Origin of the sequence: Marinomonas posidonica IVIA-Po-181 (assembly GCF_000214215.1) — a bacterium.
Taxonomy (GTDB): domain Bacteria; phylum Pseudomonadota; class Gammaproteobacteria; order Pseudomonadales; family Marinomonadaceae; genus Marinomonas; species Marinomonas posidonica.
The window spans coordinates 980,418-1,095,760 of the sequence record NC_015559.1; the positions used below are offsets into that span (position 1 = coordinate 980,418).

110 protein-coding genes and 3 tRNA genes (2 of these 113 cut by a window edge) are annotated in these 115,343 nt (G+C 44.0%); 64 read left to right on the forward strand and 49 right to left on the reverse strand.

Annotated features, from left to right (window positions below; translation table 11 throughout):
• From MAR181_RS04585 to MAR181_RS04595, 3 genes are all read right to left on the reverse strand, one after another.
• Positions 1-537 carry the 5' portion of a TauD/TfdA family dioxygenase gene (locus MAR181_RS04585; RefSeq protein ID WP_013795423.1) on the reverse strand. Its footprint begins 444 nt before the window's first position, so 537 of the gene's 981 nt are visible here — the first part of the coding sequence; its start codon is at positions 535-537; the stop codon falls past the left edge of the window.
• A gap of 190 nt (positions 538-727) precedes the next feature.
• Positions 728-1,852, reverse strand: coding sequence for a Gfo/Idh/MocA family protein (locus MAR181_RS04590; RefSeq protein ID WP_013795424.1), 1,125 nt, complete (start codon positions 1,850-1,852; stop codon positions 728-730).
• A gap of 28 nt (positions 1,853-1,880) precedes the next feature.
• Positions 1,881-2,597: a GntR family transcriptional regulator gene (locus MAR181_RS04595; protein ID WP_013795425.1), complete on the reverse strand. Its 717-nt coding sequence runs from the start codon at positions 2,595-2,597 to the stop codon at positions 1,881-1,883.
• 321 nt (positions 2,598-2,918) lie between these two features.
• Here MAR181_RS04595 and MAR181_RS04600 point away from each other — a divergent pair, with 321 nt between their 5' ends.
• The 5 genes from MAR181_RS04600 to MAR181_RS04620 all read left to right on the forward strand — a co-directional run bounded on the left by MAR181_RS04600 (position 2,919) and on the right by MAR181_RS04620 (position 7,155).
• Positions 2,919-3,821, forward strand: a complete 903-nt coding sequence (locus MAR181_RS04600) for an aldo/keto reductase (protein WP_013795426.1) — start codon at positions 2,919-2,921, stop codon at positions 3,819-3,821.
• 45 nt (positions 3,822-3,866) lie between these two features.
• Positions 3,867-4,418: a TRAP transporter small permease gene (locus MAR181_RS04605; RefSeq protein WP_013795427.1), complete on the forward strand. Its 552-nt coding sequence runs from the start codon at positions 3,867-3,869 to the stop codon at positions 4,416-4,418.
• Positions 4,419-4,474: 56 nt separating this feature from the next.
• The gene (locus MAR181_RS04610; RefSeq protein ID WP_013795428.1) at positions 4,475-5,767 is read left to right on the forward strand and encodes a TRAP transporter large permease; all 1,293 of its coding nucleotides are present in this window, start codon (positions 4,475-4,477) and stop codon (positions 5,765-5,767) included.
• Positions 5,768-5,806: 39 nt separating this feature from the next.
• A complete protein-coding gene (locus tag MAR181_RS04615) occupies positions 5,807-6,877 on the forward strand; it encodes a TRAP transporter substrate-binding protein (protein ID WP_013795429.1) in 1,071 nt (356 codons plus the stop codon).
• Between the two features lie 83 nt (positions 6,878-6,960).
• Positions 6,961-7,155, forward strand: coding sequence for a hypothetical protein (locus MAR181_RS04620; protein WP_013795430.1), 195 nt, complete (start codon positions 6,961-6,963; stop codon positions 7,153-7,155).
• Between the two features lie 88 nt (positions 7,156-7,243).
• Here the strand turns inward: MAR181_RS04620 and MAR181_RS18030 are convergent, their stop codons facing one another.
• Both MAR181_RS18030 and MAR181_RS04630 read right to left on the reverse strand, forming a co-directional pair.
• Positions 7,244-11,065, reverse strand: coding sequence for an EAL domain-containing protein (locus MAR181_RS18030; protein WP_013795431.1), 3,822 nt, complete (start codon positions 11,063-11,065; stop codon positions 7,244-7,246).
• A 283-nt stretch (positions 11,066-11,348) separates the two neighbouring features.
• Complete coding sequence (locus tag MAR181_RS04630) at positions 11,349-12,197, reverse strand: delta-class carbonic anhydrase (protein ID WP_013795432.1); 849 nt, start codon at positions 12,195-12,197, stop codon at positions 11,349-11,351.
• Positions 12,198-12,459: 262 nt separating this feature from the next.
• Here MAR181_RS04630 and MAR181_RS04635 point away from each other — a divergent pair, with 262 nt between their 5' ends.
• Positions 12,460-13,563: an MbnH family di-heme enzyme gene (locus MAR181_RS04635; protein WP_013795433.1), complete on the forward strand. Its 1,104-nt coding sequence runs from the start codon at positions 12,460-12,462 to the stop codon at positions 13,561-13,563.
• 99 nt (positions 13,564-13,662) lie between these two features.
• On the opposite strand, the gene MAR181_RS04640 is transcribed toward MAR181_RS04635, so the two are convergent.
• Positions 13,663-14,283: an NAD(P)H-dependent oxidoreductase gene (locus MAR181_RS04640; protein WP_013795434.1), complete on the reverse strand. Its 621-nt coding sequence runs from the start codon at positions 14,281-14,283 to the stop codon at positions 13,663-13,665.
• 242 nt (positions 14,284-14,525) lie between these two features.
• Here MAR181_RS04640 and MAR181_RS04645 point away from each other — a divergent pair, with 242 nt between their 5' ends.
• Entirely contained in the window at positions 14,526-15,287 is a 762-nt protein-coding gene (locus tag MAR181_RS04645; protein WP_245546205.1) for an autotransporter domain-containing protein, read from the forward strand.
• A 527-nt stretch (positions 15,288-15,814) separates the two neighbouring features.
• Here MAR181_RS04645 and MAR181_RS04655 read toward each other — a convergent pair.
• Complete coding sequence (locus tag MAR181_RS04655; protein WP_245546206.1) at positions 15,815-16,789, reverse strand: GlxA family transcriptional regulator; 975 nt, start codon at positions 16,787-16,789, stop codon at positions 15,815-15,817.
• Between the two features lie 69 nt (positions 16,790-16,858).
• On the opposite strand from MAR181_RS04655, the gene MAR181_RS04660 reads away from it, so the two are divergent.
• The 4 genes from MAR181_RS04660 to MAR181_RS04675 all read left to right on the forward strand — a co-directional run bounded on the left by MAR181_RS04660 (position 16,859) and on the right by MAR181_RS04675 (position 20,752).
• Positions 16,859-17,395 carry an isochorismatase family protein gene (locus tag MAR181_RS04660; RefSeq protein ID WP_013795437.1) on the forward strand — a complete coding sequence of 179 codons (537 nt, stop codon included), beginning with the start codon at positions 16,859-16,861 and terminating at the stop codon, positions 17,393-17,395.
• Between the two features lie 447 nt (positions 17,396-17,842).
• Positions 17,843-18,769, forward strand: coding sequence for a sugar ABC transporter substrate-binding protein (locus MAR181_RS04665; RefSeq protein WP_013795438.1), 927 nt, complete (start codon positions 17,843-17,845; stop codon positions 18,767-18,769).
• 95 nt (positions 18,770-18,864) lie between these two features.
• The gene (locus MAR181_RS04670; protein ID WP_013795439.1) at positions 18,865-19,971 is read left to right on the forward strand and encodes an ABC transporter permease; all 1,107 of its coding nucleotides are present in this window, start codon (positions 18,865-18,867) and stop codon (positions 19,969-19,971) included.
• Between the two features lies 1 nt (position 19,972).
• Positions 19,973-20,752: an ATP-binding cassette domain-containing protein gene (locus MAR181_RS04675; protein ID WP_013795440.1), complete on the forward strand. Its 780-nt coding sequence runs from the start codon at positions 19,973-19,975 to the stop codon at positions 20,750-20,752.
• Between the two features lie 84 nt (positions 20,753-20,836).
• Here MAR181_RS04675 and ypfH read toward each other — a convergent pair whose 3' ends face one another.
• From ypfH to MAR181_RS04725, 10 genes are all read right to left on the reverse strand, one after another.
• A complete protein-coding gene (gene ypfH / locus MAR181_RS04680) occupies positions 20,837-21,457 on the reverse strand; it encodes an esterase (protein ID WP_013795441.1) in 621 nt (206 codons plus the stop codon).
• A 227-nt stretch (positions 21,458-21,684) separates the two neighbouring features.
• Positions 21,685-22,845, reverse strand: a complete 1,161-nt coding sequence (locus MAR181_RS18035; RefSeq protein ID WP_013795442.1) for a GGDEF domain-containing protein — start codon at positions 22,843-22,845, stop codon at positions 21,685-21,687.
• Complete coding sequence (locus MAR181_RS18040) at positions 22,846-23,340, reverse strand: hypothetical protein (protein WP_013795443.1); 495 nt, start codon at positions 23,338-23,340, stop codon at positions 22,846-22,848.
• A gap of 111 nt (positions 23,341-23,451) precedes the next feature.
• Positions 23,452-24,162, reverse strand: a complete 711-nt coding sequence (locus MAR181_RS04695; RefSeq protein WP_013795444.1) for a glutamine amidotransferase-related protein — start codon at positions 24,160-24,162, stop codon at positions 23,452-23,454.
• 238 nt (positions 24,163-24,400) lie between these two features.
• Positions 24,401-25,057 carry an HAD family hydrolase gene (locus MAR181_RS04700; protein WP_013795445.1) on the reverse strand — a complete coding sequence of 219 codons (657 nt, stop codon included), beginning with the start codon at positions 25,055-25,057 and terminating at the stop codon, positions 24,401-24,403.
• 37 nt (positions 25,058-25,094) lie between these two features.
• Positions 25,095-26,015 carry an EamA family transporter gene (locus MAR181_RS04705; RefSeq protein WP_013795446.1) on the reverse strand — a complete coding sequence of 307 codons (921 nt, stop codon included), beginning with the start codon at positions 26,013-26,015 and terminating at the stop codon, positions 25,095-25,097.
• Between the two features lie 12 nt (positions 26,016-26,027).
• Positions 26,028-27,764: a putative 2-aminoethylphosphonate ABC transporter permease subunit gene (locus MAR181_RS04710; protein WP_013795447.1), complete on the reverse strand. Its 1,737-nt coding sequence runs from the start codon at positions 27,762-27,764 to the stop codon at positions 26,028-26,030.
• Positions 27,761-28,837 (reverse strand): putative 2-aminoethylphosphonate ABC transporter ATP-binding protein, encoded by a 1,077-nt coding sequence (locus MAR181_RS04715; RefSeq protein ID WP_013795448.1) that lies wholly within the window; start codon positions 28,835-28,837, stop codon positions 27,761-27,763. Before MAR181_RS04715 ends, MAR181_RS04710 begins: the two co-directional genes overlap by 4 nt.
• Positions 28,838-29,007: 170 nt before the next feature.
• On the reverse strand, positions 29,008-30,036 hold the full coding sequence (locus tag MAR181_RS04720) for a putative 2-aminoethylphosphonate ABC transporter substrate-binding protein (protein ID WP_013795449.1): 1,029 nt from the start codon (positions 30,034-30,036) through the stop codon (positions 29,008-29,010).
• Between the two features lie 179 nt (positions 30,037-30,215).
• Positions 30,216-30,923, reverse strand: a complete 708-nt coding sequence (locus MAR181_RS04725) for a UTRA domain-containing protein (RefSeq protein ID WP_013795450.1) — start codon at positions 30,921-30,923, stop codon at positions 30,216-30,218.
• A 103-nt stretch (positions 30,924-31,026) separates the two neighbouring features.
• Between MAR181_RS04725 and MAR181_RS04730 the strand changes: the two genes are divergently transcribed.
• Entirely contained in the window at positions 31,027-32,121 is a 1,095-nt protein-coding gene (locus MAR181_RS04730) for an amidohydrolase family protein (protein WP_013795451.1), read from the forward strand.
• Here the strand turns inward: MAR181_RS04730 and MAR181_RS04735 are convergent.
• Positions 32,118-32,495 (reverse strand): helix-turn-helix domain-containing protein, encoded by a 378-nt coding sequence (locus tag MAR181_RS04735; RefSeq protein WP_245546207.1) that lies wholly within the window; start codon positions 32,493-32,495, stop codon positions 32,118-32,120. The genes MAR181_RS04730 and MAR181_RS04735 overlap by 4 nt on opposite strands.
• Positions 32,496-33,391: 896 nt before the next feature.
• On the opposite strand from MAR181_RS04735, the gene MAR181_RS18220 reads away from it, so the two are divergent.
• From MAR181_RS18220 to MAR181_RS04745, 3 genes are all read left to right on the forward strand, one after another.
• On the forward strand, positions 33,392-33,694 hold the full coding sequence (locus tag MAR181_RS18220) for an EAL domain-containing protein (RefSeq protein ID WP_083815558.1): 303 nt from the start codon (positions 33,392-33,394) through the stop codon (positions 33,692-33,694).
• A 212-nt stretch (positions 33,695-33,906) separates the two neighbouring features.
• Complete coding sequence (locus tag MAR181_RS04740) at positions 33,907-35,514, forward strand: methyl-accepting chemotaxis protein (RefSeq protein ID WP_245546209.1); 1,608 nt, start codon at positions 33,907-33,909, stop codon at positions 35,512-35,514.
• A gap of 94 nt (positions 35,515-35,608) precedes the next feature.
• Positions 35,609-36,010 carry a thioredoxin family protein gene (locus MAR181_RS04745; protein ID WP_245546210.1) on the forward strand — a complete coding sequence of 134 codons (402 nt, stop codon included), beginning with the start codon at positions 35,609-35,611 and terminating at the stop codon, positions 36,008-36,010.
• Positions 36,011-36,020: 10 nt separating this feature from the next.
• Here the strand turns inward: MAR181_RS04745 and MAR181_RS04750 are convergent, their stop codons facing one another.
• Positions 36,021-36,287 (reverse strand): hypothetical protein, encoded by a 267-nt coding sequence (locus MAR181_RS04750; protein WP_013795455.1) that lies wholly within the window; start codon positions 36,285-36,287, stop codon positions 36,021-36,023.
• Between the two features lie 99 nt (positions 36,288-36,386).
• Between MAR181_RS04750 and MAR181_RS04755 the strand changes: the two genes are divergently transcribed.
• Positions 36,387-37,310: an N-acetylmuramoyl-L-alanine amidase-like domain-containing protein gene (locus tag MAR181_RS04755; RefSeq protein ID WP_013795456.1), complete on the forward strand. Its 924-nt coding sequence runs from the start codon at positions 36,387-36,389 to the stop codon at positions 37,308-37,310.
• On the opposite strand, the gene MAR181_RS04760 is transcribed toward MAR181_RS04755, so the two are convergent.
• Positions 37,292-37,720, reverse strand: coding sequence for a DUF2721 domain-containing protein (locus tag MAR181_RS04760; RefSeq protein ID WP_013795457.1), 429 nt, complete (start codon positions 37,718-37,720; stop codon positions 37,292-37,294). The two genes, MAR181_RS04755 and MAR181_RS04760, sit on opposite strands and share 19 nt — an antisense overlap.
• A 103-nt stretch (positions 37,721-37,823) precedes the next feature.
• Here MAR181_RS04760 and MAR181_RS04765 point away from each other — a divergent pair, with 103 nt between their 5' ends.
• Together MAR181_RS04765 and MAR181_RS04770 are read left to right on the forward strand one after the other, a co-directional pair.
• Positions 37,824-38,408 carry a glutathione S-transferase N-terminal domain-containing protein gene (locus MAR181_RS04765; protein WP_013795458.1) on the forward strand — a complete coding sequence of 195 codons (585 nt, stop codon included), beginning with the start codon at positions 37,824-37,826 and terminating at the stop codon, positions 38,406-38,408.
• 38 nt (positions 38,409-38,446) lie between these two features.
• Entirely contained in the window at positions 38,447-38,845 is a 399-nt protein-coding gene (locus tag MAR181_RS04770; RefSeq protein WP_013795459.1) for an MmcQ/YjbR family DNA-binding protein, read from the forward strand.
• 79 nt (positions 38,846-38,924) lie between these two features.
• Here the strand turns inward: MAR181_RS04770 and MAR181_RS04775 are convergent, their stop codons facing one another.
• Positions 38,925-40,562: a methyl-accepting chemotaxis protein gene (locus MAR181_RS04775; RefSeq protein ID WP_013795460.1), complete on the reverse strand. Its 1,638-nt coding sequence runs from the start codon at positions 40,560-40,562 to the stop codon at positions 38,925-38,927.
• A gap of 314 nt (positions 40,563-40,876) precedes the next feature.
• Here MAR181_RS04775 and MAR181_RS04780 point away from each other — a divergent pair, with 314 nt between their 5' ends.
• The 10 genes from MAR181_RS04780 to MAR181_RS04825 all read left to right on the forward strand — a co-directional run bounded on the left by MAR181_RS04780 (position 40,877) and on the right by MAR181_RS04825 (position 52,402).
• Entirely contained in the window at positions 40,877-42,760 is a 1,884-nt protein-coding gene (locus MAR181_RS04780) for a PhoX family protein (protein WP_013795461.1), read from the forward strand.
• A gap of 310 nt (positions 42,761-43,070) precedes the next feature.
• Positions 43,071-45,485 (forward strand): putative bifunctional diguanylate cyclase/phosphodiesterase, encoded by a 2,415-nt coding sequence (locus MAR181_RS04785; RefSeq protein WP_013795462.1) that lies wholly within the window; start codon positions 43,071-43,073, stop codon positions 45,483-45,485.
• Positions 45,486-45,547: 62 nt separating this feature from the next.
• The gene (locus MAR181_RS04790; protein WP_013795463.1) at positions 45,548-47,101 is read left to right on the forward strand and encodes an FMN-binding glutamate synthase family protein; all 1,554 of its coding nucleotides are present in this window, start codon (positions 45,548-45,550) and stop codon (positions 47,099-47,101) included.
• A gap of 88 nt (positions 47,102-47,189) precedes the next feature.
• On the forward strand, positions 47,190-47,603 hold the full coding sequence (locus MAR181_RS04795; RefSeq protein WP_013795464.1) for a VOC family protein: 414 nt from the start codon (positions 47,190-47,192) through the stop codon (positions 47,601-47,603).
• Positions 47,600-48,535 carry a 2-hydroxyacid dehydrogenase gene (locus tag MAR181_RS04800; protein ID WP_013795465.1) on the forward strand — a complete coding sequence of 312 codons (936 nt, stop codon included), beginning with the start codon at positions 47,600-47,602 and terminating at the stop codon, positions 48,533-48,535. The genes MAR181_RS04795 and MAR181_RS04800 overlap by 4 nt, the downstream gene beginning before the upstream one ends.
• 48 nt (positions 48,536-48,583) lie before the next feature.
• On the forward strand, positions 48,584-48,934 hold the full coding sequence (locus MAR181_RS04805) for a 5-carboxymethyl-2-hydroxymuconate Delta-isomerase (protein WP_013795466.1): 351 nt from the start codon (positions 48,584-48,586) through the stop codon (positions 48,932-48,934).
• Between the two features lie 27 nt (positions 48,935-48,961).
• Positions 48,962-49,918, forward strand: coding sequence for a phospholipase A (locus MAR181_RS04810; RefSeq protein ID WP_013795467.1), 957 nt, complete (start codon positions 48,962-48,964; stop codon positions 49,916-49,918).
• Positions 49,919-50,024: 106 nt separating this feature from the next.
• Positions 50,025-50,591: a hypothetical protein gene (locus MAR181_RS04815; protein WP_013795468.1), complete on the forward strand. Its 567-nt coding sequence runs from the start codon at positions 50,025-50,027 to the stop codon at positions 50,589-50,591.
• A 198-nt stretch (positions 50,592-50,789) separates the two neighbouring features.
• Positions 50,790-51,305 carry a phosphatase PAP2 family protein gene (locus MAR181_RS04820; RefSeq protein WP_013795469.1) on the forward strand — a complete coding sequence of 172 codons (516 nt, stop codon included), beginning with the start codon at positions 50,790-50,792 and terminating at the stop codon, positions 51,303-51,305.
• Positions 51,302-52,402 carry an MJ1255/VC2487 family glycosyltransferase gene (locus MAR181_RS04825; RefSeq protein ID WP_013795470.1) on the forward strand — a complete coding sequence of 367 codons (1,101 nt, stop codon included), beginning with the start codon at positions 51,302-51,304 and terminating at the stop codon, positions 52,400-52,402. Before MAR181_RS04820 ends, MAR181_RS04825 begins: the two co-directional genes overlap by 4 nt.
• 23 nt (positions 52,403-52,425) lie before the next feature.
• Here MAR181_RS04825 and MAR181_RS04830 read toward each other — a convergent pair whose 3' ends face one another.
• Positions 52,426-53,340: a dienelactone hydrolase family protein gene (locus MAR181_RS04830; RefSeq protein WP_013795471.1), complete on the reverse strand. Its 915-nt coding sequence runs from the start codon at positions 53,338-53,340 to the stop codon at positions 52,426-52,428.
• Between the two features lie 317 nt (positions 53,341-53,657).
• Between MAR181_RS04830 and folM the strand changes: the two genes are divergently transcribed.
• From folM to MAR181_RS04850, 4 genes are all read left to right on the forward strand, one after another.
• Positions 53,658-54,380 (forward strand): dihydromonapterin reductase, encoded by a 723-nt coding sequence (gene folM, locus MAR181_RS04835; RefSeq protein WP_013795472.1) that lies wholly within the window; start codon positions 53,658-53,660, stop codon positions 54,378-54,380.
• Between the two features lie 68 nt (positions 54,381-54,448).
• Positions 54,449-55,132: a GTP cyclohydrolase I FolE gene (folE, locus tag MAR181_RS04840; RefSeq protein ID WP_013795473.1), complete on the forward strand. Its 684-nt coding sequence runs from the start codon at positions 54,449-54,451 to the stop codon at positions 55,130-55,132.
• 110 nt (positions 55,133-55,242) lie between these two features.
• Positions 55,243-55,515: a hypothetical protein gene (locus MAR181_RS04845; RefSeq protein ID WP_013795474.1), complete on the forward strand. Its 273-nt coding sequence runs from the start codon at positions 55,243-55,245 to the stop codon at positions 55,513-55,515.
• 77 nt (positions 55,516-55,592) lie between these two features.
• Positions 55,593-56,771 (forward strand): MFS transporter, encoded by a 1,179-nt coding sequence (locus tag MAR181_RS04850; RefSeq protein WP_013795475.1) that lies wholly within the window; start codon positions 55,593-55,595, stop codon positions 56,769-56,771.
• A gap of 35 nt (positions 56,772-56,806) precedes the next feature.
• On the opposite strand, the gene MAR181_RS04855 is transcribed toward MAR181_RS04850, so the two are convergent.
• On the reverse strand, positions 56,807-58,030 hold the full coding sequence (locus tag MAR181_RS04855) for an MFS transporter (protein WP_013795476.1): 1,224 nt from the start codon (positions 58,028-58,030) through the stop codon (positions 56,807-56,809).
• A gap of 275 nt (positions 58,031-58,305) precedes the next feature.
• On the opposite strand from MAR181_RS04855, the gene MAR181_RS04860 reads away from it, so the two are divergent.
• Entirely contained in the window at positions 58,306-59,532 is a 1,227-nt protein-coding gene (locus tag MAR181_RS04860) for an MFS transporter (protein ID WP_013795477.1), read from the forward strand.
• Here the strand turns inward: MAR181_RS04860 and MAR181_RS04865 are convergent.
• Positions 59,525-60,448 carry an AraC family transcriptional regulator gene (locus MAR181_RS04865; RefSeq protein ID WP_013795478.1) on the reverse strand — a complete coding sequence of 308 codons (924 nt, stop codon included), beginning with the start codon at positions 60,446-60,448 and terminating at the stop codon, positions 59,525-59,527. The genes MAR181_RS04860 and MAR181_RS04865 overlap by 8 nt on opposite strands.
• A gap of 219 nt (positions 60,449-60,667) precedes the next feature.
• Here MAR181_RS04865 and exaC point away from each other — a divergent pair, with 219 nt between their 5' ends.
• The 6 genes from exaC (at position 60,668) to MAR181_RS04895 (ending at position 68,089) form a co-directional block, all read left to right on the forward strand.
• Positions 60,668-62,185, forward strand: a complete 1,518-nt coding sequence (gene exaC / locus MAR181_RS04870) for an acetaldehyde dehydrogenase ExaC (RefSeq protein ID WP_013795479.1) — start codon at positions 60,668-60,670, stop codon at positions 62,183-62,185.
• Between the two features lie 219 nt (positions 62,186-62,404).
• The gene (locus MAR181_RS04875) at positions 62,405-63,787 is read left to right on the forward strand and encodes an L-serine ammonia-lyase (RefSeq protein ID WP_013795480.1); all 1,383 of its coding nucleotides are present in this window, start codon (positions 62,405-62,407) and stop codon (positions 63,785-63,787) included.
• Positions 63,788-64,094: 307 nt separating this feature from the next.
• Positions 64,095-65,672 (forward strand): inorganic phosphate transporter, encoded by a 1,578-nt coding sequence (locus MAR181_RS04880; RefSeq protein WP_013795481.1) that lies wholly within the window; start codon positions 64,095-64,097, stop codon positions 65,670-65,672.
• Positions 65,673-65,844: 172 nt separating this feature from the next.
• Entirely contained in the window at positions 65,845-66,525 is a 681-nt protein-coding gene (locus MAR181_RS04885; protein ID WP_171810306.1) for a hypothetical protein, read from the forward strand.
• Positions 66,526-66,605: 80 nt separating this feature from the next.
• Positions 66,606-67,388: a hypothetical protein gene (locus MAR181_RS04890; protein ID WP_013795483.1), complete on the forward strand. Its 783-nt coding sequence runs from the start codon at positions 66,606-66,608 to the stop codon at positions 67,386-67,388.
• 83 nt (positions 67,389-67,471) lie between these two features.
• Positions 67,472-68,089 carry a LysE family translocator gene (locus tag MAR181_RS04895; protein WP_013795484.1) on the forward strand — a complete coding sequence of 206 codons (618 nt, stop codon included), beginning with the start codon at positions 67,472-67,474 and terminating at the stop codon, positions 68,087-68,089.
• Positions 68,090-68,099: 10 nt separating this feature from the next.
• Here MAR181_RS04895 and MAR181_RS04900 read toward each other — a convergent pair whose 3' ends face one another.
• The 3 genes from MAR181_RS04900 to MAR181_RS04910 form a co-directional block, all read right to left on the reverse strand.
• Complete coding sequence (locus MAR181_RS04900) at positions 68,100-70,043, reverse strand: DNA topoisomerase III (protein ID WP_013795485.1); 1,944 nt, start codon at positions 70,041-70,043, stop codon at positions 68,100-68,102.
• 68 nt (positions 70,044-70,111) lie between these two features.
• Positions 70,112-70,594 (reverse strand): universal stress protein, encoded by a 483-nt coding sequence (locus MAR181_RS04905; RefSeq protein WP_013795486.1) that lies wholly within the window; start codon positions 70,592-70,594, stop codon positions 70,112-70,114.
• 52 nt (positions 70,595-70,646) lie between these two features.
• Positions 70,647-70,868, reverse strand: a complete 222-nt coding sequence (locus MAR181_RS04910) for a hypothetical protein (RefSeq protein WP_013795487.1) — start codon at positions 70,866-70,868, stop codon at positions 70,647-70,649.
• Positions 70,869-71,047: 179 nt separating this feature from the next.
• Between MAR181_RS04910 and MAR181_RS04915 the strand changes: the two genes are divergently transcribed.
• Positions 71,048-71,668: an FKBP-type peptidyl-prolyl cis-trans isomerase gene (locus MAR181_RS04915; protein ID WP_013795488.1), complete on the forward strand. Its 621-nt coding sequence runs from the start codon at positions 71,048-71,050 to the stop codon at positions 71,666-71,668.
• Positions 71,669-71,765: 97 nt separating this feature from the next.
• Here MAR181_RS04915 and MAR181_RS04920 read toward each other — a convergent pair whose 3' ends face one another.
• From MAR181_RS04920 to MAR181_RS18665, 9 genes are all read right to left on the reverse strand, one after another.
• Positions 71,766-72,182 carry a GNAT family N-acetyltransferase gene (locus MAR181_RS04920; RefSeq protein ID WP_013795489.1) on the reverse strand — a complete coding sequence of 139 codons (417 nt, stop codon included), beginning with the start codon at positions 72,180-72,182 and terminating at the stop codon, positions 71,766-71,768.
• Entirely contained in the window at positions 72,179-73,390 is a 1,212-nt protein-coding gene (locus tag MAR181_RS04925; protein ID WP_013795490.1) for a ribosomal protein uL16 3-hydroxylase, read from the reverse strand. Before MAR181_RS04925 ends, MAR181_RS04920 begins: the two co-directional genes overlap by 4 nt.
• A gap of 88 nt (positions 73,391-73,478) precedes the next feature.
• Positions 73,479-74,852, reverse strand: coding sequence for an adenylosuccinate lyase (purB, locus tag MAR181_RS04930; protein ID WP_013795491.1), 1,374 nt, complete (start codon positions 74,850-74,852; stop codon positions 73,479-73,481).
• Between the two features lie 154 nt (positions 74,853-75,006).
• Positions 75,007-77,226, reverse strand: a complete 2,220-nt coding sequence (locus tag MAR181_RS04935) for an NADP-dependent isocitrate dehydrogenase (RefSeq protein ID WP_013795492.1) — start codon at positions 77,224-77,226, stop codon at positions 75,007-75,009.
• 222 nt (positions 77,227-77,448) lie between these two features.
• Positions 77,449-78,078, reverse strand: coding sequence for a high frequency lysogenization protein HflD (gene hflD, locus MAR181_RS04940; RefSeq protein ID WP_013795493.1), 630 nt, complete (start codon positions 78,076-78,078; stop codon positions 77,449-77,451).
• Between the two features lie 67 nt (positions 78,079-78,145).
• Positions 78,146-79,267: a tRNA 2-thiouridine(34) synthase MnmA gene (mnmA, locus tag MAR181_RS04945; RefSeq protein ID WP_013795494.1), complete on the reverse strand. Its 1,122-nt coding sequence runs from the start codon at positions 79,265-79,267 to the stop codon at positions 78,146-78,148.
• Positions 79,268-79,390: 123 nt separating this feature from the next.
• On the reverse strand, positions 79,391-79,786 hold the full coding sequence (locus tag MAR181_RS04950) for an NUDIX domain-containing protein (protein ID WP_049782749.1): 396 nt from the start codon (positions 79,784-79,786) through the stop codon (positions 79,391-79,393).
• Positions 79,722-80,432 carry a pseudouridine synthase gene (locus MAR181_RS04955; RefSeq protein ID WP_013795496.1) on the reverse strand — a complete coding sequence of 237 codons (711 nt, stop codon included), beginning with the start codon at positions 80,430-80,432 and terminating at the stop codon, positions 79,722-79,724. Before MAR181_RS04955 ends, MAR181_RS04950 begins: the two co-directional genes overlap by 65 nt.
• 123 nt (positions 80,433-80,555) lie before the next feature.
• A complete protein-coding gene (locus MAR181_RS18665) occupies positions 80,556-80,837 on the reverse strand; it encodes a cold shock domain-containing protein (protein WP_013795497.1) in 282 nt (93 codons plus the stop codon).
• A 313-nt stretch (positions 80,838-81,150) separates the two neighbouring features.
• On the opposite strand from MAR181_RS18665, the gene clpS reads away from it, so the two are divergent.
• Complete coding sequence (clpS, locus tag MAR181_RS04965; RefSeq protein ID WP_013795498.1) at positions 81,151-81,498, forward strand: ATP-dependent Clp protease adapter ClpS; 348 nt, start codon at positions 81,151-81,153, stop codon at positions 81,496-81,498.
• A 20-nt stretch (positions 81,499-81,518) separates the two neighbouring features.
• Entirely contained in the window at positions 81,519-83,771 is a 2,253-nt protein-coding gene (clpA, locus tag MAR181_RS04970) for an ATP-dependent Clp protease ATP-binding subunit ClpA (protein WP_013795499.1), read from the forward strand.
• 96 nt (positions 83,772-83,867) lie between these two features.
• Here the strand turns inward: clpA and infA are convergent, their stop codons facing one another.
• Both infA and aat read right to left on the reverse strand, forming a co-directional pair.
• Positions 83,868-84,086, reverse strand: coding sequence for a translation initiation factor IF-1 (gene infA, locus MAR181_RS04975; RefSeq protein WP_013795500.1), 219 nt, complete (start codon positions 84,084-84,086; stop codon positions 83,868-83,870).
• Positions 84,087-84,314: 228 nt separating this feature from the next.
• The gene (aat, locus tag MAR181_RS04980; RefSeq protein WP_013795501.1) at positions 84,315-85,064 is read right to left on the reverse strand and encodes a leucyl/phenylalanyl-tRNA--protein transferase; all 750 of its coding nucleotides are present in this window, start codon (positions 85,062-85,064) and stop codon (positions 84,315-84,317) included.
• A 598-nt stretch (positions 85,065-85,662) separates the two neighbouring features.
• On the opposite strand from aat, the gene MAR181_RS04985 reads away from it, so the two are divergent.
• The 7 genes from MAR181_RS04985 to cobA all read left to right on the forward strand — a co-directional run bounded on the left by MAR181_RS04985 (position 85,663) and on the right by cobA (position 93,978).
• Positions 85,663-86,541, forward strand: coding sequence for a hypothetical protein (locus MAR181_RS04985; protein ID WP_013795502.1), 879 nt, complete (start codon positions 85,663-85,665; stop codon positions 86,539-86,541).
• Positions 86,542-86,687: 146 nt separating this feature from the next.
• Positions 86,688-89,435, forward strand: a complete 2,748-nt coding sequence (locus MAR181_RS04990) for a DNA translocase FtsK (RefSeq protein WP_013795503.1) — start codon at positions 86,688-86,690, stop codon at positions 89,433-89,435.
• Positions 89,436-89,466: 31 nt separating this feature from the next.
• Positions 89,467-90,093, forward strand: a complete 627-nt coding sequence (gene lolA / locus MAR181_RS04995; RefSeq protein WP_013795504.1) for an outer membrane lipoprotein periplasmic chaperone LolA — start codon at positions 89,467-89,469, stop codon at positions 90,091-90,093.
• Positions 90,093-91,451 carry a replication-associated recombination protein A gene (locus MAR181_RS05000; RefSeq protein ID WP_013795505.1) on the forward strand — a complete coding sequence of 453 codons (1,359 nt, stop codon included), beginning with the start codon at positions 90,093-90,095 and terminating at the stop codon, positions 91,449-91,451. The genes lolA and MAR181_RS05000 overlap by 1 nt, the downstream gene beginning before the upstream one ends.
• Positions 91,448-91,819: a fluoride efflux transporter CrcB gene (gene crcB, locus MAR181_RS05005; RefSeq protein ID WP_041651177.1), complete on the forward strand. Its 372-nt coding sequence runs from the start codon at positions 91,448-91,450 to the stop codon at positions 91,817-91,819. Before MAR181_RS05000 ends, crcB begins: the two co-directional genes overlap by 4 nt.
• Positions 91,820-91,876: 57 nt before the next feature.
• Positions 91,877-93,178 carry a serine--tRNA ligase gene (serS, locus tag MAR181_RS05010; RefSeq protein ID WP_013795507.1) on the forward strand — a complete coding sequence of 434 codons (1,302 nt, stop codon included), beginning with the start codon at positions 91,877-91,879 and terminating at the stop codon, positions 93,176-93,178.
• Between the two features lie 44 nt (positions 93,179-93,222).
• Positions 93,223-93,978, forward strand: a complete 756-nt coding sequence (gene cobA, locus MAR181_RS05015) for a uroporphyrinogen-III C-methyltransferase (protein WP_013795508.1) — start codon at positions 93,223-93,225, stop codon at positions 93,976-93,978.
• 145 nt (positions 93,979-94,123) lie between these two features.
• Here the strand turns inward: cobA and MAR181_RS05020 are convergent, their stop codons facing one another.
• The 5 genes from MAR181_RS05020 to MAR181_RS05040 form a co-directional block, all read right to left on the reverse strand.
• The gene (locus tag MAR181_RS05020) at positions 94,124-94,441 is read right to left on the reverse strand and encodes a TusE/DsrC/DsvC family sulfur relay protein (protein WP_013795509.1); all 318 of its coding nucleotides are present in this window, start codon (positions 94,439-94,441) and stop codon (positions 94,124-94,126) included.
• 5 nt (positions 94,442-94,446) lie between these two features.
• Entirely contained in the window at positions 94,447-94,734 is a 288-nt protein-coding gene (locus MAR181_RS05025) for a DsrH/TusB family sulfur metabolism protein (protein ID WP_013795510.1), read from the reverse strand.
• Between the two features lie 2 nt (positions 94,735-94,736).
• A complete protein-coding gene (locus MAR181_RS05030) occupies positions 94,737-95,084 on the reverse strand; it encodes a DsrE family protein (RefSeq protein ID WP_013795511.1) in 348 nt (115 codons plus the stop codon).
• A gap of 4 nt (positions 95,085-95,088) precedes the next feature.
• Complete coding sequence (gene tusD, locus MAR181_RS05035) at positions 95,089-95,481, reverse strand: sulfurtransferase complex subunit TusD (RefSeq protein ID WP_013795512.1); 393 nt, start codon at positions 95,479-95,481, stop codon at positions 95,089-95,091.
• Positions 95,482-95,569: 88 nt separating this feature from the next.
• Entirely contained in the window at positions 95,570-96,229 is a 660-nt protein-coding gene (locus MAR181_RS05040) for a Bax inhibitor-1/YccA family protein (RefSeq protein ID WP_013795513.1), read from the reverse strand.
• 221 nt (positions 96,230-96,450) lie between these two features.
• Here MAR181_RS05040 and MAR181_RS05045 point away from each other — a divergent pair, with 221 nt between their 5' ends.
• The 8 genes from MAR181_RS05045 (at position 96,451) to MAR181_RS05080 (ending at position 101,561) form a co-directional block, all read left to right on the forward strand.
• Complete coding sequence (locus MAR181_RS05045; RefSeq protein WP_041651637.1) at positions 96,451-97,254, forward strand: DnaT-like ssDNA-binding domain-containing protein; 804 nt, start codon at positions 96,451-96,453, stop codon at positions 97,252-97,254.
• The gene (locus MAR181_RS05050; protein ID WP_245546211.1) at positions 97,163-97,984 is read left to right on the forward strand and encodes a replication protein P; all 822 of its coding nucleotides are present in this window, start codon (positions 97,163-97,165) and stop codon (positions 97,982-97,984) included. The genes MAR181_RS05045 and MAR181_RS05050 overlap by 92 nt, the downstream gene beginning before the upstream one ends.
• Before the next feature lie 112 nt (positions 97,985-98,096).
• Positions 98,097-98,738 carry a response regulator gene (locus MAR181_RS05055; protein ID WP_013795516.1) on the forward strand — a complete coding sequence of 214 codons (642 nt, stop codon included), beginning with the start codon at positions 98,097-98,099 and terminating at the stop codon, positions 98,736-98,738.
• A gap of 12 nt (positions 98,739-98,750) precedes the next feature.
• The gene (gene uvrC, locus MAR181_RS05060; RefSeq protein WP_013795517.1) at positions 98,751-100,574 is read left to right on the forward strand and encodes an excinuclease ABC subunit UvrC; all 1,824 of its coding nucleotides are present in this window, start codon (positions 98,751-98,753) and stop codon (positions 100,572-100,574) included.
• A gap of 63 nt (positions 100,575-100,637) precedes the next feature.
• Positions 100,638-101,198 (forward strand): CDP-diacylglycerol--glycerol-3-phosphate 3-phosphatidyltransferase, encoded by a 561-nt coding sequence (pgsA, locus tag MAR181_RS05065; protein WP_013795518.1) that lies wholly within the window; start codon positions 100,638-100,640, stop codon positions 101,196-101,198.
• Positions 101,199-101,294: 96 nt separating this feature from the next.
• Positions 101,295-101,369 (forward strand) — tRNA-Gly (locus MAR181_RS05070).
• A gap of 21 nt (positions 101,370-101,390) precedes the next feature.
• Positions 101,391-101,464, forward strand: a tRNA-Cys gene (locus MAR181_RS05075).
• Between the two features lie 10 nt (positions 101,465-101,474).
• Positions 101,475-101,561, forward strand: a tRNA-Leu gene (locus tag MAR181_RS05080).
• A gap of 221 nt (positions 101,562-101,782) precedes the next feature.
• Here MAR181_RS05080 and MAR181_RS05085 read toward each other — a convergent pair.
• Positions 101,783-103,075 carry a hypothetical protein gene (locus MAR181_RS05085; protein ID WP_013795519.1) on the reverse strand — a complete coding sequence of 431 codons (1,293 nt, stop codon included), beginning with the start codon at positions 103,073-103,075 and terminating at the stop codon, positions 101,783-101,785.
• A 116-nt stretch (positions 103,076-103,191) separates the two neighbouring features.
• On the opposite strand from MAR181_RS05085, the gene MAR181_RS05090 reads away from it, so the two are divergent.
• The 3 genes from MAR181_RS05090 (at position 103,192) to MAR181_RS05100 (ending at position 104,377) form a co-directional block, all read left to right on the forward strand.
• The gene (locus MAR181_RS05090; protein WP_013795520.1) at positions 103,192-103,500 is read left to right on the forward strand and encodes a hypothetical protein; all 309 of its coding nucleotides are present in this window, start codon (positions 103,192-103,194) and stop codon (positions 103,498-103,500) included.
• Positions 103,501-103,650: 150 nt separating this feature from the next.
• On the forward strand, positions 103,651-104,073 hold the full coding sequence (locus MAR181_RS05095; RefSeq protein ID WP_144011206.1) for a hypothetical protein: 423 nt from the start codon (positions 103,651-103,653) through the stop codon (positions 104,071-104,073).
• A gap of 70 nt (positions 104,074-104,143) precedes the next feature.
• Positions 104,144-104,377, forward strand: coding sequence for a hypothetical protein (locus MAR181_RS05100; protein ID WP_013795522.1), 234 nt, complete (start codon positions 104,144-104,146; stop codon positions 104,375-104,377).
• A gap of 774 nt (positions 104,378-105,151) precedes the next feature.
• On the opposite strand, the gene MAR181_RS05105 is transcribed toward MAR181_RS05100, so the two are convergent.
• The 5 genes from MAR181_RS05105 to MAR181_RS05125 all read right to left on the reverse strand — a co-directional run bounded on the left by MAR181_RS05105 (position 105,152) and on the right by MAR181_RS05125 (position 110,167).
• Entirely contained in the window at positions 105,152-105,478 is a 327-nt protein-coding gene (locus MAR181_RS05105; protein WP_144011207.1) for a DUF7217 family protein, read from the reverse strand.
• A gap of 133 nt (positions 105,479-105,611) precedes the next feature.
• Entirely contained in the window at positions 105,612-106,787 is a 1,176-nt protein-coding gene (locus MAR181_RS05110; protein ID WP_013795525.1) for an SO_0444 family Cu/Zn efflux transporter, read from the reverse strand.
• A 1-nt stretch (position 106,788) separates the two neighbouring features.
• Complete coding sequence (gene zntR, locus MAR181_RS05115) at positions 106,789-107,235, reverse strand: Zn(2+)-responsive transcriptional regulator (protein WP_013795526.1); 447 nt, start codon at positions 107,233-107,235, stop codon at positions 106,789-106,791.
• A gap of 231 nt (positions 107,236-107,466) precedes the next feature.
• Complete coding sequence (locus MAR181_RS05120) at positions 107,467-108,381, reverse strand: LysR family transcriptional regulator (RefSeq protein ID WP_013795527.1); 915 nt, start codon at positions 108,379-108,381, stop codon at positions 107,467-107,469.
• Positions 108,382-108,400: 19 nt separating this feature from the next.
• Positions 108,401-110,167 carry a SulP family inorganic anion transporter gene (locus tag MAR181_RS05125; RefSeq protein WP_013795528.1) on the reverse strand — a complete coding sequence of 589 codons (1,767 nt, stop codon included), beginning with the start codon at positions 110,165-110,167 and terminating at the stop codon, positions 108,401-108,403.
• 248 nt (positions 110,168-110,415) lie between these two features.
• Here MAR181_RS05125 and MAR181_RS05130 point away from each other — a divergent pair, with 248 nt between their 5' ends.
• The 4 genes from MAR181_RS05130 to MAR181_RS05145 all read left to right on the forward strand — a co-directional run.
• Positions 110,416-111,414, forward strand: a complete 999-nt coding sequence (locus tag MAR181_RS05130; RefSeq protein WP_013795529.1) for a TAXI family TRAP transporter solute-binding subunit — start codon at positions 110,416-110,418, stop codon at positions 111,412-111,414.
• A 71-nt stretch (positions 111,415-111,485) separates the two neighbouring features.
• Entirely contained in the window at positions 111,486-113,429 is a 1,944-nt protein-coding gene (locus tag MAR181_RS05135; protein WP_013795530.1) for a TRAP transporter permease, read from the forward strand.
• Positions 113,429-114,742: a sulfatase family protein gene (locus tag MAR181_RS05140; RefSeq protein WP_013795531.1), complete on the forward strand. Its 1,314-nt coding sequence runs from the start codon at positions 113,429-113,431 to the stop codon at positions 114,740-114,742. The genes MAR181_RS05135 and MAR181_RS05140 overlap by 1 nt, the downstream gene beginning before the upstream one ends.
• A 116-nt stretch (positions 114,743-114,858) precedes the next feature.
• Positions 114,859-115,343 carry the beginning of an NAD(P)H-hydrate dehydratase gene (locus MAR181_RS05145; protein ID WP_144011208.1) on the forward strand. It continues 1,060 nt past the right edge of the window, so 485 of the gene's 1,545 nt are visible here — the first part of the coding sequence; the start codon lies at positions 114,859-114,861; its stop codon lies off the right edge, out of view.

Sequence of the window (115,343 nt, forward strand, 5' to 3'; positions counted from 1 at the left end):
GATCTCAGGCATCACGCGAACATAGCGCACGCCTTGTTCTTCGACTTTTCTAGCGAAGTCTGGAGCAACCTCAAAAAATTTCTCACAGATTTCGCCGGAATGCAGAATAGATGTCGCCCCGCCTTTTGCGGCTGAGGTTTCACAGTAAAAGAAAATGTAGCCAGGAGGCGTTGGTACTTGCGCCATTTCGTGGTGGAAGGGGATCTTTTCTGACGCAGGAGACTCATTGGCGGTCACAATACGCGATGCGGTTACTTGAGCGCGAGGCGCAGCACCACCAACGTAAGGCATGTTCTGGTAGTTTGTTTGGTCGAGCATCTTCTCGAATTCGTCTGAGGTTTCAACTGGAAAACCACGGAATAATACAGCCCCGTGTTTGATCAATAAGTCATGAAGCTCAGCTTTGTTGTCTTCGACCCAGTTGAAAAACGCCATTTTATTGCTTTGAACGTCCGAGTTGTGAGGCGTTACCAGCAATGGAAAATCCAACCCATTTACTTGTTTTTGTTCTTCTAGTTTGGAAATTACCACACTCATATCTACTCCCGATTTAGGTCATGGTGTTGTCAGAGATTCATTTATTGATGTGTATCAATAGTAAATGAATTTAATTAACTCTAATCACATGGCTTTTTAAAGTAAATCAATAGTGAATGAATTTTCTCTGAGAAATGCCGTACTAATTCATTAGCTATTGATTTATTTAGTTTTATTTTCTGAAATTAATTTACGCGAATGCGTAACCAGAATCTGTGATTGTGACCGCTTGACCTATTTGAGCAGAGTGTTGAGCGGCTAAACCTATCACCACTGCTTTCAAGCCATCTTCCACTGTGACGTCCACAGGAGCCTTTTCCGTAATGGCTTTGAAGAAGCCAAGGTGTTGGTAAAAAGTCGAGCCATTATGATCGCCAGCGTCCAATAGAGCTGGGTCCACAGGGATGTCGGACTCAATTGGGCCTTTCGGATCGCGTGGGCTAAGCACTACTTTTGGAATCGGAGCAGCGCCTAGGGTTTCTGTCGGCCAGAAGCGTCCCGGGCCAGGGACAAAACACTCTAGTTTGGCTTGCGGGCCAATGGCGCAGATTTCTTCTTGGTAACGGGAGCCTTCTGCAAACATGTTGAGATCCAAGCAGGCGCGTTGGCCGTTTTCAAAATCCACTACGACAAAAGCATTGTCGATGATGTCTGGCGTTTCCCCGTCGTAACGCTCTTCCAGATGGTTGCAATCTTGCCCAGTGGATGCGTAAACGCGCTTTACTTCACCTTGTATTAAAAGGCGCATCAGGTCGAAAAAGTGACAGCATTTTTCCACTAAGGTGCCACCGGTTTGGCGATTGAAACGGTTCCAATCATTCACCTTTTCTAGGAATGGAAAGCGGTGCTCACGAATGTTCAGCATCGTCAGGGCGCCAATATCGCCATCTAAAAGTTGCTTACGGAACTGAGCTACTGGAGGCATGTAGCGGTATTCCATGGCCACCCATACTGGAGCAGGGTGCTTGGCTGCGGCATCGCGGATTTTAGCTACTTGGGTAATATCACTGACGACGGGTTTTTCTACCAAGATAGGCAGAGTGGTGCGCTCAAATAGCGCTAGCAGTTGATTCGCGTGTTGGTAATTGGGCGTGGCAATGATAAGGGCTTCCAGACCGAGATCAGCGTTCAGCATATCATCCAGTGTGTAAAAAAACTGTGCGTCAGGCACTAGTTTTGCGCAGCGTTTTTGCATGTCTTGATTGGGTTCGGTGATCGCGACCACCTGTGCGCCATCAATCAAGGCTAAGTTTCTGAGGTGTTCTTGCCCCATCATTCCGCAACCTAGGATGCCATATCGAACGGAATTGCCCATTTTTCTAACCTCTTGTTTTTATTAAATGTTAGTGCCACCGAGCAACGTAACGACACTTGGCTGGGTTATACCATGTAAACGAAAACTCTTCGATTATGCCTTCGTTTGACCAACTTCTACGATGCACCTTTGGCATGGTTGTTTCTGGAACCAGCTCCAGTTTGTCCGTCACCCACTTAGGTGCGGGGGCACAGTCCACTTCATCTTCCACTCGGCTGATCCAAAAGGAAAAGTGATCCCGATAGTGAAGATAAAGTGACTCGTGCAAATCCTTGGGTTTGAGACTTGGTGCATGGGCGTGCTTGAACCAAATTTGTTCCATGGCGACCAGTTCGCGATTGAGATAGCGAGCTCGTTTGATACACCAAAGCTTGCCATCCGCTTTGACGTTTAATTGGCGCTTCACAAACTCGTCGTCATCAAGCGTGATAGACAAAATATCAGCGGTCGGTACACCGCCTCCTTCTAAGGTTTCCAGATGGAAAAACTGGTAAATAGCGCGGCCACCGGGGGCGCGTTTTACATAGTTGCCTGAGCCTTGGCGACGTTCTAAAAAGCCATCTTCTTCAAGCTTTTTTAGAGCCTTACGAAGGGTGCCAATGGCCACGCCTAATTTGGCTGCAAGCTCAGCTTCTATGGGGAGTCGATCTCCCGGTAACCAATGACCCGCTGCAATCTCGCGATTCAATAATTCGCTAATTTGGATATAGAGCGGTAGCTGTTTTGTCTTATTTTTCTTTTCCACTTTTTCACCTAACCCTGCGCATTATGTATCCTTATCTTACAAGTCAAATGGGCAATTGTAAGTATCTAAAATACTCTAACTGACTGACTTCGCAGTATATGCGCCCACCAAACCAATCATGATTTGGGCGGAGAAAAGAAATATTTAAGGTAATTCATTTACTATTGATTTACATCACAAGAATACATTGTTAGGGTAAATATACAACCACTCGTGACGGTATCGGTTTTTACCGATCTAGAGCGAGGAGCACAAAATAAAAACAAAAATTCTGAGCGTCCTACGGAAGCCAGCAACGCTCAAAATTCGGAGAGAAAAACAATGCGAATGGTTCAAATTGGCAAATCTGACCTGCAATTCAGCCGCCTAGTGTACGGTGTTTGGCGTTTAGCAGATGCTTCTGATGTGTCGCTAGCCCATGTCAGACAGAAGATTGACCTATGCCTTGAGCAAGGCATTACCACCTTCGACCACGCAGATATCTACGGTGATTACGAATGCGAAACCTTGTTCGGTGAAGCTCTAGTTCAAGACCCTAGCTTGCGTCCTAAGATGCAGCTTATTTCAAAATGTGACATCGCCCTGATGTCAGAAAAATTTCCTGATCGCCGAGTGAAGTTCTACGACACCAGTGCTGCATATGTAACAGCCAGTGTTGAGCAGAGCCTGAAAAACCTTCACACGGACTACCTAGATCTGTTATTGATTCACCGTCCTGATCCCTTGATGAATGCCGCCGAAACTGGCGCGGCGTTAGATGCCTTAATTGACAGCGGCAAAGTACGCGCTGTGGGAGTGTCTAACTTTGACGTTTGGGATTGGCGTCTACTGCAAGCCAATATGCGTCATCCGCTCGTAGTCAACCAAGTGGAATTAAGCTTGCTGCAACGAGATGCCTTTACCAATGGTAGCTTGAGCGCTATGCAATTGGATCATCTCACGCCCATGGCTTGGTCGCCTTTAGGTGGCGGTGCCTTGTTTGGTGATACGCCTGAAACTCGCCGTTTGGCACCTTTGTTTGAACGTTTGGCGAAGGAGCAGGGGGCATCTTCTGATCATGTGGCTTTAGCTTGGCTGTTAGCGCACCCAGCTAACATTCTGCCTGTGGTGGGAACCAATAACCCAGAGCGTATTAAAGATCTCTCAAATATCTTGGATATCCAGATTGACCGCGAAACTTGGTTCGAGCTTTGGACCGCGGCAGCCGGACATGAAGTCCCTTAAACGGTAAGACACGATAATAACAATGCGTTTTTGAGGGAGTAACACATGGCGATTCTTAGAATGCTAGTGTCCTGGTTTACCGCCATCAATATGCTGCTGAACCGCGTCGGGCGAAACATCGCTTGGGTGTTGGTGGCAATGATGATCAGTGTGATTTTGTTGCAAGTCTTTTGTCGTTACGTGCTAGGCAACGCCCTGCCATGGCCTGAAGAAGCGGCTCGCGCTTTGATGATTTGGATGATGGCGATGGTGGCTGGGGAAGCCTACCGACGGGGCTCATTCGTCGCTATTGATATGTTCTTAAGTGCTTTACCGGAACGAGCGTCAAGTTTACTTAAATTGGTCTTGCTGCTGGTCGCTGGGGCCGTACTAGTGAAGTTGACAGTGCTAGGTATCGACTTCTTTGATCGGGGGTTTCGCTCTCGAGCGGCGTCGATTCACATTTCTCGTGCGTGGATTTACCTCGCTATGCCGGTGTGCTTTTTCACCTTGCTGTTGGCAAACATCGAGTTATGTCTGCGGGAAATTGGCTGTCTGCTCGGCCATAAGCACTTTGCCCTGCGCACGGAAGTCCGTGCTGATGCGCCAGCCGAATAGGCAGGTCGCAGTTTGATGGTGCTTATTTAGAACAATAATAACAAGAGACGCACATTATGTTAGCTCTGTTTTTACCTTTATTTTTAGTCTTACTGTTGATCGGTATGCCAGTGTTTTTCGCTATGTTGGCGGCGCCTGGTGCCATGCTTTATGTGACGGGCATGGAGCGAGACATTTCTTTGCTGTTCCGTAATATTTATAACGGCATTGATTCCTTTCCCCTGATGGCGATTCCATTCTTTATGCTGGCCGGTGAGCTGATGAATCGTGGTGGCATCACCATGAACCTAGTGCAGTTCTCACAAGCTTTTATCGGCCATGTGCGCGGCGGTTTGGCCCATGTTAACGTGCTTTCAAGTATGTTGTTTGCGGGCCTGTCTGGCTCGGCGGTAGCGGATACTTCTGCTATTGGTTCCATGATGATTCCTGCCATGGAGAAGAATGGTTACAGCCGTAAATTCGCTGCTGCGATTACTGCGGCGTCTTCTGTCATCGGCCCGATTATTCCACCATCTGGCATTATGATTATTTATGCTTACACCATGGAAGTGTCTGTGGCAGCTCTGTTTGCTGCGGGTATCGTGCCGGGAATCATGGTTGGTTGCGGTTTGATGATGATGATCGCTCTGATGGCGAAGAAATACGATTTTCCTGTGGCTGGCCCTAAGTCCACTTGGCAACAGCGTGGCACCGCGACCCGTAATGCTGTCTTCCCGCTGTTTGCACCCGTGATCATTTTGGGGGGCATCATAGGAGGGATCTTTACCCCAACGGAAGCCTCTGCTATTGCGACAGCGTACGCCTTGATCATTAGTGTGTGGGTAATGAAAACCGTTAAGCTGCGTGATCTTCCAGATATTTTCATCAAGGGCGCGCAGGCCTCTGCTGTGGTGCTCTTGTTGGTTGGCTCCGCCATTGCGTTTAAGACGGTGGTGAGCTTGTCTCACAGTGCTGAGATCTTGGCTGACTGGGTACTGACCATCAGTGAAAATCCATTAATGCTGTTGTTCTTGATTAACTTGCTCTTGTTTGTGGTTGGTATGTTCTTAGATGCAGGCCCAGCCATCATCATTCTAGGGCCAATCTTAGGGCCAATCTTTATCAACTTAGGCATAGACCCAGTACACTTCGCCATCATCATGAGTGTCAACTTGACCGTGGGGCTGGCGACACCGCCTATGGGCTTGGTGTTGTTCGTGGCGTCCAGTGTGTCCGGCGAGCGTATTGAAACGATTTCCAAAGCGATTCTGCCGTTCTTGGCAGTGGAGGTCTTAGTGATCTTCCTAGTGACCTTTTTCCCATCTCTATCCATGACCTTACCACGCATGCTCGGATTGGTGGCTGGATAGGTGCAAACGCAAAGCAAAACCATTAAAGAGGACTGTTACATGTTCACGAAAACAAAAATAAACAATGTTGTTGCCGCGACGTTAATCGGTGCTGGAGTCATGTTAAGTGGCTTGGCACAAGCCGCGGATTTTAATCTGCGCGCCGTAGCAAACTCCAACGAGAACGATGAAGACTATGATGGCCTAGTGGTCTTTAAAGACTTTGTAGAATCCCACTCAAACGGCAAAATCGCCGTGGATATCTTCATGGGAACCCAGCTTTGTGGCAATGGTGTCGAGTGTCTTGAAGCGGTTGAGTACGGTTCTGTGGATATTTATATTTCCACTTCGGGTGGTGCATCCGCCATGTATCCTTATGTACAAGTGCTAGATCTGCCTTATGTATTACGTGATGATCGTGTTGCTGAAGAAGTCTTCACTGGGGACTTTACCCGTCAGCTACGTGCGCAAATCTTAGAAGATTCAGGAGACACTGTTCGCTTGATGACCATAGGTAACACAGGTGGTTGGCGTAACTTTGCTAACACTCAGCGCACGGTGAAAACACCTGAAGACCTAGACGGTCTGAAAATTCGTACCGTGGTGTCTGATCTACCACAGGAGCTTGTGCGTTCTTTAGGTGCGAGTCCAACACCGATCCCATGGGGTGACTTGTTTACTTCGTTGCAAACAGGCGTGGTAGAAGGCTCTAAAAACGGCATCACTGATATCATGGGCATGAAGTTTACCGATGCGGGCTTAAAACATGTGACTCTAGACGGCCACGCTTACATGTCTGCTTTGTGGTACATGAACAATGAAGTGTTTATGGACATGCCGGAAGATCTACGTCGTGTTGTGATCGATGGCTTCTCTGCTTTGCAGCAAGCTACCTTTGCTTCGCCAAAGCGTAAGTCTATTGCTGCGTATGAAGCCTTCAGTAAAGCAGGGGGCGAGCTATACGTGCCATCTCCAGAAGAGAAGGTGCAGTTCGCTGAAGCCGCTAAACCGGTTTATGCTTGGTTCCAAGAAAACATCCAAGGTGGCGAAAAGTGGTACAACCTACTAAACGACGCAGCGAAAGCCGCTGAACAAAAAATCCAAGCGGAATACGACGCGGATTTGAAATAAGCTTTAGGGTGAGTCCGATCAAAGGGGCGGAACTCTCCGCCTCTTTTCTCTGTTAAAGCCGATTTAACGGATATGGGGACGTCATGTTCAACCCAATGAAAACCTTTGCGCCTAATGTTTCCGGAATCATGCTTGCCATGGGGCTGTCTGCGGTCTTGATTTTAAGCGTTATCATGATTGGTGTGCTGACAGGGCGATTGCTGAATTTACCGGCAAATATGGGCTTGTTAGCGGGTTGTTCTGTCACTATTTGTGGCGCTTGCTTTGCCTCATCTTAAAGTAAGGGGGCAAGTATTTAGCTTGCCTGCTTTTGACAGCGAACGATTAATCTCAGACACCTTATTTTTCCTTTTCTAGCAAACACTTTTACAGCAAGTCTTCAAAATCTTTAAGCGAGACTGGCTTGCTCATAAGGTAGCCTTGATATGCACAACAGCCTTTTTGCTCCAAAAATTCTCTTTGCGCTTCGGTTTCAACCCCTTCTGCAATGACCGACAGTTGTAAGCTTTGAGCCATTGTAATAATCGTTTGTACGACGATGGCATCATCATGACTATTCGGTAAATTGGCGATAAAAGATCGGTCGATTTTAAGCTGCTGCAATGGCAGCCGTGTAAGGTACGATAAAGAAGAATATCCTGTTCCAAAATCATCCAAAGAAAACTCCACACCGAGTGATTTAAGGGCGTAGATTTTATTGATGGAATCATCAATATCTTCAATTAAGAGGCTTTCTGTCATCTCAATTTTCAAACGGCACGGTGGCGCTTTTGTTTGCTGCAGTATTCGGTGAAGTTTTTCCACAAAGTCGCTTTGACGAAATTGATATTGGCTAACGTTAACCGCTAAATTTAGGTCCTGAGTTTTTGGCTCCATTGACCATGTTTTGAGCTGTTCACAAGCCTTTTCCAACACCCAATCGCCTATTGGTAAAATCAACCCTGATTCCTCTGCCAGTGGAATAAACTGATTAGGTGGTATTAAGCCCAGTTTTGGGTGCTGCCAACGCAAGAGAGCTTCAGCCCCCACTATGCCTTTTTTGCTGTCGTATTGTGCTTGGTAATGAAGGAAAAATTGTTGTTCTTTAATACCTTGTCGCATCGCTGTTTCAAGAGCCGTCTGTTCCGCGATGGCAATCTGCATGTCTGGATCGAAATAGCGGAAGTTATTACGGCCATTCTTTTTCGCTTGATACATCGCGATGTCGGCCTGCTTTTGTAGTTCCTGAGGATTGTTTTGTGCACTGTTAAATACGGTAATGCCAATACTTGGCGTAATATGATGAGTGTGTCCATCAATGATGACGGGTTGGCAAATGGTGTCCAATACTTTGTCGGCGACTCTATTAATGTGATTATTAACCTTCTCTGGGTTGCTACTTAAGTTTGTCAGCATAATCATAAATTCATCGCCTCCGAATCGTGCGACGCAATCTTTTTTTCGTATTGTTAATTGAAGCCTTTTGGCAACTTCTTTTAACAATTGATCGCCGACGTCATGCCCGTGGGTATCGTTGAGGTTTTTGAAATTATCCAGATCGATCAGCATAAGCACACCATGGTGCTCGGAATGTTGAACGTCGGTAAGAACTTGATCGAGTTTATTTAAAAATAATCGACGATTGGGCAGCGAGGTGAGCATATCATGATATGCAAGGTGCTCGATTTCAGCCGTTCTCTGCTTCAGGTTTTTAATGCGTACACGGTAAGTACTAACCACCAGAGTAAGGATAAGCGCGATCATTAGGCTTATAAACCACGCTGATCTCCACCATGGTGGCATAATGACAATCGGCAGCTTGACGCCTTGATTGTTCCAGACTCCATCGCTGTTCGAAGCTTGAACGCGAAATAGATAATTACCCGCATCCAAATTGGTGTAGATGGCCAAGCGCTGTTTACTGCTTACCTGATTCCAATCCTGTTCCAACCCTTCCAGTTTATAACGGTATTGATTGTTTTCAGCGTTAGCGTAGCTTAGCGCCGAAAACTCCATAGAAAAAATAGCATCCTGGTATGAAAGAGTGAGCGAGTCAGTGTATTGAATCGCTTGTGTTAAAACGGACTCTGGATCAATAGCGACCGGTTTGTTGAATATTTTTAGGTCTGTGATGGCGATCGGTGGAACAAATGGATTATCAATAATTTGCTCTGGAAAAAATGCATTCAATCCTTTGCTGCCACCAAAAAAAATCTGGCCATTGGGGGCTTGCGCGTGACTGTTTTGACTAAAGTCATTACTTTGTAAACCATTTTCAGCGGCGTAGTTTCTAAATGTGCCAGTTTGCACATTAAATTGAGATAGACCGTTTTTTGTACTGACCCAAAGGTGACCTTGAGAGTCTTCCAGAACACCTTCAACATTACTGCTTGGAAGTCCTTGGTTTTCGGTATAACGAGTAAAAATTTGATTTTGTTGATTTAATTTATACAGGCCGTCTGAGGCCCCCACCCATAGTGTGTTCATTCTATCTAGGTGGATGGAGCGAATACTTCCGCCTTGTAACTTGTTAACGTCGAGGTAGTCTGGAAGATAATTTACAAAGGTTTCTGAGTGTTTATCAAAGTGGCTTAGCACCCCATCCCAAGTACCAATCCAGAGTGCTCCAGAACCATCGGGATAGATCGCCCTGACGTTTTTACCTCCTAGGCTGTTCGCGTCGCTTGAATCGTGGGTATAGTGAGTGAACTGCTCGGTTTCAGGGTCAAACCGACTCAAGCCACCGAATTGGCCGAGCCACAAAATACCGTCTTGATCCTTATAAATTTCTAATACATGGTTCGATAAAAGACTGTTTGGATTATCTGGATCGTGTCGGAAATGTTTAAACTCGCCAGTGGTTTCTTCATATCGATCCAATCCACCTTCCCAGCCGCCTAACCAAAGGAACCCATGTGAATCTTTTTGAATACTACTGATATACAGGCCTGGACTGAGTGACTGGCTGCTGTTCTGATCGGGGAGGTAATTGGTTATAGTTCCGCTGCGTTGATCGATTTTACTTAGACCGCGAGGCCAAAAACCCACCCAAATAATGTCATCTGACTCGGCATAAACTTCAGCGACTCTGCCGCTCAAGATACTGTTCGGTTTGGTGTCTTGATTTTGGAGCAAACCAAATTGTTGCTGCCTAAAGTCGACCAGATTAACTCCGCCATTGACCGTTCCTAGCCATAACAAACCGGATGTATCTTTAAAAATAGAGGTTACGCTGCTGTCGTTAAGGCCATTAGGGTTTGAAGAATCGTGCTGAAATACTGAGGAAAAGTGTGCGGTTGCACGATCGAAATAATACAGTCCGCTCTTCGATGGGATCCAAAACCCTTTGTTGCCGTCTGCAAGCAGATTAGCGCTGAATAAGCCAAGAGATTCAAGAGGGTATTGGGTAAAGGTTGCTGCTTCTATATTAAATTTTACAAGCGCAGCAGGAGACCAAGACAGTATCCAAAGATTACCTGAGTTGTCAGCATAGACATGATCGCCTGAGAGGCTTTCGATTGTTTCAGACGCGCGAACAATCTGTTCGCTCTGAGGGTCTAATTTAAATAACCCTTTTGCTCCTACAAACCAAATGTTTCCTTTCTCGTCCTCAGTAATGTCAGTGATACGCCCCACAAAATGACCTGCAGTATCTTTGCTATAAAGGGTAAATGTATTGCTTAACGAGTCGAATTTATTGAGTCCGCTGTCCGATGTGCCGAACCAAAAGTTTTTATTCTTGTCTTGAAAGATACTCTCAACAGAATTGCTGCTTAAACTATTGGTGTTGTTAGGCTCATGTCTATATCGAGTAAAGCGCTCTGTTCGGGGATTAAATTTGTTAACACCTGAATTGTTCGTCGCCGCCCATAAATGGCCTTGATTGTCTTCAATTAAATCTTGAACGGAATTCGAGCTGATGGTGTTGGGGTTATCAGCATTGTTTTTATAAACGACAAATGTATTGCCATCATATCGATTCAGGCCATCTCGGGTGGCGAACCACATGAAACCTTGACGATCTTGTAAAATGGCCAGAACGTGATTTTGAGAGAGTCCGTCCTCTGTTGTGAGGTGATCCAGCTTGATGTTTGGCTGCAGAGTATTCGAATAGGCGTTACTTGCATGAGTAGGACAAACGACAAAAAGCCAAAGCAGTAACTGACTCGTTAGAATCAAAATTCTATTTTTTACTGAAATGGCTTTCATGGGACCTCATTATCAATAGGAATAAATCTAAAGAACCGTCCATGTTAACTTGTAGAATTATAACTTTAATGATGAGTTATGAAGGGGTTTACTACATTTAATTACATTATTCATAATGCATTAGGAGAGGGACATTTATGAACTTAGTCTTTTCTATGGCTTAGGCAGGCATCACTCATCCTAACGGTAGTGAGCTGTCATTTTTCAGAAGGCTTTTTATGATAGGTTATTACTCCACTTTACCGGAGTAATAACCGTACTCATTATTGCCTTAGCGATTCACTTAAGGAATTTGAGAAAGTAATTCCGGGTTCGTAATTAGGTTGCGAACTCCGTGGGCATGATCTTCCTTAAAGATGTTTCCTTTGCACCATTCTCCAACCGTTTTAATATTAACTTTCGAGACCAACGGGCGGACATTCCAAGTTACCTGAAACGGCGAACCTTTTTCATTGTAACCAGGACCGGTTGTTGAACCGGCATATTCAACAGGGTTACCTGTATCACTTGGTATACTCGTAGCCTGATAAAGACCATTCTGCTTCTCATGGGCAACTAAGGCCATAAAGTCTTGAGCGTTTTCATCGTTCACTGCAACAAACACTTGTGATTCGACACGAAGCTGAGGATTGTTGATCACGTCAGGACTTAAACAAGAACCAAGAGTTGGACCAGGCTCAACGTCTGCAGTGGAAAAAACATAGTGCACTTCGATCGTGTCACCGGAATCTAGCCCACCGTGCTTACTATTACAAATGTCGCCCGCTGGTTTTAACTCAGCTTTTGTAAGGACCCCATCATATTTGTAACCACTGTTATAACCATGACCGTCACCTGCGCCTGCAAATGTCGTAAATTGACCGCCTTTATGTTCTGCATTCTTATGAAAATGAATATTGCATAAGTTCATTTTCTGGTATTTCGGAGCTGTAGAGAAGGTTCTCTTGTTACTTCCATAATGAGCATCGATATCACGTGGAGCCTGTGGACCAAACCCTTTAGCAAAGGTGTTTTCTGCCAGTTCCTGCCTTTGCTTGGCAATCACATCTTGTGACACGGTGTGTTCATCTGCGAATACAGACGTTGGCGCAATAACTGACGCCAAGATCAACGAAATTACTTTTTTATTCATACTTACCTCTGAATCTATGTATCAATACTTGCTTTTATACCAGTAGAGTGACATTCACATTTATTACATGACATGAAAATTTTAAGTGGCTCGTTGTAAAAAAAAGATGAAAATTTTGTGAATCGGTTTTGACCTTTTCCAATTCAACAAAGCTAGGCTTTTCAATAGTCTGCTAAAAGAATTATGAAATGGTCTTATGCTTCGGTTTTTATGCCAGCTTCTTGACTATAATTAATAGAGAGCAGGTCATCGGAGTGGTTAGATGTATACAAGGTTATTATTGTATATGGTCTCATTTTGTTCTCTTCTTATTGCGTCATTTTGTGGTGCAGAGTTGGTGTTGGATAAGGACAAATGGCAATGGCATCTTCCACCAGATGTTACGCCCCCAGTGGTGCCTAAGAATAACCCAATGAGTAACGCAAAAGTCGAACTGGGTCGGCGACTTTTCTTTGATTTGAATCTATCCGGAGCGGGTTATGTTTCCTGTGCAACCTGCCATTTACCCGAAAAATCCTATGCGGAAAATAGACCTGTTTCCGTTGGCATTACAGGGGAGTTTCATTCTCGCAACGCCATGTCTCTTGTTAATACCGCCTATATGACAACCTTGACTTGGGCAGACCCGAATATAAGGTTATTTGAAGATCAGGCGAAAATCCCAGTGTTTGGTACTCATCCTATCGAAATGGGAACCAAGGGCTATGAAAACAAAGTATTGAGTTACCTTTCTGAGCATCCTCTTTATCCATCTCAATTTGAAACGGCTTTCCCAAATCGTAATGCGATCGATTTTGAGCAAGTTTTTATGGCCATTGGTGCATTTGAGCGCACCTTAATCAGCGTGAATTCTCCTTATGATCGATACCGTTTTTATGGTCAAGAAGACGCCATCAGTGTTAATGCTAAAAAGGGCGAGGCTTTATTCTTTAGTGAAAAATTAGCCTGTTCGGGTTGCCACTCTGGACGCCATTTTAGTGATGCCACTTTGCAGCCAAATTTCCATAATACTGGGCTTTATAATGTGGATATGAAAGGCAGCTACCCTCAGGGGAATGAAGGACTTTATGAAGTCACTAAGCGTGATTTAGACAAAGGGAAATTTCGGACACCGACGTTACGAAACATCGAACTGTCTGCTCCCTATATGCATGATGGTTCGCTAAACAGCCTTGAGGAGGTTGTTAAGCACTATGCCGCTGGTGGACAATCTGCGATTCATGGTGAACCGTCACCACTTCGCGACTCGAAAATTAAAGGTTTTGAGCTATCCCAAGCAGAAGTGCTTTATTTGATTGAATTTTTAAAAAGTCTAACAGACGAATCGTATATTGAAGATCAATTAAATCATGCTCCCTTTCAGTAACAAAACGTGTGACTTTTTTGAGCAAACTTTCCTTCCATTTATAAAGGTTGAGTTTATAAGAGCAGAGTAAAATTACTCTGCTCTAATTTAGTATCTTCCTTAGATAAAACTCGCAAATTCATTCAAAGGTAATCTTACCTTGTTCTGTATTTGGATGTTTTCATCTCGATAGCCAACCGCACAAATGACACAGGCACTTAAGTCTTTTTTAGTGAGACCTAAGGTGTGGTTGAAGGCGGCTTTGTCAAAACCAGTCATCGGGCAGGTGTCTACTGACAACATGGCTGCTTCAGCCAATAAGGAACCGAGGGCAATGTAGGCTTGCTGTTCGGCCCAGATGTGTTTCTCTTCCTCTGTTTTTGCGCCAATTGCGGTTTTTATATGCTCTGCATAGCCATTTAGGCTACCTACTTCTGTTTGGGTTTGCTGATGATGGTGCTCGAAATACTCCTCCACTAGGGTGTCAGTTATGTTGGTTTTATTAGCAAAGATGAATAGATGAGAGCATTCCTTTACTTGTGCCTGCCCAAAAGCTTGATCCGATAATTGCTGTAATAATGCGGGGTCTTGCACAATCAATAACTGATATGGTTGAAGGCCGTAGGATGAGGCTGAAAGCCTGGCGGCTTCAATGAGGTTATGGATGAGTGTGGTGTCGACTTTTTTTGGGGAAAAATGTTTCAGTGAATGACGCCATTTTAATGCTCCGATTATGCTCATAGGTTGCTCTCCATTGTTTGAGTGATAATGAGACTTTATCGAAGCTGTTAACTGGTGTAATTAACCTAGGTTAATTCGTGAAATTTAGGTGCTGGAATCAAATAATACTGGCTCTCATTTACAACGAAGGTTTCTTTTCGAGATATATTGTTCTGTATATCAATTAGTAAGTGGCTTTGTTTATAATGTGTATAAATGGATTTGAACTATGAATAAGGCTTATCGTGATTAGATTTTTACATATGTTGATTTTTAGCATTTGGAGTGTTGGTGTCTTCGCCGCTTCTTCGAGTGCAAGTGTTGAGTTAGGTGTTTACGCATCAAGTATTACTTATACAGAACCCTCAGTAATGGAGGAAAATGGTTCCTTATCTGGTCTCAATGGGCGAATTATATTTCAGCAAGCGAATGATTTTAAAGCGTTGGAAATCACCATTGCGAGTGGCAAGATGGATTATGAAGGCTCTGGAACCATACAGGGAATTCCCGATGAGCTGTTTGAAATACGTGGTTTAAGAGGCTCTCAATGGAAGGTTAGTTCTGCATGGCAAGTAACGCCTTACATAGGTCTTGGTTATCGTTATTTAAACGATGATTCCAGTGGTATGATAAGCAGCACTTCCGCTTATGGTTATGAACGCGAGCAGGTCTATTACTACAGTCCAATTGGTATTCGCTTTGAACATGATAAATTCCTAAATGACTGGAATTTATATGGAAGTTTTGAGTTTGATTATTTTCTATTGGGGAAAAATACCAGTTACACAGGTAGGTTGCGTGGCCATAACGATTTGTCTTTTGAGCAGCACGAAGGCTTTGGAAATCGTATTCATTTAGGGCTTTCTAAACCTTTGTATAAAGGCTTAACATTCAAAGTGGAAGCTTTTTACAAATACTGGAGTATTGAAGATTCTACTTTAGATTATGATGCTGATGGCACGGCCATGATAGAACCTAAAAATCATTCGAAAGAAATGGGCATCAGTGTGATGTTGGCGATTTGATTTTCCGCTCAATGCCAACATCCTCAGTTCAGGTCGCATGGATGTATCATTTTAATAAATTACTCTATGCCGCTTTTCTTTTCTGCTAATCCTATAGGCATCACTGATGTTTTCTTTATCGGGCATTATGATGCCAGTTTCCATCCTTGAATGCTGAGTCAATTTATTTGATTTGCTTATGATTGTGCTTAGAAGGTACGAATAAGTCTTCTGAACGTCAGTCTTCTGAAATACCAGAAGGGCGTGGTCTAAGCTCTCTTTATTCTTTGTTAAGCTTGTTGCCAATAGACTGATATTGGACGGCAAAACTTGCCTCGAATAAAAGAGCGTTATTCCCACGCTACCCCCTGCATGGGTGCAGGGGATTAGAGCAACGCATAACCACAAGGATGTGGTGTACGCAGGAGCGGTTGCCGAGGAGCACCTTGCCGTAGCCAGTGAACTTGTTTGTACCTTCCTTAACCTCTTTGGTGTTTCAAACGGTGATATATATACATTAATAGCCGTTGAATAATATTAGGATATTTTTAGAAGCGCTTGCGATACTGGTTGGGCGTTAACCCCATAATCTTAATAAACGTCTTTCGACAGGCACTGCTGTCTAGGTAGCCGATCTGATAAGCAATGCTTTCAAAGGGCTGGCGAGTGGTTTCTAAAAGATCGCAAGCCGCTTGGATGCGTAGACGCTGTAAGTATTGATTTGGACTCAGTCGCGTGGCTTTCATAAAACGTCGCTGTAGTGTTCGTTCACTAAGATGACAATGTTCTGCAAGTTTTCTAACCTCTATTTTTTGTGATAAATGCTGGGCTAGCCATTGTTGTGCTTGAATTACTAGGAGATCGCCATGACTAAAATTGGGGGTGAATTCCTGATAAAAACTTTGCTCCCTGTGTTTGGTATCCATGACTAAGGTTTTTCCAACTTGTCGTTTCACAAATTGGGACGAGTATTTTGCTATCAATGCTAAGCCCAAATCTAACCAAGACATCACGCCCCCAGCGCTGATGACATCTCCGTGATCAATTAAAATGCGCTGTATATCCACTGGTTGATTTGGAAATCGGAGACGAAATTCATCGGCAAAGGACCAGTGTGTGGTGATTGTACGACCTGCCAATAGACCCGTCGCAGCAAGTGTAAAAGCGCCGACACAAATGGAGGTGAGAAGACTGCCTGTCTTATGTTGTTTGATAAGCCACTTTAACAGTGCCGCATCAGTGGGAGAGTTTTGACCGGCGATACAGGGCGGTAAAATAATTACATCCCAATGGGGGACGTTGTTTTTAGCGAGTTGAGTTATGCGCTGTGGATTAAAAACAATGTCCAGATGGTGAGTATCGCAGACTCGGTTGGCGAGCAAGAAGATCTCTTCTAATCCAAACACTGCCGAAGGTAATGCTATTTCATGATGAATGATCGCAATGTTGATCGTCTTGCTAATGGTGTTGGTCATAATACACTGTGTTTTGATGTTTGTCGTTTTTGGCCTTGGTTGTGTCATTTTAGACACTTCAGAAAAAGATAGCACCTCTTCATACTTTGCTTTTCAATCAATGTATGGAGCGAACTCATGTCAAACACAGCCTTATTGGTTATTGACCTACAAAATGATTATTTTCCCAATGGGAATTACCCCTTATGGCAAGCAGAAGAAACACTGCAAAAGGTTCAAACAGCGATTGTGAAAGCGCAGCAACAAGCGATGCCAATCATTTTTATACAGCATGTCGCCAATGTTGAAAAAGGCATAGCCCCTTTCTTTAATGAAGGAACCGAAGGGGTTCAACTTCATTCCGCATTAAAAAAGGTGTTGGCTTCATCGCACTTGGTGGTAAAACACTTTGCTGACAGCTTTGAGCAAACCGTTTTGGCGTCTGTCTTAAAGCAGTTGAGAATCGATTCGTTACTTATTTGCGGCATGATGACGCAAAATTGTGTTACTCATACCGCTATTTCTAAGTCAGCAGAGTCGTATGATGTGGCTGTTATTGCAGAATGTTGTACGACGGTTGACGAGATGATTCACAATATTGCATTGAACGGCATGTCCCCGCGAGTAGCTTTATTGTCTATTGACCAAGCGTTTTCTGTTAACTCTGCTGAGTGAATTGACCGCGACGCCCTTGAAAAAGGGGTCGAGTTCATTGCGTTAGAGTAAGCTGAACTCGACCTTGTTGTGGTGATGATAGGGCTGATGAATCATTTCAATGACCTTGTTGGTGAGGTGTAAGTGGTCAATGAATGGGGTCTTCCAATCGAATACGGTCATTTATATTTCCATTAATCATTTTCGATGGCTGTTTTTAATCGTCTGATTTTATTGAATTTTATTTTTATTTTTGTTGGGAGTTCTTGAGAAATAGGGAATTTGTTCTGATTAATTTTTATTTGAACTAATTGTTCTATTTTAAATAAAAAATGTAATTTTTATTTCATTTTTGTGTGGTGTTTTTTTTTCAGTTGGCTAAACTAGCTCATAACTTTTGGTATTTATTACCAAGGTTGTCGGTAAAAACGCTTACCGTCCTATGATCATCCTTAGAGGAGCTAGAGAATGAAAAAAATAATAAAAGGTCTATTGGCTACTTCAGCTGGATTATGTTCCAGCATTGCTTTATCAACCAGCATCATTGTTGTTACTCATGGTCAAGCGAACGATCCGTTTTGGTCCGTGGTAAAGAATGGGGTTGAATTAGCCGCTGAACACACAGGCGCGGATGTGGATTACCGTGCCCCTGAAACGTTCGATATGGTGGCTATGTCACAGTTAATTGATGCTGCGGTAAACCAAGAGCCAGACGGTTTGGTGGTGTCCATTCCTGATGCGGATGCGCTAGGGCCATCTATTCGTCGTGCTGTGAATGCGGGCATTCCGGTGATCTCTATCAATGCAGGTTCCGATGTTTCGAAGTCTCTTGGTGCCTTACTGCACATTGGTCAAGAAGAATACGATGCTGGTAAAGTGGCGGGTGAGAAACTAAAAGCAATGGGCGGTAAAAAAGGCATTTGTGTAAACCAAGAAGTGGGTAATGTTTCTTTAGATCAACGTTGCGCAGGTTTCACAGAAGGTTTTGGGGGGAATGTCTCGATTCTGCCTACGAGCAACGACCCATCTGAAATTGAATCAAAAGTTCGCGCGGCACTGGATTCTAACCCAGACGTAGACACTATTATGGCATTAGGGGCTTCCACTGCAGGTGAACCAACGGTTGCGGCGGTGAAATCTCTTGGTCTTTCCGGTGATGTTAAAGTCGCTTCTTTTGACCTTTCTGCGGACTTCTTAAAAGCCATTGTGGATGGCGATGCGACATTTGCAATTGACCAGCAACAATTCTTGCAAGGTTACATGGCGGTTGATTTTTTAGCACTTAATGGTGAATACGGCTTAATGCCAGGTGGTAACGTTCCTTCTGGTCCAAACTTGATTACAGCGGATAAAGCAGCGCAAGTAATCGACCTATCAGCGAAAGGTATTCGTTAATACTTCTACAAAAATCAGGAAGGCCGGTATGGCCTTCCTATTTCACACCCAAATGTATTCCGTTTCAGTATTACTGAATGCGTTCCGGAGGATTTATGTCACTAGAGAATGACTCGACACTGGATGAACGATTGAAGGAAGAAAGCCGCGTAGCTCGTCTAATGAAACGACCAGAGCTTGGAGCCGTGGCTGGGGCTTTACTTGTTGCAATCTTTTTTATGTTTACTGCAGATGGCTCTATGTTCACCTTATCTGGGATCATGAACATTCTATCGCCAGCGGCTCAGTTAGGTATTTTAGCCATCGCCGCTGCATTGTTGATGATAGGGGGAGAGTTTGATCTTTCTATCGGTTCAATGGTGGCATTTGCTGGTTTGATATTTGGATTTTGTGTCGTCAATGTTGATTTGCCTCTTATTTTAGCCATTCCGATGACTTTAATTTTGTGTGCTGGTGTCGGTGCCGTTAATGGGCAAATCGTTCTGAGAACCGGTTTACCTTCTTTTATCGTGACATTGGCTTTCCTCTTTATTTTACGTGGTTTGTCTTTGGTCGGCCTAAAAGCCGCAACTGGTGGTTCTACTCAACTTCGTGGTGTGCGTGATGCGGTTGCAGGGGATCCATTAGTCCCTTTCTTTAGCGGAGATGCTTTCCAAGGCTTTTTCCAATGGGCGGCTTCAATGGGATGGGTGGATACCTTCCGTAGTGGTTTACCAAAAGTTCCTGGCATTCCAGTGGAGATACTTTGGTTCTTATTATTAGCTGGGGTTGCCACTTATGTATTGTTAAAAACACCGGCCGGTAACTGGATTTTTGCCGCTGGCGGAGACAAAACAGCCGCATCGAATTCTGGTGTTCCGGTACGTAAGGTGAAGATTGCGTTGTTTATGCTGACGGCTTCTTGTGCTGCTTTGCTTGCCATTACGCAAGTGCTGGATGCGGGTAGTACCGATGCTCGTCGTGGCTTTATGAAAGAATTTGAAGCCATTATTGCCGCCGTTATAGGAGGCTGTTTGCTGACGGGGGGTTACGGTTCTGCGATAGGTGCATTCTTTGGGGCTATTATCTTCGGTATGGTAGTGATTGGTTTGACTTACACTAATATTGACCAGGATTGGTTTCAAGTGTTCTTAGGGTCAATGTTGTTGTTGGCGGTTATTTTCAATAACGCTATTCGCAAACGTGTGACAGGGGAACGCTAAGATGTCTGAATCAATTCTTCATATGGATAACATTGAAAAGCACTTCGGTAATGTGATTGCATTGAATGGTGTCAGTTTCGATGTGAAACCTGGTGAATGTCATTGTCTGCTTGGCGACAATGGCGCCGGTAAATCAACCTTTATTAAAACCATGTCAGGTGTGTACCGGCCAAGCCAAGGTCAAATTTTCATGGGGGGGAAGCCGGTTGAATTCGGTAGTCCTCGTGACGCTATGGCGGCTGGCATCGCTTGTGTGTATCAAGATCTAGCGATGATTCCGCTGATGTCAGTGGCGAGAAACTTCTTTATGGGGCGTGAGCCAACGAAGGGCCAGTTCTTGTGGAAGCGTTACGATACTGAGCATGCAGATGAAATTACCATGTCAGAAATGAAAAAAATGGGGATTAATTTGCGCAGTGCAGATCAAGCGGTAGGTACTTTATCGGGCGGTGAGCGTCAGACGGTCGCGATTGCTCGAGCAGTATACTTTGGTGCAAAAGTATTGATTCTAGATGAGCCTACGTCAGCACTGGGCGTACGTCAAACATCCAATGTGTTGGCGACCATAGATAAAGTGCGTGAACAGGGGGTGGGGGTGGTTTTTATCAGTCACAACGTACGACATGCTCTTGCCGTGGGTGATCGCTTTACCGTGCTCAACAGAGGACAGACTTTAGGCACAGCAGCGCGTGGTGAAATTACGTCTGATGAGCTGCAAGATTTGATGGCAGGAGGTCAAGAGTTAGCGCAATTAGAAGGGTCTTTAGGCGGTACAATTTAACGCGATTGTGTTTTCTCAAGTAAAAGGGCATCTCTTTGATGCCCTTTTTGTACTTTTCGTTTTCGTACGTTTTTGCTGTTCGAGCTATCCGTTTTTAAGCAATGATAATAGCTTTGTGGTTTCCGCTTGGTTAATGGTATGTCCCAGCTGCGGAATGGTTTCTAGTGAAGTGTCAGCTCCTAATTTGTCCAATGCCTGGTAGGCGTCTTTGGCAAACTGAACATTGATGACTTCATCTGCTTCGCCATGGAAGAAAGTAATGTGTGTTTGTGATGGTGCGACTTGCGGTAAGGTTGAAAAACGCCCAGATAAGGAGATTATTCTGGAAGCCAGAATAGGCTCAGCAAGTTGAGTGGCAGACAGGGACATAATAGCCCCTTGAGAAAAACCGATCAGGCTAGTGTCTTGGTAAGATAATTGATACTCAGTTTGCCAGAATTGCACACAATCAATAAAAAAAGGTAACGCGGCCTCAACTCTTTCTACACGGTTTTCTTCGGTCACACCTCTGACTGAGAACCATTGGAACCCTTGTCCTAAATCTGATACTTGTGGGGCGACCACAGATACAACGGCAGCATCAGGGTGATGTTCGGCAATCAGCTTAGCGAGGGGGGCCATACTTTGTGGTGATGCACCAACGCCATGAAATAACAAAAACAAATGCTTAGGGGATGAGGGTGTTTGAATAACGATTGAATTCATGACTAATTTTCCTTATATAATTGCGTCACTCTAAAAGTTATTAAATATTAAATAAACAGACGTTTTAGAAAGGCTTTATTTCTATTTAAGGAATAGTTGAAGTGGCAATTGCTCTTGTCATGCGGAAAACTTCTGAATGGCTCCACTAGAGTGGAGTCTTAAAATCCTGACATTTGAGGCTTTGAAAGCAGTCGATCAAAAGTAAATCGATTCTCTTCAAGGCTGATTTATGAGGTTTTTTGAGCGCTGTACACTTGATTACGGCCACGCTTTTTGGCCTCGTACAAGGCTTGGTCTGCCACCGAATAAATACTGTCTGGGTTTAATTCTTCTAGTGATAAGGCGGAGGCAATACCAATTGAAATGGTTAGATTGTCGGATACCTTGCTTATTGTGTGTTCGATATTAAGCGTCTCGATAGAGGCGCGAATCTTCTCTGCAATCCCTTGTGTTTTAGTGCAATCTTGTTCATGGCAAAGGCAGGCGAACTCTTCACCACCGACTCGGTAGAACTCAATTTTTGTTTCTGTCTTTTTTAGGGCTTTCAAATGTTCTGAAATCAGCTGTAATGCTTGGTCCCCAGCAATGTGACCTAGGTGATCATTGAACAGTTTGAAATAATCAATGTCGAAAATCATCAATGAAAATGGACTTTGCTGTGCTTTGTATTCACTGACATCATGAGCCAAATGAAGGTTGAACTGACGGCGGTTGTATAAACCGGTTAGCGGATCTTCAACAGAGAGTTTATTCAGCTCATTCTTTTGTTTGAAAATCAGTACTAGAGCGTAGGAAAGTGCTGCCAATACTAAAATGAAAATGAGGATTAAGGTGTTGATTGCCATGGTTATTTTAGACAGTTTTTTAACATATCTGTCAATATGATCACGGATAAAAGCACTGCCATGACTGTACATAGCCGCACTGACAATTTTGACTTGTTGTAATTCGGAAAAGATTTTTGGGAAGTTTTCAGATGAATTAAGATCATGTGTTGTAAGGAGTTTCATCAGCGTGTCTAGATGGTTTTCAAAGGTGTTCAGTTCATCTTGTAGATCGGTTTTGTCGAGATCTGACTCGAGTCTTCTCCATATGACGCGAATGTTTTCAATACGAGATTTCAGTTGTTTGGCGCGGTTAAGCAAGTCTTGTTTATCATTTTGAACCTGATATTGCTTGGTTAAATTGATTTCTTGGTTAATCAGTGCGACTTGTAGACTGCTCTGTTGTAGTTGGTAGCGAATTTCATGTGGCGTAATACCAATGCGTTTGTGTATGTCTTTAATGTCCTGTTGGAAGCGCCATAAACCAATGGTTAAAAGCACTAAAGCCATTATGACCATAGGAATAATAACGAACTTTATTGGGTAGGATTTCAGCAATCGCACTTATTTGACCTTCATTATTTGGCGAAGGCTCCAGACCCAGAGGTCTCCTTCATTCATACCTGGTGTCAATGTGTCTTCTCGGCTCGGCCAAACCAGCCAGAACGGCCCTTTGTCATTGATCTTAAATGGCTGGCCATTTAATGCTATGGCCACAATAGCGGTTTGTTGGTCTGGAGCATCGGCATTCATGATAACGGCATAATCATCGGCTGCAGCGAGATAGAGTTGTTGAAAATCCTCTAGGCCAGCATCCTTTAATAGGTCTGTTAACTTAGGACCAACAAACTCACCAGACGCTCGCCAAATGGTCGAAAAGTTTGATTGATACAATGGAAACTTAACGAGGTCGGCGTAACCGTAATGTTTTCCATTTATGGTTAAACTGTATTCTTGAGGTTTATCAGGAATAGGGAGTGCTTGTCGATAAGGGCTTAACTCAGCAGATAGGACGAAACTACTGAAAACACAGAGAATCAGTGCAAAGGTGGTTTTCATGGAATCGGACTCTAAAGCTAAAAATATAATGCTAGCTTAGATCATAATAAGAATCGACCTTAGTGTTGAAAAAAGACTCTGTTTACTGAAACAGAGTCTCATTCAACGCTTTTAAGCCGTTAAAAACTGCGTAATCCAGGTCATCAGAGCTTGGTTTTGAATGTCGTCTTTTGCTAAGCTTTGATGCGCTTTCGTTACCACTTCCGGCGGTAAGGTGGTCTTTTCATAGAGCTTGATCAGATCCGATTCATAGGTCTTGGAGAATTCTGGGTGACCTTGAAAAGTGAGAATGCGGTCTTGATAGATTAAACCTGCATAAGGACAAAACTCTGAGCTGAGGAAGGTCTGCATTTTGCTTGGTTTTTCAATTACCTGATCTTGGTGAAAGGCACAAATCGCAATATCTTTTGTATCACTTAGCTGAGGAATCGTTACTTGTTCCGCCAACTGATAATGATGCACACCTACGCCCCAACCCCCTGAGTATTTCTCGACCTTACCGCCTAGTGCTCGAGCAATGATCTGGTGGCCGAAACAAATGCCAACCAACACCTGACCTTGCTGATCTATGTTGCGGATAAAGTCACATAAATTGAGAATCCACTTTTCATCTGCATAAGCATCGGCTTTTGAACCTGTGACGAGCCAAGCATCACATACTTGGCAATCGGCTGGAAATTCATTCAAACGGACATCAAATATTTTAAATTCCAATTGTGGATCAATGTGGCCAATTTGATCTGTAAACATTTGCGCGTAGGTTGGGTAATGCTCCCTTAATGGTTCTGGTGTGATACCAGCGGCAAGAATACCGATTTTCATGCTTTTTTATCCTCAAAAACAGGGTATTAAGATTGGACTTGTAGGCGACTTTGTCGGCGCATTATATCAATGGCGGTGATTACCGCAATGGTCACAATTGGAGCCATGAAACGGGTTAAAATCTGGGTAGTGAAGTGTGGTTCGTTCGTCAAGCGGCGTAAATAATCCTGACACAGGAAGGGGTGTTTCAAAATGAGTCAAGGCGCTTAATCAACAGCAAGATAAGCGCCTTTAAACATTATCTCAAGCTGAGGATGTTCCACTGGCGTTGTTGAGCTATTTTTTCAAGTATTGGGTCTGGGTCAACAGCAATGGGATGGCTTACTTTTTCCAGTAAGGGAAGATCATTGTGGGAATCACTGTAGAAATAGCTGCCTACCATTGATTCGCCATGTTGCTCGGCCCAGGTCAAAGCGCGTGCTACTTTTCCTTCTCGGAAGGTTGGAACGCCGATAAGTTCACCGGTTATTTTTCCATCTAGAATATCGATATCGACTCCTAATGCATGTTTCACGCCTAGATAGTCAGCAATAGGGGCAACCAAATGAATGCCTGTCGCCGAAATGATGATGACTTGATCACCTGCATCATGGTGTTTTTGTAACAAGATTCGGGCTTTTGGCAGAGCCATCTTGATGATGACATCTTGAATGAAATTACGGATCAGCGCCTCGACTTGGTCGGATGTTAAGTGGCACAGTGGGGACAAGGTATAGCGCATATACGTCGCTAGATCTAAAGTGCCTGCGTCGTACTCTTCCATATAAGCGAGATTTTTCGGGAGAAAATCGTCCGGAGTGGAAAGCTCATCATGAGCGGCAATGTACTCAGAGAAAGCTTGCGCCGTATCGCCAGCGACTAGGGTGTTATCAAGATCAAAAAATGCGAGTGCCATTCTGGCTCCTTCTAGTGTTAAAAAATGCGCTTGGGTTTCAACCCAGCGCCACAGCTAATAAACCGATAAACGTCATAAGAACCCCGAGGATTTTTGGGCCCTTTAAAGATTCACCAAAGCCAATCACGGCAAATAGAACGCCCAGTGGAATACTCAATTGTCGAAACGCCACGACGTAACTGACATTGTCGACAAATGCCATACTGAGAATGACAAGTGAGTAAGTTCCCAGCATTAGACCACCGGTTAATAACGCTGCTTGCCACTGATGACGAATCAGATAAACGCATTCACGGCGTTGTGTTCGAGTGCTAATCACAAACCAAATCATCCAGATCACAGCAAAGGCACTTTGCAAGGTCACGTAGGCCAAGGCGACTTCACTTGGGGTGGCGATAGGGTTTCCTGATGTGTCGGTTAACGCTCGCATTAATTGCGTGGCTTTGTTATCAACTAAGGAATAACCTGCCGTTGCAAAGGCGGCAACGAGAGCAAAAAAAGTGGTTCTATTGCGGTAGTTAGCCAGTTTGAAATCGTTAAAACTGGGTAAGGGAATGAACAAACAGCCAAGTACGATTAATGCCATACCCACAACCGCTTGCAGTGAAACCGCTTCTTGTTGTCCAAGGACAAAAGTGGATACACCCACAATGATTAGAGGGGAAGAGCGGGCAATCGGATAGGCAATGGACATATCCCCTGCTTTGTAGGCTTCGGCCAACCCCCAGAGGTAAATGGATTGGAAAAGTCCCGTCAGCAAGAGCAGTATCAATATTTCTTTGTCAAATGCGAGTATGAGTGCCCCATGAAGTATCAAAAAAGGGGAAAAAATCACAGCCCCAGCGACCATAGTCAGGAAAAAGAAAGCCAGTGTTGGGCTGGTCTTTTTGCCAAAAAAGTTCCAACCCGCATGCATGAAGGTAGATATGAGAACTAAAACAATGGCGGTGAGGCTCATTTCGTTCGTTTCCTACTTCTGACGCCAAGACTGAGTGTGCTTAAGTAACACACTGCCTAAAAACCAGTGCGCTAAGCGAGCCACCATACAGGTCAGCATGATCATTACCGCCATGGCGGCGGCTGGTGCAATGTCCCCAGCGTCATCCATGTTTAACACGGCCACAGAAGCCAAACTTGTATGATAAGAATAGAGAAAGACCACTGCCGACACTGTGGTCATGGCATTGACAAATAAATAGCTGGCAATGTCTAACACCGCTGGCATACATACCGGCAAGGTGACGCGCCAGAAAGTTTTGATTTGTGGCACTTTTAACGAAGCTGATACGGACTCGAACTCTGCATCAATCTGCTTTAAAGCCGTGGTTGCGGTCAGGTGACATACGGTATAAAAGTGGCTAATAGTACAAACAACCAAAATGGTCATGGTGCCATAGATGCCATTAAGTGGATTGTTGGGCGCATTGAAGAAGAAAATATAGGCTAAACCAAGTACTAATCCGGGCACGGCTAAAGGCAAGATAGCAAACAGGTGAAAGCACCATTTTAGTAATTGGAAGCCTTTTAGTTTTGCGACTAAATAGGACTGGAAGAAGATAAAAACCGTGCCAATGAGAGCGGTAAAGGTAGCCATTTGAATGGAGTTCCAATAGGAGTCCCAGCCGCCGCCGTCCATTAAGTCAAAGTTATAGTTCTTAAAGGATAAACTGAGATTATAGGGCCAAAAGGTAACCAGTGAGGCATAAACCGCCATCAATATAATGCCGATAATCACCACTGAAACCAACAGCATCAGAGTGAAAAAAGTGCGGTCTAACCAAGGGCGCTTTGGCGCAGTCCAAGGAACCGCTTTTGATGTCAATAAAGCAGACTGTCGACGTTGTAACCAACGATCTGTGATAAAGGTAAGAATGGCTGGCAGGAGTAAGATAACGCTAACCGTGGCCCCCATTTCAAAGTTTTGCTGACCAATGACCTGTTTGTATATGTCTGTTGCCAGTACATTGAATTGGCCACCAATGACCTTGGGCACCCCAAAATCCGTAATAACCAATGTGAAGACGACAAAGGCTACACTGATGATGCCGTATTTGGCGGCCGGTAATGTCACGGTGAAAAAGGTACGCATGGGGGACGCGCCCAGTACTTCTGCGGATTCGTAAAGGCGTGCGTCAGTGTTGGCCAAGGCCGTTAGCATGATCATCAAAGCATGAGGAAAAGTCCAAAAGCAGGAGCCAATGATAATTCCTATGGGGCCATAGATGCTTTCGCCCATGAGCAATTCTTTGATGATACCTTGGTTGCCAAAGAGGTAGACCAAACTGATGGCCGGCAGAAGTGATGGTGCCAATATGGGCAACACGAGAACGGTGCGAAAGAGACCTTTCAATGGAATGCGTGTTCGACTGATGCCATAAGCGGTTAAAAAGGACAGGGTGGTGACAATAAACGTTGATAAGAAAGCGATCAACAATGAGTTGTTTATGGCGTTATAAAGGCTAGGAGTGGCGAAAAAATGGCTGAAATTCGCTAACCCAATAAAGTCTCCCGCTTTGTTTTCAATACTTTTAGACAGCAGGGTGTAGATTGGCAATACAACACACACGAAGAGTGCTAAGACCCCAATCATGAGCACAGCGCCGAGTGACCATTCATCTAAACTACGCTGGCTAAGCCATTTTGATTCTCGGCTCTGAGATATTTTGACTTGAGCTTGGTCCGCGGTAGCGAGGCTAGATTGACTCATGCTTGGCCTCCAAAAATATGCAAACGATCAGCTGGCAATTGGCAGCGTACAGATTGACCTTGGCTTAAATTCAAGCCCGACATTTCATTCATTGAGATGTCCGCAATGAGAGGCGTTTCATGATTGTCGATTTGTAATAAGGAACGAACCCGAGAGCCAAGAAACTCCAAATGAAGTACTTGGGCATTGAGGCTGTTCTTGTCATCCTCATGACCATTAAAACGAATGTCCTCAGGGCGAATTGCAAGTTTAACGTTTTCTCCAAAATTCGTTCCGCTATTGGGCTGGCACTGCAACATAAGTGTGCCTGATTGCATTAAACCATCGCCACTGTTTTTGGCTTGAATGAAGTTCATTTCGCCCACGAATTCCGCAACAAACGGGGTGTTTGGGTGTGCATATACTTCTTGTGGGGTGCCGATTTGTTCAATAACGCCTTGGTTCATGACGACGATTTTATCGGCCATAGTTAAAGCTTCTTCTTGATCATGCGTAACCATTATTGTTGTGACGCCGAGCTTTTCTTGTAGCTGTTTTATCTCTTGGCGGAGGTGCGCTCTTACACGGGCATCCAACGCAGAAAGTGGCTCGTCTAATAGCAGCAAACCAGGTGACGTGGCTAAGGCTCGTGCTAAGGCCACCCTTTGTTGCTGGCCACCAGACAATTGCGCTGGGTACTTGGTTTCACTGCCAGACAGCCCAACGGTGGCTAACAGGTCGCTAACACGAGCGCGTTTATCGCTTTGACTAAAATGTTTTGAAACCAAGCCGTATGCAATGTTGTCTGCGACAGTCAGATTGGGGAACAGGGCATAAGATTGAAATACAATGCCAAAATCCCTATGTTTGATTGGGGTTTGTGTAATGTTTTCGCCCGCCTGAAAAAGCTTGCCTGAAGTCGGCATGTCTAACCCAGCAATGATCCGTAATAAACTGGTTTTGCCGCAACCTGATGGGCCTAGAAAGCAGACAAACTCGCCTTCTTGAATGTTAAGTGAAACGTCTTTTAAAGCTTGATGTGCGCCAAACATTTGGTGGATGTTTTGTAGTTCTAGGTAGGCTTGGTTGGACATAAAATCCTCTCCTTGAATAAGAGTATGTTTTGTCATCATCCCTTAAGCTCATAATGCAAATTAGAGTAAGCGGATATGACAAAACAGACTGACGATCGGCTAATGTAGAATGAGTCTGTTCATTTCTAAGAAAAGTGGGAATAGGGCGTCCCTATTCCCACAGCAAGGTATTATTTTGGATCGCTTTTGCCATCGTAGCGTTTTTGCCATTCTGCAAGGATTTGGCTGCGATTATCTGCAGACCATTCGAAATTGTTGTTAATCATCAGAGATTCGGCGTTGGCCGGAAAGTAATCTACGGGTTTGGCTACACCTGGCATGGCGACAACCGCGTAGCCTTCGTTATACATTTCATTGGCTTTTTGTGATGCTGTCCAGTCAACCAAGGTTTTGGCTGCTTTTAGCTTGTCAGTACCTTTGATAATGGCTGTTGCTTCCATGTCCCAACCTAACCCTTCCGTTGGGAAGACAATGTCGAGTGGAGCACCCATTTTTTTCGATTTCGCGGCACGGAAGGCGAATGAGATGCCAATTGGAATTTCCCCTGCAGCAGCCAATTTACAAGGCTTAGAACCAGAGTGAGTATAGCGGCTCACGTTTTGATGTAAGCCGTCCATGTAAGTCCAGCCCTCTTTTTCGCCAAAAATTTGCAGCCAGCTGCTAACGTCTAGGAAGCCTGTGCCGGATGAATTTGGGTTTGGCATGATGATGTGACCTTGATAAACCGGCTTGGTTAAATCGGCCCAAGAAGTCGGTTTTGGTAAGCCTAATTTTTTCGCTTCTACTGTGTTGTAACAGACAGCGGCCATCCAAGCGTCCATGCCAGTCCAAACAGGGTTGTCGCTCATGTCTTTGAATTTCGGCGACAGTTTTTCAGAGCCCATCGGCTGATAAGTTTGCAACATGCCTTCGCCCTTTAGCAGCATTAAACTGGTGGCAGCTAACCCCCACACTACATCGGCTTGTGGATTGTCTTTTTCGGCTAACAATTTGGCTGTCACAATGCCAGTAGAGTCTCGAACCCAATTGATTTTGATTTCAGGATGTTCTTCGTTAAAACGAGCAGCATATTTTTTGAGATCTTCCGCTTCAATCGCAGTGTAGACGGTAAGTTCTGTTTTAGCGGCGTGTGCTGCCATTGAAACCGTGGTGATGCCTGCTAAAACAGCCAGACGTTTAAGTAGGGTCTTATGTGTCATTTCTCATCTCCATGCATCAGGTTAATCAACTGGTATATACCAGATTGTGTAATGCAAAATAGCAGCCAAATATGTCATTGATGTGACGATTCTTTTAAAAAGTTGAAATGATCGACAGGGTCAATGATTGATTTAGCAGGGAGATAACTGGGTGGATCAGTATGATTGTGGTGGAAGAATTAGTCTCGAATGGCAATATTAATGGTCACAGCATCATGACGCCAAAACTCATAATCGACCTCAAGGACTTGCTTCGCACTAGTGTAATTTATGCGTTCAATCTGTAATCCTGGTTGACCGGCTGCTATGCCTAGGTCATTGGCGGCGTGGGCTGGAAGAGAAGTGGATTTAAAGGAAAGGTCCATGTCTCGATATTCTTGTTGATATTTACGCTTAAGGATCTGGCTCAATGACTCCGTTAAGTCTTCCTCTTCTATACCAGGTAATAAATTTTGGTTGATGTACATTTTTTCGATCAGTACAGGGCGTTGGTCAATATAACGACGACGATGCAAATAGAGGACAGGGTTTCCAACAGGAATGTTCATTAACTGTGCAATACGTTCGTTAGCGGGTTCAATTTGTTGCGCTAGTTTCTCAGTACTAGGGGAAAAGCCTTGTTCAGTTACGTATAAATTAAAGCTTAAATGGCTGGCTGGGTGATATATCACCGCTGCTGGTGAAACAAACCAGCCGCGTCTATTTTGACGATAGATAAGGCCTTCGGCTTCGAGGTTTTTGAGGGCTTGTCGAATAGTGACCCGTGTGAACTTAAATTGTTCGCCAATTTCTCTTTCAGATGGCAACTTACTTCCAGAGACCAGTTGCTGGCTGGTGATCAGGTCGCTGAAGTATTGTTGTAAATGATGATAGTGTGGCGTGGACATGGTAAGGTCATTCCTATTAATAGACGAGCAAAAACACCTTAAAAATAACGTGTTAGATGAGTAAGCGTCAAAGTATTTGTTTTAACAAAGAGGTTTCATTCTTATGGCTTGTCATCCTTTTATGGTCACAATTGCACTTTGTTCCTTATTGATAGGGTGTGCTAATGATCCTGAAAGTGAAGCACGCTCATTAACGTCTTTTAAGTCTGGTGCATCGTGTTATGACCGAACAACGGAACCTTATACGGCTGTCGTCGATAGCCATCTTCATTATCGACCATTTGATGGTCGCGCTATATCCTTTCAACAGGTGAATGATTTTCTCCGACAAACCAGTGTTCGTTTTGCAAATGTGTACGGAATTGGGCAAATGTTACCTGCTAATTCAACCTGCTCTAATTATTTGAAATGCCCTGGTACGCCAGTTTCTCCCACCACTCGAAATGATTTTGTTAATGCAGCCAATATGTTGGAACACGCACCAGAAGATTTGCATTTAATCTTATCAATGACCTTTACGGATTTAGCCAACCCAGAATCCACCCTAGCTATTATGGCGCTCTATGAAAAAGAGTACCCAGATATGTTTCGTTGGATGGGAGAGGTTAATCTGGTCAAGCAAGCCCAGTTTAATAACCGTCATGAGCCAGCGACACCTCAGGATATTCGGCAGTGGGCTGATTTTATGAGTGAGTTGGAAAAGCGAGACTATCCAATCACCATACATTCTGATTTAGGCAACAACCGTGCTCCAACGCTATATGTACCGTTAATGGAGCAGGTGTTGTCTTTATACCCGAATAATAAAATTATTTGGGCGCACATGGGAATGTCGTATGAGTTGACCAATATGAAAGCGGATCATCATATTGCCATATTGTCAGCTATGTTAGACAAGCACTCTAATTTGATGTTGGACACTTCATGGCGTATTTTGAATGATTATTATTTCAGCAAGAGGGGCAATCAAGCAAAGTATGTGGCCTTCTTTGATCAATATTCAAAGCGTATCTTACCAGGTTCGGACTTTGTTGCCTTTCGCAATAACCGTTTTTCCGTATATAAAGAAGAGCTTGAAGTGACGGGACACATTCATCAATTTTTGAGTGATGAAGCGTTTCGTAATATTGCATTAGGGCAAAATTACTTTGAGTTATTGAAACTGGAGTACGTGGCGCCAGAAGTGTGTTCCTCTTAATTGGCTTGATGTGGTTTCTCTTGCCATTTATGGAGGGTTTTGAGTTGTTCTAATAATAAAAATTTATTCTTTGGAGAGAGTTCACTGTAGAGTTTTAATATGAGTTGAGCATCTTTGCTAATAATGGACTCGCTCATTTTTTTATTTTTCTTAATATAAGACGCATTTATCTCTTCATATTTAATTTTTTCTAAGAAATCTAAGATATTGCCATCAGGCTGCTCACTAGCAGCATAAATAATAGCAGGCGAGGTATTCAATGCCTCAGCTAATTTCCATAGGACCTTTTGCGAAGGTTGTCTTAGCCCTTTCTCAATGCGAGACACATTGCTGGTGGCCATATCAGCTTCCAGTGCAATTTGTTCTTGTGTCATCTTGCGCTGTAAGCGCAAGGTTTTGATAACCTGTCCTATCTTCATGACGAGATTATCCTTTTTGACTTACTAGTACGACAAAACCTATAAGGCAATTTGTATGACTTGATTTGACAAATAGGCAATATATGGGCGTGATTTTGTCTATATGACAAATAATGACCTCCAAATATCATTGTCTTCAACGTGACAAGCAAAAAAATGCTCGCGGAAAGAGACGATTGGAGAACAAGGTTTGGATGGGGGAAATTGGACTGTATAGCAATACGTTCTTTTCATGTTCTACTCTTGCTCAGATTATTCTATCTAACTAATTGTTCTAAAAAGATTATCATATTTTTGGAGATTGCTTTTGGTTACTTTAAAAACAGAATGTTTTTTCAAAGAAGGCAAAGAATACTTTGCTCTAATTTTGAACAGGTAAGATGTTCAAAACTCGATAGAGGGTGTCTTTGATGGTTGCATAGTCCGGTATTTTGATTGGATTTGTTTGTTAAAAAGTTGTCGCTTGCATAGCAACTTTAAATTAACGTACTGTATAATATGCTTTACAAATTTGAAATCTTAGCGGAATGATTCTCAATAGTTTTGGCTGTGCCTATTCGGAAAAATGTTAATATTACGAAAGTTTATTCGTTTATATCAGAATAAGAACGGCCGTTATATTATAAATATTATTTATAATTAATGTGTTGGCTAGGAAATAGCCTATCAAGTCAATACATTTTATTTAAGCTATTCCCAATAAGTTTTTTAATTTCTAATGTTACTAATGATATAAAAATAATTTTAATAGACCCAGATGTCCATTTGATCAATTTATGGTCGAAACAACCAATGGCTTTTCATCACTGTCAAACGTAAATGTCGATGATAGCCTAGCCTAGCCTAGCCCTATCTTATGGGGTGAAAAATCGTTAGATGTTTTTTGGCGTGAGCATTCTAATCTTAAGAAATTGCTAAAATTTCCCATAGATCATTCAACACTAGACTGTTGCTTTGAGCATGAACTTCCCAATCAAATGGCGATTTATTTGAGTCATATTATTTTGAACATTGTACAAGAGCTTGATGTTCAACCTGTCGCTGAAGGCGTGGAGACGGAAAGTCAGTTGTCCTTGCTAACAGAGATTGGTTATCGAGTTGTGCAAGGTTTCTTCTATTCTCTATCTTTATTTCCAATTGAATTCGAGCTGTGAATGAAGGTCAGAATCTCCAATTCTTAAGCACAGAAAAGTACTTTTTTTGTCTTATTAAGATGATTTTCAGCACTGTTCTTGAGTCTATACGATGACTGACTCGCTGTTTCACTCTTGTCGTGTAGCCCTTTCTGGTGGCTTAGCGACGAGTTAATTTATTACTTAAGAAACTATTATTAATATGAATGAAGGGTAAAAAAATGTTAAGGAAAATGAATATTAGATCACGCCTATTTGCGGCATTCTCAGTGATTTTGTTGTTGTTGATTTTTCTCGGAGGCGTTGCCATTAAAACAATGCAAGACATCCGTTCTGACTTAGTGACAGTTGATGACAATATACTCCCAGCTATTTCAAATCTTGGGCATATGGGCAGTAATTTAATGACGGTGCAGATTTTTACATTGCGCTTATTAAATGAAGACAGTGAGCAGAGTCAAAAAGTAATCCTAGCGACTTTGCAGACAATTAAGCAGAAAGTGGCGCAATATCAGCAAGCTTATGAACCCCACATTGAAGTCGCGAGTGAGCGCCAGTTATTTGAACGTTTTTTGCAATTTGAAAAAGCATATTACGGATTACAAGCTCAGGTCACGGATGCAGTGATGAAGCAAGATGCCTCTGAGATTATGACGCTCGTACCTAAAATGAATCAGACGTCCGATCAGATGGTAGAAGTACTACACAGCCTTGTTGAGGAGAATCGAAGGATTGCAGATCTGACAAGTGAAGACGCACAACAGGAATATGATAATAGCTTTGTGGTGATTAATCTGATTATAGTTGGAGCTGTATTACTTGCTATTTTGGTCGCGTTTTTATTAGCGAAAAGTATTAATCAACCGTTACAAGCGGCCTTACATTCTGCTGAAGTGATTGCTCAGGGAGATTTAACTCAGACTTTAAACGTGGAAGGTGAAGATGAAATGGCTCGTTTGTCGACTGCGCTTGTCGTCATGCAAGAGAACCTCAGAGGGGCCATTGTTCACATAGGTGAGTCGTCGAACCAATTGACGTCGGCAGCAGAAGAACTTCACTCGGTGACCGAAAGCTCGACGAATGGATTACAACTTCAGAGTGATGAAATTCAACAAGCCGTCACAGCCATTGCACAAATGAGTTTAGCGGTTGATGAGGTGGCGAAAACGGCTCAAGCCACCTCGCAAGATTCCCATGAATCTTCTCGCTTGGCATCAGAGGGCAAAAGTAAAGTGGATGAGACGACTTCGGTCATTATCGATATGAACGAAGAAATGCAAACCAGTACGAATGTGATTAACCAGCTGGCGGATCAGGTATCTTCTATTGGGCAAATTTTGGATGTGATACGTGCGGTATCAGAGCAGACTAATTTACTTGCTTTGAATGCTGCGATTGAAGCGGCCCGTGCTGGAGAAGCTGGGCGTGGTTTTGCGGTGGTAGCGGATGAAGTGCGTAGTCTTGCTCATAGAACGCAGGAATCCACAGAAGAAATAGAAACCATGGTAAAAAATGTTCAGGCGTCAGCCAATGCGGCGGTGTCCTCCATGGAAAATACCAGCAAAAAAACCAGCATGGCTAAGCAAGTGGTGGCGGAAGCGGCGCTAGATTTGGAACAGATTACTCGCCGTATTGCGACCATCAGCGACAGCAATCATGTGATTGCCAGTGCCGCAGAACAACAATCTAATGTGGCCAAGGAAGTGGATGGAAATATTATCAACATTAGTGATCTGGGCACCCAAACCGTTGTGGGAGCGAATCAAACCAGAGCCAGTGCCGCGGAGTTAACACGCTTAGCGGTTGAACTTAATGATTTAGTGGTGAAGTTTAAAGTTTAGGCAATCACATTTCCTGAACTAAGGTAAGCTGAAGTGCTTTCTTTAAGGTCAGAAAATATATGTCAGAAAACCGCCTTGTTAGGCGGTTTTCTTTTTGACTTCCCTAAGCTTAGAATGCGGTAAAGTGAATCAAAATAAGGTGTCCGATATGTTGGCAATGACGCTTGGCTATAACGAAGATTATTCAGAAGAGGCGCCTGAGAAAGAAGCACTAGATCACCTAGCGGGTTATGCGTTGGTTGAGTTTGGCGCTCCGTGGTGTCCTCATTGTCAAGTCGCTATGCCGATTATTGAATCTCTTATGAAAACCTACCCGACTGTGCCTCATGTGAAAGTATTGGATGGTAAAGGAAAGAGATTAGGCCGTCAGTTTGGCGTAAAACAATGGCCAAATTTGATTCTGTTAAAAGATGGCCAAGAGATTGGTCGCTGGGTGCGAATGACTCATATTGAGGAATTGAATCAAGCAAAAGACATGCTTGATAGCATAGTCTAAATTCTAATGGTTAAACCGTAATATCAATCAGACTGCCAATGGTTTTATTAGAACCATCAATCACTTTCGCATTAGACTGGGCATTTTGAGTGGCCTGTCTCGCTTCCATCAGGCCTTCCTCAATTGTGCCATGCTGTACGTCTAGCTCTTTGGGTTGTACTCGGTCAAAGGTTTGAGTGGCTATGTGTGCAACTTCTTGACTGGCTTGTTCAAGGTTTCTTTGACTTTGTTGTAAGCCTTGTTGGCCATATAAAAAAGGTGGATTTTGTATTTTCATGGGCGAACCTCTCTCTTTACATGCCATTTTAGCAACTTGATGTTAGGCTGTTAGTGAGATTTTTGTTCAATTTTGTGACGTATTGCAAGCGAGGTAGCGATGAAAAAACATTGGCAAGGCCTCTTTTTCTTAGTTGGCGGTTTGTTTGGAGGAGCCAACGCGAGTGATTTTGAGCACACTAAGGATCCAAATATAGAAAGTGTATTTTATCAGTCTATAGCGACTCAAACAGACTCGATGAATGTCGTGGCGCGTGTTGAGCGATTAAGCCATCTCTTTATGGGAGCGCCTTATGTCGGGGGAAATGCCGGTGAGGGAGTAGACGGTCAGTTTGATAAGGACCCACTGATACGCTTTGATGTCTTCGACTGCACCACCTACGTTGAGACGGTGCTGGCTGGAATACAGTCCATTTCAGCAAAAAGCTTTAAAGACAACTTAATTAAAATTCGTTATCAGGATGGTTTGGTCAATTTTGTCCAGCGCAACCATTTTCCCAGTTTGGATTGGTTGCCTAATAATCGGGAACTACTGCAAGACATTACGGATCGAGTTGCACAGGATCAATCCCAGCGAGCGATCACACAAATTGATAGAGCGGCTTGGTATCGTCACCTAAGTGCCAAAAGCATTGCTTGTAAGCAGGACTGTAAGCCGCTCCTAGAAAAATTGCACGAGACTGGTCAGCATTTTCAAATTGCCCAAGCCGACATTCCTTATGTTCCCTTAAGCGCACTATTTTTGGGGCCGAATAAACAGGTGAACCAAGCTTTATTAGATCGTATTCCATCGGGCAGTGTGATTAATATGGTTCGCCCTAACTGGGCGTTGAAGAAATGGATAGGCACTAACCTGAATGTGTCACATCAAGGGTTAGTATTAAGACAAGGTGGCCGCTTAATCCTTCGACATGCCAGTGTGACACATCAAAAGGTAGTGGATGAGGATTTTATCGATTACTTTGCTCAGTATGATGAATCCTCATCCTTGAAAGGCTTTAATCTTCAGTTGGTGCGCTTATAGATTTTTCGAATCGATTTTTTGCGTTTTAGGTCCGCGTTAAAGTGCTTTAAATGAAGTTCTAAGGCGTCACAAGAAATGGTGATTTCACGCACTGATAGATACAAAGAATACATCAGGCAAACTAAGCTAGCGGCGAAGATATAGCTGCCGATTTGCTGATATTCTACATAGATGGCTAGCATCGACATAACGCAAAGAAAGAAACTGATTACGCCGGCTTCTTGCATTCGACGAATGAGGTAAATGCGTTTTCTTAAGTTGACGATTTGCTCCGTGGTGTTGTCGTCCTCTTGCTTTGGATCAAATGTTCGAATAATAGAGGCTAATGTCACAAAACGGTTAGTATAAGCTAGTAATAAAAGGGAAACGGCGGGAAACAACATAGCGGGAGTCGTTAAGGTGATGATCATGGTCTTCCTTTTGAGGGCGTCATTCATTGAAAGTGTTAACCGGTTCTATTTTATCAGTTTTTCAAGAACAGTGTGATGGAATCTATTGTGTTTGGAGGTTGTGATGAAACTAGTGGTTGGGACATTATCAACTTGGTCTTTGCGGGCTTGGATATGCAGTCAGTTAGCGGGAGCTGAAGTTGAGTTACAGGGGATTGATCTGCAATCAGAAAGTGACAAAGCAGAGCTAAGAAAATTGTCTCCAACAGGGTTGGTACCAGCTCTGTTAATTGGAGACATAGTGGTGCATGACTCTTTGGCCATAACAGAATATTTTAATGATTTTTCAAATGGGTCTTTGTATCCACTGTCAGCTCTTGAGAAGGCGGTCGCGAGAAGCTTATGTGCTGAGCTGCATTCGGGCTTTGTAACCTTGCGTCAACAATGTCCATTTTCACTACAGCCTGTGACACCGTTAACTGAGATATCCAGTGATTTACGTCACGAACTAAACAGAGTAGATGAGATTTTTTGTCAGGCAAAAGGGCCTTTTATGTTCGATAGTCCTGGTGCCGTGGATGCTTTTTACGGCATTTTAGCCTATCGTCTTGCCGATTATCATCTGCCCCTGTCAGATAAGGCTAAACACTATCAACAAGCGTTATTAGCTTGGCCATTGTTGCAGCAAGCGATTGCGTTACGTTACTGACGGTTTCTTTGTGTCCCACATTTTGATGCGAGGTTGGTTTGCAACTAGATCGTGTAAAGTCCTATTTATTGTCCAAGCCTGAAGCGGTGGAAGTGTATCCTTTTGATAATCGTACGGCTGTGTTCAAAGTACAGGGAAAAATGTTTGCTCTACTGACTCGCTATCAAGCAAAAGGTTTGTTGAATCTGAAGTGTCAGCCGGATCATGCCATTGAGCTGAGGGATGTGTTTGAAGAGGTGATTCCTGCTTATCATATGAATAAGCGACATTGGAATTCTGTGATGTATGAAGGAAGTTTGCCAGATGGGGAAATTGAGTGTTTGATTGATCACTCCTATGCTCTGGTTGTTAAAGGCATGAAAAAATCTATAAAAGAAGGATTGGTGTTACGACATGGCGAAATGGCCGTCTATGGGAGCGATATCCAAGAGCGCTAAGTGCTCTAAAGAGAGCATGTTAGATATAAAAAACGCCAACAAGAAGGACACCTTGTTGGCGTGATCGATTTCCTAGAGGCTAAAGTTTAAAGGCCGACATGACCTGCTGTGTTTGTTCTGATGTTTGAGCCAGGGATTCACTCGTTTGGTTGTTCTGCTGAACTTGCAAACTTGCCTGCGCAGATAATTCAACCACTTTTTCATTTAACTCATTGAGCCTTTGTACTACATCACTTTGCAAGGTAACGCTTTGAAGTACCGAATTACTGGCATGATTAATACCTTCAGCTGAGCTGGCAATGTCTTCTAGATATTGCGCCGTCACGCTCATTTCTTGAGTGGTTTTTTGTGATTGTTGATGACTCTCTGTGATTTTGCTTTCAGCTTCTTTCGCACCACTTTGTAGTTTATTAATCATAGCTTGAATTTCATCCGTTGATGCTTGGGTTCGACTGGCTAAGCCACGGACTTCATCGGCTACCACGGCAAACCCTCGACCTTGTTCACCGGCTCTGGCCGCCTCAATTGCCGCATTTAACGCCAGAAGGTTGGTTTGCTCGGCAATTTCACTGATGACATCCAGCACGCTGCCAATGGTCTGAGACTGTTCAGCAAGTTGAATAACCGTGTTTAATCCAGATTCTAATTCACTGGATAACTTATCCAAAGAATCAACGGTTTGTTGAATAGAATGCTGACCCGTACGGGTTTTTTCAACCGTCACCTTAGCAGAATCTAAGGTCGTTTGTGTGCTTTCAATGACCTCGGTTTTGAAGCTATCAACTTCCGTAATGGCTTGCGTCATTTCAGTGAATTTGCCTTCTCGTTCTTGGCTAATTTCTCGGGTTTTTGCTGACGCTGTTTTCAGTTCTTGACTTTTTGACTCCACCTCTTGATTGAGAGACACCGCTTTATTCAGCGTATCACTCAGCCTTTGCACAAAGGTATTGTATGAAACCGCTATCTTGGTTAATAGATCGTTTCCAGACTCAGGAAGACGGGCCGTCAAATCCCCAGAACCTTGTGAAATGTTTGTCAAAGCCGTTTGAATTTGACGGATTGGGGTGATAATGGATTTAAGAATGATAGTGGAAATAAGCAGTGCTAAAAGAATAATAGCGGTACCGATGCCGCCCAATTTTATGATTTCTTGTTTGAACTGCTGATTGACATCATCTAAGTAGATTCCTGAGCCCACAATCCAACCCCATGGAGCGAATCCTTGAACATATGAAATTTTTTCAACGGGCTGCTCACTGCCAGGTTTTGGCCAAAGATAATCAACAAACCCTGCTTGTTGTGCTTTTACCACTTTGACAAATTCTGAAAAAAGTTTTTTACCGTTAGGGTCTTCAAGGTTTGCTAAGTCTTTTCCGTCCAAACTAGGCTTAACAGAATGCATGACTATTACCGCATTGTAGTCATTGATCCAGAAGTATTCTGTGCCAGCGTATCGAATGCCTTTTATGGTTTCCATGGCATATCGTTGAGCTTCGTCTCGGCTGAGTTCTCCTGATTCTTCGAGTGCTTGAAAGTGAGTTAAAACGCCTGTTGCCGTTTCAACAACATGTTTTGTTTGCGCGTATTTTTCATTGAGTAGTGTCGTTTTGTTTTCACTTAGAGAAAGTGAAATCACTAAAATCAAACCGATAGAAAAAAAGACCAGCAGGCTGATTAACCTGTGCTTAATGGGGATATTGCGTAAGGTATTTATCATAAGGGTATCCTATCCTCTTGAGAGTCTGCGTGACGTTTATTCTTGTATAAAGTTGGTCTTTCTTTTTGCTTACAAGTTGTATCCTTTTTCTTTGAACAATTCAATGGTGCCATTTAACTGTCATTTCTATGTAACTTTTTGTCTATAGATTATTTGTTAACTTCTCTTAAGCAGGGGAGGTTAGAAACAACATTTATGGGAAGGTTGTTTTCTAAGATCTCAAACAGCGGGTTAGAGCGTCACTTCAATGAGTTTAAAAGTGGGCGTTGTGGCCTATTTCGCCAGTAATAAATCACTATTGATAGGGCAGTATTATGACAATTAAACAGAAACAGGATTTGAGTTTTGATGAGCTAGATGAGTTAGTACGTCCAGCTCCTGAAGTTGTTGAATTCGAAGAAGTGGCGAATAAAATGGTTTCTCGTCGTGGTTTTTTAAGCGGTGGTGCGGCAGTTGGTGCCAGTGCATTTGTGATGGGGTCTACTTTGGGCGCAGCGAATGCCATGGCAGCACATCATCAGCCATCACGTCTGGCATTTGATATGGTAAAAGCCACCACGGCTGACACCATTACTTTGCCTAAAGGCTACTCATGGCAAGTTGTGGCGTCTTGGGGTGACCCGCTTTGGTCGAAAGGAATTCCTTTAGACACCACTACAGGCGGTACAGGCGCTTCTCAGGAGATGGCATTCGGTGACAACAACGATGGTTTGGCATTCTTTAATCGCAACGGTGTATTTGTATTGGCTGTCAATAATGAATACGTGAATCCTAAGACATTGAATGCAAATCGTGAAGATGGCAAAACTGTCACAGCGGATGATGTGCGCAAAAGTAAAGCGGCGCATGGTGTGTCTGTCATGGAGATTGCCAAATACGACGGCAAATGGAGCATCATTAAAGACTCTAAATTCAATCGTCGTATTACCGCGGATACTGAAATGGATATTACCGGACCAGCTCGTGGCCATGAGTTGTTGAGAACCTCTGCAGACCCTCGTGGTGTAGTGGCGAAAGGAACTTGGAATAACTGTGGACAAGGTAAAACCCCATGGGGCACTTACTTAACCTGTGAAGAAAACTTTAACGGCTACTTTGCGTCTTCAGATGACAGTTACCAACTTCCTGAAGAGCTTAAACGTTACGGTGTTAGTATGTCAGAGGGACGTTATAAGTGGGAAATGGCTGATGATCGTTTTGATCTGTCAAAAGAGCCTAATGAACCAAATCGCTTTGGTTATGTGGTTGAAATTGATCCTATGGACCCTACTTCTCGCCCTAAAAAGCGTACAGCATTGGGGCGTTTTAAGCATGAAAATGCGGAAGTAACGGTCGCTGCTAATGGTCATGTTGTTGTGTATCTTGGTGACGATGAGCGTGGTGAATTTCTTTATCGCTTTGTATCAAAAGGCAAATATCAAGTGGGTGCCGATAATTCAGATTTACTTGCCGAAGGCACCTTGTACGTTGCGAAATTCCATGAGAATAATCGTGGCGAATGGTTGCCTTTGACGCCAGCAACAACGGGTATGACGGAAGCAGACATTGCCATTCATACACGCATAGCAGCATCGAAAGTGGGTGCAACTACTATGGATCGTCCTGAGTGGGTGGCTGCGAACCCTAATAAAGTGGAAGCATACTGCTGTCTTACCAATAATAAAAACCGTGGTGTGAAGCCTAATGCCGGTGGCGATGCAACGCCTGCTGGAGGCCCGAATCCAAGAGTTAAAAATAAGTTTGGTCAAATCGTACGTTGGGAGCCAAGCAACGAAGATCATACCGCGAACGATTTCAAATGGGATTTGTTCGTGATGGCAGGTAATCCAGCGGTCTTTGATGATGCTTATGCAGGCTCTGCTAACGTCAATAAAGACAATATGTTTAATTCACCCGATGGTTTGAAGTTTGATCGTAATGGCTTGTTGTGGATTCAGACCGACGGTAATTATTCAAATGAAGGGGATTTCGCGGGACAAGGTAACAACCAGATGTTGGTTGGTGACACTGAAACCGGTGAAATCAAACGCTTTATGGTGGGACCGACTAAGTGTGAAGTGACTGGCTCAGCATGGAGTTCAGACTATTCCACTATGTTTGTCAGCATTCAACACCCGGGCGGCACTTGGCCAACAGGTTCAACGCCGCTTTCCAGTGTGATTGCCATCACTCGTGAAGATGGACGTGCAATCGTTTAATCGATTTTAGCAATAAAAAAGCCAGAGCATATGCTCTGGCTTTTTTATTTGTACTGTATTGAGAGGGGGAGGAGATGCTTTCGTTATGATTCATATCATGATATTGGTAGATAAGAATTTAGGGTAATATAATTTTAAATTATACTTTGATCGCTTTGGCTAAGATTACTTTTGTCAGACAAATACATGGGCTTTCCACCAAGTTAGGCCAGTTTTACTGGGAATGTTTTTACTTACTAAACTTTGCTTTTGGCTGGGTTCGGCGTTGTGTCGGACGTAATAATGGATGATAAAAACCAAGAAGGTATCAATGAGCCTTGTATTTTCTAAGTCTTTAATTGTTAAGCAGGCTCTGTTGACATTAGTGTTGGCGGTTGTTTTAAGCTTAATCAGTAATGCGATTCAAATGTACGATGGTATCAAGCATCAACGAAAGATCATCGATCAAGATTTTAATGAATTGATTGCCGTTGTTGAGCAGCCCTTAGCTGCCGCGGTGTTTCGATTAGATCGTGCTTTCGCACAGCAGCAAATTAATAGCTTGTTGTTGAGTCCGTCCATTGCGAGCGTCAAGGTTACTGATGAAATTGGTCACATTTTCATTGAAGGTAAAGCTGAGAAACGTGCATTTCGATCTTCTGTTGCGCTTGCGGACTTAATGTTCTCCAATCTAAATACCTTTCAACGATCTCTGACGATTGAGCAGCCGACCTTCAATGCTGGGATTTTAACGGTCGTACCGGAAAAACGTTATCTGATGGATAGGTTGCTGGATACGCATATTCCACTGCTGGTTTATAATTTGCTCAAAGACATTTTATTGGCTTGCCTCATTTCTCTGATTTTTTATTATTTAGTGACGTATCCCTTGATGCGTTTTACCCGTTCTCTCACACATATTGGTCAGCATCAAAAACAGCCATTGCCTGATGCCTTTTATCAGCGTCACAAGTCCGATGAGTTGGGGCATTTGCATACGACCTTTACTCAGTTATGGACGCATTTGAATTCCGCCCTAAGTGATTTGGAGCGCAGTAATAGTCATACCAAAGCCATGATAGAACATGCCGCTGATGGCATTTTATTATTGGATGTTAATCAACAAATTCGCATGGCCAATAGTGCCGCGAAAACCATGTTGAAACTGGAGCAAAATGATGTGACATCAGTTTCACTTGCTCGTTTTCATGATCCGCTTCACTGGCCTGAATTTGTTAACTTGGTCGATACTTTGTCGTTAAATTCCCCGCAAACCGTCGAAACGCTTTACCAAGTGCAAGGTCGTCAATTTCCCGTTGAAATTCGCTTAGTAAAATACGATGTTCAAGATCAAGTGGAAACGCTGATGTTGATCCGTAATGTGTCAGAACGGAAAGAAGCCGAAGCTCATATCCACCATCTGGCTTACTATGATCCCATAACGGATTTACCGAATCGTCAATATTTGACAGACAGACTCACTGAACGATTAAAACTAACTGCGATGCAAAATAGTTACTCAGCGGTTGTGTTTATGGATTTGGATCGATTTAAGGTCATTAATGATTCTTTGGGTCACAACGTGGGGGATCAATTACTACGATGTGTGTCAAAACAATTGGCTGGGTTGGTGTCTTCTGAGGTGGTGTTTGCTCGCATGGGCGGGGACGAGTTTGCGTTTTTATTGGAGCCCCTCGGCGATCACTTGGCAGAAGCGGAGCAAAGGGTTCTCGATTTAATGAATCGTATCACGCTGGCGTGTCAGCAGGTGAAAAGTGCAGGCCATCATGAAGTGCATATCACGGCGAGTTTGGGGGCCAGTGTTTTTCAGGCAAATGACTTGTGTGCTGAGGTAATCTTGAAGCAGGCTGATACGGCATTATATCGGGCGAAAGAGTCTGGCCGAAATACTTATGCTATGTATCGTCCAGAAATGCAGGCTGCCTCTGATGCGCGTTTGGAAATGGAAAAGGCCCTCCATCATGCTACCGAAAACAAATTATTTGAACTCTATTATCAACCTCAAAATAATGCTGAAGGCGAATTGATTGGAGCGGAAGCACTACTAAGGTGGCGTGATTCGAACAAAGGCTTTATTTCGCCTGCTGAATTTATTCCTTTAGCAGAAGAGATTGGTCTTATTGTCGAAATTGGCACATGGGTACTGAATGAAGCTCTGTCGCAAGTAGCAACTTGGTTAGAACAAGGAAAATGGCAGTCTTCATGGCGAATGTCGATTAATGTCAGTCCAATTCAGTTTCAGCAGGCTAGCTTTTTGCCAATCTTAAAATCTCAGCTTGAAAAACATCATGTGCCAGCCTCATGTGTGGATTTGGAAATTACAGAAAATACCTTGTTAAACGACTGGGAAACCAGTTTGACGAAAATGCAGGCGATAAAAGAATTGGGTGTGTATTTGTCCATTGACGATTTTGGCACGGGGTATTCGTCGTTGAAATACCTTAAGTCTCTACCGATAGATAGGTTGAAAATCGATCAGTCGTTTGTACGCGATTTGCTCACAGACCACAGTGATGAAGCCATCGTGCATGCGGTGATCGCTATGGCTAAAGCGTTGAAGATAAATGTTTTGGCTGAAGGGGTGGAAACTTTGCCTCATTTGGACCGTTTAAAAGAAATCCATTGTTTCTATTATCAGGGGTATTATTTTGGTCGTCCCGCTCCAGCGGATCAATTTATTGCTTCTTTTGTCCACGATTCGTCTGACACCGCGCCCAGTTTTTGATTTATGATGACGTAAAGACATTGAGTCAGTCGTTTTAACGTTTTACTGGGTAAGGGTCAAGTATGGAGTTTTTATGGTCTGTCACGAATGTGACGATTCATTGGGCAGCGCTTATTTTTGTGGTTTTGTGCTTTGCTTTGTTGGTGGCTTTGGTGGTGATGTATTGGGTGGATACCCACCAAACGGCCCATACCATTCGCCGAAATTATCCTATCGTTGGTCGCTTCCGCTATTGGTTTGAGCACCTTGGTGAATTTTTCCGTCAATATTTTTTTGCATTGGATCGAGAAGAGCGTCCATTTGATCGTGCTGAACGTTCTTGGGCTTATCGAGCAGCGAAAAAAGTGGATACCACCATTGCCTTTGGTTCCACTCGTTCATTAGATACGCAAGGGGATGTTTATTTCCTAAATTGTGCCTTTCCAACCTTAGAAGAAGATGCGGCTCAGCCTAAAGAAATTTGCATTGGTGAACATACTGCTGCCTCACCATATTGTACTCGTTCTGTTGTTAATATTTCTGGCATGAGTTTCGGTGCTTTGTCTAAACCAGCAGTGCAGGCGTTATCCCGTGGAGCGAGAAAAGCGGGAGTCTGGTTGAACACAGGAGAGGGCGGTTTATCACCTTATCATCTAGAAGGTGGCTGTGACTTGGTGTTTCAAATAGGCACGGCTAAATACGGTGTTCGAGACGCACAAGGTCATTTGGACGATACAAGACTCGCTCATATTGCGGCTCATGAGACGGTACGCATGTTCGAAATTAAGATGAGCCAAGGGGCAAAGCCTGGCAAAGGCGGGATGTTACCCGGTGCAAAAGTGACGGAAGAAATTGCCCATACTCGTGGTATTCCTGTCGGTGAGGATTCGATTAGCCCCAATGGTCATACGGACATTAAGTCCATCGATGATTTACTCAATATGATTCATCATGTCCGCAAGGTCACAGGTAAACCCGTGGGCTTTAAAATGGTGGTCGGGGATATCACGTTCTTTGATAAAATGTGTGAATTAATACACAAAAAAGGTCTCGATTATTGTCCGGATTTTATTACCATAGACAGCTCAGATGGTGGTACCGGTGCCGCACCACAACCCTTGATGGATTTTGTTGGTATGCAGTTAAGAGAAAGTTTGCCTCTCGTTGTTAATCGTCTGACTTCGTATGGTTTACGCCGTTATATAAAAGTTATTGCTTCGGGTAAATTGATAGTTCCTGGCAAGGCCGCATGGGCATTAAGTGCTGGGGCGGATTTTGTGGTGTCAGCCCGTGGCTTCCTATTTTCACTAGGTTGTATTCAAGCTTTGCAATGCAACAAAAATACCTGCCCAACCGGCATCACCACACACAATCCTGAGCTACAAAAAGGCTTGGTGGCGACTGAGAAATCTGAGCGCGTGGCAAATTACGCTCAAGAGTTATTACATGGCATTGGCTTGATTGCCCATTCGTGTGGCGTGAAGGAGCCCAGAGAGCTTAATCGCTCTCACGTACGAATTATTGAAAATCAAAGTCGCTCCCTGTTGTTTTCTGAGGTGAATCCGCTGCCTGAAGTGAAAACAGAATATCTCAACTTAGTTGCTCAAGGAGACCGTGAAGGTGTTCCTTTGCAGTAGACATTTCCTGACTTGATATTTGCTATCACTGTTTATTTTTCTAGGCGTAAAGTATGTTAGTTTTATTGAAAATGGAGAGGAGTTTACGGTGTCAGCACTGTTTCATTACGCATATCATGTCAGGTCTCTAGAAGAGACGAGGGATTTTTATACCCACGTGTTAGGCTGTACAGAAGGTCGTCATACAGACACTTGGGTGGATTTTGATTTTTACGGTCATCAACTTTCTTTGCATTTGGGAACCCCTTCACCCACAACAAATACTGGCAAGGTGGGGAATCATCTTGTGCCAATGCCGCACTTTGGGTTGATTTTGTCTTATGGTGATTGGCGAAAAATAGCCGATCGGTTGGAGGGCGCTGGGGTGATATTTGACTTAGCCCCCAGTGTTCGTTTTGAAGGGCAAGTGGGCGAACAATGGACTTTGTTCTTTAAAGACCCAAGTGGTAATGCCATTGAACTTAAAGGGTTTAAAGATCTTTCACAGGTGTATGCTTCATGATTCCTTTAGTATCGACTTTGACCGAAGCCGAACAGCAGACTTGGTTAGCTTGTTTGTCAGAACAAATGCCAGAGGTCTCTTTTGGGTTGTTCTCTGAGCTAAACCAAGTGCAAAAATCCTCATGTGAGTTTGCTATTGTGGCCAACCCTGATCCGAATGAGCTTGCCGACTTACCAAATTTAAAGTGGGTTCAGAGTTTGTGGGCTGGTGTTGAGCGAATGGTTGCAGGGCTGACGGAGGCTGACTTTAAAATCGTGCGTTTAGTTGATCCTTATTTGGCAGACACCATGTCGGAAGCGGTATTGGCTTGGACATTATTCCTTCATCGAGACATGCCGTATTATGCCCAGCAACAAGCGCAAGCGACTTGGCAACCTAAGTCGATGGTACGAGCGAGCGATCGTCGTGTTGGGGTTCTTGGATTGGGCGAGTTAGGCAAAGCCAGTGCTTTACGCTTGCTACAAAATGGCTTTAGCGTATCGGGCTGGAGTCGCCAACCAAAACAGATGTCTGGCGTGACCTGTTTACATGGCGAGCAAGGTTTGCAGCAGCTATTGGAAACTTCCGACATTCTTATCTGTCTGTTGCCCTTAACGGCAGCGACACAGTCCTTGTTAAACGAGCAGACTTTATCATTATTGCCAGTCGGTGCCAGCTTAATTAATTTTGCGCGTGGCGCTATCCTTGATGATTTGGCGTTAAAGTCGAAACTTGATCAAGGCCACCTATCACACGCTGTGTTGGATGTGTTTCAAGAAGAGCCTCTCGTCAGTGATAACGATTATTGGGGTAGGCATAATGTGACTGTGTTACCGCATATTTCAGCACCAACTCATATGCTGAGTGCTTGTCAGGTGGTGGCGAAAAATTTTAAGTACTATCGTGAGACGGGTCAGATACCAGCAGCGGTAGACATGGCTCGTGGCTATTAAGTTTTCATTCTGTTCACAACCTTAATAAATCTAAAAAAGGAGAAACGCATGCCTCACTGTATTGTCGAATTTAGTCAGAATTTAGCCCAAGAGTTGCCTCCAATGGATCTATTAGAAGCCGTTCGAGATGCCGCCATTGCGTCGAATTTGTTTACTCAAGAAGACATCAAGTTACGTGCTATGCCTTATAAGAGTTTTCTTACGGCGGGTAAAGAGGATGCTTTTATTCATGTGACGTTACGAATGTTATCAGGGCGAACAGAGGCACAAAAACAGCAAGTGTCGCAATTAGTGTTGGATGCGTTAATAGAGTTTTCATTAAAAGATGTTAGTTTTACTGTCGAGGTATGCGACATGGATCGAGAAACGTACAGTAAGAAGGTTGTATTGTCTTCTTGAAGAATGAGTATTAAACAGGTTTAAAAGATGAAGCGGTTAGTGTGTTGTCTGGCATTATTGCCAAGTTTATTGATGGCTCAGGGTATAGAGTCAGTGCCGGTCAAGACAGAGGAACAAAGTGACTCTTATTTTCAGGCCGAAGAGCCTGCAGTACCTGAATCCATCAGTCAGCGAGCAAAAGACGCAAAGGGGTTATTTCAACAACGGGAAATTCGCGAGAACGCGACGGTTAATAATCCGTTTGTGATTACGCCTCATCGGCCGAATTATTTTTTGCCCATTGCCTATACCTCAAATCCAAACGATCGTGCTTTTTTAGGTGATGCGAGTAATTCTGAAAGCCTACAGAGTGTGGAGTTTAAGTTTCAATTAAGCGTTAAATTTCCAGTGGCCTATGGCATAGTTGGGCGTAACAGCAGTCTTTGGTTTGCTTATACTCAGCAAGCCTATTGGCAAGCCTATAACAGTAATATTTCGGCACCGTTTCGAGATACTAATCATGAGCCAGAAGCCTTCATCGTGGTCAAACCAAAAGAAGGCTGGTTAGGCATCAAGCCCAGTTACATAACGTACGGATTGAATCATCAATCCAATGGTCAATCGGGGGATTTGTCTCGTTCTTGGAATCGCTTTTATGTGGACTTTTTATTTGAAACGGAGAATACCGCCTTTTCCATCAAACCTTGGTACCGATTTCCGGAGAGCTCTGAGGTAGATGATAATCCGGATATTGAAGATTATTACGGTTATGGTGAATTTAGCGTTATCCATGTGATCGATGATTACAGTATTGATCTGATGTTACGTAATAACCTAAAAGGCTCTGGAAATCGGGGGGCGGTTCAGGTTGGTTTTAACTTTCCATTGTGGGGTAAAACGCGAGGCTACATCCAATATTTCAATGGTTATGGCCAGTCGCTGCTGGACTACAATCATCAAACTCAGTCGTTGGGCATCGGCGTCATGTTGAGCAATTGGCTTTGAGTTTTCCTTATTTCATGACGATTGACTCTTTATCGTCATGAAAATGTCATGGTTTTGTCATTTTGTGCTTTTAAGGTAGGTGTTAATTCAACCTAGGAGTACAACAATGAAATTAATTCCAATCGCAACCGGTTTAATGGCAATCACTCTTCTAACTGCTTGTGGCGGTGAAATGGCGAAGAAAGGTTCTGCTGAAACAATGGCAGAAGCCTCCGCTATGAATAACAATGATTTGTATGAAGTTCATCACGAAAGCCGTATCTACATTTTTGACGACCGCGATGTGTATGAAGATTTCCTATCCGTTGGCGAGACGTCTTTCCGTAAAGTTCGCATTGGTGCTGGTCCTAAAGGTGAAACAATTGTTTTCGGTCTAACGAATGCAGACAAAAAGAAAATGTCTGGTGTCGCATCGGTTGATATGTATGACGGTTCACTAAAGGGGTCTGAGGATTTCTACGGCGAAATGCGTGCTGAAGGTCGTATTTATGTGTTCGGTTCTTTAGAAGAGATGAACACAGCGCGCATCGTAGGTGAAGTGCCATTACGTTACACTGAGATCGGCGCAGGTCCTAAAGGCGAAACGGTTGTATACGCGCTAAACAGCAGCAACAAGAAAGTTCGTCCAGATGCGATGATTGCTAAGTTCCACAAAATGAACGACATGAAGTAATTCATACGCTTTATGGACACATTTGAAAAATGCCCCGCGTTAGCGGGGCATTTTTTTGCTTAATGTTTGTCACACTTTTCTTATTTAAACGTCCCCAGTTTGTGCTGCTTGGCTTGTCATCAAGTTGTCATCGAAACGCCACCTTACTGACATTTTACTGCTCTATTTTAAGAGTAGGATGAAACGAGAGGTGAACCTATGAACATACTTCAGAATATTCATGCATTTGATGTACAGACTTTCTCTTGGTGTATGGCTCGAAAGCATAGGGCAAAGTTGACTAGCATGGGGCGCGCCGTTTCCTTTACGGCGGATGGGCCTTTGTACGCCGCATTGGCAATGATTTTGTGGTTTACCGGTTATCATACTCTGGTACTGATTATGGTACTTGGTTTCACTCTAGAACGAATTTTATATCTGATTTTAAAGCGTGGTTTTAAACGCAATCGTCCAGCGGATGCATTGGACAATTTCAACAGCTTTATTATTCCATCCGATCAATTCTCTTTTCCATCAGGCCATACCTCTGGCGCGTTTTTCGTGGCTTACTGTGTGAGTGAGTGGTTCCCAGGTTTGAATATGATGCTGTATTTATGGGCCATGAATGTGGGCCTGTCGCGAATCTTTTTAGGGGTGCATTTTCCCACTGATACAGTCATTGGTGCTTTATTGGGAAGTGCCTGTGCGGCGACTATGATTGGAGTACTAGCATGAAAATTTTGTACGGTGTTCAAGGCACAGGTAATGGCCATATTACTCGCGCTCGCGCTATGGCAGCGGAGATGAATGCCGCAGGTATACGAGTGGATTTCGTGTTTTCTGGACGCCCAGTGGAAGAGTATTTTGACATGGAAGTGTTCGGCGATTATCGAACATTTCAAGGATTAAGTTTTGTCGCTCGTAATGGCAAACTGGACTTATATGCGACTTTTCGTAAAGCGAATTTTTATAAACTGTATCGTGATATTCAAACAATAGACACTCGTGGTTATGATTTGGTCATTACCGATTATGAGCCCATTGTGGCGTGGGCGGCTAAACGCCAGGGGGTTCCTTGTGTCGGCTTTGGTCATCAGTATGCGTTTAAATACGATATTCCACGTTATAAGAAAAACTGGGTTGCACAATGGATTATGTCTAATTTCGCCCCCGCTTCAACTCAGCTTGGCGCCCATTGGCATCACTTTGGTCACGATATTTTACCGCCTTTAATTCATAACCATGATGTGCCTAATAATCCACAATCGAATCAAGTCTTGGTGTACTTGCCATTTGAAAACAGTGAAGCGGTGTTAGATTGGCTGGAAGCGGTCCCCGAATATCAATTTAGACTGCATTGTAAAGACATTGAGCCGGGTGTGTATGGTAATGTTGAGGTGTTTCCTTTCAGCCGAGATCAATTTCAGAGGAACCTGAGTGAGTGTGAATCAGTATTGTGTAATGCTGGTTTTGAACTCAATTCAGAAGCCCTACATTTAGGTCGTCGTATTTTAGCCAAGCCAATGCAAGGTCAAATTGAGCAGCATTCTAATGCCATTGCTCTAGAGTATTTAGACATTGCTAAAACCTGTGAAGAATTGACCTCAGAAGTGATACGAGATTGGCTAGAAAGCAGTCGCGTGGTTCAGATTACTTACCCAAATGTGGCGAAGGCGGTAGTGAGCTGGTTACAAACGAATGACGATTCCAGCTTATCGGATTTGTGTGACCAGTTATGGCAACAGGTTCCTAATCTGAAAAACATCGATTTTCAGCACAGTACGACGGCGAAACCTCTAAAATCCCATTCAATGAAACGTGCGACAGTATAAACTGTCGCACGTTTTCCAACGCTTTAAGCTGATAAATTAGCCTTGAAGAAGTCTAACGTTCTTTGCCAAGCTAATTCGGCGTTTTTCTCTTGATAACGTGCGGTTGAATCGTTATGAAAGCCATGATTGGCTTTTTCATAAGTAAAGGCGGTGTAGGTCACTTGATTGGCTTTTAACGCATCCTCATAAGCTGGCCAAGTGGCATTGACGCGTTTGTCGAGTTCGGCAAAGTGAAGCTGAAGTGGGGCGTTAATTTGATCAATGTTACTTTTGGCTGGCGTGCCGTAATAGGGGGCACCAGCATCGATAACATCAGGCAGGTTAGCTGCTAAGGTGTTGGTTAAATAGCCACCAAAACAGAAGCCAACCATCCCCACTTTACCGTTACTCAGTTCATGATTCTTTAGTAAGCGTGCGGCATCCATGAAGTCCCCTTCAATTTTCGTTCTATCGAGGGTTTTCTGCATGGCTCGACCTTCATCATCATTGCCAGGGTATCCTCCAAGAGGAAATAGCGCATCGGGTGCAAGGGCAATGAAGCCAGCTTTGGCTAATCGTCTAGCAACGTCTTTAATGTAAGGGTTTAACCCTCGGTTTTCATGAGCAACAAGTACCGTGGGCGCTTTATTGCCCATGCTGACGTCTTTTGGCAGTACCAAATAGCCTCGGCCAGTACCATGGCCACTAGGGGTTTGAAACTCTAAATATGACGCCGTTATATCAGGATCATTGAAAGAAACTTGTTCCGCTAAGGCATAGTTTGGGGTGAGAGATTTAGCGATGACAGACAAGGATAGACCCGTGACGCCAAGTGTGCCTAATCTCGATAGAAAGGTGCGCCTGTCTATGTCTCCGTGAGCGTATTCATCATACCAGTCGAACGCTTCTTGGGGGATAGATGAGACTTGAGGGGTGATTTTTTCAGCTGCTTGATTCATGACAATTCCTTCTCTTCAGTCGATTGAGTGCTAAGTAACGGTGGGTTCAGTCATTAAAACGCCTATCTTTGAGTAACAAATAACAGGATAGTTCATTTTTTATTCAATCGGCTCTTAGTAGTACGGCTAAAATTGATCCGAATTTGGTTTACACTCGTATCTAGTGAAGGTGCGAATAAAGAGGCTTATTTCCACGCTGAAGCCATTGAATTTGTTCGTACCTTCCTAAATGAGATAAAAGTGGTTCTATATTCAGACTTGTTCTGTGCTTAAAAGCTTGTCATTCTTGTTGAATCGTTAATAAGGATAGGATGCGAATGATGCGAAAATCCCCCATCATTATTACAGGAGGTGGCCAGCGACTGGGGTTAGCCTGTGCTCAAGCGCTACATGAGCAAGGTTATAAGGTGATCATCACGTATCGCCGACACCGTGAAGAGATTAACGCCATAGAAGCGTCTGGGATTCAATGCCTTCAGGCCGACTTTTCAACGCAGAATGGTGTTGAGGCCTTCATTAAAAAAGTGTTGGAGGATTATGATGCTCTGGGCGCAATTATTCACAATGCCTCTGAATGGGAAGCGGAGAAAAATTGCTCAGATACGAAGTTATTGATGGAAAAAATGTGGCAAGTACACGTATTTGCACCTTATCGTATAAATCTGGCCTTCGAAGGATTATTATGTGCAGGTTTTAAAGACGATGGGGTCGCCGACATTATTCATATGACGGATTATGTCGTTGAAAAGGGCAGTGACAAACACATAGCTTATGCCGCTAGCAAAGCTGGTTTAGCGAATTTAACTTGCTCTTTTGCTAAACGTTACTCACCTTGTATTAAGGTGAATGCAATTGCCCCATCATTATTGATGTTTCATAACAGTGATAACGACGACTACCGACAGAAAGCGTTAAATAAGTCACTGTTACAAAAGGAGCCGGGAGAGCAGGAAGGCGTACTCGCAGTTAAGTATGTGTTGGAAAGCGGCTACTTGACAGGTCGGACCTTGTCTCTGGATGGAGGCAGACATTTGGTGTAGCCAAATGGGGACTTCTTTTAGCACAGCCTCCGGTCGAAAGACAGGAGACAGCAACGTAGGACAAAGATATGAAAGCTAACATAGCGGAAAACTCGACAGTAAATCATGCTTTTCTTTCAGATGAGGCTAAGCAAGTTCGTGACGCTCTAATCAAAAGTGGTTTAGAAACCCCGATGATTGATAATGGTCTGACCACAGAAGAGAAATATCAACGCATTAAAACGGCTTTTGAAGATGTGGTTAGTACACTGGGTCTGGATTTAACCGATGACAGCTTGGCAGAAACGCCTCATCGCATTGCCAAAATGTACGTCAAAGAGATTTTTTCAGGTTTGGATTACACACAGTTCCCAAAAATTACTGTGATCGAAAATAAGATGAACGTTGATGAGATGGTTAAAGTCAGTGACATCAGCTTCACCAGTACTTGCGAACATCACTTTGTCACAATTGATGGCATGGCAAAAGTCGCGTATTTACCCAAAAACAAAATCATTGGTTTGTCGAAAATTAATCGCATTGTGCGTTTCTTTGCGCAGCGTCCACAAGTGCAAGAACGCTTAACGCAACAGATTTTGGTGACGTTACAAGCATTATTGGAAACCGATAATGTGGCTGTGAGCATCAGTGCTGTGCATTATTGTGTTAAAGCACGGGGCGTGATGGACGCCAGTTCGTCTACTCAAACAACGGCTCTAGGCGGTTTATTCAAGCGCAGTGACAAGACTCGTGGTGAATTTCTTGCTCAATAAATAATGGCCATTAGTGAAACGAAAAAGAGCGGCAAATTGGCTCTTTTTTTATGCCTGAAATTCAGGCAAAGTGTTGCCTTTCTATCGACCTAATATGAAAGGCTTTTCACATGAAAAATAAAGATACCTGGTTCCCTGCCAAAGAAAATGGATTGGGATGGGGAAAGCCAGATACTTGGCAAGGCTGGTTAGTATTGTCCTTGTACTTGTTTGTTCTATGTCTTATTTCCATTTTAGTTGACCCCAAAGAAGCCCTAATGGAGTGGGCTTTTTGGGTGGCGTGTAACACGTTAGTTTTGATCTTGATATGTTATTTAAAAGGCGAACCACCAAGCTGGAAGTGGAAGCCAATCGAAAAAGAAAAACGTAAGTGGTTTAAGTAATTTTAAAGATTTTAATCGCAGCTTAATCCTTTAAACTGACAGAAAACACAATCATTTGGTTTTAAAAGGATGTTTTCATGCGTACCTCTGGCATTCTGTTATTGATTGCTTATTTAGGCTTTATTAGTCTCGGTTTGCCAGATGCGGCACACGGTATTAACTGGCCGTTTGTCAGAGCGGCGTTTCATGTTCCAACGGGTTGGCTGGGGCTGGTGATTGCAGGCGGCGGGGTTGGTTATTTAATTTCAAGCTTTTCGGTCGGTTGGCTATTGTCTCGACTGGGCGTGGGCTGGCTTCTTGTGATGAGCAGTGGCTTCGTGAGTTTTGGCTTATTTGGTTTTTACATAAGCACAAGTTTTACGATTTTCGTCTTGTATGCCATGGTGATCGGAGTGGGGTCCGGAGCGATTGATGCCGGTCTCAATGCTTATGCCGCCGAGCATTTTTCCACCAAGCATATGAACTGGTTGCATGCGGCGTTTGGGGTTGGTGCAACGGCGGGCCCCATTATTGTGACCAGTGTATTGTTGCATTTTTCACAGCATTGGCGACTGGCTTATGCGGTTATTGGCAGTATTCTGTTGCTGATGACCTTGGTCTTTTTCTTTAGCCGTGATTTATGGCGAAGTGATCAGCATGCACCTAAAGCCTCACTAGAAGAAGTCAAAGACGATGATTTAAACATCACTCAATGGCAAGCTCTGAAACATCCAGTGGTTCGTTTTCAAATAGCCTTTTTCTTACTTTATACTGGCATTGAGGTTGGGGTGGGACAATGGGCATTTACTCTAATGACAGAAACGAGAGGCATTTCAATAGCCAATGCCGGCACTTGGGTAGCTGTGTACTGGGGAGCGTTAGCGTTTGGTCGAGCGATTTTTGGTTTTCTAGTCGAAAAGTTTTCAGTCGATCGTTTATTGAGTTTGTGTTTGGTCGGTTTGGTGTTGGGTGCTTTGTCGTTTACCAACAGCATGCATGCCTACTTCAGCTATCTTGGATTGGCATTAATGGGCTTTTGTGCCGCCCCTATTTTCCCTTGTATGATTTCTCAAACCGTGGTTCGCGTCGGTAAAAGAATGGCGACTTATGTGATTGGTTTTCAAATGAGTGCCGCCGTCACTGGTGCGATGAGCTTGCCATTTTTAAGTGGTTTAATCGGTGAGCAGTTTGGTTTGACGTTTGTCAGTGTGAGCTTTTTAGTTTATGCCGTGGCGTTACTGATCTTCTTTATGATGATTATCAAACGAGCGAACTGAAGTCAGTTCGCTCGTTATTCTCTCAGAAAGACAGCTTATTTAGCCTCTTCTTCCAATGTATTTCTTTGCACGAGTGTGGGGAACAAATACATCCAGATGCCGACGACGGCCAGAGTGCCGACACCTCCTACAATAATGGCAGGAACGACGCCAAACCAAGCGGCGGTGACGCCAGATTCAAACTCACCAAGTTGGTTTGAGCTGCCAATAAAGATAGAGTTGGCGGCGCTGACTCGTCCTCTCATTTCGTCTGGTGTCTCTAATTGCACCAGCGTTGAGCGAATAACCACGCTGATCATATCGGAAGCACCGAGTAACACTAGTGCGAACATGGAAAGGATGAGTTGATCCGAAAGGCCAAATAAAATGGTCGCTACACCAAATATTGCGACGGCAGCAAACATTATCTTGCCAACACTATGGGTTAACGGATGTCTGGCCAAGTAAATGGACATGAGCAACGCACCCAGCGCAGGCGAACAACGTAGTAGACCAAGTCCCCATGGTCCGGTTTCTAGTATGTCTTTTGCGACAATCGGTAAGAGTGCGGTCGCGCCTCCTAACAATACGGCGAACATGTCTAAAGATACGGAGCCCAGAATGACTTTATTACCTTTAATAAACATCAAGCCTCCGAGTAGGTGTTCTAAGCTAGCAGGCGTCTTATGTTTGACAGTAAAGTTGTAGCGTAAGAAGGACAGGATGACACAGGAAATAAGAAAGCAGCTCATGCTGGTCGCAAATAAGGTGGTCGGCCCTAACAAATAGATGACGCCACCAAGAGCTGGACCGGCAATGACGGATATTTCACGGGCAGATGCCATGGCACTGACGGCACGGGAAAGTTGTTCACTGGGCACCAGGTTCGGCAGAATGGCCTGATTGGCTGGCAGTTCAAATGCCCTTGCTGTGCCGAGTAACATGGCGCAAGCATAAATCATGTTGGCGGACACCGTATTGGTAAAATTGCCATAGACCAAAATCGCCACAGTGAATGCCATGGTTAAGCGCGTAAACACGCAAATGAGGCGGCGATTGTAGCGATCAGCCACATGGCCTACCACCAAGGTTAATAAAAGTTGCGGTAAAAATTGACATAAACCCACAAGTCCAAGGGCTAAGGGGCTGTCTGTTAAATCGTACATTTGCCAACCAATACCCACGCTGAGCATTTGAAAGGCAAACGAGGAGGCAATCTGGCCAATCCAGTAATGTCGGAAATTGCTTTGCTTGAAGAGGGCAGGTAGGTCTTGGTTCAAGTTGGCATACTCATTAGATTGTCGGGGCTATATTCTAGCCTGCTTTGAGGTCGAATAAATTGCTTTTGACCTTGGATAAAAGTTTAAGAATTGTGAATTTTACCCTCTTTGCTCTTATAAGGTCCTTTTCGATCGGTTAATCAGGAATAATGATAAAACGACATCGGCAAGCTTGGATGGCTGGCTTTTTAATAAGACAAAGAATGGGCTCTTCCCCTGTGGCCTATTGAGTAAACCTCTCTGGTTTATGATTGTATAACCTTTAAGGACATACCTTGATCAATTCAGAAACCTATACCTCATTACACGAGTCTCTATCCCGCTGGTTATTGCTAATTTGCCTAGTGGCAGTGGGCATTGGACAGTCATTTGTGTTTACTTCCTTACCACCGATTGGTCGTGAAATCGGCTTGGCTGATGTACGGATCAGTACCTTGATTACTGCAGGGGCGGCGACGTTCGTGGTGGCGGCTTTTTTCTGGGGCAGAATTATTAATCGTATTGGTCGGGTGCGCTCAGTCATTTTCGGTATGAGCAGTTATGCGGTGACCATTTCGGCGACGGGGTTTGTGTTACAGGAAGCGTTAGCGGGGCATCTTTCTGCCGAACAGACCTATGTGTATGTGTTTACCCTGCGGATCATCTTTTCCATGGGAATAGCGGGTATTTTACCTTCTATCCAAACCTTTCTAATTGCTCATACGGACATTAAACATCGCAGCGCAACGATTGCGATGATTGGTGCTTCGTTCAGTATTGGTATGATTTTAGGACCTGCGTTTGCCTCTTTATTAAGTAATCTAGGTTTGACGGTACCTTTTTACATTATTTCTGGTTTAGCGGGCAGCGCAGCGATTTTAGTGGCTGTCTTTGTGAAAGATGGTAAGCACGTACGTCAGCTTGAAAAGCCGCCGGGTATTAATTGGTTAAAGCAGCCAGTAATGCCGTTTCTAGGGATGTCGACTCTCGCGATTTTATCGGTAACAGGTATTCAGCAAATTATGAGTTTCCTGATTCAAGATCGTTTCCAGTTGGATGTGGCAGAGACAACACATCAGCTGGGGTTTGTGATGATGACCATGTCTTGCTTTAGTATCTTGGTGCAGATGATTTTGGTACCCCGCTTCCGACTAGGTGTGGTTACTCTGATTTCAGCTGGTGTTATGTTGGGATTATCGGCTCAATTAGCCTTCATTCTTTGGCATTCGATGACAGGTGTCTTTGTTGCGATGGCGTTGTTCGGCGCAGGCTTTGGTTTTCTTTTTCCTGGCATTGTGACTGCGCAAACTTTGCTAGTAAAAGACGATCAACAAAGTCGTTTGGCCAGTATGAATGCTTCCATGCAGGGTTTGGGTGCGGCCTTGGGGCCGGTGATTATGGCGTCACTGTATCAACTGGGACAGTGGGTACCTTTTGTGGTGCTTAGTTTAGGTTTGCTTTTCTTGAGTGTGGTATTTGCCTATTGCAAAGCCAAGTTTGGCACGGCCTTTAAAACTAACTAATTAATTTAGTCTGGGCCACTTGGCGAGGCGTTACGCCAAAATGTTGGTGAAAACGCCGGCTAAAATGGCTTAGGCTCAAATACCCTAATTCATAACTGACTTGAGTTACTGAGCCGTTTTCTTTCAGTCGTTGGTAAGCCTTACTCATTCGTCTCTGATGTTGATATTCCAAGGGTGTACAGCCGAGTTGTCGTTTGAAACAGTCGTAAAAACGGCTGCGACTCATGCAAGCCATTTTAGCCAGTTGGCAAGTATCAAGCGGCAGTGACAAATTGTTTTCGATCCAATGAATCACATGGGTTATGCCATTAGCGTCAGGGGTGCTTTTCGCAAAGTGCAGCAAGGCTTCGCGACCATGGTGGCGTAAGATTCTAGTAATGAGTTCACTGACGCCAAAATCCACCAATAAATCTCGATCTGGGTCATTTTGCACATAATCACTGGCGAGACGGTCTAGCACTTGTTGGGTGGCTTGTGTGTGTAGGGTATGTAGATGTTGGCTAGGGTCGATTGGTTGACTGGAAGGCAATGAGGCATGCATCACATCATTCATCCGATCGCATATTTGCGCCACTTTTTCATTTGAGATCGCGATGGTCAGACAGGTGGTGGGCTTGGTGAGTTCGGCCTCAGGAAAGTCAATGAAGACTTCTTCATCTGGTGCGAGAATGAACGATTCATGTGGAAGAAAAGAGATATTGTCTTGGTCTTTGGTATGCATAACCTTCGAACCGGTGACCATACCGCAATAGAGTAAACTTTCGGCTTTGAGACTGACTCGATCTGCTTGCTCATAGGTATCGTAGATACTCAATTCTGAGTGAGGACCGGCAAAACAGACTCGATTCTCAACCAAGTTAACAGGCGAACGTTTACGCGCCAGTATGGCTTTTGTTGATAACCTTGAAACACTCATAATCACACCTCTTGTTAAACTTGTTATGTTGGCGTGCCGCGCTTTATGCCTTTCATCATCGCCTGAGCTGAGCTGAGGGTCAATCCTAAAAATGTGAATAGATTTGGATCATGGGACAAATATCATGGACTGACAGGCAAGTTTTCTGATCATTTTGTTTCTACAGTTAGTTGTTAGCCAAAAACAACAAGAACGGAAACCAAAACGGAGATAGAAAGTATGATTTATTCTAAACCAGGTACCAGTGGTAGCTTAATTTCCTTTGAAAGTGATTATGGTAATTTTATTGGTGGTGAATGGGTTGCGCCCGTCAAAGGTCAGTATTTTGATAACACCAGCCCTGTGGATGGTGAGGTATTTTGTCGTATTCCACGCTCAACCGAAGAAGACATTAATTTAGCGCTTGATGCGGCTCATGCAGCACGAGTTGACTGGGGCAAAGCTTCAGTGACTACTCGTTCTAATATTCTTCTTAAAATTGCCGATCGAATTGAAGCCAACTTGGAGGCGTTGGCGGTGGCTGAAACTTGGGATAATGGTAAAGCGGTGCGTGAAACGCTGAATGCGGACATTCCATTGGCGGCAGATCACTTTCGTTATTTTGCCGGTTGTTTGCGTGCTCAAGAGGGCAGTACAGCTGAACTAGATGAACATACTGTGGCCTACCATTTTCATGAACCGCTTGGTGTGGTGGGGCAGATTATTCCTTGGAATTTTCCGATCTTGATGGCGGCATGGAAACTTGCACCAGCCTTGGCGGCGGGTAACTGTGTGGTATTAAAACCTGCGGAACAAACTCCAGCGTCTATTTTGGAATTGGTTAAGGTGATCCAAGACTTATTGCCAGCAGGGGTTTTAAACATTGTAAATGGTTTTGGTAAGGAAGCCGGTCAAGCTTTGGCAACGAGTAAACGGATTGCCAAAATCGCCTTTACAGGCTCCACACCAGTTGGCTCACACATTTTGAAATGTGCTGCTGAAAACATTATCCCTTCTACCGTTGAACTGGGTGGTAAGTCTCCAAATATTTATTTTGGCGACATCATGCAGCAGGAAGAGTCTTACATTAGTAAGTGTGTGGAAGGCTTAGTGTTGGCTTTCTTCAACCAAGGTGAAGTATGTACTTGCCCTTCACGCGCTTTGATTCACGAATCCATCTATGACGATTTTATGAAGCTGGTGGTCGAAAGAACCAAAACCATTAAGCGAGGTAATCCGCTTGATACCGATGTGCAAGTGGGAGCGCAAGCGTCGAAAGAGCAGTTTGATAAAATTTTGAGTTACATTGATATCGGTAAAAAAGAAGGGGCTGAATTATTGATTGGTGGTGAGGTGGAGAAAATTGATGGCTTGGCTAACGGTTTCTATGTGCAACCCACCTTGTTTAAAGGCTCGAATGAAATGCGTATTTTCCAAGAGGAAATATTTGGGCCTGTGGTCAGTGTGACTACGTTCAAAGATGAAGCGGAAGCCCTGGCGATTGCGAATGACAGTGAATTTGGTTTAGGGGCTGGGGTTTGGACTCGTGATACGAATCTGGCCTATCGTATGGGAAGGAACCTTGAAGCCGGTCGTGTGTGGATGAATTGTTATCACCAATACCCAGCCCATTCCGCGTTTGGGGGATATAAAAAATCAGGGGTTGGCCGTGAAACCCACAAGGTGGCATTAGAGCACTACCAACAAACGAAAAATATGTTGATTAGCTATGATGTCAATCCGCTTGGCTTCTTCTAATGACTGCTAAGTTATCACGATGACATTTAAAGCCAGAGCCTATGCTCTGGCTTTTTTGTGCTGGTTATATTGGAATCTTGACCTTGTCACGTCATAAATTTGCCTATCTTCGAATTTTCTTTGTTTCCTATTGGAAACTATCTTTCATAAATGATAATTTCAGCGTATTCATTTTGTCTGTTCATCAGAGATTAGATCGCTAAGTGGCGAGGACGTACTATGGCAATCAGTTTATTCGATCTTTTTAAAGTAGGAATTGGTCCTTCCAGTTCGCATACTGTTGGGCCCATGGTCGCAGCGAATCAGTTTTCTCATCAGTTAAAAGAGCTGGGTCTTTTAAACAAAGTAAAACGTTTAAAAATTGATTTATACGGTTCCTTGGGGGCGACAGGAAAAGGCCATGGAACCGGTGTCGCGGTATTGATGGGATTGGAAGGAGAGCTTCCAGAAAGCATTGACCCGAGCGGTGTGCCTGAGCGAGTGGCACAAATTGAATCTGCTTCTGAGGTTCAGATTTTAGCTGAACACAGCATTGTTCTGAATGTAAAGGAAGATGTGATTTATCACCGTATTGATCGTTTAGAGTTTCATGCTAATGGTATGGTATTAGAAGCCTTTGATGAAAAGGACGCCACCCTACATCAAGCGACTTTTTACTCTGTGGGTGGTGGTTTCATTGTCGAAGAAGATGATCAAGGCAAGGTGTCTTTGGTTGAGGATACAACAGAGTTGCCTCATGTTTTCCATGATGCCGAAACCCTAATGAACTTGTGTCGAGAAACCGGTAAGTCCATTGCCGACATCATGTTGGAAAATGAGCTTGCATGGCGAACGGAAGACGAAGTGAAGCAAGGTATTCTGTCGATCTGGTCGGTGATGAAAGAATGCGTACAAAAGGGCATTCAAAATGAAGGTATCTTGCCGGGTGGTTTAAAGGTTAAGCGCCGTGCCGCCAGTTTGTATCGAGATCTGTCGAGCAAAACACGCATGGATATGATTACTCCCTCTTTGGGCGCAATGGATTGGGTGAATTTATACGCCTTAGCGGTAAATGAAGAAAATGCGGCAGGTGGTCGAGTTGTCACCGCACCAACCAATGGTGCCGCTGGTATTATTCCTGCTGTTTTACATTATTATTGGGAATTTTGTCCGCGCTCTAGCGAAGAGGGGGTGATCGATTTCTTGTTAACCGCCGCCGCTATTGGTTTGCTATTTAAGGAAAATGCTTCTATTTCAGGCGCGGAAGTGGGTTGCCAAGGTGAAGTAGGCTCGGCATGTGCGATGGCGGCTGCGGGATTAGCTGCCGCGACAGGCGGATCGCCAGAACAGATTGAAAATGCAGCTGAGATAGGTATGGAACACAATTTGGGTTTAACGTGTGACCCGATTGGTGGTTTAGTGCAAGTGCCCTGTATTGAGCGAAATGCGATGGCGGCGATGAAAGCGATTAACTCTGCGACTATGGCGTTGAGAGGCGATGGTTCACATTATGTTTCCTTGGATAAAGTCATTCGGACTATGAGAGAAACGGGTAAGGATATGAATGATAAATACAAGGAAACGTCTCGCGGTGGTTTGGCAGTGAACGTGATTGAGTGTTGATGACATTTTCATTGCAATAAAATGACAAGTAACAAAACTGTCATATAACTGTAGTAAATTCATTTCCGGTGTCTTTCGAGGCACTTTTTTTTGCCTGTCGATTTTATCACCGTCTTTCTGTACTGACTGGGGTTTTTATCTACTAATGCTCAGTGTAGAATGGCGCCGCATTTAATTCTTACAGAAATGTGACGGGATGATTTAAGCACCAAATTACGTCGTAATGCTGGGATAAGCATTCGTTTGAATTGAGAAAAACTCATATTTCAAAGATTTGGTAGAAATTAATTATAGATAGTAGAGCCTTATGGATCTTACAAACAATTCCAAAATAGAGTCCAGTTTACTGGTCGGTAATGATTTTGTCCGAGTTCTGGTTGCACTCGCCTTTATTCTAGCTTGTGGTTTTTATGCTTCAGTAAATGGTGTTGCGGCCTCTAATTTGTCCATCTTAGCCATTGCTGCGGCGATTGGTGCATACATGGCGGTAAACATTGGCGCGAATGATGTCGCTAATAATGTTGGCCCTGCAGTGGGGTCAAAAGCCTTGTCAATGACTGGCGCAATACTGATTGCGGCCATTTTTGAAGCGGCTGGTGCGCTTATTGCGGGTGGTACTGTTGTTGGTACCATCAAAAAAGGCATTATTAACCCCAATGCTATTGCTGATGCTGAGACCTTTATCTGGGTGATGATGGCCGCTTTATTAGCGGGTGCGATCTGGCTAAACTTAGCGACCTATCTTGGCGCTCCTGTCTCAACGACTCACTCAATTGTTGGTGGGGTGCTTGGTGCCGGTATTGCTGCTGGCGGATGGGACATTGCAAATTGGGATAAAATGGTTGCGATTGCAGCCAGTTGGGTGATTTCTCCCGTATTGGGTGGTGTCATAGCCGCAGTTTTCTTGATTTACATTAAACGTGCCGTCACCTATAAGAGTGATATGGTTGAAGCTGCAAAGAAGACGGTTCCGTTACTTGTAGGTATCATGGTATGGGCATTCTCGACTTATTTGATCCTCAAAGGTTTAAAGAAAATCTGGAAGTTCGACATCATTTCCGCCGGTCTTATCGGGTTTGCGATTGCTTTAACGGTTTACTTTGTCGTGCGTCCTATTGTGGATAAAACAGCAAACAGCCTGAAAAATGACAAAGACTCGGTTAATAGCTTGTTTACCATTCCGTTGATTGTTTCGGCTGCACTATTAAGTTTTGCACACGGTGCAAACGATGTGGCAAATGCAATTGGGCCTTTGGCTGCGATTAATGACGCTTTGATTTCTGGTACTGTGTCTGGCAAAGCCGCGATCCCGATTTGGATTATGTTAATTGGTGGTATTGGTATTGCATTTGGCCTGGCTTTGTTCGGTCCAAAATTGATTCGTACTGTAGGGTCTGAAATCACTGAACTTGATAAAATACGTGCTTTCTGTGTGGCGATGGCCGCAGCGATTACCGTGATTATTGCCTCTCAATTAGGTTTGCCTGTTAGTTCGACGCATATTGCAGTTGGCGGCATCTTTGGTGTGGGATTCTTACGCGAATATTTGAAGTTGTCTTACAACAAAAAACTAGCGGAAATTATCTCTCATTCAGAGTCAGCTGGTCATGATGCAGAGCAAACACAAGCTTTTGTTGAGCGTTTCGAAGTCGCTGATGTGATTGAAAAACGTGCCATTTTGCGGGAACTAAAAGCCTCTAAAGCCTCTTCACCAATTAGCTCTTCTGAGCGTAAAGGCCTGAAGAAAGCGACGAAGCAGGAGTTAGTGAAACGTTCTGCATTGTTAAAAATTGCGGCGGCTTGGGTTATTACCGTTCCTGCTTCAGCAACATTGGCTGGCATACTCTTTTACATGTTGTTGGGCTTCTCTGTTACCCATTCATAAGCTCTTCAAAATAAATCTTTAAAATTTGTTCTAACGGGCAAAGTTGATGATAAAAAGACCAGTTTTCTGGTCTTTTTCTGTTTTAATGGGCTTGTCTGTGGTATATAACTGTAAAGTTTTGACTCTTTAGTTTGTTTTGGTTTTTGAGATATCTTAGTTAAGGGAATTACGCTTGTTGGTTTTTACCGTCATTCTTATAATGATTACTGTCAGTGGCTTTATTTTCTTTGTTCGTTGGAAACAAAAACAGGATGAACTGAGGAAACGTCAGTTAGGTCGATTATCAAGTCGTGGAGAAAAAATGCTACGTACGTTTAGCATGCTTTCTGATCGATATTTTTTAAAAGAGACTAAGCTGTTTTTAATAGAGTATCTTTTGTCGGTTATTCAGCAGTTAAAGCAAGCAGGCATTAATACCGAATTTATCCATGAACAATATAATCTGACCAAGTTATACACTGAAATTACTTCTGGCAAAAATGTGTCAGATAAACGCAGAGTAAACAGCCAGGTGGAGTTTGAGCAAACTCAGAGTACGTTGCAGTTTTTGATAAAAGAACTACGTAGCCTATTAGATGGGAATAGCATGAGCCGTGTGATGATACGTCACCACATTGGTTTGGTTCGTTTTTCCTATTCCTTGGCTTATCGAGATCATTTGGTTGGCCAAGCGAAACAAGATCTGGAGCACGAACATAAAAGCCGAGCATTAGAAAAGTATCGTTTGGCTTTAGCTGTGATGGAAAAGCATAGTGTAGTGGGTTTGGCGCGAAAGGAGGCCTCGCGTTTGCAAAATATGATATTGGATGTCGAAGATGCGTTATTAGAGAAAAAAGAAGAGCATAAGAAATAGTATTATCCTTAGAGAGTAAGTGCTTAGTTTGAATTGACTAGTCATCGACTGAAATATTAACCTGGTATACGACGTATTATATGAGTGCTGTTACCATTACCGTACTGTTGTTAGTGATCGGAGGCTTTATTGCTTTTGCGATCGTGCTGCAATTAAAAGAGCAGGCTCGATTGGAAAAGCTTCGTAAAGTTGCCTCCTTGAACAATCAGTTGCGTCAAGTGCGTCGTTATTTGGACGAGATGCCTCCTCAATATCAGCCAAAAGATATGCGAATATGGCTGTTTTCTCGAATGTTGGCCATTTATGATCAATTACTCTCCTTGCAGCCTGATCCTAGTCTAACTCGTCGTCGAAATCATCTGTCGGAAGAACTGTCTGAATTCCAGGAAAATAAACAAAAGCGCCGTGCTCAACCGATGAACGATGAGTTAAAAATCATTGAAGTGAAGCGTCTTTTTGAATCTTTCAAATCTTTTTTAGTACAAGCACAAAAAGACAAAGTTATTGGTTCAGATGCGGTTCATCGTTATAAAAAATTGATGGATTTTTATCATTATAAAGTCAATGCGGATTACCACGCTTATCTGGCTCGACGGGCTTTTTTAAGTGGACAAATGGAAGATGCGATTGAACTTTATAACGAGGCCTTGGCGCAGCTAACTCCTATTGAGGAGGAGGTTGAAGCCCAACCAATGATCCAGAAATATAAAGAGGTGCTGCAAGAGATTGAAGACGATTTAGCGCTGCAAAAGGCGGAAGAAGAGATGACCAAAAGCATGGAAAGCGAAGGGGAAGAAGAGCTTGATGATGAGTGGAATAAATTTATCGAAGGTTCTACTTTTCAAGAGAAAAAACGTTTTTAATGCATTTCTTTTTGGGCTTGTATCCCATATTCTAGAGTTCAATTTCCACACTCGCTTAGTGTTTAATTAAAAGGATCTGCTTGGTGAATCTTGCTTTACTTTCTGCTTTCATTCCTACTTTCTTTTTTGTCTCTGTTACCCCGGGCATGTGCATGACGTTAGCCATGACGTTGGGCATGACGGTCGGTATTAAACGCGCTTTATGGATGATGGTGGGCGAGTTAGTGGGGGTTGCTGCTGTAGCGATTCTGTCTGCCATTGGGGTAGCGGCATTACTGCTTAACTACCCAAGTGTGTTTATGGTACTAAAATATCTTGGTGGTGCTTATTTGGCATTTGTGGGTATTCAAATGTGGCTGTCTAAGGGAAAGATGGCCATCAAAACCGATGAGAATAGCGCGCCAGCATCACGTAAAGAGTTAATGTCTCAAGGGTTTGTTACAGCGATTGCGAACCCCAAAGGCTGGGCTTTTTTTGTCGCTTTGTTACCGCCTTTTTTAGTGGCTGATCAGCCCTTAGCCAGTCAATTAGTTGTGCTTATTGCTATCATTTTGACCTTAGAGTTTAGTTGTTTGCTCATTTATGCCACAGGTGGTCGAACCTTGAAATCCTTATTAATGCAAAGTGGCAATGTGCGCATTATGAACCGTATTGCTGGCACCTTAATGATCGGCGTTGGTATCTGGTTGGCAGCGGGTTAAAGGCTAGACGCTAGGCTGGCTTTTTGGCTTTGCTTTTAGTGGATCTCTTTCTGGTTGCTGAGCGTTTCTTAAAAGGGTTTCTTTTGGGCGCTGGTAGGTGTTGCAGCGATGCCGTAGAGACACTTTTCGATTGAGTTAATAAATCTGTGAGGTTATCGGTTAGACCGGCCATAAAATCTTGATAACGACTCTCGCCCAAGCTCATGGCGTTCAATTGAGCCTCCCACTGTGCTGTCATATCCGGCGTGACCAATTGTGAGGGTAGGGTATCCGCAAACGCTCGGCCAGTCTGACTGGCATGAATTTGCTTGCCTTGGCGGATTAGAAACTCCCTTTTAAATAAAATTTCAATAATACCGGCTCGTGTTGCATCTGTGCCTAGACCATCTGTCTCTTTCAATATGGCTTTGATGCTTTTATCGGAAACAAAGCGGCTAATACCAGTCATTGCAGCCAGCAGAGTGGCGTCTGTAAAGGCCGCAGGCGGCGTGGTGACCTTATCTCTAATGATACCTTGATCACACCAAAGGGAATCCCCTTTCTTCAAATTAGGCAGTTGTTCTTGTTCTTCTTCATGGTCTGATTTTTTCTTGGTAGGAAGAAGAGAGCGCCAACCTAATGCCACTGGTGTACTGCCTTTTGCTTCGAATTTTCCTCCGGCGATGTCAAGTTGAATAAGCGTCGATAGATATTGGTAGTCTGGATAAAATTGCATCAGATACTGGCGTGCAATCAAACCAAAAATTTGGCTTTCAGTTTTGTTTAAAGAAGCGGCTTTATGCGCTTGTGATGTTGGAATGATGGCATGATGGGCGGTGACTTGTTTGTCGTTCCAGGCTTTGCTCTTAAGATTGGAATTAGCATTTTTTGTGCTTTTTGCAAGCGCCTCTGAGCCTTTGCTGAGAGCATTAATGATGGCTTTAGCGTCTCTGTGTTGTAAGGTTGGTAAATAGCGACAGTCAGACCTAGGATAAGTAATGATCTGATGGCGTTCATATAACGCTTGGCATGTGTCTAATACTTGCTGCGCCGACATGGCGAAAATTTTCGCAGCATCAATCTGTAGTGACGATAGATTATAAGGTAAAGGCGGTGGCTGCTTTTTTTGTTTGTAATCAGCTTGGCTTACTAATGCAGGTTGATTTTCGATTCGTGACGCGACATTCTTTGCAAGGGCTCGATTGAGCACTCGACCTTCTTCATCCATGTAGGGGCGGCAAGCATCACTTGGGAGCCATTTTGCTTGAAAGTGTTGATTTTCCGGTGTGGTGATTTGTGCCCAAACTTGATAATAATTTTTAGCGACAAAGTTCTCTCTTTCGGTGTCTCGTGCCACGACTAAGCCGAGCACAGGTGTTTGTACTCGACCTATGGATAAAACCCCTTGGTAGCCAGCCTGACGTCCTCTGATAGTGTAAGCGCGAGTTAAGTTCAAGCCAAATAGCCAATCTGCTCTGGCTCTGGCTAAGGCTGAACGTGATAAGGCGGCGAATTCTGCGTTGGATTTAAGCTGTTGTAAGGATTTTTTAACCGCAACAGGGGTTAAGTCGCTAATGAGCACTCGCTGAGTTTGTTGCAATTTTTGAGCTGGCACCTTGGCGTAATGCAGAACTTCGTCGACTAACAGCTGACCTTCGCGATCAGGATCACCAGCGTGGACCAGTTGCGTTGCTTGTTTGATCAGCTTTTTTAGAATGCCGAGTTGTTTTTTTGTGTTGGCTTTTTCTTGCCATTGCCAATCACTCGGTATTATGGGGAGGTGATCAAGTTGCCATGTTTTAAAAGCAGGGTTATAGATGTGAGGCTCGGCTTGTTCCAGTAGGTGACCGATACACCAGCTAATGCAGTCACCATTCGGCAACCAAATACAACCTTCCTGTTTTTTTTGTGGGCCAGGGAGAGCGGCGGCAATCGCACGGGCCAAGCTGGGTTTTTCGGCAATATAAAGAATCATGGTTACACTTACTGTTTATATATACAGTAAGTGTAACTAAGTGTCGATATTAAGACCAGCCTATCTGGCTACTTTATTGGCACAACCATGACAGGAATGTCGCTGGAGTGAATGACTTTGTTAGCGGTTGAACCTAACACCATTTGTCCAATCGCACTATGAGTGCGGCTGTTCATGATGATCAAATCCGCCCCTTGTTGCTTGGCTGCTTGCTGAATGGCATTGGCTGGCAGGCCAGTGACGATCAGAGTTTCTGGTGTTGTGGTTAGTCCAATCAGTTCATCTTGATGACGTTCTGTAAATTCTTTTAATAGTGAGTTGATGCGCTGTTGGACGTCATTGTTGGCTTCGTTGCGCATGGTTTCTAAGACATCGTCACTGATGTAGTTATGAATCATGCTCGCGGCTTGAGGGTTGAGCGGTTCCATAACGTGCAGAAAGACAATTTTGGCATGATGAGTAAGCGCTAAACTGAAAACCAGTTCAATGGCAGATTGAGTTTGGTTTTCTAGGTCGCAAGCGTAAAGTAGCGTGTTGATTTTTGGTAACATATTAAGATCCTCTTGTTATGTTCCTACATCGGATCCTTTTAGCTTAGTCCCTTTAGCTTTTTCTTTGCTGATCTGTATCAATTATTTGTGTACTGATTTCGACAGGAACGCTGGAAACGCTTGAGGTATTTGGCTTATTCACATGATTGGCAAACAGAAAACAGCTGATCGCTGAGATAAAAATAAAGCTGATAAACAACATGCTCCAATAATCGCTTGCCTTGTTGTCTTGTTTATTATGCTTAGCGGCTGGAACAAAGGCTTTCGTCTTCATGACATTCTCCTTTTGTATCTGTTTATGATTATTTAATGATAATCAATATCATTTAAAAAAGCTATCCCTGTGATTAATATTTTCAACTGTCGACAGATGTGACAGTGTCATGTTCCAACCTGTTTGGCTATGTTATGATGGCGGCCTAATTTTTGGAGCAATAAAAAGAGAGTGTATACATGTCAGAACTGTCGTTCGACTCAAATGAAGCAAAAATTGCATACGGTATTGGTCGTCAAATCGGTGATCAGCTACGTGGTAGTGATCTAGGTGAGTTGTCTTTGACTCATTTGTTTGCTGCGATTGAAGACGCTTTGAACAATGCTGAAATGCGTGTTCCTGGTGCTGAGTTGGAAGCGGCATTTGCTGAGCTTCAACAAAAAATGGAAGAGAAAAGCCGTGCGGCATCGGAAGAAAACATCACAGCAGGTGAAGCTTTCTTAGCGGAAAACAAAGCAAAAGATGGCATTCAGGTGACTGAATCAGGTTTGCAGTACGAAGTGCTAGAAGCCGGCACAGGCGAAGTACCGAGTGGAGATGCAACCGTTCGTGTTCATTACGAAGGTCGACTAACAGACGGTCAAGTTTTTGATAGCTCTATTGCTCGCGGTGAGCCGATTGAGTTCCCACTAACAGGCGTTATTGCTGGTTGGACTGAAGGTCTGCAGTTGATGAAAGAGGGTGCGAAATACCGTCTTACTATCCCAGCTGAATTGGCTTACGGCGCCCAAGGTGCTGGTGCTATGATCAAACCTCATTCTGTTCTTCAGTTTGATGTTGAATTGATCGCGATTGTTTAAGCTTAGAGACATTCGAAAAGCTTAGATCGGCAAAAAAGCGAGCTTAGTCTCGCTTTTTTGTATTCATAGCAAAGGAGGTTAGATATAAACCAAGAGGTTAAATGTCTCTTGTCATACGAACATGGAGCTTCCCAGCTTCTAGGAAAACTTTACCATCACTGCGAAACCCTTGTTTTTCATAAAAACTCTGCACATCCACTTGGGCGTTGAGAAAGGCCTGACGATGCCCCATTTCTCTTGCCACTTGGACGGCTTTTCGCAGTAAGCGTTCGCCATAACCTTGATGGCGATAAGAAGGTAATACCGCCAAGCGACCAATTTGACCTTTTTCGGTTAAGCGGCAGCTACCAGTTGGCACAGCTGTGGTACCAAAGGATACAAAATGTATGGCGTCTTGATCTTCATCGTCCCATTCATCAACAGGATCAACGCCTTGTTCAATAATAAAAACTTGAGTTCGAACAAACTTTAATTGTTCTTTGCTGCTGTTCCAATCAGACGTTAGGATGTTCATTCCTCGTCCTCTTCAGGTACTGGTGCGGTTAGTTCAATCAGCCCTTGCTGACCAATTAGGAAACGTACAAGAGGTTCTAGGTCCTCATGTTGTGATAAGTCTAACCCAGAAAAATCAAATTCGCTCTGATCGCAAATGGCTTGCGCAAAAGCCGTCAAGGTCTGATCGACTAAAATGTGTTCGCCATTGCAGAAAACTTCAATAGAGTCCGCTGTGCTGGCTTGTTGATAATAACAGATCCGAGCATCGCCGGGGCGAATGAAGGTTTTCCCTTGCTTGGCTTGGAGGAAAGCGTGATCTTGCTCAGTTTGATTCAATGGCGATAGATACTCAGGGTATTTACTTTCACTCATGGTGTCGCCAAGCCATTCGGCTAAGAGATCTGGTTGTGCTAATAAGCGATTTAGCTCATTTTGTAAGTAGCGGATATCGTCATGATGAATTTCCGCACTGTGTGCTCTTTGCTCTGGTTCGGGGGCTGAAAAACGGCTTTTTTCATTGATGCTTTCACAGAGTTTATCGCGTATGCCGGTTAGCGCATCTTGTAGACTCGGTGCTCTAAAACCAATCGAATACGTCATGCAGTCATCGTCAAGCGCTCGGCCATTATGAGCAAAGTTTGGTGGTAAATACAAAATATCGCCAGTGTCTAATGTCCAATCCATGTTTGGGTCAATTTGAAAGTTGTCTAGGATGTGTAAGTCAATATTGGCTAACGCTGAGTCTTGATAGCTTTCGGGGCCCAAGACTTGCCAGCGGCGCTTGCCGGCGACTTGTATTAGAAAGACATCGTATTGATCGTAATGAGGTCCAACGCTGCCGCCTTCGGTGGCGTAACTCACCATCACATCGTCCAATCGCCAGCTCGGCAAAAACTGGAATTGCTCTTTTAGAGCTTGAATTTCTGGTACCCAATGGTCAACAGCTTGAACCAGTAAGGTCCATTCTTTCTCAGGTAACTGAGCAAAGTGCTCTTCATTAAATGGACCTTGTTGTAACGCCCAAGGGCGATCACCATGTTCAATGACGATTCGTGATTCAACTTCCTCTTCCATTGCCATGCCAGCCAGTTCATTGGCGTCAAGTGGAGGCGTGAAATCCGTTAGACCAGCACGAATAAGCAAAGGTTTCTTTTGCCAATATTCGGTGATAAATGTGTGTGCTGTCATGCCGCCCAAAATAGACAATGGAGAATGAAGGTCAATCATATTGCTGCTCATTAAATAATAATCTGTTATTAGAGACAAAAAAGAGCCGATGAATCGGCCCTTTTTATCTTAACTCAATGTCGTTTTCCTAGCCGCGAATGGCTTTGGCTTGGGCGACAGCATTACCAATGTAAGTACTTGGTGTGAGTGCTTTGAGTTCGTTTTTCGCTTGCTCTGGCAGTGCCAGTGTATCGACGAATGCTTCGATCGTCGTTTGGTCAATCGTGCGACCACGAGTCAGCTCTTTTAGTTTTTCATAAGGTGATTCAATGCCGTAACGACGCATCACGGTTTGGATTGGCTCAGCCAATACTTCCCAGGCCGCATCTAGGTCTTGCTCTAGGCGAGGGGCATTGATTTCTAGCTTACTGATGCCTTTTAGCGTCGCCTGGTAAGCAATTAAACTGTGTGCCAGACCAACGCCAAGATTACGCAACACGGTAGAGTCGGTCAGGTCGCGCTGCCAGCGTGAGATCGGCAGTTTGGCACTGAGATGATTCAAGATGGCATTGGCAATGCCCAAATTGCCTTCTGAATTTTCGAAGTCAATTGGATTGACTTTATGTGGCATGGTCGAAGAACCAATTTCACCCGCAATGGTTTTTTGCTTGAAAAAGCCCATTGAGATATAGCCCCAAACATCGCGATCAAAATCAATCAAGATGGTGTTGAAACGGCTGATGGCATCGTATAACTCAGCGATGTAATCATGCGGTTCGATTTGGGTTGTGTAAGGGTTCCAAGACAAGCCTAATGAGGTCACAAAGGCTTCTGCGTGTGCTTGCCAATCAAGGTCAGGGTAAGCCGATAAGTGAGCGTTGTAGTTGCCTACCGCGCCGTTGATTTTGCCTAAAAATTCCACTTGCTCGATTTGTTTCAACTGACGACTTAGGCGAGCAGCTACGTTCGCCATTTCTTTACCCACGGTTGAGGGAGAAGCCGTTTGGCCGTGAGTTCGAGATAGCATCGCTTGCTCAGCATGCTCAATAGCAAGATCTTCAATCGCTGCAATGACGTTTTTAAGCTCTGGTGTAATGCCTTCCGCCAGCGCTTCACGCAACATCAAGGCGTGAGATAAGTTGTTGATGTCCTCGGAGGTACAAGCAAAGTGAACAAACTCAGAGATAGCGGCCAATTCTGCATTGTCCGCCATTTTACTCTTGATGAAGTATTCAACTGCTTTGACATCGTGGTTGGTAGTTTTCTCAATGTCTTTAATGGCTTGAGCATCGGCTTCACTGAAGTTATCGGCCAGTTGGTTTAAAACCGCATTTGCAGGCTCGCTGAGAGTCGGTACTTCGGCAATTTGCGGATGGTTAGCAAGAGCTTGTAGCCAGCGAACTTCAACAATGACTCGCATACGGAGCAAACCGTACTCGCTGACTGAGCGACGCAGTACGTTGGTTTTCGATCCGTAACGACCGTCGATAGGGGAAATCGCATTTAAGCTAGTTAATTCCATTGAGATAACGCCTCGAACATGGTTTTCAGGGAGCGGCTATTATAGGCAAAAGCAAGACGGTAATACAGGGATATGAGGCTAGGTTAAGCATAAAAAAAGCCCAGTATTGTCATTTCGACAATACTGGGCTTGGTATCGCTTGGTTAGCGAAAACTTACAGTGATGCTAACGCTTGATTAAAGGTCGCGCTTGGGCGCATGATCTTAGCGACTTCGTCTAAGTTCATGTGGTAGTAACCAGTCAAGTTAGCGGCTTTGCCTTGCACTTCAGCCAATTCAGCAACGATCGTTGCTTCATTTTCTGTCAGAGCTTTGGCAAGTGGTGCGAATTTCGCCGCAAGCTCTGCATTGTCAGATTGTGCTGCCAATTCTTGAGCCCAGTACATGGCTAGGTAGAAGTGGCTGCCGCGGTTGTCGATCTCACCTGTTTTACGAGATGGTGACTTGTTGGTATCAAGCAATTTCCCCGTTGCTTTGTCTAGACAGTTTGCCAAGACTTTTGCTTTTTCGTTGTTGTGCTTGATGCCAAGCTCTTCAAACGAAACGGCAACGGCAAGGAATTCGCCTAGGGAGTCCCAACGAAGGTGGTTTTCTTCCATTAATTGCTGAACGTGTTTTGGTGCAGAACCACCCGCGCCTGTTTCATACATACCACCGCCATTTAGCATTGGCACGATAGATAGCATTTTAGCAGACGTACCAAGCTCCATGATTGGGAACAAGTCGGTTAGGTAATCACGTAATACGTTACCAGTCACAGAAATCGTATCTTGACCACGTACAATGCGCTCCATAGAGAAACGGATCGCTTCGTTGTAAGGCATAATATGGATGTCTAAGCCATTTAGATCGTGCTCTTGTAAGTACTTCTCAACTTTTATACGCAGTTGAGCGTCATGAGCACGTTCTTCTTCAAGCCAGAAGACAGCGGGTGTATTGGATTGACGTGCACGAGTAACACCCAGTTTCACCCAGTCACGGATTGGTGCGTCTTTGGTTTGACAAGCACGCCAAATATCACCTTGCTCTACGTCGTGTTGCATCAACACATTGCCTTGCTCATCAACAACGCGCATAGTGCCGTTAGCTGGTAATTCAAATGTCTTATCATGTGAGCCGTATTCTTCGGCTTTCTGTGCCATCAAGCCAACGTTTGGTACTGTGCCCATGGTTACAGGGTCAAAAGCACCGTTGGTTTTACAGAAGTTAATGACTTCTTGGTAAATGCGCGCGTAAGTACTTTCTGGCATGACTGCTTTAGCATCATGAGCTTTGCCGTCACGGCCCCACATTTTACCTGAATTACGGATCATCGCCGGCATAGAGGCATCGACAATCACGTCGCTTGGTACGTGAAGGTTGGTAATGCCTTTATCAGAATCCACCATCGCAAGTTCTGGACGTGAAGTGTATACGTCTTGGATTGCTTGTTTGATTTCTTCTTGCTGTGCTTCTGGAAGTGTTTTGATCTTGTCGTAAACACTACCTAGACCGTTATTTGGGTTAACGCCGATTTCTTTAAAAAGTTCACCGTATTTTTCAAACACGTCTTTGTAGAAAACCGTAACCGCGTGACCAAAAACGATCGGGTGTGACACCTTCATCATGGTGGCTTTAACGTGCAAAGACCACATGATGTCGTTGTCTTTTGCATCTTGTAGCGTTTGTTCGAAGAAAGCGCGCAGTGACTTGCTGCTCATGTTCATGCTGTCTAGTACTTCACCAGCAATCAAAGGTAAGGTTTTCTTCACTTCAACAGAACCGTCTTGTCCAACGAATTCGATGCGAACAGTTTGGTCTTTTTCCATGGTGATAGATTGTTCAGAGGAGAAAAAATCACCGCCACGCATGTAGTCAGCGTGAGACGTTGAGGTTTTTTTCCATTTGCCCATGGAGTGAGGGTTTTTGCGAGCAAAGCCTTTTACGGCAGCAGGTGCGCGGCGGTCAGAGTTACCTTGACGAAGCACTGGGTTAACGGCACTACCAAGTATTTTAGCGTAACGTGCTTGAGCGTCTTTTTCCGCTTCTGTTGTTGGGTTCTCAGGGTACTCAGGCAGACCGTAGCCTTGTTCATTCAACTCTTTAATGGCTGCATACAGCTGAGGTAGAGAAGCACTGATATTTGGCAATTTAACGATGTTTGCTTCTGGAGAGGCGGTTAGCTCGCCTAGAAACTTAAGGCCATCTGCAGCTTGTTTGTCAGCCGGTAGAGTGTCAGAAAAAGCAGAGATGATACGGCTCGCTAAAGAGATATCCGTTAATTCTAGTTCGATGTCTGCTTCTTTTGCGAAGGTGCCAAAAATTGGCAGCAAAGACGATGTTGCTAATGCTGGTGCTTCATCGGTCAACGTGTAGTAGATGGTTTGTTTCGACATGTAATTCCCCTAACATTTCAGGCGTTATGCCCATTGGATCGAAGATGACTTTAAGCCGCCATTCCTAATTTTAACAAAATTGAGATGGTTAAAAATTTGCCCGACATAGTAACGAAAAAATGCATTCAGAGATATCGGTTGCAAACTATACTCGTAATTAACGCAACTTATTCTTGTGCATTTTCAATCATTAAAAAAGGCCTTTACGACCTTTTTTAATGATTAACTACGTGACTCTAATGCGTTTAACAGTGCTTTTCGTTTAAAAATTAGGTGCCAGCGTTTGCCACCTAATTGGCGCCATAGCATGGCGGCCCTAACACCTGCCATTAAAATGGCGCGAACTTGGTTGGCGACGTGAGCCTGTTGTAAAAAGCGACTGTCACCGTGCACTTGAATTCGAAATGGCAATGTACTGAGTGTGTCCTGATACATGCCCGAGATCGAGGCCATCATGTTTTCGTGTAGGACCGAATCGTAATGCTCTTTTTTGGCTGCGATCTGAGTAATTTGTTGGCCAATTTGAGACAGCATATCTGGGTACTTTGAGAGTTTGCTTTCAAGATGAATTAAACTGAGAGCGTACCTTAAGGTATTTGGGTTCACGCTGTTGCGATCTTTGCCAAGCGCTTTTCTGGTGATTTGACGTCCGATCGCAAGGTTGCTTTGGCAATCCCACTGTCCACCATAAATGTCTTCGGTACCGTCAGCATTGAGAATCAACACGCTGTCGATTAGGGGCTGAAGGTAGGTCTTATCTACCTGGCCGGTTTTAGCCAGATTCGCGACCAGCTCCGCAGCTTGAAAAACGGCAGATAGGGCAATGGTTTGCTCTTTTTCTCTGTTACTCACGTTGTCTTCTCTTTCTCTTTTTGCGTGTTATCAGGTGATGGAACTAAGGCTGCTTGTTGCGCCAAGATTATTTATTAAAGGCAATGTTAATGATGCCGCCACCTAAGCATACATCATCCACATAAAATACCACGGACTGTCCGGGGGTGATGGCTCTTTGTGGTTCTTTAAACGAGACTTCCACTCGCCCATCGGCTAGTTCGTTCATCGTGCATTCTTGATCTGGCTGACGGTAACGGCATTTTGCTTTGCAGGTCAGCGGGAAGGTCGGTTTTTCTCGCGCCACCCAATCAAAGTTATCGGCAATTAAATGGGTTTTGAACAAGGATTCATGTTGGCCACCTTGAGTGACCATCAGTACATTGCGCTGCAAATCTTTTTCCACCACGTACCAAGGGTCATCTGAATAATTGGCCAGACCACCTATGCCTAGGCCTTGACGCTGACCTATCGTGTGGTACATCAGGCCGTGATGGCGGCCAATTGTATCGCCTTCGAGTGTTTCGATGTCGCCTGGTTGGGCGGGCAAATACTGTTCAAGAAAGTCTTTAAAACGACGTTCACCAATGAAGCAAATGCCTGTGCTGTCTTTTTTGTTGTGGGTGATTAGGTCGTGTTCTTCTGCCAAACGACGCACTTCTGGTTTTTCTAATTCCCCGACGGGGAAAAGCGATTTGGCAATTTCGTCTTTTCCAACCGCGTGCAAAAAGTAGCTTTGATCTTTGTTGTTGTCTAAGCCTTTTAGCAAGATTGGCTCGCCATCTTGCTCGCCGCGTCTTACATAATGGCCTGTGGCGATGAAGTCTGCGCCCAACGCCACAGCGTATTCAAGGAAGGCTTTGAATTTGATTTCCTTGTTACACAAGATGTCTGGGTTAGGGGTTCGACCTGCTTTGTATTCGGCTAAGAAGTGTTCAAAAACATTGTCCCAGTACTCAGCAGCAAAGTTGGCGGTATGGAGTTTGATGCCTAATTTATCGCTTACCGCTTGGGCATCGGCTAAATCTTCTTTGGCAGTACAGTACTCTGTGCCATCATCTTCATCCCAGTTCTTCATGAACAGGCCTTCAACCTGATAACCCTGCTGCATTAAAATTAAAGCTGATACAGAGGAGTCAACACCGCCTGACATACCGACGATGACTTTTTGGGCGCTGTTTGCGTTGTTGGCAAGGGAGCTGTCGTTCATTTTTTCTCTATTCTCATTTTTAGAGAGGCCGAGCCTCAAATACATTCGTTGGTCGAAATTGTACCATTTTCGTTTCCATCGATGCGAATGGCTCAAAGGCATTGATGGTTTATTCCTATCTTTTTAACGATTTTCTGGTATTAAAAACTGATTCGACAAAAACGCTAAAGGCATTGTGGGTTTGTTTTGTGAATCTTCAATGCAGGCATTAATAAGTGGGCTGCGATGGGGAAAGCTTTGTATTTCGTCCCAGCTAAGCCAATGTGACGAGAGAATGTCGTCGTCAAGTTGATCACTGATATGTTGAACTGGGCGGCATAGAATGCACAGTCTATGGTAAGTGTCGGCGCCTTTGTAAGGGGTAAAAGCATATAAGCCGACTAGGCCGATGGGTTCTACTAGCCAGCCAGATTCCTCTTGTGTTTCTCGAATGACAGCTTGCAGCACGTCCTCGTTATTTTCGACGTGTCCGGCTGGCTGGTTGAGTACGATTTGATTGTCCTGCCATTCTTTTACTATGAGGTACTTTTGATCTTTCTGGACGAGAGCCGCGACGGTTAGGTGCGGTAGCCTGTTTCTTTCTTTGTTGTTCAAACTGGTGAACCTCGTGTTGCAATTCGCTTGTGGTATCCGTGTATTGCCATTCTCCTGGTGCTAGATCATCGAGCGAGTATGGGCCGATGGCGTAGCGGATTAGTCTAAGGGTTGGGAATCCAACGGCGGCCGTCATGCGTCGTACCTGGCGGTTCTTTCCTTCCTGTATTTGCAGACTGAGCCAGCTGGTGGGAATGTTTTTACGCTCTCTTACAGGGGGATTTCTCGGCCAAATACTGGGTTCAGTCATATGCTCTGCTTGAGCCGGTTTTGTGAGGCCGTCTTTTAACTCAATGCCTAGTCTAAGTTGCTCAAGTGCTTGGTCTGATATGTCGCCTTCGACTTGCACCCAATAGGTTTTAGGCATTTTGAATCTTGGGGACGCAATCAAGTGTTGCAATGGGCCCTGATTGGTCAGCAATAATAAGCCTTCAGAATCATAGTCTAAGCGTCCCGCCGAGTAAAAATCTGGCGCATCAATAAAACCGGCGAGGCTCGTTTTTTCGCCTTCAGAGGTAAACTGACTTAATACTTGGAAAGGTTTGTTAAACTTAATTAAATGGTTTGGCATGTTTGGACTAAAGATTTACTCTCTCGATAAATAGGAGACAAACAAAAATATCTTACTTCTGCTGAATGGAAGTAAGATATCAAAGTTGGCCCCAAATATCGACGATGATAATAGCGGCGTTGCTTAGGCGGGTTGGGTTTCTTTCTTGGGTTCTTCTTTTAGTAGATTCTCATTTGCTGGTGGTTTATTGTTCACTTCGGTCGAGATGGGGTTTATTTCGATCGCGTGTAAGCCTCGCTCTCCTGGTTCAACGTCAAAGGTAACGGCTTGACCTGCTTTTAAGGTTTTATAGCCTTCAACATTGATAGCGGAATAATGAATAAACAAGTCTTCGTTGAAATCCTCAGACACAATAAAGCCATAGCCTTTCGCATTATTGAACCACTTTACAGATCCGTGATGCATGAGTCACTCCTTATCCACTCAAGATATTAAATCGCTATTTAAGTTTGCTTTGGCCTGCCTTTGTCATCGGCTTTTTGGCGGCTTCAGCATTATCTGTTCAGGGTAGAATGCTAAATAAGTGCAAACTGTTTTTTATTAAACAGTGTTAAAATCAACCTTAATAAGCATTGATTGCACTTTTAGTTACCCTAATAATGAGCGTAGAAGCCGTTTTGGGATTTGTAAAATCCAAGTGCGAATGTGTAGCGTAAATAAGTGGTAATGAGTCAAATTTGGCAAATTACGTGAAAAATTGTAGCCTCAGAGGCATAGAATGATTGTAAATCAGCAAATTAGACTAACATCAGAAGATGAGCAGCATGGTCATTCTGGTATAGCGATTGCGCCAGAAGAAACAGAATTAAAACCACCATCCATGTATCAGGTGGTGTTATTTAATGATGATTATACGCCAATGGATTTTGTCGTATTTGTATTACAGCGTTTTTTTTCAATGGATGGAGAGAAAGCTAATCAGGTAATGTTAGAAGTGCATACCAAGGGGAAAGGTGTCTGTGGCATTTATCCTTTTGATATTGCGGAAACGAAAGTGGCAATGGTTCAACAGTTCGTAGAGCAAAACGAGCACCCCTTAATGTGCGACCTACAAAAGGTTGACTGATTCAGAGAGAGGGAATAGCAATGTTAGATAAAGAACTAGAGCAAACCCTGAATACAGCTTTTAAAGCGGCCCGAGACAAACGTCATGAGTTTATGACGGTAGAGCATTTGTTGTTAGCACTCATTGAAAACGGTGCGGCCTCCAATGTGCTGAAGGCCTGTGGCGTGAATTTAGAGACTTTGAGTAACGAGCTCGAAGAGTTTGTCAACAGTACAACCCCCTTGATTCCTGAAGATGATGAAGAACGTGAGGTTCAGCCAACTCTTGGTTTTCAGCGTGTGCTACAGCGAGCAGTTTTCCATGTTCAATCTTCAGGTAAGCGCGAAGTAACCGGCGCCAATGTGTTGGTGGCTATTTTTAGTGAACAAGAAAGTCAAACTGTTTACCTGTTAAAGCGTCATGGCGTCGCGCGTATTGATGTGGTCAATTATGTGGCTCACGGCATTTCTAAGCTAGGTGACTCTTCTGAGGAAGTGGATCAAGAAGAAGATGCGGAAGATACCAGTACGGCACCTTTGCAAAAATTTGCTTTGAATCTGAATGAAGAAGCCAAGAATGGCAAAATTGATAAATTGATTGGTCGTGAATACGAGGTTGAACGCGTTATTCAGACTTTATCCCGTCGTCGAAAAAACAATCCTTTGCTTGTGGGGGAGTCGGGCGTCGGTAAAACGGCCATTGCTGAAGGCTTGGCTAAGCGCATTGTTGATGGGCAAGTGCCCGATGTCATTGCGGATGGCGTGGTTTACTCTCTGGATTTAGGGGCATTACTGGCCGGAACGAAATATCGCGGTGACTTTGAGAAACGCTTGAAGCAATTACTAGGCGAGTTGAAGAAACTGCCTAATGCGATTCTGTTTATTGATGAAATACACACCATCATAGGTGCGGGTGCCGCCTCTGGTGGGGTGATGGATGCGTCGAACTTATTGAAGCCTGTACTTAGTTCGGGTGGTTTGCGTTGCATTGGTTCAACGACCTTCCAAGAGTTTCGTGGTGTGTTTGAAAAAGATCATGCGCTCGCTCGTCGTTTTCAGAAAATTGATGTAAACGAGCCAAGCGTGGACGATACTTATCAAATTCTCAAAGGCATTATAGGGGCGTTTGAAGAGCACCATCAAATCAAATACGAAGAGCCTGCTTTGTTGGCGGCAGCAGAGCTTGCTCAGCGCTATGTGACGGATCGTCATATGCCAGATAAGGCCATCGATGTGGTGGATGAAGCTGGCGCGTATCAGCGCTTACAACCAGAAGATAAGCGCAAAGCCGTGATTACCGTAGCGGATATCGAAGACATTGTTTCCAAAATAGCGCGAGTGCCAGTGAAAGCGGTGAATTCCGATGATAGGCAGGTGCTGTCAAACTTAGAGCGTAATTTGAAAATGGTGGTGTTTGGACAGGACAATGCCATCGATTCATTGTCGTCTGCGATCAAATTGTCTCGTGCAGGTCTAAAGGCAGAGCAAAAACCCATTGGTTCATTCTTAATGGCGGGGCCAACCGGGGTCGGTAAAACTGAGGTGACTAAGCAGCTGGCCAAACAATTGGGCTTAGAGCTAATCCGCTTTGATATGTCGGAATATATGGAGCGCCATGCGGTGTCTCGTTTGATTGGTGCGCCGCCGGGCTATGTTGGCTTTGATCAAGGTGGTCTGTTAACGGAAGCGGTTACCAAGAACCCCCACAGTGTTGTTCTATTAGATGAGATTGAGAAAGCTCACCCTGAAGTCTTTAATCTGTTATTGCAGGTGATGGATCATGGGACTTTGACGGACAATAATGGTCGCAAAGCCGACTTCCGTAATGTGATTTTGATTATGACCTCAAATGCAGGGGCCGAAGAGTTGGCACGTCGTTCTATTGGTTTCTCTAACCAAGACAACTCGACCGATGGTATGGAAGTCATCAACCGAACCTTCACACCAGAGTTTAGAAACCGTCTGGATGCTGTTATTCAGTTCCAGCAGTTGGATGAGCGCATTATCTTCAACGTGGTGGATAAGTTCCTTGTGGAGCTTCAGGCGCAATTGGACCCGAAAGGTGTCTTGTTGGATGTGTCTGATATGGCGCGAGGCTGGTTGGCTCACAAGGGCTATGATAGACAAATGGGTGCCCGACCAATGGCAAGGGTGATTCAAGAGCACTTGAAGAAACCTTTGGCCGATCAGATACTGTTTGGTGATCTAAATGAGGGTGGCACAGTCAAAGTGACATTGGATGAAAAGAAAGATGAGCTCAAATTTGAGGTCATCAAAGAAGCGGTGGTGCATTAATCGTTTCGATTTCTTTAATTGAGCCAAAAAAAACCACAAGCCATTGGGTTGTGGTTTTTTTATATCAATCTAGTGAATATTCAATGATTGACAGAATTAACGAGCTCGGTAGACGATGCGACCTTTTGATAGATCGTACGGTGTCAGTTCTACCTTAACTTTATCGCCTGTTAGGATTCGGATGTAGTTTTTGCGCATTTTTCCTGAGATGTGTGCAACAACAACGTGTCCATTTTCTAACTCGACGCGAAACATGGTATTAGGCAACGTATCAATGATAGTGCCTTCCATTTCTAAGCCTTCTTCTTTTGCCACAATATGTGTCCTATGGTGTTAACTTAATTTGGTTGGTAGGCGCCGACCTGAATTTGTTCGAGAGCAGTAAGCCTAGAAGAGACTTCTTAGCTTAGTGAGCGCTAAACGCATAAAACGGTCTCAAAAATGCTAAGAGCGATGTTTAGCAGCACCTGAAATTTTGTCGAGGCATATTTTGCCTAAAAACACGCCACAAGGCAAATTCCCTGTTTTATTTAGGGCTATTTTTTAGACATTAATTGGCTGTTTTTGCCCATTCTTTGAAAATTCTATCAATTTTTGGTTAATTTCAGGTTGAGGAATAAGGTCTTTAAGTTGTGAAATGAAGTGGTTTCTAGGGCTGAGATTGGCGCCTAATGAGAGTAGGTGGTCGGATTCTACCTGACAGTCTATGAGGGCGATGTGAAAGTCTTTTGCCTTGTCGCAAAAGGCTTTAAGTGCCATTTTAGAGGCATTTGGCTGCAATGAAAACATGGATTCACCGAAAAAAACTTGCCCCATCGCAACCCCGTAAAAGCCACCGACAAGCTGTTCTCCTTGCCATACTTCGACTGAATGAGCGAAGCCCAATTCATGAAGGCGAGAATAGGCTTGCTTAATATCATCTGAAATCCATGTTCCTTCGTTTTTGGCTCGTAAATCGGCGCAATGATGAATGACGGTGTGAAAAGCTTGATTGATCGAAAATTGCAAGTTCGATTTTTTTAAGGTTTTTTTAAGGGATTTTGCTAGGTGAAAATGATCGGGTGATAAGGTACAGCGTTGCTCTGGATGCCACCATAGAATGGGATCAGGTTCACTGTACCAGGGAAAAAAACCGTGCTGGTATAAATGGATGAGCCGTTGTGTCGACAAATCCCCACCCATAGCGGATAGTCCTTCTGGATCTTGAAGCGCTTTATGCGGCTGAGGGGTGTCATAAGGGGATTCAGAGAGAATCAACAACTCACATTCATCATTCGCAAGGACATCTGTCATTAAATTTGCTCTTTGTTTCTTCAGGTCGATCTCACATTCAAATCGACCTAAAATTCAAACCAACATAACGTCTAAATTGCTATAACATTATGATCGAAAAGTATTATATTTTTTTTAAGGGTAAAAGCTACCTTTGATAAAAAAGGTAAAAAAACACTAAAGCTTTATTTTTATGACCCGATATGCAGAATGAGGAAGAAAAGATATTCGGGTTGCGACTTCCTGACACACTTTATGGTCTATTTTATTTAATTGTGCACAAATGAATAAAGAAAAATGGTCTTTTTAAATTGGATTGGCTGTTTTTTGTTCAAAAAAGGGTATAAATTGAAAAAAAATAGAAAAAAAGTGCAAGGAGTGCTTGACCAGTAAAGGAAAACTTGGTTTTAATCGATGCAGTCCTAAACAGTAATTCGAAAAATTGTTGGATGCAGTTTTGGAACTACTAGATAATTTGCTTTTTTGGCAATTGTCACAAAAGTGAAACTGATCGGTTTTAAGATACATGAGTCGTTGATTTAGTAACGTTTCTTGGTTAGACGAAAATCTATCAAAGGGTCTACAAGGCCACATAATATAATATAAAGGGGAATCTTGAATGAAAGCGATTAAACTTGCTTCTGTGTTTGCAGTATCTGCTGTTGCGGCTGCTGTTTCTACTACAACTATTGCTGCTGAAGCTGTTTTTTCTGGCGAAGCTGGAATTGAATATACTAGCTACAGCAACGATGGTAATGGTGATCTTGTTGATGGTACTGATATTGGTGAAGTAGAACTTTCTGTTGACACTGGCGTTGTGTATGCTGAAATTGAAATCGCTACTAGCGGTGAAGATGAAGGCACAACAGTTGGTATGGAAAAACTTTACGTTAAGCAAGGCGCTGTTTCTTTTGGTCGTTTTGACGGATCTGTTTCTACTGGCTCTTTCATGGGTATGGATGAGATTTACAGTGGTGTTGATTTAAATACAGGTCAAGGTACTAAAGGTGATACCGATAACACTGGCGTTCGTTACACTGTGACTCCAGAGTTGACTGTTGCACTTGAAGCAACTGAAGCTTCTGGTTCTGAAGACTCTCAAGTTGGTTTCGCGCTTTCTTATGTTCAAGACTTTGGCGGATTTAAAGCGGGTCTTTCTGGTGGCTCTATAGATGATGCGAATGCTGTAAACGTTGGTGTTCAAACTACTGCTGGTCCAGCAACACTATCTTTGAACTATGGTGTTGGCGAAACAGGTACAGGTACTACAACTGATGTTGAGCAAATGACAGCATCTGTTGCAATTGCTGCTACAGAAGCTTTGACTTTGACTGTTGAGTATTCTCAAGACTTAGAAAGTGCAAACGAGCCTGATGGCACGTACTTTGTTGGTGAATATGCTGCTGGCGACCTTACTTACTACGTGAAAAATTATTCTGGTGATTTAGTCGGTGATACTGACGAGCGTACTATCGTTGGTGTAAGTGCTACTTTCTAAGACTTTCTTTTTTTGAAAAGTCTTTCTTAGGAAATACGAAAGCCAGCCCTTGGGGCTGGCTTTTTTTATGGTAAGCTTAACGTGTTTTGGCATGCAGTGGATTAAGCATGTGTTTGTTTTGGTTAGCATAAGATAGGAAGGCAGTTTTGTCAGAAGAGATGAGTGAGTCGGCACGATCACCAATTTGGGATATGTTTGCAAAGCAGGCGGCTTTTATTGCGGCTTTATTGGTGTTGTTTTTTTTCGCTTTAGCAACCTATTCCTATAACCCACAAGATGCTGGATGGTTTTACTCTGGTTCTGGTGGTGCAATACAGAATTCTATGGGCCCCATTGGCGCGACTTTAGCCGATTTGATGTCCGCTTTTTTCGGCGCTTTGTTTTATTCTTTGCCGCCTTTGTTTTTTTGGGTCGCTATTATTGTCTGGCGCAACCCTCACAGACTCTTACCCCTTAATAATGCTCTGCTCAGTGTGTTGGGTAGTATTCTCTATTTGAGTTTTGGTTCTGCACTTTGTTTTCTCCACACGGTGGGGGAGCAAGATCTGCAATATGGTGCGGGTGGCATTTTAGGCCAGAGTTTAGGGATTCTGCTTTATAGTGTCATTGGTTATGATGGTGCCACTCTGGTTAGTCTCGCGTTCGTTATTTTAGCCTTTACTCTGTTATCGCAACTTCATTGGCTTGGTCTGATGGATAAGTTGGGAGAAGGGGTTTATCAATTAATTTCTAAGTTGAAAAATAAGTGGGTGGCTGGTCAGGAAAAGAGAGCCAATAAGTCTGCAAGGCTTGAAGATTCTATGTCTGAGGATTCTGCTGAAGAACCGGCTATTTTTCGCAAGCAAAAAAATCGCCCGAAAGTCGCTTCAAAGATCAAAGAAGAGAAAGCAACATCCCAGCACAATGTGGCTTTGCAAGGGGAGCCATCCCAAGATCATTTGACTGAAGAAGACTCAAATGAAGCGCGACAGTCTAAAAGAAAGTTTTCTTTGGCCTCACTTTTTTCGAAATCAGCTGCGTCGTCCGTTGAAACGACTTCAGAAACTCCAACGAATAGCATTCAACAAGAACCCGATTTTAATGGGTTGGATTCTCTCTCGGTGGATGAAACTGAGATTGATTTTGGCGACACCCTCTATATTGAAGAAGAATGGCCTTCCAAACCGACTCAGGCCGAAACACAGGTTTTACCTGAATCGACTCAGACTCAAGTGACTGAACCAGTGGCTGAAGAGGAGCCTTCAGCGCAGGTTCTGAGTAAGCAGAAGGCGGATGACTTGCTGTTTGGGAATAACGAAGAGGCGACGACACCTGCTCATAAGCCGGCTGTACGGACTTTGTCGGAAGCTAAGCAATTAGATCACCTAGGTGGTCCATCCTCGTCAGAAGAGCCTGTGAAGCCGCAAGAAAAAAGTTATAGCTTGCCGGATCGCTCTGTTTTAACGCAGCCTAAGCCAAAACAAGGTGGGTATAGTGAAGAAGAGTTGCTTTCACTGTCGTCACTGTTGGAGCAAAGGTTGCAAGATTTTGGCGTCAAAGCTGAAGTGGTAGAAGTCAATCCAGGTCCTGTGATTACGCGTTTTGAGATTCAGCCCGCGCCTGGTGTGAAAGTGTCTCGTATTACCAATTTAGCAAAAGACTTGGCGCGTTCTTTAAGTGTGATGAGTGTCAGGGTTGTTGAAGTCATTGCAGGTAAATCTACCATAGGGATTGAAATTCCTAATCAGGTCAGGGATACCGTTTATTTCTCGGAAGTCATTAACTGCGATATGTATGATAATGCCTCTTCGGGTTTGACCCTGTCCTTGGGGCACGATATCTCTGGCGAACCTGTGGTGGTGGATTTGGCCAAAATGCCTCATGTGTTAGTCGCTGGTACGACAGGATCTGGTAAATCTGTGGGCGTGAATGCCATGATCTTGAGCATGTTGCTGAAATCGACACCAGACGATGTTCGCATGATCATGGTTGACCCGAAAATGTTGGAATTGTCGATTTATGAAGGTATCCCACATTTGTTGACGCCCGTCATTACCGATATGAAAGATGCGGCCAATGGCTTACGTTGGTCGGTCGATGAAATGGAGCGTCGTTACAAGCTGATGTCCAAGCTTGGGGTGCGAAACATTGCGGGTTACAACAAGAAAGTTCGTGAAGCCATTAAAGCGGGCAGCCCAATAGAAGACCCATTATGGCAACCGGAAATGGCGATGTTCTCCGAAGACGGTGTGGCGCGCACTGTACCGCATCTTGAACCTTTGCCTTATATCGTCATCGTGGTAGATGAGTTTGCTGACATGATGATGATTGTCGGTAAAAAAGTGGAAGAGTTGATTGCCCGTATTGCACAAAAAGCCCGTGCGGCTGGGATTCACCTGATTCTAGCCACTCAGCGTCCTTCGGTGGATGTCATCACAGGATTGATTAAAGCCAATATTCCGACGCGTATGGCTTTCCAAGTGTCATCAAAAATTGACTCCCGAACCATACTTGATCAAGGCGGAGCCGATCAGCTGTTAGGTATGGGGGATATGTTGTATCTGCCGGCTGGGTTACCAACGCCTATTCGTGTACACGGTGCTTTTGTGTCGGATGAAGAAGTACATGCTGTGGTGGAAGAATGGAAACAAAGAGGTGAGCCAGACTACATCAATGACGTGGTGGTGAACCCAGAGGATTTGATGTCGGGTGATGGCGGTGAAGAGAAAGACGCGCTGTATGATGAAGCCGTAAAGATTGTTATTGAAACTCGTAAAGCCTCAATTTCTTCTATTCAGCGACGTCTGAAAATAGGTTACAACAGAGCCGCTAATTTAGTAGAAGCGATGGAAGCGGCTGGCTTGGTTGGACCAATGGGGACCAATGGGCAGCGCGATATCTTAATTCCAGAATAGTCGCGGCTATCATTTCCATAGGAGAATTGTTTTGAAAACACGAATGCTGGCACTGGTCACTTTATTCATTGGGCTCTTATTTCAAGGTGTGGTACAGGCTGAGGAAACACCGGCTCAACGAGTGGCGGCTTTATTGGAGCAAAATCGCAATATTGAAGGGGAGTTTCGACAAGTAACTTACGATGAGCAGGGCAAGCAGCTGCAAGTCAGTGAGGGTGTGTTTCTTCTTGCAAAACCAAATCAGTTTGTTTGGGACAGCATTAAACCTTTTGCACAGCGCATTATATCGGATGGTCATATCATTACCATTTGGGATGTAGACCTAGAGCAAGCGACACAGCGTCCTTTATCCGGTGAGCTTGGTTCTTCGCCTGCTGCCTTGTTAGGGCAGCCTGCTGAGACAGTATTGCCGCTTTATAACATCACTGCCTTGGGTGCAGAAAAATTTCGCTTATCTCCGCAAGAAGATCAGGATCTATTTCAAACACTCACCTTATCATTTCGTGATCAAGTGATTGATGCCATGAGTATTTTGGATGCCTTAGGGCAGACCACGGTCATCGAGTTTAACAATGTTGAAGCGCATGATGGTGTGGCAAAAGAAAATTTCAAGTTGGATTTGCCGGATGATGTCGATTTAATAGTAGAAGGGCAATAATGAAAGACCTGTTTTCGGATCTGAGCAAGGATGTTTACCAGCCGTTGGCGGCAAGGCTCAGACCCACTGGTTTAGAGGATTATATCGGTCAATCGCATTTGGTTGGGCCGGGTAAACCACTACGTCGAATGGTTGAAACAGGTCATTGTCATTCCTTTATTCTCTGGGGGCCGCCAGGGGTAGGAAAAACCACTTTCGCTCAGTTGTTGTGTCAGGCTCTGGATGGTCACTTCATTGAGATTTCAGCAGTGATGTCTGGGGTCAAAGAGATTCGTGCTGCGGTGGATCAGGCTAAACAATTACGTCAAATGAACGGCACTCAAACCATTTTGTTTGTGGATGAAGTCCATCGTTTTAATAAATCGCAGCAAGATGCCTTTTTGCCATTTATAGAGGATGGTACTTTTCTGTTTATCGGTGCCACCACTGAAAACCCAGCATTTGAGTTAAATTCGGCGCTTTTGTCGAGAGCGCGAGTGTATCGTTTGCAAACGCCGAGTGTGGATGATTTGAAACAAGTGTTGGTGCGAGCCTTGCAGGATGAAGAAAAAGGTTTGGCCAGTATGAAGTTCGCACTGGATGACCATTATTTAGGTATTTTGGCACAGGCGGCGGACGGTGATATTCGTCGAGCGTTAAATTTTTTAGAAATTTTATCGGACTTGGTCGAGCCTGATACGCAAGTGACTCAGGCCCAGCTAGAAGATGTACTGGGCGGTAGCGTTCGTCGTTTTGATCGCAATGGAGATGTGTTTTACGACCAAATTTCTGCTTTTCATAAGTCGGTTCGTGGTTCATCGCCTGACGGCGCTTTGTATTGGATGGCGCGAATGTTAGATGGCGGTTGTGATCCCTTGTATATCGCTCGACGCCTATTGGCCATTGCTTCTGAAGATATTGGCAATGCTGACCCAAGAGCTTTGCAAGTGGGGTTAAATGCGTGGGATATCTTTGAAAGAGTTGGTCCAGGGGAAGGCAATCGAGCCATTGCGCAAGCCGCTGTGTATATGGCTTGCGCGCCTAAAAGTAATGCCGTGTACCAAGCGTTTAATCAAGTGATGTCTGATGTGGCAGCTCAGCCGAGTTATGAGGTGCCGATTCATTTGCGTAATGCGCCCACATCGCTAGCAAAAAGTATGGGGCATGGTGATGAGTATCGTTATGCGCATAATGAACCCAATGCGTATGCGGCAGGGGAAAATTACTTGCCACAAGAAGTGGCTGAAATGCGTTACTACCAGCCTTCGGACAGAGGGCTAGAGAAAAAAATTGCTGAGAAGATGGATTGGTTATCAGAGCTAGACCGTCAAAGTTTGCAACAGCGTTATTCCGCAACCGATTGGGGAGAGGAGTCATGATGTATCTGATGATCGCGTTTGGTGGAGCACTTGGTGCCCTTAGTCGATATGGTATGACCAAATGGATTAACACTTATTGGCACCATCATTTTCCATTCGCTACCATGATGGTCAATCTACTGGGGTGTGTCTTGATGGGCGTTGCCTTTGTGGTTATCAGTGAGAAAATGCCGTCTCTTGAACCCTATCGACCTCTGGTGATCGTCGGCTTTTTGGGGGCATTTACCACCTTCTCCACCTTTTCGTTGGAAATTGTCTCATTAATTCACATGCAGGCTTGGCTAACGGCATTAAGCTATTTATTATTGAGCTGCATTTTAGGCGTGCTTGGGCTCGCCATCGGTATGGCGTTAACTCGCTTTTTTTAATCTGCTTGTTTTAGGCAGATTGGTTTTTATTGGATATTAGAGGATATTGTTGCTGAGATGTTAGATATTAAAGCATTGCGCGCTGACCCTGAGGCCATTGCGGCTCAACTTAAAAAGAAAGGCTACGAACTGGATGTGGCTAAATTTTCGTCGCTAGAAGAACGTCGTAAAGCCATCCAGATTGAAACAGAGCAGCTGCAACAGTCTCGCAACTCGGTATCCAAAGAAATTGGTCAGGCGATGAAGTCTGGCGATAAAGAAAAAGCCGCTGACTTAAAAGCTCAAACAGCCACCTTGGGCGATGATTTAAACGCTGCAAAAGAGCAGTTAACTCAAGTGCAAGCGGACATGGATGCTTTGCTAGAAGGTATTCCAAACATTCCTCATGAGTCTGTTCCTGCTGGTGTGTCGGAAGACGATAATGTTGAAATTCGCCGTTGGGGTGAGCCAAAACGCTTTGAGTTTGAAGCGAAAGATCATGTTGATCTTGGCGAAGCTTTGGAAATGCTGGATTTTGAAGCCGCGGTCAAAATTACCGGTTCTCGTTTTGCCGTGATGCGCTCTGATTTGGCGCGTCTACATCGTGCTTTGACTCAGTTTATGATTAATACCCATGCAGATGAGCATGGTTACAACGAAGTGTATGTGCCGTATTTGGTGAATGCTCATTCCTTAAAAGGAACAGGGCAGCTGCCTAAATTCGAGCAAGAATTGTTTAAGGTTCCGGTCGATAAAGACAGCGGAAACAGCGATTTTTACCTAATTCCGACCGCCGAAGTGCCGGTAACGAACTTGGCTCGTGACGAAATTTTTAACGATGCGGATTTGCATAAAAAGTTTGTCGCTCACACACCTTGTTTTCGAAGTGAAGCGGGCAGTTATGGTCGTGATACACGCGGCATGATTCGCCAGCATCAATTTGAAAAGGTAGAGTTGGTTCATATTTGTCGCCCAGATCGCTCAGAAGCGGTTTTGGAAGAGTTGGTAGGGCATGCTGAGGTCATTCTACAAAAGCTTGAGTTACCTTATCGTACGGTTATTTTGTGTGGTGGGGATCTTGGTTTCTCCGCTCATAAGACCTATGACATTGAAGTCTGGTTGCCTGGACAGGCTAAATACCGAGAGATTTCCTCTTGCTCTAACATGTGGGATTTTCAAGCGCGTCGTATGCAGGCTCGCTGGCGTAACCCTGAAACAGGCCGCCCTGAGTTGGCACATACCTTGAATGGATCTGGTTTGGCTGTGGGCCGTACCTTGGTCGCTGTACTTGAGAACTATCAAAATGCTGATGGCAGTGTGCGTGTTCCTGATGTATTGGTGCCATATATGGGCGGTAAAACGTTATTAAGTAAGGCGTAATCAGCGCTTTTAATAAAAAAGCCTCTCGACGAGGCTTTTTTTGTATGAGAAAAATTATGATGGGTAAAGTCTATTTGATTGGAGCGGGGCCAGGTGATCCTGAGTTACTGACGCTCAAAGCATATCGACTACTAAAGCAGGCGGATGTGGTGTTATATGATCGACTGGTGGGACAGGAGATCATAGAGTTAATACCGGAGAGCGCTGAGAAAATGTATGTAGGCAAAGCTAAGTCCTTGCATAGCTTGCCACAAGAAGACATTAATTCTTTGCTAGCGGAAAAAGCCAAACAAGGTCATCAGGTTGTTCGACTAAAAGGCGGCGATCCTTTTATTTTTGGACGTGGTGGTGAAGAGCTGGAAGAGTTGATTGAAGAAGGTGTACCTTTTGAAGTCGTACCTGGGGTAACGGCGGCAGCAGGTTGTGCTGCATATGCGGGCATTCCCTTAACGCATCGTGATTATGCCCAATCAGTGCGCTTTCTGACAGGACATCTGAAGGATGGTACGACGGATTTACCATGGGAAGAATTGGTGCATCCTGCTCAAACTTTGGTGATCTATATGGGATTAACTGGCCTTAAAGATATCAGTCAATCTTTGTTGAAATTCGGTATGTCGCCAACTATGCCGGTGGCGGTGGTAGAGAAGGGAACTTCCAAGGCTCAACGTGTGTTCACCTCCACTATTATCGATGTGTTTGATGTGGCGACACAGAATGAGGTTAAATCGCCTGCCTTATTAATTATCGGTGAAGTCGTGACTTTGCAAGATAAGCTGGCTTGGTACGGTAAATACTAGTCTCTGTTTCTAGGGGAGGTGCGAATAAGTCTTCTGAAGCCAGTGAACTTGTTCGTACCTTCCTTAGACATAATAACGGAGCCTCTTCTTTGTTGAAGGGGGTCCGTTTTTTTTTACGTCGAATTTGTAATGAGGCGATGGCCAGTTATAGGCAGTTTGCTGGTTTTGGTAAGCCAGCAATCTTCGCAGCCAATTTTGGCGGACTACCCGGAAAGAGTGTCATTAAATAGATGCTTCGGCCTTTCTCTGCCCCAAGCTTTTTTGACACAGCTTTGGTTAAGGGGCGCATAGCAGGGGACACTTCAAATTCGTGATAGAAATCACGTAATAGATGAATGATTTCCCAGTGCTGATCTGTGAGTGTGATGGCTTCCTGAGTGGCGAGTTGGTGCGCTAGCTCGGGGGACCAGTCGTCTAGGTTTAATAAATAACCTTCTTCATCTAATAAAGTCGAATCTAACATAAGGTTTACCAACTAATGTGACTGGGTGCTGAGAAGGTTAATTCGACCCATTCTGTGTCGCTGAGTGCTTGGCCTAGGCTAGGTTCAATGCCATACGCTTCAGCGTCTCTTTGCAAATAATAAAGGCGGATGTGCTTTTCTTCTAGTGACGTCATATGCGTTGAGTGAACTTGTGTCAGTCTTAAAATGGCTTCTTCAATCAGGAGGACGGCATCACCTTGCTTTAAGCTTTGTTGCCAAAGCGATTCCGTGTCGTTTGAGTAGCTCAATTGATTAATCTGGTGGAGTGTCATAATTAAAAGCGAAATACCTGTTGATAGCTTGAGAACAACTCAGACCATGCGGCTGAATTCAGTGAGGTGATGCCAGGCCATTGAGTTTCTGGGTCTGGGGCTAAGCTAGAAGATTCAACAAAGACGTTTTCAATGTCATAAAATTCCAAACCATCGAGCAACTTATGCAGATTTTTACCTTGTTCTGGTGTGGGTTGTTGGTTCTTTGTAAGCAGCGAAAGTGCCGCACCAGAAAGGCAAAGGTCGACTTTTTGTTCGAACGTTGCCAATACCAAGGCGAGATCTAAGCCTTCTTTACAGGCAAGGCTGCTGTAAGGGCTCGATGTTAAATGTATCAAAGTGTTCTTCATCGTCTTACCTGAATTGAATGATTTTTTGGGTAGAGCTCATCAGCTCGACTAAGGTGCCTAGGCCTTCAAGCTGGAAACCATGAGCGAGTGAATGATGATTTAATTCATAGCGTTTGCTTTCTGTTTCGTTGATGACGCCACGTCGAACTGCCGCCGCAATGCATAAATATAAGGGGACGTTAAACTCATTGGCGAGGTCTTGCCATGCTTGCTTTAGGTTGATCTCATCACGTGGTGGCTGAGTTAATGTATTGCCTATTAGTACGGCATCTTCATAAAAAAACACCCCTTTGATGCTGTCTGGTTGTGCTTTTAACGCGGCTTTAGCAAAGCGCAAGGCCGAATGGCAAGCCTTGCTTTGGTACGGTGAGCCGGTTACGAGAAGGGTGTGTTGCATGATGCTAAACCTTAAATCCTCAATTAGAGGCGAATTTTACCGATAAAAAAGGCCGCAGTCAGCGGCCTTTTTGGTTTCTGTATCAATATTAGTCGTCGCTGCTAGACATGCCTAGCAAAGACAAGATGCTGATGAACATATTATACAAGGCAACATAAAGATTTACTGTTGCCATGATGTAGTTGGTTTCACCGCCGCGAACAATCTCACTGGTTTGCAGCAAAATGATGGCCGCAGAGAAAAGGGCAAAGCCCGCAGAGATGAAAATTTGCAACGCTGGCATTTGTACAAAGAAGCCGGCAATAACGGCGAATAAAAGTACGAAAAAGCCAACCGTGATAAAGCCATTTAGGAAACTGAAGTCTTTCTTAGAAACAAGCGCATACGCGGATAAGCCTAAGAAGGACAAACCTGTGATGCCCAATGCACTCATGATTAAGCTAGCACCATTTGAAAGGCTTAAATAAGCACTTAAAATAGGGCCTAAGGTTAATCCCATAAAACCCGTTAGAGCAAATACGCAAAGGATACCGGCCGCACTGTTTTGGCATTTGTGGGTTAGGAACAACAAGCCGTAAAAACCGATCAAGGTTAGAATTAAACCTGGGTGAGGTAAGTTCAAAGCCATGCTCAAACCCGCAGTGAAGGCGCTGAACAAAAGGGTTAGCGACAACAGTCCGTAGGTGTTGCGGAGCGTTTTGTTGGCCGCTTGGGACGTGTGTGTCGAAAGGGCTTCTGAGTAACGCATGAGAGTAACTCCTATAAAGTTTATGTTTAACTATGGACTTAATATGAGGTGGAAAGTTCCAAAGTTCAAGTAAGAATATTTGTTTTATAATGGAAAAGCGACAAAGGCGAGACTTATTAGTAAAAAATGTTGGTTTTTAGTCGTTAGATTGATGAAGGCTGGCCGTGCTTATGGAACTGGCTTTTGATAGACTAAGAAACCTATTAGGTGAAGCGAGACTTATGTTGGAACACGATTATTCCTTACCCATCTCATTTTCTATGGCCGCTCAGATCGGCTTAGAAGAAACCGTTCTACTGACGTATTTGCAGCAGCAATTTTATGCGCAACATACTCAAACATTGAGATTGGACATGCGTTTGTTAAGTCGCCAATTACCTTTTTGGACCGTGCCGGTGATTTTGCGCTTGTTAGCAAATCTACAGCTCAGTCAGTTTTTGAGCTTCCAGCGTCAAGATGATCTAATCGAAGTGCAGTTGGCGGCGAAAAAAGCAGACCAAGTGACACCGACTGTCGCGCCTAAAGCGGCGGTGCAGGACGATCAGTTAATGGACAAAATGGATCGCTTGCACAAGGCTTCACGTCAAAAGACGGAAGAATTCACACCTCAGCCTAAAACCTACATGACGCAAGCGCCAACACGACACTATGAAACCTCGCCGCCGGTTGTAAAAGATCGTCGTGGTGTCACCGACTTTGACTTATATTTAGAGCAAAAAGAACGAGCGCGTCAGCCAGATCAATGGCAACCCGAAGAAGCGACATTTGAGCAAATCTTGCAAGCAGGGATTTCTCGTGAGTTTGCCTTGGGGTTACAAACAGAGTTTTTGTTACGCATCAAAGAGCAGCGTAAAAACGTCAGAACTTGGAACAGTGAGTTTTTTAAATACGTAAAACGTCAGTGGCAATACAAACAATCGGATCGGTCTTCATATGAAGGAACCTCAGTCAGTTCAAAATTTAATAAAACCTCTCGAGAGCAAGTTAGCGACGCCCTCAGCAACATTCACGACACAGACTGGTGATCAGGCTGAGGCTGGCTATGGTGCATCGAGAGACGCCGGTCCATCGGAGGCCGAGCAACAGACTCGTGTGTTGGTTAACATGCTGTTTGCCCGTTTTAAAGCCATTTACACACACAAGTTTGCCTCAGCTTATAGCACCCCAGACGAAGTAAAGCTGGCAAAACGAGAGTGGGCCATTGCCTTAAAAGGTTTTCAAGAGCCCTTGTTGGCTTATGCTGTTGAGCGAACAAAAGAAACCTATGCTTGGCCGCCGACCATATCCGAGTTTTTAAAACTGATTAATACGGCTTACAAAGCGTATGGTTTGATTGATCCGCGTTCGGCCTACAAAGAAGCTTGTGCATGCCGAGTCGATCCATTGACCTTCCGTTGGAGTCACCCAGCGGTGTATTTTGCTGGTGCTGACACTGGTTGGTACAAGATTAAATCAGAAGAGGAAAGAGTCACCTGGCCGCTGTTTGAACAGGCTTATTTAAACATTATCGATCGAGTCATTGCCGGTGAGCGTTTAAGCGTACCGCAAGTGGTGATGATTGAAGACAAACACACATTGGATGTATCAGAGTTGGCGCAGCAGATTGCCGAGCAGTTAGGTATGGAAGAAGACGCTATTGCCCCACTGCTTTATTACACTCAGAAGACACAAGGTTCTGGTATTCGACAACGCTACCGAGAGCTCAGCCAAGCTAAGCTAATAGAGCTTGGTTTTCATGGTCGTTTACCTAACTAGGTGAATTAGATAGTGAATTATATTTTCTGTTTGTTGACAAAGGTTCAATAGCAGGTTGTCATAAGCGTCATGGAGATAACGAAACCTGTATTGAAAGATGGCAGAGGTGGTTATGTTAAAAGTTTTAATTGTGGATGATCATGATATGGTCAGCCAAGGCATTAGCCTCGTGTTACAGGACGTTAAAGGTGTCGAGGTGGTGGGCGTCGCGCACAGTGGTGAGGAAGCCATTGCGCAGTCCAGAGCGACTACACCTGATATTGTATTGATGGATGTGCACATGCCGGGAATCGGCGGATTGGGTGCAACGAAAGAAATAAAACGCATTTTGCCGAAAACCAAGGTGATCGCTCTGTCGGCTTTAGATGACAACTTGTATCCCGTAAAATTGATTGAAGCGGGGGCGTCGGGCTATGTCACCAAAGGCACGAATGCTTCCGAGTTATTAGACGCGATTAACATGGTGTCGAAAGGTGAGCATTATATTTCCAAAGACATCGCTCAGAAGATGGCCTTGTCTAAATTCTCGATCGATGATCAGGGCTCGCCGTTAGGAGAGTTATCAGACCGAGAGCTGCAAGTTGCACAGATGATTGTTGATTGCAAAAAATCCAGTGAAATTGCGGAACACCTTAATGTCAGTCCTAAGACCGTTAGTACTTACCGTACCCGAATTTTCGCTAAGTTAAATATTGACAGCGACGTTGAGCTTATCCATTTGGCCGTGCGTTACAACGTACTCGGCATGGGCTAGAACGAGGTTTGTTTGAGCCACTCCGAATTTGATTCTAAACACTTTGTTAGTCATCTTACGACGCGCCCTGGGGTGTATCGTATGTATGATGAGCAAGGTGAATTGCTTTATGTCGGTAAAGCAAAAAATCTAAAAAATAGGGTGGCCAGTTACTTTCGGCCCACCGGTTTGACCACGAAAACCATGGCGTTAGTGAGTCGAATACAGGCCATTGAAATTGCGGTTACCAAAAGCGAAACCGAAGCCTTGCTGCTTGAGCAAACCCTAATAAAACAACACCGTCCACCTTATAACATTCTATTAAGGGACGACAAATCTTATCCCTACATCTTGTTATCGAATCACCAACATCCAGCCTTGTTATTTCGTCGTGGTGATAAAGCCAAACAAGGTACCTTATTTGGTCCTTTTCCGAGCGGCACGGCGGTGAAAGAAAGTCTGAACACCATGCAAAAGGTGTTTAAGGTGCGCCAGTGTGAAGACAGTACTTATGCCAATCGCTCGCGACCTTGTTTGCAATATCAAATCAAGCGTTGCTCTGGCCCCTGTGTTGGTCTAATCAGTGATGAAGAATACGATGCTGACGTGCGTCATGCGAGAATGTTTCTACAGGGTCGTAATCAAGAATTAACCGATGAAATCAGTCTGCAGATGACGGATGCGGCTAAAGGCATGGAGTTTGAGCGAGCGGCAGAGCTACGTGATCAAATGATCCAGCTCAAGCACATTCAAGAGCAGCAACATGTGTATGGTCAGTCTGGTGAAGCCGATGTGATCGCTTCTATCATTCAGCCAGGTGGCTTGTGTGTTCATGTGATGATGGTGAGAAATGGTAAGGTGGTTGGCAGTAAAAGCCATTACCCGAAAATGCCATTGGAAATCAGTGAAGGAGAATTGCTGTCTTCCTTTATTGCCCAATTTTACCTAGGTGGTGCACAAGAACTACCAAAGGCCTTAGTTCTAAGTCATGAGCTGGACGATGCTGAAAGTCTCATGGAAGGCATTTTTGAAACCACAGGTAAGAAGGTAGAGGTTGTTTCAAGTGTTCGTGGCCAAAGGGCGAGATGGTTAGAACTTGCAAAATTGAATGCCGAACAAGGCTTGCAAGCGCGATTGTCTGATAAACGAAATCATTTTAGCCGTATAACTGCGTTGCAAAAGTTGTTAGGCTTCAAAGAACCGCCTGCCCATATGGAATGTTTTGATATTAGTCATTCCAGTGGCGAGGCGACGGTTGCTTCGTGTGTTGTGTTTGGACCGGATGGACCAGATAAAAAGCGTTACCGGTCTTTCAATATTGAAGGGGTTGAAGCGGGTGATGATTACGCAGCGATGAAACAAGCTCTGACGCGTCGATATAAGCGCGTCAAAAGCGGCGAAAACCCAGCACCAGATGTTTTGCTCATCGATGGTGGTAAAGGCCAGCTAAGCCAAGCGGAAGCCGTGTTACAAGAGTTGGGTTTGGTGAATATCTTTTTGTTAGGGGTAGCGAAAGGAGACACTCGTAAACCAGGATTGGAAACCCTATACATTGGATCCAAGGAAGATGAGGTTGTGCTGCCGCCCGATTCTGCAGCGCTGCACTTGATTCAGCATATTCGTGATGAAGCGCACCGTTTTGCCGTAAAGAGCCACCGTCGACGTCGGGATAAAAAGCGTCGACATTCGGTTTTAGAAGAGATTCCAGGAATTGGCCCCAATCGCCGAAAAGAATTGCTCACGGCATTTGGTGGTTATCAGGAGATGTTATCCGCCAGTCAGGAAGACATTGCCAAGGTAAAAGGCATCAGTGCGAAAAAAGCCGAAGAAATTTACCTCTATTTGCATAAGAGTTAAGGTTTAGTCTTTAAACGTTATGTTTTACTGGGCAGGTTTGCCCCAGCATTAATTGGATTTGAAATGAATATACCGAATATTTTAACTTCCGTTCGCATCTTGATGATTCCGGTATTGGTGGTCATTTATTATTTACCATGGGAAGGGCGCTATCATACCTGTGCCATCATTTTTGCCTTAGCGGCGATTACGGATTGGTTAGATGGTTATTTGGCGAGAAAGTTAAATCAGACATCAGCCTTCGGTGCTTTTTTTGATCCAGTCGCAGATAAGCTGATGGTCTCCATTGCCTTAGTGCTATTAGTGGCAAGCTATTCCAATCCCTTGATGACGTTGGCCAGTGCGGTGATTGTTGGTCGAGAGATTGTGATCTCCGCTCTGCGTGAATGGATGGCGGAAATGGGCAAGCGCGCCAGCGTGGCGGTGTCTTATATTGGTAAGCTGAAAACCGCCATGCAAATGCTGGCTATTTTCATTTTGTTGGGGTCACGTCCAGATACTTTAATCGCTCATCTTGGTGAAGGCGTATTGATCGCAGCGGCCTTGCTGACGCTTTGGTCCATGTACGTTTATCTGAAAGCGGCTTGGCCTGAGTTGACGTCGAAGGAATCGGATAAAAACTAATCAGAATGCAAAAAAGTGCCTAAGTTAGCCATTTATTTAGAATTTTTCCTTGACGTGAAAGCTCAAATACATAGAATAGGCACCGTCTTTTGAGACGCGGGAATAGCTCAGTGGTAGAGCACAACCTTGCCAAGGTTGGGGTCGCGAGTTCGAGCCTCGTTTCCCGCTCCATCTTTAAAGATTTCTGATAGAGGCCGGATGGCAGAGTGGTCATGCAGCGGACTGCAACTCCGTGAACGCCGGTTCGATTCCGACTCCGGCCTCCATAATCAGATTGCCCGGGTGGTGAAATTGGTAGACACACAAGACTTAAAATCTTGCGCTTTAACGAGCGTACCGGTTCGATTCCGGTCCCGGGCACCATTTATGGTGCCTTTTTTGTTTCTGTACCTTTCTAAATTCTTTCTATCTCTTCTATACTAAGCCTTTCAGGCGTTTTCTCTATTTTATAAAGTTCAGCATACGGTTTCATGAACGCAGTGGATGACTTCCGGCTCATGGTCTTGTCAGGCGAATACAGCCTAGAGAAATTAAAACAACCATTACTATGAACGAAAAACGCCCCAGTGATGGAGCGTTTTGATTTATCTGTGTTTCTCTTGAAACTCTATTAACTGTTGTTTTTTCTTTGGGCCGATTCCGCGACGTTTAATAAACTCATTGGGGTCAATTTCTAGGCACTTTTCAATAGTGGTGTAACCTTCAGCGTATAATTCCCATGCAGCGGGTAAACCAAGCTGAGACAGTTTTGATGCAAACCACTCTTGGCCATGGGTTAGGCTTGCATCTTCATTAAGTTCACCAAAGTATTCTTCCATGAATATTGGATGTTCAGAAAGATAGTTATCTATGGCGGTAATCATTTGATCGTCTGATATTTTTGATTCGACAATTTCACGAAAGTCGATCAGGTTCGCTAAAAATTCGTCTGGAAGGTCTGGTTCATCCCCAATAGTTAGCTCTAACCATGACTTATCTTGCTTAAATTTCTTAGGTAGTGACTTATATTCACTATTGGAAAACATCTTGTAAGCTATGTTTAATTCTTCTAAAGAGGTTTGGGGGGAAACATCGGGCAAAAATTGCCATGCAAGGGTTTTGAACTCCGCTAAGTCCATTGCATCAGAAAGTAAGTCCGAAAGTTTATCTAGCTGTTTCTCTGTTAAGTCATGGTTATCATAAAGATTGTCTTGGGCTTCCTCGCAAGAGAGTACAAAGTTACGCACATCCTCTTCAGTTTCGAGTTCCTTGACCATCTGGCGTGCTTCTGTTTTCGTGGTGGGAGTGGGAACCGAAGTAAAATTTGTCTTACTTGATAGGTTGTTTGTATCTGTGCTTCCAGTAGATTGACTATCAATGGAAATAGTTTTTCCACTGGTGCTAGTTGGCGCGAAGACAGTGGTTTGGGCTTGAGTTTGTGAGGCTACACTTTTCTTTTTCAGCTTCCTATTATTGTCAAGTCCAACATAAACAAACAGACAAAAAACGATGATAAAACCAATGTAACCAAAGAAATAACCCGCAATAAGGCCAAAGAATAGCGCCATAAAAAAGATAGATTTTTTACTCATTGGATCATTAATCGAATCGAATATTCTTGCTTTTTTCTTTGGTGATGTATTGGTTTTTTGTTGGTCAAACTGTTGCCATAAAGGAGCGTTGCTGTTTTTTGCGAGTTCCATATTATCAAAGCGAAAAGTCTTTTCTGAGTCTGATGCAAAGCACTTAGCGTAAACAGTATATTTGTCTACCTTCAACGGCATGATTGTACGACGGCTACCAGGTGAACTACCTCCATGATAGATGATTTCAAATACTTCACCGGTTTTTAGTTCAAGCGCTTCTTGCATCATCCGACGCATATCTGAGTGTTCCATATATCCTCCTTAATCTGATAGTCAGTTGAATATAGGCTATTTTTAAAAGCGTGACACGTCACAATTTTTAAGATGGAACAAGCACTTTCAATGGTTAGTTTTAGTGAGGGGTTAATATGTTAGTGAAATTAGCGTTTGTTGCACCAACTGAAGATGAACAGCAATACATGGTATCTATTGATTTGCTTGAACTGCCAAGAGAAGGGGATCGGATTTCTTTTTCAAGAGTAAGTGAATCAGGTTCAGAAGATTTTATAGTTAGGGAAGTCAGATGGAATCTAGCTTTTAATGATACTTTAGATAAAGGAGAAGTGCTTGATGTGTGGGTAACTTGCGAGTTTGCCGAAACATTCTCTTCGAAAGAAAGTCATAAATCATTGTGCGCGAAATTTAAAGAAAGAACGGGAGTGCATCATCAGTTCTAAAGTATACTGCTCCAGTTTGGAGAGGTTTTAAGAATTAAAATCTAATAGCTGTGTGGGGAAGTGGGAACCTATACCTGTTCAACATGGAAAATCAACTGTTAAAATTAATAATCTATTAAGCTGTTGAGAAGCAAGAAAAGGAAAAATACATTGAGTCAAAACATGGATCGATTTAATGAAGTAACTGCCAAAATTTTCGCAAAATTGTATGAGAAATTTCCTATTGAAATTGACATCCATATTGATGAGTTCACGGATGAGTCTGCAGCTGATTTTTATGTTGCAGTAGATGCTGGAGGTTTCTTTCTTCCAGATGGCGATGTTGAACTTGTTCAGCATACAGTAAGGTGGTTAGTTAGAGAGGGTTATATACATTTAGAGTGTGAACAAATGTCAAGTTTTGCGGGTTGCACACTAACAAGTAAAGGTTTACAAACCCTTAATAAAATTCCTCAAAGCTTAGATAGGAGCTATGGAGAAAAGCTTATTGAGGCGATAAAAGACCAAGGGACTGATACGATGAAAAGTTTAGCAAAACAGGTTTTAGAATATGGCACATCGTTAGTGTTTTAAGGGGATATATCAAAATAATTTGATAATATTAATTAATGTTAAATACAAACAAAGTTTGGAGAGCTGCTTAATGATTGAGTTTAATGGAAGATTTCCAAAGTTAGATAAAGCGTTGATTTCTATCTTACAATTTGCGGCTAACATTATTACGTCTAAAATCATTGTTTATACTGTTGGCGGAATTTTACTATTTACCATAGTAAAAATGGCTATCTTACTTTTAAGCATTTATATGCCTTTAATCATTCGAGGTTTGTATGGTGTATTCTGGATCGTAAAAATAATGTTAAGTTGGTTTGTATAGATGCAGGAACCTAAAACAAAACGCCCCAATGATAGAGCTTTTCTACGGCGCTAAGTCACAAAGAAGAAAGGTTAATTGTTCGGGTAATTTAAGCCTGTGATAGGCTACTGCTTTTATGAGCCATCATCGTAGAAATGAAAAAGCCCATCGTTTGATGGGCTTTTGGGTACAGCGTTATAAATTAATTGCAAAGTCGATGTTGCTAATGACTACTGAGCTTCCCGGGGGAGACACAAGGCACATTAGGACAACTATCAACGATGCTTTAGCATAATATCTCATGCTTCACCTCGTAAAAAGTTGTGTAAATTTTTCGAGAAAGCTTGAGTAAACCAGATCAAAATACTATTCTTGCGATGACGAGTCGGGAATAGTAGCTGGTTAAAACAAGCTTGTTCTCGCGCTAAGAGGCCTCTTAATTGAGGCCTTTTTTATTTATAAACCAGATGTAGCAAGGCTTACAAGAATCATTTTGATGCTCAATGGATTCAAAATCAAGGCTTGAAAAAAACGCAAAAACTAGAAAGTTACCATGACTAAGTGGTTACTAACCTTTCTTTCTTGATCATTCTTTGAACAGCGATTTGGCAAGCGTTGTAAAGGTTTTTTTTGCAAATTTTTATGCCTAAAGAAAGTGATTTATTTGTCCGAAAAAACTCATTAACCCAACCAAGTAAAAGTTATCAAACATCCCCAACCCCAAAATCACTCACTAGCACCTGACTCAACTCTGGTCCTGCCAATCTCACCAAAAAGGGTCTTACACAAGGATCATCAATCAAACCAGCCAGCATCAAAATCCGTCATACCCTGGTCCAGTTCATTCAAAATGTCGCTCGATGCGGCGAGCAAGTCATCCGTTGCGCCGGCGGCGGTATCCATGATGGTGTTGATGTTGGCACAATTGTCTGGCACATCATTCAAATAACTGTCTACAGACTTCACCGCACTGGCCACTTGCAAGTCGTCCAGTAAAGAATCCAACCGTGTTTGTATGTGGGCGTTTAGCGTGTTGGCTCCCGTACCGTAATTGAGCAGGGCGTTTTGGCAGTTGGTTACTTTGTTGGCTTCTGGCAAGGTGAATCGCTCCTGGTTTCTCAAGCATTCGTTCCATCCTTCTAATTCTACAAAAAGAGCCTCATATTAATGAATATGGCACTTCTTCAAGTGCTTCCCCTCTCTTTGGTTTGACCAATTTACATAAGCAGGTATCGCTTCCTAGCACCTATTCACCTTACTTTAGGAGGTTCTTGGCTTTTTTAATGAAAGATAGGCTGATTAAAAAAGCCAATAAAGTTGCTGATGACAAGATTAACCAGTAGGGCAAGAGAGCGTGTTCTGGACCTATTTGCGGCTGTATTTCAATATGGAATTGAGCAGCAAGAAAGTTAACCAAGTAACCGCACATTAGTGCGCCACCAATCACGCCAATTAAATACCCGAGTAATGTCTTTTTACCCATTTCTTTGCCGATTACGCCCAATGTGGCAATGTTGGTTGCTGGTCCCGCCATCATAAACACCAAAACGGCACCTGGTGATACACCGGCTAAAAGCAGTCCTGCGGCAATGGGTGTGGAAGCTGTTGCGCAAATGTACATAGGAATAGAAATGATGACCATGATGAGCATCGCGAGAATGCCGTCTCCCCATTGGGCTAAAAAGCCACTGGGTAAATAAGCTTGTACTAATGCGGCAAAACCGATGCCGATTATTAACCACATACTGATGTCATCCACCAAGTTAGTGGCTGAAAAGCGTAATCCTTTTTGTATTTTTTGGGCCGCGTTGTTCATACGGTTGGTTTTTTGGGTGCTGCAGGAGGAATTAGGTGCGACGTTGTTTTGTTGTTTCTTGTTGATTGAACAACAAGAGTTTGAGGTGTTTTTGTCGTTGGACGAATTTGCCGCCGTGTTGTGAGCGGATTTTGGCATTATTGAGTGAGATGAGGCACAACAGGATGGTGTATTGTCTGTTAGCTTGTCGTCAACGGAATAAGAGGATTTGCTTTGCTTATCTAATGAGTTTACGAATAAGCCCGCAAGAATGGCGCTAAAAATGGCTGCAATTGGTCGAACAATGGCCATGAAAGGTCCAAGCATAACGTAGGATACGGAGATAGAATCGACGCCTGTTTCCGGTGTTGAAACGAGAAAAGAGCTGGTGGCGGCTTTTGAGGCTCCAGCTCGGCGTAAACCCATGGCCGCTGGAATCACACCACATGAACAGAGAGGCAAGGGAGCGCCGATGAAGGCGGCTTTTACTGTGGTTTTGATGTCATGACCACCCAGCTGTTGGTTCATCCAATTTATTGGAATACAGGTTTTCATTATGCCAGCCAAAGCAAGGCCAAAAATGAACCATGGAGCGGATTCTAAAAACAATTGATAAAAGTGAGATAAAAACAACATGTCATTGATCTCCTTGATGAACGGAAGATTCATATTGGACTTCGTTTGTGTCTTGTTCTAATGCTTCTAGAATGGTGCAATGAACGGCACTTTCATGGCCACCACAGCAGGCATCGGAGAGTTTTTTTAACGAGCTCTGAAAGCATTTTAATTCGGCTATTTTAGCTTCGATTTCAGTCAATTTATCGTCTACCAGCTGCTTTACATCTGAGCAAGAATTGCTCTCTTTGTTGATTTCAATGGACAGCAATTCTTGGGTTTCAGCTAGGGTAAATCCCACTCCTTTGGCTCGTAATATGAAATGTAAAATGTCTTTGTCTTGTTCCGAATACAGTCGATAGCCTGAGTCTGAGCGAGCTGATGCATGCAATAATCCGCTTTTTTCATAAAAGCGTAAGGTGTCTTTATTGATCTTGTAGAGTGTTGCGAGTTCGCCAATTCGATACATGGTGTTTAGATCCGTCTGGTCACGAAGTGTTAGAAGGAATTATAAACCTTGGAGTTAGGTCCAAGGTCAAGCAAAGGCAAAATTTAATTGCTCAAACAAACATTCGTATCAAATTGATCAACGTTTTCTTTTGTCACTATGTTTGGGAAAGGTATTTGAATGCTCAATGTCTCGCTTGCATCGGCTACTTTGTTATCTAAGCAATTAGGCAGCTTTTCAGGGGAAGGTTGCTCATCCAATGTTCTGTTCTTCAAATACCTCTTTGGCGATTTTTTGAAAAGACTGAAAGGCGAATTGCTCCTGTAAAGGACTGACACACCATAGGTACAAATCGCGGGAGACAGGTTGAATGTGTTCGAGCTTAAGTTCACAGATCGAAAATTCTTCTTTGATCACGGTAACAGGGAAGTGAGGTAGTGCGGCGAGATAGCGGCCAGACGCTAACATTTTCATGAGCATATAAGCATCATTGCGGAATACGGCTTTGGTTCTTGCGCCGTGGATGCCATAGGATGAGAGCATTTCAGTGGTTTGTTGTTCAAAGTAAGAAGCGATTCCTAAGCTTAACCAGTCAAGAGACATAAAGTCATCAATCTGAATATCACTTCTATTGGCCAGTGGGTGTTGTTGGCCGCAGAAGATGCCTATTTTGTCTTCTTTTAGTCGTTCGCTATAAAGGCTGGTGGTGTTTCTGTCTGATGATTGCGGTGCAATGACGATATCAAATTGATCATCGAGTAACCCTTCCAATGCAACAGAGGGGTTTAAGCAGGTTATGGTCAAAGACACGTCTGGGTGTTCTTCAATCATGCGATCAATCACTTTGGGCAATACTCCCATTGCTAAAAGGGAGCCAGAAGCAATGCGCAAATTTTGTTTAATGCCTAATTTATATCGAGAAACTTGTTCCTGTGCAGCACCTAGACGACGGGTAATGGCTCGGCCTTCTCTAGCAAGGGATTCTCCCACTTGGGTACTGGTCACGCCAAAGCGGCTGCGAGTAAAAAGCTGGGTGCCGGCTTGCATCTCTAAGGTCGCCATTGCTCGGGTCAGAGTGGGCTGAGCAAGATTAAGGTATTCTGCCGCCGCGGTAATGGAGCCTTTATCAAGAATGGTGGCTAAGTATATAAGGTGTTTGGACTCCATAAGGGCATTCTCTTATTCGTCAATTGTTTATCTTATTGTGTTTATTATTTGGAAATTGGCGACACTCGTTGAATATTCTCGATTCGCAAACGGCGCATTTTTGTTTGTCTATCTTATCCAGCATCATGCTGATGGCTTGGTTTGAATTATCGAATATATGATGCTTTAACAGGTTCTGAAAGGTTGGCATCGAGTCAATTTCATCGGATACCGTACCTTTTAAGGAACACATAAGTAAATCCCCGCCGAGTTTATTGATGCGCTCTATTTCTGATTCCAGCAAAAGAACGCCTGAGGCGTCCATGAAATTAATGCCTTTAGCAACCAATATGAGGTTGCTACGACCCAGCTGCGTGCGTTTAGACATTTCTTTTTGCACGTAATCGACAGAACCAAAATATAACGAACCATCAATTCGAATCATTTGAAATTGTGGGCATGTGTTTAAGTCATATCGATCGATGTTACGAATCATTCGATGTTTTGTGGTTTGAAGAGGCGCCACTTCAATGAGGCGTGGGCGAGATGTTCGACGCAGATAAAAGCCGATGGATAAAATAATACCTAGGTAAATTGCGTATTCTAACGGGATAAACAGAGTCGATAAAAACGTCCCTATTAGAATGCAGGCTTCAGCAAGATTCAGTTTTAAGGTGTCGATAATGTGTTTGCTGTCGATTAAATTCCAAGCGATCAGCAGAACGCTCCCGGCCATCGCTGGCAAGGGTAAGTAGGCTGTACTGGAAGGGATAAAGCAAATAACCAATGCAACGATAACAGCGGCAAACACAGCGGCCAAAGGGCTTGCTGCTCCTGCATCATAATTAGCCCCTGAGCGAGTGAAGGAGCCCGAACTGGTGTAACAAGAAAATACCCCGCCGATCATATTTGACATGCCTTGGCCAATGAACTCTTGGTTGCCATCAATGACTTGCTTTGAACGAATCGAAATTGCCCGAGCAATCGAGACCGCTTCAATCAGGCCAAGTAAGGCCACGGCAAAAGCCCCTGAAAACAGAGATTGTATGGTGGCCAGTGACAGGTCTGGAATCGATACGGGGGGCAAACTGCCCGACATGCTCTCCACCATAGCCACATTATGATGCTGTGCGTTTAACAGAAGGCACAGCAGGCTTCCTGCTAGCATTCCAAGTAATAAATAAGGGAGTTTACGATTAATGGTTTTAATCAGTATAGAGGAGATAAAAGTCGTCGTGCCGATGGCGAGAGCGTAGAGATTGGTGTCGCTCAGGGTGTGGAGCAAGGCGCTTATTTCCTCAATAAAATTCAAGTCTGCTGGCAGCGACACGCCTAACAAGTGTTTGATTTGGCTGGTGGCGATGAGTATGGCCGCGCCCGTCGTAAAGCCAATGATGACAGTATGAGAAATAAAATTAACCAAAGCTCCTAGTCTTAAGGTGCCGAGTATGAATTGAATCACTCCCACCAAAAAACTCAGAGTGACCACTATGGTTAATTGTTCAGTCAGATTACTGTATGACATTTGATTGACAACTGAGGCCACAACGATGGAAAGAGCAGCGGTTGGGCCGGAAATCATATGGAAAGAGCTACCAAATAATGAGGCAACAGCGGCAGAAACTATGGCGGTATAGAGACCAAATTCCGGAGGCAGTCCTGCAATATAGGCATAAGCCACACCTTGCGGAAGTACCAAGACTGCGCCCGTTATACCTGCCATGATGTCGTTTTTTAGGTCTGAAGCGGTGAGCTTTCGGCCCCAAGAAACAAAGGGGAATAAGGCGAGACATAGGGCTTTTAGCATGTACTTTCCAATTGATAGACGAAATGGAGTGAAAAAGACTGTGTAAGCATTCTGAAGATACTAAACAACCACATCGTATTCGTAAAATGATAAAAGAAGGCTCTTAATCGACAAAAATGAATACATAAAATCTTTTGGTATTCATTTTTGATTGATTAGTGTCTTAAATAATTATTTTACGGATATGATCTGTCGCGTTAGATTGGAACTACCGAATAAACAATAATAAGCAAGCGGGAGAACACAAAATGCAGAATGTGAAGAGGTTGCTGCGCCAAAGTCTCAGTACTTTTGGCGTAGTATGTGCGACATCACTGCTGACGAGCAATGTACTGGCAGCAAAAATAGGCATGGAGTCAGCAACGCCAAACAGTATTTTAGGTATGTTGCCACAAGCGATGGCCCCTTACTGGTCTAAGCAAGGCGTGGATGTGCAATTGTCTCTTAATCAAACCCTCACTAAATCATTGCTGAAAATCGCAAAGGGCAGTTTGGATTCTGCGGTAATTCCTGGCTTGGCCTTTTCGGCCTTACAAAATGGCCGAGGCCCATATGCCAAAATGGCTGATAAAGCCAAAGACATGTCTAAAAATGTACGTGGATTATTTACCATTCCGGGCAGTTACTACCATGCTATTACTCGAGCGGACTCTGGCATTCAGTCATGGCCCGACGCGAAAGGGAAACGGGTTTTTATTGGTCCACCTGCTGGAGCCGCCAATACTCAAATCAGCTCTTTAGCCGCGGCAGGCGGATTGGCCATTGGTGAATATAAGCCAATTAAAGCGCCTTGGGGGGCGGCTGTACAAAGTTTTCAAGATGGTCAATTTGATGTCTTTGTGGGTACCTTTTCCCTTGGCTCTCAATCGGTTGCGGAATTAAGTTTAACGAATGAAATTCGAATCTTAGGCATTCCAGGTGAAAAAATGATGCCGCCGGAAGGTCTAGGCATGCAACCTGCGGAAATCCCCGCCAATACTTACCCAGGTCAAGTAAATGAGGATTCTGCGCTGACATGGCAGACCATCATGATGATGGCGGTTAATAAGGACATGTCTGACGATATTGCTTATACATTGACCAAAGAGTTTGTGGATAATCGCATGGCTTTAGCCGAATCGAACGCCTTGTTTAACGATTTACTGACAACGGATTATTTTGTTGGTGTTAATGCGCCATTGCATCCAGGCGCCGTGCGTTATTACAAGGAAGAAGGCATTCCCATTCCAGAAGCCTTATTACCCTAACCTTTCTTAATAACCCTATTCTCCAATGTGGATAATTTAAGCGAGGGATGACCTCGCTTAAAGGAGTGCGTATGTTTTCCTCGTCTCGAGTGATATCGAGTCTGCTTTCATGGATGCTGGCAGCTTTTAGTTTGACCATTGCTTTTTATGGCTTAGCGAATGTGATGCCTGCGATAGGCGATTTTCGTCTTGGCCCTTTTCCATTGGTCGAATTTAGAGCCTCTTTCTTTGCTTTATGTTTGACCACCATTGCGCTGGGTATGGTTCAGCAATACATCAAAGGCAAAACACACGGTCTGCATGCCCTTATTAGCTTGGCTTTAATGATGGTGATGCTGTATTGCTGCTGGTCTTTTTATCAAGTGAGCAGCGAATTGGACGACGGCATGTTTTTGTTTGGTGCCAATGAAATGTGGATTGCGGTATTGGCGGCATCTGGGGCCTTGTATTTTTGTTGGCGAGTTTGGGGAATTCCTGTTGCCCTGTTAGGCGTAGTCGGCATTGTTTATATGGCGACAGGAGAATATTGGCCTGAACCGCTACAAACCGTTAGACATGATGTTCATGAGACCTTAGCGCAAAATTTATTGTATAGCCTTGATACTGGAATTTTGGGCAGTACCTTTGCGATTGTGATTACAACGGTTTTTCCCTTCATTATTTTGGGCGCCATGTTAGAAGGCATTGGTGCTGGCGACTCCATGATTCGAATCGCCTTTCATTGGATGAGACGAACGGCCGGTGGTCCAGCGCATGCGGCGGTGTTGTCCTCTGGGCTATTTGGCACCGTATCAGGCAGTGCCGTGGGCAACGTGGTTGGCACAGGTGTGATCACCATTCCGATGATTAAACGTCGTGGGTTTTCAGCCAATTTTGCGGGTGCTGTAGAAGCTTCAGCCTCCACAGGAGGGCAGATCATGCCGCCTATTATGGGCGCGGCTGCCTTGGTTATGGCGGATTTTGTGGGCGTGAATTACATGACGGTGATTGTCGCGGTATTGGTGCCTTCGATTGCCTATTACGCCAGTTTGTTTGCCATGATTGTATTTGAATCTCGTCGTTTAGGCATACAAGCCAGTGAGACGGTGGAAGGCGTTGATGTGCCAGTGAAACAAGATTATTTGAATTTAATGCTGATCTTTGTCCCGTTAGCCATCATTGTCTGCTTGCTGTTATATGGATTGTCGCCTTCTGGGGCTTCTATTACGGCCTTGGCGGCTTTGTTTCCATTGAGTCTTATTAACCCAGAAATACGCGCGAAACCGATAAAACTCTTGCAGAGTTTGCAAGTTGGCGGACGTACTTTTGCTGGCTTGTTGATGGCCATCGCGGCCGTGAGCATTGTTATTTCGGCATTATCGGCCACGGGCGTACCAGTCAAATTCAGCGTTTTATTGTCCAGTATCGTTTCGGATTCCCTATTGATTTCCTTATTACTCGCGGCATTTTGTTGCATCGTATTGGGGATGGGAATGCCGACTTTGCCTGCGTATGTCACCGTGGCGACCATAGCGATTCCCGCTATGGAACAACTTGGTTTGGCGCCATTGACGGCTCATATGTTTGTGTTCTTTATTGCGGTTGGGTCGGCCATTACACCGCCGGTGGCGATCGCTGCCTTCGCGGCGGCCAGTATCTCTGGCGGTGGTCCGATAGGTACGTCTGTACAAGCATCGAAAGTCGGCATCATGATTTTTGTGATTCCGTTCACCTTTGCCTTTAACCCTTTGTTATTAAGCGTTGCTCAGTCTGGTGTGCCATTTGAACTGGTGTCCTGGCTTTGGTTAGTGATCAAGTTGGTTGTGGGGATTTTGTTGTTGGCAACGGCTTTGAGTGGTTTTCACGCACATAAACTGTCTTGGCTTGAGATTGTTGGCCGTTTGATGGCCGCCGTGATGTTATTTGCTCCTGGTGTGATTTGGGACCAAATAGGCGCGACTTTCGCCTTACTACTGTGGATATGGCATCTGCGTTGCGACATTAAGATCATTCAGCGTTTGAAAGGAGTAGAGTAATGACCAATATTATTTACATTGTGGCAGATGATTTAGGTTATGCCGATCTAGGTTGTTATGGTGGTCGAGAAGCTCAATTTGGCAAGGTATCGCCAAATATCGATAAGCTGGCTGATGAGGGAATGATGTTTGTTGATGGCTATGCAAACTCTCCTGTCTGTTCACCTACTCGATTTGCCTTAATGACGATGGCGTATCAATATCGTCTTCGTGGTGCACTGGAAGAACCCATTAATAGTAAAAGTATTGGCAGTGATACATTGGGCTTGCCTCCTCATATACCCACCTTGCCGGGTCAGTTAAAGAAGGCGGGGTATTACACCGGATTGATGGGGAAGTGGCATCTTGGTTATCCCCCTCATTTTGGTCCAAGGTCATCAGGCTATGATGAATTTTTTGGCATCATGGCGGGGGGCGTGGATTATTTCTCTCATAAAAGTGGTCATGGTGATCATGATCTTTGGATCAATGAAGAGGAGCATAAGGAAATTGGCTATTTAACCGATTTGATTTCAGAACATTCTCTAGAGTTCATTCATCGTCGCGCAAAAGAGGCGCCCGAGCAGCCATTTTTTTTGAGCGTTCACTACACAGCGCCTCATTGGCCATGGGAAACCCGAGAGGATGAGCATTTATCTGGCAAGATGTCGACCTTGTTTCATCTTGAAGGCGGCAATATTCATACCTACCGAAAAATGATTCATCACATGGATGAAGGTATTGGTCGAATTATGGCGGCATTAGAAGAGCATGGTTTAACGGATGATACGTTAATAGTGTTTACCAGTGATAATGGTGGGGAGCGCTTTTCTGATAATTGGCCCTTGGTTGGTGGGAAGATGGATTTGACTGAAGGGGGAATTCGAGTTCCTTGGATCGCTCGGTGGCCGAAGAAGATTGATGCTGGAAAGGTGAGCACACAGCATTGCATGACAATGGATTGGTCTCGTACTTTGCTGGAAGTCGGGGAAGGGCCGTTTGACCCTGATTACCCTGTCGATGGTGTTTCGTTAATGCCGGTACTGACGGGGAATGCAGAAACGTTTGAGCGTCCTTTGTATTGGCGTATGAAACACCGCAGCCAAAGAGCGTTACGTTTAGATGATTGGAAATACTTAAAAGTGGATGAGCACGAGTATTTGTTTAACGTCAAAAATGATGCCCGTGAGCGAGCGAATCTGGGTAAGCGTTACCCTGAAAAACTCGCAGAAATGAGACAGCAATGGCTGGATTGGAATGCAAGCATGCCTCCTATTCCTGAAGATGCGGTTGTCAGCCTTGGTTACAGTGTTGCGGACATGCCGCAACGTTAAATAGAGAGTGATCCCGTTGTGCCTTTAGCCAATTCCTTGTCATGGGGAGTTGGCTTTTTTTATTTTCAGGCTGCATAACCTTTTCGCTATTGGTGATCTGTTTTAATGGGCGTAGGATGGATTTAATAGCAGATTCTGAGGATGGCCGTGATATGACTCCCAATCAACATGCCTTACTGACACCGCAACAAATGACTCAAGCCGATCAAGCCGCCGTAGTAGCTGGTGTGCCTGCCTTTAGGTTAATGGCGGCAGCGGGTAACGCAGTGGCTGAGGCTATTAGGGCGCGATGGTCAAAGCGTCCTGTTTTAGTGATGGCGGGTCCGGGCAATAACGGTGGCGATGGTTTTGTGATTGCAGAGCAATTGCGCCAACATGGTTGGCCTGTGACTTTGGCTTTTATGGGACAAATTGACCGTATGTCAGAGGAAGCTCAAGCCCATGCTAAGGCATGGCAAGGTGAATGGCAGTCCTTGTCCCCAATGCAGTTAGAGGGGGCCGAGTTGGTGGTCGATGCCTTGTTCGGAGCCGGTTTGTCGCGGCTTATAGAAGGTGTTGCCTATGAGATGCTAGAAGCCGTTGTTCAGTCAGGTTTACCTGT

Excerpts from the sequence above, each read along its gene's own strand:
- MAR181_RS18030 (WP_013795431.1), bottom strand. The coding sequence starts at position 11,065 with ATGAAAGCCATTTCAGTAAAAAATAGAATTTTGATTCTAACGAGTCAG.
- MAR181_RS04825 (WP_013795470.1), top strand. The coding sequence starts at position 51,302 with ATGAAAATTTTGTACGGTGTTCAAGGCACAGGTAATGGCCATATTACT.
- MAR181_RS04905 (WP_013795486.1), bottom strand. The coding sequence starts at position 70,594 with ATGTTACCAAAAATCAACACGCTACTTTACGCTTGCGACCTAGAAAAC.
- MAR181_RS04820 (WP_013795469.1), top strand. The coding sequence starts at position 50,790 with ATGAACATACTTCAGAATATTCATGCATTTGATGTACAGACTTTCTCT.
- MAR181_RS04730 (WP_013795451.1), top strand. The coding sequence starts at position 31,027 with ATGGCTTGTCATCCTTTTATGGTCACAATTGCACTTTGTTCCTTATTG.
- MAR181_RS04805 (WP_013795466.1), top strand. The coding sequence starts at position 48,584 with ATGCCTCACTGTATTGTCGAATTTAGTCAGAATTTAGCCCAAGAGTTG.
- MAR181_RS04665 (WP_013795438.1), top strand. The coding sequence starts at position 17,843 with ATGAAAAAAATAATAAAAGGTCTATTGGCTACTTCAGCTGGATTATGT.
- MAR181_RS04880 (WP_013795481.1), top strand. The coding sequence starts at position 64,095 with ATGGATCTTACAAACAATTCCAAAATAGAGTCCAGTTTACTGGTCGGT.
- MAR181_RS04815 (WP_013795468.1), top strand. The coding sequence starts at position 50,025 with ATGAAATTAATTCCAATCGCAACCGGTTTAATGGCAATCACTCTTCTA.
- MAR181_RS04750 (WP_013795455.1), bottom strand. The coding sequence starts at position 36,287 with ATGAAAATACAAAATCCACCTTTTTTATATGGCCAACAAGGCTTACAA.
- mnmA (WP_013795494.1), bottom strand. The coding sequence starts at position 79,267 with ATGAACGACAGCTCCCTTGCCAACAACGCAAACAGCGCCCAAAAAGTC.
- MAR181_RS04640 (WP_013795434.1), bottom strand. The coding sequence starts at position 14,283 with ATGAGCATAATCGGAGCATTAAAATGGCGTCATTCACTGAAACATTTT.
- MAR181_RS04725 (WP_013795450.1), bottom strand. The coding sequence starts at position 30,923 with ATGTCCACGCCACACTATCATCATTTACAACAATACTTCAGCGACCTG.
- MAR181_RS04760 (WP_013795457.1), bottom strand. The coding sequence starts at position 37,720 with ATGATCATCACCTTAACGACTCCCGCTATGTTGTTTCCCGCCGTTTCC.
- MAR181_RS04675 (WP_013795440.1), top strand. The coding sequence starts at position 19,973 with ATGTCTGAATCAATTCTTCATATGGATAACATTGAAAAGCACTTCGGT.
- folE (WP_013795473.1), top strand. The coding sequence starts at position 54,449 with ATGAAAGCTAACATAGCGGAAAACTCGACAGTAAATCATGCTTTTCTT.
- MAR181_RS05045 (WP_041651637.1), top strand. The coding sequence starts at position 96,451 with ATGTTGGAACACGATTATTCCTTACCCATCTCATTTTCTATGGCCGCT.
- MAR181_RS04670 (WP_013795439.1), top strand. The coding sequence starts at position 18,865 with ATGTCACTAGAGAATGACTCGACACTGGATGAACGATTGAAGGAAGAA.
- MAR181_RS05020 (WP_013795509.1), bottom strand. The coding sequence starts at position 94,441 with ATGTTAGATTCGACTTTATTAGATGAAGAAGGTTATTTATTAAACCTA.
- MAR181_RS04660 (WP_013795437.1), top strand. The coding sequence starts at position 16,859 with ATGTCAAACACAGCCTTATTGGTTATTGACCTACAAAATGATTATTTT.
- MAR181_RS05130 (WP_013795529.1), top strand. The coding sequence starts at position 110,416 with ATGCAGAATGTGAAGAGGTTGCTGCGCCAAAGTCTCAGTACTTTTGGC.
- MAR181_RS04610 (WP_013795428.1), top strand. The coding sequence starts at position 4,475 with ATGTTAGCTCTGTTTTTACCTTTATTTTTAGTCTTACTGTTGATCGGT.
- MAR181_RS04700 (WP_013795445.1), bottom strand. The coding sequence starts at position 25,057 with ATGGCACTCGCATTTTTTGATCTTGATAACACCCTAGTCGCTGGCGAT.
- MAR181_RS05085 (WP_013795519.1), bottom strand. The coding sequence starts at position 103,075 with ATGGAACACTCAGATATGCGTCGGATGATGCAAGAAGCGCTTGAACTA.
- MAR181_RS04705 (WP_013795446.1), bottom strand. The coding sequence starts at position 26,015 with ATGAGCCTCACCGCCATTGTTTTAGTTCTCATATCTACCTTCATGCAT.
- ypfH (WP_013795441.1), bottom strand. The coding sequence starts at position 21,457 with ATGAATTCAATCGTTATTCAAACACCCTCATCCCCTAAGCATTTGTTT.
- MAR181_RS04715 (WP_013795448.1), bottom strand. The coding sequence starts at position 28,837 with ATGTCCAACCAAGCCTACCTAGAACTACAAAACATCCACCAAATGTTT.
- MAR181_RS05135 (WP_013795530.1), top strand. The coding sequence starts at position 111,486 with ATGTTTTCCTCGTCTCGAGTGATATCGAGTCTGCTTTCATGGATGCTG.
- MAR181_RS04775 (WP_013795460.1), bottom strand. The coding sequence starts at position 40,562 with ATGATAAATACCTTACGCAATATCCCCATTAAGCACAGGTTAATCAGC.
- clpS (WP_013795498.1), top strand. The coding sequence starts at position 81,151 with ATGATTGTAAATCAGCAAATTAGACTAACATCAGAAGATGAGCAGCAT.
- MAR181_RS05140 (WP_013795531.1), top strand. The coding sequence starts at position 113,429 with ATGACCAATATTATTTACATTGTGGCAGATGATTTAGGTTATGCCGAT.
- MAR181_RS04850 (WP_013795475.1), top strand. The coding sequence starts at position 55,593 with ATGCGTACCTCTGGCATTCTGTTATTGATTGCTTATTTAGGCTTTATT.
- MAR181_RS04615 (WP_013795429.1), top strand. The coding sequence starts at position 5,807 with ATGTTCACGAAAACAAAAATAAACAATGTTGTTGCCGCGACGTTAATC.
- MAR181_RS04785 (WP_013795462.1), top strand. The coding sequence starts at position 43,071 with ATGAGCCTTGTATTTTCTAAGTCTTTAATTGTTAAGCAGGCTCTGTTG.
- MAR181_RS05090 (WP_013795520.1), top strand. The coding sequence starts at position 103,192 with ATGTTAGTGAAATTAGCGTTTGTTGCACCAACTGAAGATGAACAGCAA.
- MAR181_RS04590 (WP_013795424.1), bottom strand. The coding sequence starts at position 1,852 with ATGGGCAATTCCGTTCGATATGGCATCCTAGGTTGCGGAATGATGGGG.
- tusD (WP_013795512.1), bottom strand. The coding sequence starts at position 95,481 with ATGCAACACACCCTTCTCGTAACCGGCTCACCGTACCAAAGCAAGGCT.
- MAR181_RS04765 (WP_013795458.1), top strand. The coding sequence starts at position 37,824 with ATGAAACTAGTGGTTGGGACATTATCAACTTGGTCTTTGCGGGCTTGG.
- MAR181_RS04900 (WP_013795485.1), bottom strand. The coding sequence starts at position 70,043 with ATGATTCTTTATATTGCCGAAAAACCCAGCTTGGCCCGTGCGATTGCC.
- MAR181_RS04845 (WP_013795474.1), top strand. The coding sequence starts at position 55,243 with ATGAAAAATAAAGATACCTGGTTCCCTGCCAAAGAAAATGGATTGGGA.
- MAR181_RS04925 (WP_013795490.1), bottom strand. The coding sequence starts at position 73,390 with ATGATTGACCTTCATTCTCCATTGTCTATTTTGGGCGGCATGACAGCA.
- aat (WP_013795501.1), bottom strand. The coding sequence starts at position 85,064 with ATGACAGATGTCCTTGCGAATGATGAATGTGAGTTGTTGATTCTCTCT.
- MAR181_RS05120 (WP_013795527.1), bottom strand. The coding sequence starts at position 108,381 with ATGGAGTCCAAACACCTTATATACTTAGCCACCATTCTTGATAAAGGC.
- MAR181_RS04830 (WP_013795471.1), bottom strand. The coding sequence starts at position 53,340 with ATGAATCAAGCAGCTGAAAAAATCACCCCTCAAGTCTCATCTATCCCC.
- MAR181_RS04865 (WP_013795478.1), bottom strand. The coding sequence starts at position 60,448 with ATGAGTGTTTCAAGGTTATCAACAAAAGCCATACTGGCGCGTAAACGT.
- MAR181_RS04985 (WP_013795502.1), top strand. The coding sequence starts at position 85,663 with ATGAAAGCGATTAAACTTGCTTCTGTGTTTGCAGTATCTGCTGTTGCG.
- exaC (WP_013795479.1), top strand. The coding sequence starts at position 60,668 with ATGATTTATTCTAAACCAGGTACCAGTGGTAGCTTAATTTCCTTTGAA.
- MAR181_RS05055 (WP_013795516.1), top strand. The coding sequence starts at position 98,097 with ATGTTAAAAGTTTTAATTGTGGATGATCATGATATGGTCAGCCAAGGC.
- MAR181_RS04955 (WP_013795496.1), bottom strand. The coding sequence starts at position 80,432 with ATGCCAAACCATTTAATTAAGTTTAACAAACCTTTCCAAGTATTAAGT.
- MAR181_RS05110 (WP_013795525.1), bottom strand. The coding sequence starts at position 106,787 with ATGTTGTTTTTATCTCACTTTTATCAATTGTTTTTAGAATCCGCTCCA.
- MAR181_RS04920 (WP_013795489.1), bottom strand. The coding sequence starts at position 72,182 with ATGAACATCCTAACGTCTGATTGGAACAGCAGCAAAGAACAATTAAAG.
- cobA (WP_013795508.1), top strand. The coding sequence starts at position 93,223 with ATGAGAAAAATTATGATGGGTAAAGTCTATTTGATTGGAGCGGGGCCA.
- MAR181_RS04890 (WP_013795483.1), top strand. The coding sequence starts at position 66,606 with ATGAGTGCTGTTACCATTACCGTACTGTTGTTAGTGATCGGAGGCTTT.
- MAR181_RS05025 (WP_013795510.1), bottom strand. The coding sequence starts at position 94,734 with ATGACACTCCACCAGATTAATCAATTGAGCTACTCAAACGACACGGAA.
- MAR181_RS04645 (WP_245546205.1), top strand. The coding sequence starts at position 14,526 with ATGTTGATTTTTAGCATTTGGAGTGTTGGTGTCTTCGCCGCTTCTTCG.
- MAR181_RS04910 (WP_013795487.1), bottom strand. The coding sequence starts at position 70,868 with ATGAAGACGAAAGCCTTTGTTCCAGCCGCTAAGCATAATAAACAAGAC.
- MAR181_RS04810 (WP_013795467.1), top strand. The coding sequence starts at position 48,962 with ATGAAGCGGTTAGTGTGTTGTCTGGCATTATTGCCAAGTTTATTGATG.
- MAR181_RS04605 (WP_013795427.1), top strand. The coding sequence starts at position 3,867 with ATGGCGATTCTTAGAATGCTAGTGTCCTGGTTTACCGCCATCAATATG.
- pgsA (WP_013795518.1), top strand. The coding sequence starts at position 100,638 with ATGAATATACCGAATATTTTAACTTCCGTTCGCATCTTGATGATTCCG.
- crcB (WP_041651177.1), top strand. The coding sequence starts at position 91,448 with ATGATGTATCTGATGATCGCGTTTGGTGGAGCACTTGGTGCCCTTAGT.
- MAR181_RS04800 (WP_013795465.1), top strand. The coding sequence starts at position 47,600 with ATGATTCCTTTAGTATCGACTTTGACCGAAGCCGAACAGCAGACTTGG.
- MAR181_RS04620 (WP_013795430.1), top strand. The coding sequence starts at position 6,961 with ATGTTCAACCCAATGAAAACCTTTGCGCCTAATGTTTCCGGAATCATG.
- MAR181_RS05125 (WP_013795528.1), bottom strand. The coding sequence starts at position 110,167 with ATGCTAAAAGCCCTATGTCTCGCCTTATTCCCCTTTGTTTCTTGGGGC.
- MAR181_RS05100 (WP_013795522.1), top strand. The coding sequence starts at position 104,144 with ATGATTGAGTTTAATGGAAGATTTCCAAAGTTAGATAAAGCGTTGATT.
- purB (WP_013795491.1), bottom strand. The coding sequence starts at position 74,852 with ATGGAATTAACTAGCTTAAATGCGATTTCCCCTATCGACGGTCGTTAC.
- MAR181_RS18665 (WP_013795497.1), bottom strand. The coding sequence starts at position 80,837 with ATGCATCACGGATCTGTAAAGTGGTTCAATAATGCGAAAGGCTATGGC.
- MAR181_RS05050 (WP_245546211.1), top strand. The coding sequence starts at position 97,163 with ATGAAGGAACCTCAGTCAGTTCAAAATTTAATAAAACCTCTCGAGAGC.
- MAR181_RS18040 (WP_013795443.1), bottom strand. The coding sequence starts at position 23,340 with ATGAAAACCACCTTTGCACTGATTCTCTGTGTTTTCAGTAGTTTCGTC.
- MAR181_RS04720 (WP_013795449.1), bottom strand. The coding sequence starts at position 30,036 with ATGACACATAAGACCCTACTTAAACGTCTGGCTGTTTTAGCAGGCATC.
- MAR181_RS04695 (WP_013795444.1), bottom strand. The coding sequence starts at position 24,162 with ATGAAAATCGGTATTCTTGCCGCTGGTATCACACCAGAACCATTAAGG.
- serS (WP_013795507.1), top strand. The coding sequence starts at position 91,877 with ATGTTAGATATTAAAGCATTGCGCGCTGACCCTGAGGCCATTGCGGCT.
- MAR181_RS04935 (WP_013795492.1), bottom strand. The coding sequence starts at position 77,226 with ATGTCGAAACAAACCATCTACTACACGTTGACCGATGAAGCACCAGCA.
- MAR181_RS04740 (WP_245546209.1), top strand. The coding sequence starts at position 33,907 with ATGAATATTAGATCACGCCTATTTGCGGCATTCTCAGTGATTTTGTTG.
- MAR181_RS04655 (WP_245546206.1), bottom strand. The coding sequence starts at position 16,789 with ATGACACAACCAAGGCCAAAAACGACAAACATCAAAACACAGTGTATT.
- MAR181_RS05030 (WP_013795511.1), bottom strand. The coding sequence starts at position 95,084 with ATGAAGAACACTTTGATACATTTAACATCGAGCCCTTACAGCAGCCTT.
- zntR (WP_013795526.1), bottom strand. The coding sequence starts at position 107,235 with ATGTATCGAATTGGCGAACTCGCAACACTCTACAAGATCAATAAAGAC.
- MAR181_RS04735 (WP_245546207.1), bottom strand. The coding sequence starts at position 32,495 with ATGACACAAGAACAAATTGCACTGGAAGCTGATATGGCCACCAGCAAT.
- MAR181_RS04780 (WP_013795461.1), top strand. The coding sequence starts at position 40,877 with ATGACAATTAAACAGAAACAGGATTTGAGTTTTGATGAGCTAGATGAG.
- MAR181_RS04755 (WP_013795456.1), top strand. The coding sequence starts at position 36,387 with ATGAAAAAACATTGGCAAGGCCTCTTTTTCTTAGTTGGCGGTTTGTTT.
- MAR181_RS04630 (WP_013795432.1), bottom strand. The coding sequence starts at position 12,197 with ATGAATAAAAAAGTAATTTCGTTGATCTTGGCGTCAGTTATTGCGCCA.
- MAR181_RS04600 (WP_013795426.1), top strand. The coding sequence starts at position 2,919 with ATGCGAATGGTTCAAATTGGCAAATCTGACCTGCAATTCAGCCGCCTA.
- MAR181_RS05000 (WP_013795505.1), top strand. The coding sequence starts at position 90,093 with ATGAAAGACCTGTTTTCGGATCTGAGCAAGGATGTTTACCAGCCGTTG.
- MAR181_RS04710 (WP_013795447.1), bottom strand. The coding sequence starts at position 27,764 with ATGAGTCAATCTAGCCTCGCTACCGCGGACCAAGCTCAAGTCAAAATA.
- MAR181_RS04790 (WP_013795463.1), top strand. The coding sequence starts at position 45,548 with ATGGAGTTTTTATGGTCTGTCACGAATGTGACGATTCATTGGGCAGCG.
- MAR181_RS04875 (WP_013795480.1), top strand. The coding sequence starts at position 62,405 with ATGGCAATCAGTTTATTCGATCTTTTTAAAGTAGGAATTGGTCCTTCC.
- folM (WP_013795472.1), top strand. The coding sequence starts at position 53,658 with ATGATGCGAAAATCCCCCATCATTATTACAGGAGGTGGCCAGCGACTG.
- MAR181_RS04635 (WP_013795433.1), top strand. The coding sequence starts at position 12,460 with ATGTATACAAGGTTATTATTGTATATGGTCTCATTTTGTTCTCTTCTT.
- MAR181_RS04915 (WP_013795488.1), top strand. The coding sequence starts at position 71,048 with ATGTCAGAACTGTCGTTCGACTCAAATGAAGCAAAAATTGCATACGGT.
- clpA (WP_013795499.1), top strand. The coding sequence starts at position 81,519 with ATGTTAGATAAAGAACTAGAGCAAACCCTGAATACAGCTTTTAAAGCG.
- MAR181_RS05040 (WP_013795513.1), bottom strand. The coding sequence starts at position 96,229 with ATGCGTTACTCAGAAGCCCTTTCGACACACACGTCCCAAGCGGCCAAC.